The organism is Streptomyces sp. NPDC007907, from assembly GCF_042959365.1.
In the GTDB taxonomy this organism is placed as follows: domain Bacteria; phylum Actinomycetota; class Actinomycetes; order Streptomycetales; family Streptomycetaceae; genus Streptomyces; species Streptomyces indiaensis.
This window is the reverse complement of sequence record NZ_JBIBKR010000002.1, coordinates 576,903-687,889: the sequence shown is the minus strand read 5'-3', so window position 1 is coordinate 687,889 and position 110,987 is coordinate 576,903. Positions and strand designations below refer to the sequence as shown.

Genomic DNA, 110,987 nt, shown 5'->3' with positions numbered 1-110,987 from the left:
CGCGATGACGAAGGTGGTGCGCTTGGTGGGCGCCAGTGAGAAGCCGCGCTTCACGCCGAACCGCTCACGGACCGTACCGTCGGCGTCGGACAGCAGCGGCATGCCGAGGCCGTGCCGGCCGGCGAACTCCTGCTGCCGTTCCACGGCGTCGCCGCTGATGCCGACGGGGCGCGCTCCGACGGCGGCGAACTCGGCCGCGAGATCGCGGAAGTGGCAGGCCTGGGCGGTGCAGCCCGGGGTGAGGGCGGCCGGGTAGAAGAAGAGCACGACGGGTCCCTCGGCGAGCAGCCCGGACAGGCTGCGCACGGTGCCGGTCTCGTCGGGCAGGGCGAAGTCGTCGGCCTTGTCCCCGGGCTCCACGCGCGCGGTCACGGCCTGCCCTCCGCGTTGCGGGCGACGCCGCGGGCCCAGAGCACGAGGGGCACCTGCAGGGGCAGGCGTCCGAAGGCGGCGGCCTTCTGCGGGGTGGGGCGGTGGCGCCAGTCGGCGGCCATCTTGACGTTGGCGGGGAACACCCCGACGAAGAAGGCCGCCGTGGCGAGGGCGGCGGCCTTGCGGGTGCGGGGCAGCGCCAGACCGGCGGCCAGCGCGAGTTCGGCGGCGCCGCTCGCGTAGGTCCAGGCCCTGGGCGTGCCGGGCAGGCCGCGCGGGATCGTGGCGTCGAACGGGCGGGGACTGGCGAAGTGGGCGACGCCCGCGGTGGCCAGCAGGCCGGCGAGCAGCAGGGGTGAGCGTTCGGACCGGGGCACGGTTCCTCCTCTGAAGGCCTGCCGCGCATTATTACTGGTCGGTAGCGAGGTCAGTCCACCGGGCCCCGTGTGTGCCCGTGATGTCTGCCCGGTGTGTAGCCGAAGGAGCGGCGGAAGACGTCGATGAAGGCGCTCGCGGAGGACCAGCCGCAGCGGTGGGCGACTGTCGTGACGGGCAGGCCGTCGGCGAGCATCCGCAAAGCGTGGTAGAGCCGCGACTGTGTGCGCCACTGCGGGTATGACATGCCGAACTCCGCGCGGAAGAGCCGGCTGAGGGTCCGCTCCCCCACCCCGGTCGCGGCGCCGAGCTCGGCGAGGGTGCGGACGTCGGCCGGGTCGGCGTGCACGAGCGCGCAGACGGCTGCCAGCCGCGGGTCGGTGGGCGCGGGCAGGCGCAGTGGCTGCTGGGTGCCCGCACTCGGCCGCCTGCTGCTGTGCGGTCTGCGCGAACCGGCGTCCCCGGGATCGGCGGCAGCCGTGCGGGCGTATCCGCTTGACCCCGCCGCACGCTGACCGCGGTCCAGGGGGACGCCCGCCAGGGCCGTCAGCCGGTCGTGGCGGCGCGCGGGCGCTCAGGTAGGTGATGCGGATGAGCGCACGCTCGATCTCGTCGGCGCCGTTCAGGGGAAACAGCCGGAGAACATGCGTGAGGGCCCGCCGGTTCGTCGACACCTGACCCGTGGACCTGCCGCTGATCCCGCCCATGCTCGCCACCTCCGGCACCCTGCCGCCCGCCGCGCAGGACGCGCGCTGGGCCTACGAGACCAAGCAGGACGGGCAGCGGGTGGTGGTCTATCTGCCCGGGGACGGCACCGTGCTGCTGCGCGCCCGCTCCGGAGACGACATCACCGCCGCCTACCCCGAACTCCGGCCGCTGGGCACCGCCCTCGGCACGACCCCCGCCGTTCTGGACGGCGAGGTCATGGCCCTGGACGCCGAGGGCCGCGCGAGCTTCCAGTTGCTGCAGTCCCGGATGGGCCTGGCCCACGCACCCGCCAGGGCCGCCCGGCGGGCGGCGGAGGTCCCCGTCCACCTCGTGCTGTTCGACCTGATGCACCTGGAGAGCCACTCCCTCCTGCGCCTCCCCTACGCACGACGCCGCGCCGCGCTGGAGGACCTCGCCCTCACCGGGCCCTCCTGGTCGACGCCGCGGGCACTCGTCGGCCACGGGGCCGAGGCCCTGCGCGCCACCCGGGAGCACGGCCTGGAGGGCCTGGTCTGCAAGCGGCTGGACTCCGTGTACGAACCGGGGATCCGCTCCCGGGCCTGGATCAAGATCCGCAACATGCGCACCGAGGACGTCCTGATCGGCGGCTGGCAGCCCGGCAAGGGACGGCTCACCGGCCTGCCGGGCGCGGTGCTGGTCGGCCAGCGCGCCGCGGGCCGGCTGCGCTACGTCGGCAGCGTGGGCACGGGCTGGAGCGAGGCCGAACGCACGGAACTCGCCGGGCTGCTGGAGGCCGCCGCGACGGGTGTCTGCCCCTTCGACCCCGCTCCCCGCGCCCCGGGAGCGCACTGGGTGGTCCCCCGCCTGGTCGGTGAGGTCCGCTACAGCACCCGCACCCGGGAGGGGTTGCTGAGGCAGCCGTCCTGGCTGCGGCTCCGCCCCGATCTGGCTCCCGAGGACGCGGCGGCCGACCTCCCGGACGACATGGCCTGAAACGACGGCCGATCTCCCACTGTTGGGCTGCGATTCACTGCGGAGATCCTCCACCCCTCTTGGCATGGACGCGTTCAGCCTGGAAGCTGAACCCCCCTTTCCCCCACAGCCGTTGGGCTGCGCCCGGACCAAGGAGGACGCAGTGTCGTCACGCACGTTCGCCCGCCACAGCAGGAGATGGCTCACCGGAGCGGTCGGTGCCGCCGCCCTCGTCCTCGCGGCCCCCGCCACGGCCTTCGCGGCACCACCGTCGGCGCTGCCCGCCCACGCGGACCCGCTGGAGCAGACGTACCAGCCCGCCTACGACTACGACACCGACGGCTGCTACTCCACGCCGGCGATCGGCCCGGACGGCACGGTGAACGGCGGTCTGAAACCGAGCGGCGCCCTGAACGGCAACTGCCGGGACGCCTCGGACCTCGACAACACCAACGGCTACGCGCGGTCCAAGTGCAACAACGGCTGGTGCGCCATCCTGTACGCCCTCTACTTCGAGAAGGACCAGGCCCTGCCCGGCAGCGGCATCGGCGGCCACCGGCACGACTTCGAGCACGTCGCGGTGTTCGTGCAGGACAACCAGGTCAAGTACGTGTCGACGTCCAACCACGGGTCGTTCACCGTGCACGCGGCGTCCGCGATCCGCTTCGACGGCACGCACGCGAAGATCGTCTACCACAAGGACGGCATCAGCACGCACTGCTTCCGCGCCGCGAACACGAACGACGAGCCGCCGGAGAACCACAAGCGCACCTGGCAGTACCCGGCGCTGGTCGGCTGGAACGGCTACCCGGCCGGGGTGCGCGACAAGCTCACGTCGTACGACTTCGGCAGCGCCCACTTCGGCCTGAAGGACGGCGACTTCGCCAACCACCTCGCGAAGGCCAAGCCCTCCGGCATCTCCTTCGACCCGTACGCCTGACGCGCGGGCCCCGGCCGGGCCCCCGGCCGGGGCGGGCTCGTGCGGCCGCCCGCCACGCCGCCAGGCGGCGCCGCCTCGCGGGGAGATCCACTCGTCCCGAACTGACGTACGTCTCCCGGCAGTCGGGGGAGGTACGGCACGAACACGCCCACGAGAGGGTCTATCGTGTCCGCATGTCCGTCCCCGAACTGATTCGCATCGTCTCCCGTGACTCCCCCATGGCGCTCGCCCAGGTGGAGCGCGTCCGGACCGAGTTGGCCACCGCCCATCCCGGAGTGCGCACCGAGGTCGTGCCGGTGAAGACCACCGGCGACAAGTGGATGGGAGATCTGTCCCAGGTCGAGGGCAAGGGCGCGTTCACCAAGGAGGTCGACGCGGCGCTGCTGGCCGGCGAGGCCGATCTCGCCGTGCACTGTGTGAAGGACGTGCCGGCCGACCGGCCGCTCCCGGCGGGCACGGTGTTCGCCGCGTTCCTCAAGCGGGACGACATCCGCGACGCCCTGATCCACCCGGGCGGGCTCACCCTGGACGAGCTGCCCGCCGGGACCCGGATCGGCACCTCCTCGGTGCGCCGCGTCGCGCAGCTGGCCGCCACGCACCCGCACCTGGAGTGCGTGCCGTTCCGGGGCAACGCCAACAAGCGGCTCGCGAAGCTGGCCGCCGGGGAGGCGGACGCGCTGCTGCTCGCGGTCTCCGGCCTGGAGCGCATCGGCCGCGAGGACGTCATCAGCGAGATCCTCTCGACCGAGACGATGATGCCGCCCATCGGCGCGGGGGTACTGGCGTTGCAGTGCCGTGAGGACGACGCCGCGCTGATCGACGCGGTGAGCGGCCTCGGCGACCCGGACACCCACCGGGAGACCACCGCCGAGCGGATGTTCCTGCATGTGCTCCAGGGGCACTGCAACAGCCCCATCGCCGGGTTCGCGCAGGTGGACCGCAGTGGCGAACTGTCCCTGCGAGCCTGTGTGTTCACCCCGGACGGCAAGACGCGCCTCAACGCCCACGAGTGGGCGGGCCGGCTCGACCCGGCCACCCTCGGCACGTCGGTCGCCGTGGCCCTGCTGCGTCAGGGTGCCCGCGAGATCATCGACGGCATCCCGCACTGACCCGCGCGACGGCCCGGGCGACCCGGGCAGTGGCCGGTTCCCATGCCCTGACGCCGGATCAGGCGGTGCCTTCCTCCGCCTGATCCCGCAGGAAGACGCTCACCTGGTGCGCCAGACTGTCCCGCACCGCGCCCTGCTGACCTCCGACGGCTCCCTCGTGCGCGCCGATGCCGCCCGACCACAGCCGGCGGTCGGTCCACTCCTCCTCGACGCGCAACTGCACCTGGACGTCCACCAGGCTCAGAGCGGCCTCGGCGCCGGCCGCGTAGAGCACGGCGGTGGCCCGGCGCAGCGGGTAGACGTCGAAGCCCTCGATGAACTGGGAGTTGCGCCAGTCGATGAAGGCGCTCTCCCCGTCCGGACCGAGGCGGACGTCGATCTGGCCGTCCTCCAGGTGCACGCCGAGATGACGGGTGCCGCGGTTCTCGACCGTCACACGGAGGCAGAAGTACGTCAGTCCGTCGGCGGCGTCGTCCCGGCCGCGCGGCGGCTCGGCCAGTTCCAGACGGTGGACGCGGACGCGCAGACCGGCATGCTCGTCGTACTCCTGCCAGTCCCCGACCACGTTCGGCTCGTACACGCTGCACCCTCTCGACCTCTGGAAGCTGCTTCCTATCTGTGGTCTCAGCGCACTGTCAAATGAGCAGAATGCGCTGTGGCCTGGCAGTTCATCCTTTCTGATCGGTGATCAAGCCGTGCCCAGCGGTTATCCGGAGAGAGCGGGAGAAAGCGCTTGCCCAGGCGTGCCGCACATCACTTCCACGAGTGAAGATCAACAGGCCGGACGGCCCAGCAGCACCGAGGGCGATTGCGGCGACGGTCGTCCACAGACAGGACGACAGGCAGGAGATGAAGACCGAGCTGAAGGACGTTGATCGCGGCGACGGCGAGCACGTTGGGCGGGCGGCAATCAGGGCTCCGCCGGGCAGCGCGGCGGCGATGAATCGGGCGCCTCGGACCCGGGGGCCGGTCCCGTCGGCCCGGGAATCGGGCGCACCAGGCCCGCGAGGGGGGCTCCACCACCCGGGCACCCTTTCACCTGCCCGGGAATCGGGCACGTCAGCCCGGGGGGTCTCCGCTGCCCGGGGGGCCTCTCGCCCGGCCCGGGAATCGGACGCGTCGGCCCGGCGGGCGATCTCCGCTGACCGGGGGAGCCCCTCGTCTGCCCGGAGATCGGGCGTTTTCAGCCCCGGGGCCGGTGGCCTCGGCGTCGGGTGGGGCGTGACGGGCCCGAAAGGGCGGCGACTCGAGAGCGCCCGCATCCCCCAAATGCCGTATTGTCTGAATTGTCAGTGCTTCGGACAGGAGGCACGTACGTGGGGAGCCGGCCGCCCGGACTCCCGGTGCTTTTCCGTGATGTCCGAGGCCGCGCTTCCCACGGTGTCTGCCCCATTCAGCACCTGCTCAGGGAGGTGCGCACCATGCGTATCGCCGGCAGCACCCGAACGCACCCCCACGACGACGCTCCCGACACCGCGGCGGCGTTCGCACGTCTCGCCCGTCTGCCCGAGGGTCCCGAGCGCAAGGCCCTGCGGGACGAGCTGGTCGAGGCCTGGCTGCCCATGGCCGAGCGGATCGCCGTCCGCTTCCGGGGCCGTGGCGAGGCACTCGAGGACCTGTACCAGGTCGCCGCACTCGGCCTGGTGAAGGCGGTCGACCACTACGACCCGGCCCGCGGCAACGCCTTCGAGGCGTACGCGGTGCCGACGGTCACCGGCGAGATCAAGCGCCATTTCCGCGACCACATGTGGACGCTGCACGTACCCCGCCGGGTCCAGGACCTGCGCAACCGCGTGCGGCACGCGGCGAAGGAGCTGTCGCAGACCACCCCGGGGCGCACCCCGAGCGTCGCCGAGATCGCCGAGTACGCCCAGCTCACCGAGGGTGAGGTGCGCACCGGCATGGAGGCCCTGGAGTGCTTCTCCGCGCTGTCGCTGGAGGCCGAGATGCCCGGAACCGACGGCTACGCCCTCGGGGACGCGATCGGCGGGCCCGACCCGGCTTTCGACACCGTCGTCAACCGGGTGGCCGTACGGCCCTGCCTGGAGGCGCTGCCGGAGCGCGAACGGATCATCCTGTATCTGCGGTTCTTCAAGGGCATGACACAGAGCCGCATCGCCGACCAGCTGGGCATCTCGCAGATGCACGTCTCCCGGTTGCTCAGCAGCTGCTTCGCCCATCTGCGAGAGGAGCTGCTCGCCGAGGCCCGCTGAACCGAAGGCGTCCGGTTCCCCGGATCCCCGCCGGGCTCACACCTCCGGCGGGGATCCGGGGATCTGCGTCGGTCCGGCGCGGTCGAGGGTGTCCTCCAGGACGGACCGGATCTCCTCGGGCATCACGCCCGTGCGCCCCCAGACGAGGATCAGTTCGGCGACGTTGCGCAGCTTGATGTTGGTGTGCTGCGAGACCTCCTTCAGCACGGCCCACCCCCGGTCGGGGGAGATCCTGCCGAGCGCCACGACCATCCCGATCGCCTGGTCCACGACGGCATGGGAGACCACCGCCTCCTTCAGCTGCTGGACCTCTTCCTGCAGTGCGAGGATCCGGTCCGAGCCCCCGTCCGTGGGCATGGTCACCTCCGGGTGCGGTGCGCCGCTGCGCCGGAGGTCCCACCGGATGCTTGAGTACCTTGACGCAGTGTCCGACCCCTCCATCGTCGTCACTCGGCCCGCCCGGTGCCACCGGGGCGGACCAGGCGGGACACCGTTTCGGCGCCCTCGCCGGGGTACTCGGCAGGCGCCCACAGCGGTTCCGGTTGGACACTGGTGTCAACCCTCCGGTGGCTGCCAGGCCGACGAGATCAGGACGCGACTGCCATGAACCACGACATGCCCACCTCCTCCGGCACGAAGGACGTCGTCTCATCACACACCGTGTTCGGCGCTCCCTGCTGGGTGAGCCTGACCAGCCGCGACGTCAAGGCGACCGAGGAGTTCTACGGTGCCGTGCTGGGCTGGCAGTGGCGGCCGGCCAAGCTCGGCGACCGGTTCCGGATCGCACTGGTGGACGGCTCGCCGGTGGCCGGCATCGCGGGGGTGGCGACCATGTGGCAGATGGCGGTGGCGTGGACGCCGTACTTCGCGGTGCGCAGCGCGGACGAAGCGGTCGCGCGCGTGCAGGAGCGCATGGGGACGGTCGCGGTGGGGCCGATCTCGCTGCCGCCGGGGCGGGCGGCGCTGCTCGCCGACCGCGACGGGGCGACATTCGGCATCTGGGAGGGCGACCTCTTCACCGACTGGGAGACCTGGCGCAACGCGCAGCCGGCCTTCATCACGCTCCACACCCGGGACGCCTTCGACGCGGCGATCTTCTACGGCGAGATCCTCGAGTGGGCGACCCAGCGGCCCGGCTGCTGCGAGGTGCACTACGAGGGCGGCGAGGTCGTGCTGCGCAGCCGCGGGGACGTGGTGGCCCGGATCGAGTCCGGGGCCCTGGAGGCGGCCCCCGACCCCGCGATCCGGCCGCACTGGCAGGTCCACTTCTCCGTCGACGACGTCGAGGCCTGTGCCCGCGCGGCCGAGCTCCACGGGGGCAGCGTCCTATCGAAGGGCAGCGACGAGGCGGTGCTGCGCGACCACGACGGGGCGCAGTTCACCGTGACCGCACGCCGCGACCGCTGATCCTCGTCGCTGCCCCGCAAGGTCACTTCTGACGTCCTGCGCGACATGCGTGAGGGGGCGACGCCCGCCGGGCGTCGCCCCCTCACGCATGTCGTTGCCCGCCCGGCGTCAAGTCACTCCTGCTCGCGCGTCGCGCGTGACGGGCGGGACAGCAGGACGAGGCTGCGTGCTCCGACGGTGAGGCCCGTCCCGGCCTTGTGCTCGGACTCGTCCGGGGTGCCCTCCGGGTCGGCCGTGTCGATGAGGGCCCGCCAGCGTTCGCCGTAGGAGGGGCCCGGAAGGCGGAAGCCGACCGGCTCCCAGTGACTGTTGAGGAGCAGCAGGAACGAGTCGTCGACGACCGGGCGGCCCCGCGGATCGGGTTCGGCGATCGCGTCGCCGTTGAGGAAGACGCCGACCGAGTGCGCGTCGCCGCGCTGCCAGTCGTCGTCGGTCATCTCGCGGGCGTCCGGCGCCAGCCACACCAGGTCGGGCAGCGGCTGGTCCGCACGGGTCAGGGTCTCGCCGAGGAAGAAGCGGCGCCGGCGCAGCACGGGGTGGCCCGTGCGCAGCCGGATGACGTACCGGGTGAACTCCAGGAGGTCGCGCTGCTCCTCGGTGAGCCGCCAGTCGATCCAGGAGATCTCGTTGTCCTGGCAGTAGGCGTTGTTGTTGCCGCCCTGGGTGCGCCCGAGTTCGTCGCCGTGGCAGAGCATCGGGATGCCCTGGGACAGCAGGAGCGTGGCGAGGAAGTTGCGCTGCTGGCGGCCGCGCAGTTCGAGGACGGCCGGGTCGCGGGTCGGGCCCTCGGCGCCGCAGTTCCAGGACCGGTTGGTGCTCTCGCCGTCCTGGTTGTCCTCGCCGTTGTCCTCGTTGTACTTGTCGTTGTACGAGACGAGGTCGCGCAGCGTGAAACCGTCGTGCGCGGTGACGAAGTTGACGCTGGCCCGAGGCCGGCGCCTGCTGTGCCGATACAGGTCCGGGGAACCGGTCAGCCGGGAGGCGAGCTCCCCGAGGGTGTGGTCCTCGCCGCGCCAGAAGTCCCGGACCGCGTCGCGGTACATGCCGTTCCACTCCGACCACAGGGGCGGGAAGTTCCCCACCTGGTAGCCGCCCTCGCCGACGTCCCACGGTTCGGCGATCAGTTTGACGCGGCTGATCACCGGGTCCTGCTGGATGAGGTCGAAGAACGCCGACAGCCGGTCCACCTCGTGGAACTGGCGGGCCAGGGTGGCAGCGAGGTCGAAGCGGAAGCCGTCGACGTGCATCTCGGTCACCCAGTACCGCAGCGAGTCCATGATCAGCTGCAGGACGTAGGGGTGGCGCATCAGCAGGCTGTTGCCGGTGCCGGTGGTGTCGTAGTAGTGCTCCCAGTCGCCGTCGACCAGACGGTAGTAGGAGGAGTTGTCGATGCCCCTGAAGGACAGCGTCGGGCCCCTCTCGTTGCCCTCGGCGGTGTGGTTGTAGACCACGTCGAGGATCACTTCGAGCCCGGCGGCGTGCAGGGTCTTCACCATCTGCTTGAACTCGGCGACCTGTCCGCCGCGGGTGCCGTGGGCGGCGTAGCCGTTGTGGGGTGCGAAGAAGCCGATGGTGTTGTAGCCCCAGTAGTTCGACAGGCCGCGGTCGTGCAGCACCCCGTCGTGGACGAACTGGTGGACCGGCATCAACTCCACGGCCGTGATTCCGAGGGAGGTCAGGTGCTCGACGACCGCGGGGTGTGCCAGCCCGGCGTACGTGCCCCGGAGTTCCTCGGGCACCTCGGGGTGCGTGCGGGTCATGCCCTTGACGTGCGCCTCGTAGATGACCGTGTCGGCGTAGGGCCGGCCGGGCCGGGCGTCGTCGCCCCAGTCGAAGGCCGGGTCGGTCACCACGCCGAGCATGGTGTGCCCGGCGCTGTCGGCCGGGTCGGGGCCGTCGGGGTTGCGCTCGTAGAGCGAGGGGTGGTTGTCGATCTGCCCGTCCACCGCACGGGCGTACGGGTCGAGCAGCAGTTTCGCCGGGTTGCAGCGGTGGCCCGCGGCCGGGGCCCACGGCCCGTGCACGCGGTACCCGTAGCGCTGGCCGGGGCCGACGCCGGGCAGGTAGCCGTGCCACACGAAGCCGTCGACCTCGGTCAGCGGCACCTGGGTGTGGGTGCCGTCGTCGTCGACGAGGACCAGCTCGACGCGTTCGGCGACCTCGCTGAACAGCGCGAAGTTGGTGCCGTCCCCGTCGTATTCCGCCCCCAGGGGGTAGGGGCGCCCGCCCCAGGCGAACGCCCCTTTCCTCGACGGCCGGCGCGTCACCGGGCGTCCTCCAGGACCTCGGCCGGGGTACTGGCCGGGCCGGCCAGCTGCACGATCTGCTCCTCGCGGGGCACGTCCAGGCCCTCGCTCTCGCGCGGGGCGGGAGCGGTGGGCACCAGCGGGACGCGTTCACCGGCGCGGGCGCGCTGCGAGAACCAGATGACCTTGCTGCCGGTCTCGGTGGCGCAGCAGCCCCAGCCGTCGCTCATGGCGGCGAGGTGCTCCAGGCAGCCTCGCAGCTCCTGGTCCGGGCGCAGGGCGCGGTCGTTGTCCCCGATGGCGGTGATCAGGTGCTGCCCGTTCCACCACATCTCGATCGACGTGTTCTTGTCCGTGGCGTGTTCGTCGATGGCGTTGAGCAGCATCTCGGCACCGCCGCAGACGGGCTGGACCAGGTTGTCCAGGTCCCAGAACTTCAGGTGAGCGGCCAGAATGCGGCTGACCTGTCCCACCCGTTCCGGGCTGACTTCCACGTCGAGGTGGTAGTAGCAGGGCACTGCGGTCTTCATCGGTCGGCTCCTCACCGCGAAGCTCAGCTCCTTCTCGCTCCCGCGGTCCTGCGGGACGAGCCCCGAACACGGAACGTGAGCGCCTATCGCTTCTGAGTCACCATCAGCGTGAGGGTGCTAGCCCGTTCGTGCAACACGAGCGCACAAGTGAGGCGCCTGAGGGCACAAGTGAGCAGGTCCGGGCCGCCCGAACGGCCCAGCACCCCCGCCATTGATTGAAGACCCAACAAGACGCTGTGTCGTCACCCGTGCACCATGTGTGAAGAACTCGATCGCCGTTACGGGTCCGTGCCGCTGTGCGCACGGCCGCCGTCCGACCGTCGGGAGACCGTGTCCCTCGAGCCCCGAAAGGTGATCGGCGCCATGCTGCTACCCGCCAAAGCCGAAGTCGCCCGGCAGTTGCGGCGTTACCGGGCCTGGGAACGCGTGATGCTCGCGGCACCGAACGACCGCACGGTGCGGACCACGTTCGAGGACTCCGGCTACACGCTCTGCGTGCTGATGGGCAAGCGCTGTGCCCGCGAGGCGGCGGACGCCGCCGAGCGGTACCTGCGCACGAACCACGTCACGTACCTGCAGGAACAGCAGATCACCTGCTTGCAGGAGCAGCACGTCACCTGTGTGCAGGAACCGAAGGAACGGCCTCGTCCGGCCACGGCGGTCAGACGCAGACCGTCGGCGGTGGACCGCAGGTCCCCGGCTGCCGAGCGCAGATCCACGGCGGGAAGGTAGTCGGCCTTCTCGCACACCCGTCCCCTGAACCGGGCCCCGCGGCCCGGCTCTCGAGCACGCTGGAGGTGAGGACCATGAGGAGGACCCGGGCCATCGGCCGCATCCCGGTACGGGACGTCCGCCCGGCCGTGGAGGGCGGCAACCGGCCGGCGAAGGCGGTCGTGGGTGAGTCGTTCGAGGTCACCGCCACCGTGTTCCGGGAGGGGCACGACGCGGTCGCCGCCAATGTCGTCCTGGAGGACCCCGAGGGCCGCCCCGGTCCCTGGACACCGATGCGCGAACTCGCGCCCGGCAGCGACCGCTGGGGCGCCGAGGTCACCGCGGACGCCGTCGGCCTCTGGTCGTACCGGGTGGAGGCCTGGAGCGACCCGGTGGCCACCTGGCGCCACGCGGCGGGCATAAAGGTCCCGGCGGGCATCGACCCCGATCTGGTCCTGGAAGAAGGGGCAGAACTGTTCGAACGGGCAGCGGCCGGCACACCGAAGGGAGCCGGCCGCGCGGTGCTGCTCGCCGCGGCAAAGATCCTGCGGGACGAGGGCCGTCCCGCGGCTTCCCGGCTGGCGGGGGCGCTGACGCCGGAGGTGGACGCGGTGCTGGCCCGGTATCCGCTGCGGGAGCTGGTCACCGGCAGTGATCCGCTGCCGCTGCTGGTGGAGCGGGAGCGGGCCCTGTACGGCTCCTGGTACGAGTTCTTCCCGCGCTCGGAGGGCACCCGCGAGCACCCCCACGGCACCTTCCGCACCGCCGCGCGCAGGTTGCCGGCGATCGCCGCGATGGGTTTCGACGTGGTGTACCTGCCGCCGATCCACCCCATCGGCACCACCTTCCGCAAGGGCAAGAACAACACCCTCTCCCCCGGCCCCGACGATGTGGGTGTGCCGTGGGCGATCGGTTCGCCGGAGGGCGGCCACGACGCGGTGCACCCGGATCTGGGGACGCTGGAGGACTTCGTCCGGTTCGTCGCCCGGGCCCGGGAGCTGGGCATGGAGGTGGCGCTGGACTTCGCGTTGCAGTGCTCCCCGGACCATCCGTGGGTGCAGAAGCACCCGGAGTGGTTTCACCACCGCCCGGACGGGACGATCGCCTATGCGGAGAACCCGCCGAAGAAGTACCAGGACATCTATCCGATCGCCTTCGACGCGGACATGGACGGTCTGGTGGCGGAGACGGTGCGGGTGCTGCGGCACTGGATGGACGCCGGGGTGCGGATCTTCCGGGTGGACAATCCGCACACCAAGCCGGTGGTCTTCTGGGAGCGGGTGATCGGGGAGGTCAACCGCACCGACCCGGATGTGATCTTCCTGGCGGAGGCGTTCACGCGGCCGGCGATGATGCACACGCTGGCCCAGATCGGTTTCCAGCAGTCCTACACCTACTTCACGTGGCGCAACACCAAGCAGGAGCTGACCGAGTACCTGACCGAGCTGTCGGGTGAGGCCGCCTCCTACATGCGGCCGAACTTCTTCGCCAACACCCCCGACATCCTGCACGCCTACCTCCAGCACGGCGGCCGGCCCGCCTTCGAGGTGCGGGCCGTGCTCGCCGCGACGCTGTCGCCGACCTGGGGCATCTACTCCGGCTACGAGCTGTGCGAGAACACTCCGCTGAAGGAGGGCAGCGAGGAGTACCTGGACTCGGAGAAGTACCAGCTCAGGCACCGCGACTGGGACAACGCCGAACGCGAGGGCCGCACCATCGTCCCGCTGCTGACCCGGCTCAACACCATCCGGCGCGAGCATCCCGCGCTGCACCACCTCAGGAACCTCCGCTTCCACCACACCGACAACGACGCACTCCTCGCGTACAGCAAGCGCAGCGGATCCGATGTGGTCCTGGTGGTCGCCAACCTCGACCCCCACCGCACCCAGGAGGCCACGGTCTCGCTGGACATGCCGCAACTCGGCCTGGACCGGCACGCGTCGGTGCCGGTGCGCGACGAGCTCACCGGCGAGACCTACCACTGGGGCAGGACCAACTACGTGCGGTTGGAGCCGGGGCGGGCTCCCGCGCACGTCTTTCACGTCCAGTCCCCGCCCGCCGCGCACGCGAACGGAGGGACAGGAACGTCATGACCGTGAACGAGCCCGTGCTGGACACCTTCGAGGACACTCCCGCCAGGGACCGTGACCCGGACTGGTTCAAGCGTGCCGTCTTCTACGAGGTGCTCGTCCGCTCGTTCCAGGACAGCGACGGCGACGGAGTCGGCGACCTGAAGGGCCTCACCTCCAAGCTCGACTACCTCCAGTGGCTGGGCGTCGACTGCCTGTGGCTGCCGCCGTTCTTCAAGTCGCCGCTGCGCGACGGCGGTTACGACGTCGCGGACTACACGGCCGTGCTGCCGGAGTTCGGTGACCTGGCCGACTTCGTGGAGTTCGTCGACGCCGCCCACCAGCGGGGCATGCGCGTGATCATCGACTTCGTCATGAACCACACCAGCGACCAGCACCCGTGGTTCCAGGAGTCGCGCAAGGACCCCGACGGGCCCTACGGCGACTACTACATGTGGGCCGACGACGACAAGGGCTACCCGGACGCCCGGATCATCTTCGTCGACACGGAGACCTCGAACTGGACCTTCGACCCGGTGCGCGGCCAGTACTTCTTCCACCGGTTCTTCTCCCACCAGCCCGACCTCAACTACGAGAACCCGCGTGTGCAGGAGGAGATCCTGGCCGCGCTGAAGTTCTGGCTGGACCTGGGCATCGACGGCTTCCGGCTGGACGCGGTGCCCTATCTCTACGCGGCCGAGGACACCAACTGCGAGAACCTGCCCGCCACGCACACCTTCCTCAAACGCGTCCGCCGCGAGATCGACGCGCAGTACCCGGACACCGTGCTGCTGGCGGAGGCCAACCAGTGGCCCGAGGACGTCGTCGACTACTTCGGCGACTACGCAAGCGGCGGCGACGAGTGCCACATGGCCTTCCACTTCCCGGTCATGCCGCGCATCTTCATGGCCGTACGCCGGGAGTCGCGCTACCCCGTGTCGGAAATCCTCGCCAAGACCCCGGCCATCCCCTCGGGCTGCCAGTGGGGGATGTTCCTGCGCAACCACGACGAGCTCACGCTCGAGATGGTCACCGACGAAGAGCGCGACTACATGTGGGCCGAGTACGCCAAGGACCCCCGCATGCGCGCCAACATCGGCATCCGCCGCCGGCTCGCCCCGCTGCTCGACAACGACCGGCACACCATCGAACTGTTCACGGCCCTGCTGCTGGCCCTGCCCGGCTCGCCGATCCTGTACTACGGCGACGAGATCGGCATGGGCGACAACATCTGGCTCGGCGACCGGGACGCGGTCCGCACACCCATGCAGTGGACGCCCGACCGCAACGCAGGCTTCTCCACCTCCGACCCCGGCCGCCTCTTCCTGCCGGCGATCATGGACCCGGTCTACGGCCATCAGGTGACCAACGTCGAGGCGTCGATGTCGTCGCCGTCGTCGCTGCTGCACTGGACCCGCCGCATGATCGAGATCCGCAAGCAGAACCCGGCCTTCGGACTCGGCTCCTACACCGAACTGCCTTCCTCCAACCCCGCGGTGCTGGCGTTCCTGCGGGAGTACGAGGACGACCTGGTGCTGTGCGTCAACAACTTCGCGCGGTTCGCACAGCCCACCGAGCTCGACCTGCGTGAGTTCGCGGGGCGGCACCCGGTGGAGCTGTTCGGCGGGGTGCGCTTCCCCGCCATCGGCGAGCTGCCGTACCTGCTGACCCTCGGGGGCCACGGCTTCTACTGGTTCCGGCTCACTCGAGTCGCATCCCGCATCGGCCGGCGACTGTGAGCCTGCGCCGAGACAAGGAGGCGTGACCATGCCGAAGACCGCATCCCTGCGCCCGGACCTCCCGCGCCTGGCCGAGCCCATGGAGTCGCTCGGCGGACTGCTGCGCGACTGGCTGCCCCGGCAGCGCTGGTTCGCGGGCAAGGACCGGCCCGTCACCGAGCTCGGCCTGCTGTCGATGACCGAGCTGTTCCCGGGCTGTCTGCATCTGCTGGTCCACGCCGGTCACGCCGGCCACACGGGTGTGCCCTCGCCCGGCGGGAGTTTCCCGGCCGGAGACTGCTACCAGCTCCTGCTCGGCGTGCGGGAGCAGCCGTCGCCGCGACTGGGGCGGGCCCTCATCGGGCGGGTGCAGGACGGGTCTCTGGCCGGTCTGACGGTCTACGACGCGCTGCACGACCCCCGCTCGGCCCAGCTCCTGCTGGACCGGCTGCGGCAGCCGGGCACCGCAGGGCCCCTGCGCTTCGACTGCGACCCGGACCAGCGGGTGCCCGCCGGGCTGGTGCCGCGGCTGCTTGACGCCGAGCAGTCCAACTCCTCGCTGGTGTACGGAGACGAGTACATCCTGAAGGTCTTCCGGCGCATCCAGCCGGGCGTCAACCCGGACCTGGAGGTGCCGGGCGCCCTGGCCCGCCAGGGCTGTCACCGCGTTCCGGCGCCCGTGGCCTGGTTCCAGACCAGGCATCCGTTCAAGGCCACCCTCGGTGTGCTCCAGCCGTATCTGCGGGACGCCTCCGACGGCTGGACGCTCGGGCTGAACGCGCTGGCCGCGGGAGACGACTTCACGGTCCAGGCCCGGGCGCTGGGCGCGGCCACCGCGGAGGTGCACCTCGCGCTGGCGTCGGCGTTCCCCGTCGGCGGGCCCGGGGAGAACGGGCAGACGGCGGCCGCGATGACCGAGCGGCTGGACGCCGCCGCGCACTGTGTGCCCGCGCTGAAGCCGTTCGTACCCGGACTGCGGACCGCGTTCGCCGCCCTCACCAGCTGCGACCCCGGACCGCCCGCGCAGCGCATCCACGGCGACCTGCACCTCGGTCAGGTGCTGCGGGCCGGGCGCGAGTGGTTCGTCATCGACTTCGAGGGCGAGCCGTCCCGGCCGCTCTCCGAACGGCGCAGCGCCCACTCCCCGGTGCGGGACATCGCGGGGATGCTGCGCTCCTTCGACTACGCCGCCCGGCAGCGTCGCCCCTGGCGCCCGGAGTGGGCCCGCCGCTGCCGCGAGGCCTACTGCGCGGGCTACGCCGCCCGCGCCGGCTGGGACCCCCGCACAAAGCACGGACTGCTCCGCGCCTATGAGACGGACCGGGCCGTGTACGAGGTGCTGTACGAGGCACGGCACCGCCCCGACTGGCTGCCCGTACCCATGGCGGCGATCGAGCGCCTCGCCGTGAGAGGAGACTGAGCCGTGGCCCTGCGAGACACCTCAATCCCGGAGCCGTCCGGCCCGGTACCGAGCACGACCGCTCCCGCCCTGAGCCCGGAGGACCGCGGGCGTCTGCTGGCGGGCGCCCACCACGATCCGCACGCGCTGCTGGGCGCCCACCCGGTGCCCGGCGGGGTCGTGTTCCGGGCGCTGCGCCCCTTCGCCCGCGCGGTGAGCGTGGTGATCGACGGCAGGCGCACCGCCCTCGCCTCGGAGGGCGACGGCCTCTTCACGGGCGTACTGCCGCTGGACGGGATCCCCGCGTACACGCTGCACGTGGCGTACGAGGAGGGCGAGCAGGAGACACCCGACCCGTACCGCTTCCTGCCCGCGCTGGGCGAGCTCGACCTGCACCTCATCCGCGAGGGCCGGCATGAGCAGCTGTGGCAGGCGCTCGGCGCGCAGCCCATGACGCACGAGGGTGTGACCGGCACCCGGTTCACGGTGTGGGCGCCGAACGCGCAGGGCGTGCGGGTCGCCACCGACTTCACCCACTGGGACGGGACGCAGTTCCCGATGCGGTCCCTGGGCGCCTCTGGCGTGTGGGAGCTGTTCCTGCCGGGCGTCGGCGAGGGCACCGCGTACAAGTTCGAGATCCACTCCCGGTACGGCCACCGCTTCCTCAAGGCCGACCCGATGGCACGGCGCTGCGAGGAGCCGCCCAACACGGCGTCGATCGTGACGGCCTCGCACTACGAGTGGGGCGACACCGAGTGGATGGCGCACCGCGCCGACACGCCCGTGCACGAGGCGCCGCTCTCGGTGTACGAGGTGCACCTGGCGTCCTGGCGGCCCGGGCTGACCTACCGTGAACTCGCCGAGGAACTGCCGAAGTACGCCAAGGACATGGGCTTCACGCACGTCGAGCTGATGCCGGTCGCCGAGCACCCCTTCCACGGGTCCTGGGGTTACCAGGTCACGGGGTTCTACGCGCCGACGGCCCGGCTGGGCACGCCCGACGACTTCCGGTTCTTCGTCGACGCCTGCCACCGGGCCGGTATCGGCGTGATCATGGACTGGGTGCCGGCGCACTTCCCGAAGGACGACTGGGCACTGGCCCGGTTCGACGGCGAGCCGCTGTACGAGCCCGGTGACGACCGGCGCGCGGAGCACCCGGACTGGGGCACCTACGAGTTCGACTTCGGCCGCACCGAGGTGCGCAACTTCCTGGTAGCGAACGCCGTGTACTGGTGCGAGGAGTTCCACATCGACGGGCTGCGCGTGGACGCGGTCGCCTCGATGCTGTACCTGGACTACTCGCGCGAGGACGGCCAGTGGGAGCCCAACGCCTACGGCGGCCGGGAGGACCTGGCGGCCATGCGGTTCCTCCAGGAGATGAACGCGACGGTGTACCGGCGGGCTCCCGGGGTGGTGACCATCGCCGAGGAGTCCACCGCCTGGGGCGGGGTGACCAAGCCCACCGACGCCGGCGGGCTCGGCTTCGGTCTGAAGTGGAACATGGGCTGGATGCACGATTCGCTGGAGTACATCGCCCACGAGCCGGTGCACCGCAAGTACCACCACCACGAGATGACGTTCTCGATGGTCTACGCCTACAGCGAGAACTACGTCCTGCCCATCTCCCACGACGAGGTCGTGCACGGCAAGCAGGCCCTGGTGTCGAAGATGCCCGGCGACTGGTGGCAGCGCCGCGCCACCCACCGGGCCTACCTCGGCTTCATGTGGAGCCACCCCGGCAAGCAGCTGCTCTTCATGGGTCAGGAGTTCGCGCAGGGAGCCGAGTGGTCGGTGGAGCACGGCCCGGAGTGGTGGCTCCTGGACGACGGGTATCACTCCGCGGGCGACCACCGGGGCGTGCTCGACCTGGTCCGTGATCTGAACGCCGCGTACCGGGCGACGCCGGCGCTGTGGCAGTGCGACACCCGCCCGGAGGGCTTCCGGTGGGTCGCGGTGGACTCGGCCGACGACAACGTGTTCGCGTTCCTCCGGTACGACGCCGAGGGGAATCCGCTGCTGTCAGTGTCGAACTTCTCCCCCGTCGTCCGGCAGGACTACGGCCTGTGGGTGCCGGGTGACGCCGTCGCCTGGGAGGAGCGCCTCAACACCGACGACACACGCTACGGCGGCAGCGGCGTCACCAACCCGGATCAGGTCAAGCCGGAGGACGGCTGTCTCCGGATCACGCTGCCTCCGCTCGCCACGGTGTGGCTGGCGCCGTCCGCCGTGTGAAGTCACGCGGCCCCACCAGGTGTCCTGCCCGCCTGGAGGGGCACTGGGGGTCGTACCACCGGGAGCACCCGGTGGTACGAGACGGCAGGGTACAGAAGGGCGGGCATCAGGTGCGCACGGTGGGAGTGGAGGAGGAACTCCTCCTGGTCGATCCGGAGACCGGCGAACCGCGGGCGCTGTCCGCAGCGGTGCTCGCCCGGGCCGAGAAGGACGACGCGGATCAGGACGTCTTCGAGAAGGAACTCCACGAGCAGATGCTGGAGTTCGCCACGCATCCGCAGTCGTCCATGGAGAGCCTGCGCGAGGAGATCGTCCGCTGCCGCAAGGAGGCCGCCCGCCACGCGGGGGAGATCGGCTGCACCGTGGCGGCGCTCGCCACCTCACCGCTGCCGGTCAGTCCCGCCGTCAGCGTCAACCGGCGCTACCTGTGGATGGCGGACCAGTACGGCATCGCCACCCAGGAGCAGCTCGTCCTGGGCTGCCACGTGCACGTGTCGGTCGAGTCCGACGACGAGGGCGTGGCGGTCGTCGACCGGCTGCGTCCGTGGCTGCCGGTGCTGCGGGCGCTCAGCGCGAACTCGCCGTTCTGGCAGGGGAAGGACACGGGGTACAGCAGCTACCGCAGCCGGGTGTGGCTGCGCTGGCCGTCGGCGGGGCCGACCGAGATCTTCGGCTCGCCCGAGCGGTACCACCGGCTGATCGCGGACATGGTGGCCACCGGCGCCCTGCTCGACGAGGGGATGATCTACTTCGACGCACGGCTGTCCCCCCGGTACCCGACGGTGGAGCTGCGCGTCGCCGACGTGTGTCTGCAGTCGAGCACGGCCGTGCTGATCGCGACGCTCGTCCGCGGGCTGGTGGAGACGGCCTCGCGCGAGTGGCGGGCCGGCCGTGAGCCGCTCGGCCACAACGTGAGCCTGCTGCGGCTGGCCGACTGGCAGGCCGCGCGCTCCGGGCTCGCGGGCGAGCTGCTGCACCCCGCGACCATGCGGCGCATGCCGGCCGAGGCGGTCGTGCGTGCCCTGCTGGAGCACGTCGAGGAGGCCCTCGACGGCACCGGGGACCTGGAGCCGGCCCGCGCCGCCTGCGAGGAGCTGCTGCGGGAGGGCAACGGCGCCCAGGTGCAGCGCGCCCTGATGGAGCGCACGGGGAGCCTGCGGGACGTCGTCACCGAGTGCGTCCGCCGCACCCAGGCGTGAGGCGCCCCGTCGGTCGCGGGCCGGGGGTCAGAGGATCAGGGCCAGGGCGTAGGCCAGGAAGAACGCCGCGATCAGCACCACGAGGATGATGATCACGGTCATCGGGCCCTTGGCCCAGCCCTTGGTCGGGTTGTGCGTCTCCCGGGGCAGCGTCTCGGGCATGCTGCTCTCGGCGGGCGGGGTCTCGCCCGGCGGCACACCGCCGCCGGGTTCCAGACCGGTGGTGCGTTCGGGTTCGGGGTCGGGACTGATGTGAGTCATACCGTCCGGGTCCCCCGATCACGGCGAGATCACCAGGGTGTCGACTTCCGTATTTTCCGACCCCGAAGGGTCTCGACTCGACTACATTCGAGCACCGCCGATGACGGTACCCGTCGGCAACGTCACACCCCGTACACGTCAGGAGCAGTGCATGCGCGACCTCGCCCTCGCTCCCCCGGCCGTGGCGCTGCTGACCGGCGGGCTCGCCGACAGCGTCTTCGAGACGGCGGACCGCGAACCGACCAGGCCGCTGCTCGCCCGGCGGGCCGACCCCGCCTCCTCGACGTGGGAGGAGGTGACGGCGATCGAGCTGCGCGACGAGGTGGTGGACGTGGCCAAGGGGCTGATCGCCTCGGGGATCGCACCGGGCCACCGGGTGGCGATCATGGCCCGCACCCGGTTCGAGTGGACGGTCCTGTGCTACGCGCTGTGGGCCGTGGGCGCCGAGGTCGTCCCGGTCTACCCGACGGCCTCGCGCGACCAGGTGGAGTGGATCCTGCGGGACGCCGGGTGCGTGGCCGTGGTCGTCGAGGACGAGCAGGGCGTCATGACCGTCGGCTCGGTGTGCGCCCAGCTGCCGCTGCTGCGGCACGTCTGGCAGCTGGACGCGGGCGCCCTCGCACAGCTGGCGGTCCGGGGGGAACTCGTCCCGATCGCCACGGTCGACTCGATGCGCCGCATCGTGCTGCCGGACTCCACGGCGGTCATCGCCTACACCTCTGGCAGCTCCGGCCATGCCATGGGCTGCGCGCTCAGCCATCGCAACCTGGCCGCCCCCTGCGACACCCTGCTCGCGGGCTGGGGGCACACGGCGGCGCCGCGCGGGGAGCAGGGTTCCGTGCTCGCGTTCCTGCCCTTCTCCCACGTGTACGGGCTGATGATCCAGGGACTGTGCGTGCGCGGCGGGCTGCTCATGGGCCACCAGGCCGATCTGGGCGGGGAGGCGCTGGCGGCGGCGCTGCGCTCGTTCCGGCCCACGTACCTCTACGTGGTCCCCTCGGTCCTGGAGAAGATCTACAAGAACTTCCTGCGCACGGCGCAGCAGGCGGGGCACGGCGCGCTGTTCGAGCGGGCCGCCGACACCGCCCGGGACTTCGCCGCGGCCCTGGAGCGCCAGCGGCTCGGCCGCGGCCGCGGACCCGGCTTGGACCTGCGGCTCCAGCACGCCCTGTACGAGCGGACGGTGTACCGCAGACTGCGGGCGGCCCTGGGCGGACGGGTGCAGCGGGCGACATCCGGCGGCTCCCCCCTCAGCCGTGACCTCTCCCTGTTCTACGAGGGCATCGGCATCTACGTGCACGACGGCTACGGCCTGACGGAGACCGCCGGCGGGGTGACGATGCAACCGCTGGGCCGGGAGAAGTCCGGGACGGTCGGTCAGGCGCTGCCGGGGATGGAGATCCAGGTGGCCGAGGACGGGGAGATCCTCGTGCGCGGACCGTCGGTGTTCCAGGGGTACGTGGGCGACCAGGCCGCCACCCGGGCCGCGCTGCGCGACGGCTGGCTCGCCACCGGGGACCTCGGGCGGCTGGACTCGGAGGGCTATCTGACGATCACCGGCCGCAAGAAGGACATCATCATCACGAGCAGCGGCAAGAGCGTCGCCCCGCTGGCCCTGGAGCAGCGGCTGCGGATGCATCCGCTCATCCATCAGGCCGTGGTCGTCGGGGACAACCGGCCCTGCGTCGGCGCCCTGATCACGCTGGATCCGGACTTCCTGGCCCACTGGCGGGCCGGGCTGGCGCTCCAGGGCGAGATGCGGGAGGCGCGGGAGGAGAACGCGCTGCGCGAGGAGGTCGCGCGGGCCGTGGCCGCGGCCAACAGCGTCGTGTCGCCCTCGGAGTCGATCCGGGTCTTCCGGGTCCTGCCGGAGGCGTTCGATGTGACCAACGGTCTGCTGACGCCGTCGATGAAGCTGCGCCGGGACGAGATCGTGCGGCACTACGCTTCCGAGATCGACGCGATGTACCGGTCCCGCAGGCGTCCCGGGCGGCCGGGCGCTCAGGACGAACCGTCGAGCTGGGAGGATTCCGACAATGTGTTCCGCTGAGCGTGCGGCCGGACGCGTAGGCCATGCCCCCTCGGGAACACGCAACAGTGGCGACGCAAGAGAAAGGACGACAGCCCTGACGACAGCCCTAGCTGACGCCCGGGCCGGAAAGGCGATATGTCAACCGAGCCGCGTGGGGACGACGCCCTGACCTCCGAGGACATCCCGAGCCGCACGAACAGCTTCGTCGGCGAGCCGCATGACGTGACCGGTGCGCGCTTGGCCGCGGAGGGGTTCCTGCGCGATCTGGCACGCTCCTCCCCGCCCTCTGCACCCGAGTACTGGGACGACATCCTGCTGGTGGTGACGGAGCTGGCCGCCAACGCGGTCCAGTACGCGCCCGGTCCGTTCGCGCTGCGGATGCGCCGGACCTTCGACGGGGTGCACGTGGTGCTGCACGACACGAGCACCACCGAGCCCGCCCCTCGCCCCTTCGATCCGCGCAGCGGCGGCGGGGGCATCGGCTGGCACTTGATCCACACGCTGTGCGACCAGGTCAGTGTGGTGGCCGACGACCGGGGCAAGGACGTACACGTGTTCATGCCCTGGTGAGCCGGGAGCGGCACGGGCGCGGCGCGCCCGTGACCGGCTCAGACCGTGGCCGTCTCGCGAGGCGGCAGCCGGTCGTAGTAGTCACCCACGGCCCGGAGGTACTCCCGGTCCCTCGTCTCACTGTCGGTCTGGAAGCGGGGAGCCGCCTTGGCGTCCGCCCGGCTGCAGGCCAGTGTGACCTTTCTCCCCTGCGTGTCGATGCCGGTGACGACTCCGGCCGGCACCAGGACGCTGCGGCCGAACACCCAGACGCCGGTGTCGACGACCAGATGCCGCATGTCGTGCGGGGCGGCCTCGCGGTCCACGTGCCCGATCGTGCCGTCGGTCGCGGCGACCGCGAAACCGGTCAGGTCCTGCCCTTCGCTGTGACCGCTGCCCGGCGCGTACGACCAGATTCTGTCGATGGCCACGCTGTCCCATCCTCCCTGGCGATGTGCTGATCCCGATTCCTCCGGCGGACGCCCGCGCCCGCGTTCCACAGCAGCAATTACCCTGCTGCCGCAAGCGCATTCGGCGCACACACCTGCTACCGCACGGGACTTCCGGCGGCCGGTCCCCGGAGAAGTTCGGACGAGGGGGCATGGAGGGTGGTTTCCGGGGTAATCGCGGGTGCGCGGTGACATCCGAAGCCCGTCAGCGAAGGGAGGCGCATGAGAAACGGCATTCGAGTCCGGGGAACGACCGGGATTCCCTCGCACCGCGGTCATCCCCAGAGGTGACCAGCCCAGGCCGTAGCACTTGTTGGAGGTATCCGTGCCCCTCGCCCAGAACCCGCTGTCCGTGGAAGTCGAGCTGCCCCGGGAGGACGTGGCCCTGATCACGGTCGACGGCTACCTGGACGTCGACACCGCGACCGAGTTCCAGGCCCATCTGGCCAACCAACTCCACCACGGCCGACGGCACTTCCTGCTCGACCTCTCGTCCGTTCCCTTCATGGACTCGTCCGGGATGAACATCATTCTGCGGGTGTACCAGGAGACTCGTAAGACCGAGGGCAGTGTGCACGTCATCAGTCCGACGCCGGCCGTGCGGCGCATCCTCGATCTGACCGGCGTCAGCATCACCGTGCCCATATCGGAGACTGTCGAGGAGGCCCTGGCCCGTGTCGACAAGGGGCCGGAGCACCCCGAGGAGCCGGGGGAACAGAGCATCTGACGGCCACAGCATCCCTCGGGCCCGGCGCCGCAGATGCCCGGCGGCCCGGCCCCTCGCTCCGCCCTGCCCGGACGACGGCTCACCCCTAGCACACCGGCGACGGCGGCTCCGGCCGCCGCTGTCCCCGCACCGGATCGCTTGCGCCGGAGCCGGTGTCCTACGAGGTCGGCGCATGGTTAGAGTTGTCGCCCGGCAAGTGTCACATCGCCGTCTCGTTGCCAGAAGCGGGCTCGGTCGACGCAACGCGGATGAGGAGAGAACCAGGTGCCGGAGCACGAAGCGGACGGACAGCTCGCGACGCCCACCCACGAGGTCAGGGACTTCCTGCACCGCCGGCGTGAGCAGATCGCCCAGCGGTGGGCGGACGAGCCCCTGTTCCGCACCGTGTTCACCGTCTCGCGCGACGAGGCGGTGGAAGCGGGCAAGGCCGTCGTGGACGCGCTGGCCCAGGTGGCCGACTCGGAGCAGGTCGAGGACCCCGACGCCGCCGGGTTCAGCACCGTGCGCGAGCAGCTGGGCAGGATGGGGGCGGCCCGCTCCCGCGCCGGGCTGAGCAACACCCAGGTCTCCAGCGAGCTGGCCGCCCTGCGGCCGCCGGTGGAGAACCTGCTGGTGGCCGATCTGACGGAGGCGACGCCCGACCACCTGCGCGCGTGTTCGACCGCGCTGACCGTGCTGATGGGGACCCTGCGCCTGGTGGCCATGCAGACGGCGCTCAGCGAGTGGCAGGCGCTCAGCGACCGGCAGCGGATGCAGCTGATGGAGGTGGCCACGCCCGTCATCCGGCTGTGGGACGGCATCGTGGCCGTGCCGCTCATCGGCACCCTCGACAGCGCCCGCAGCCAGATCGTGATGGAGACACTGCTGAACGCCGTCGTCGAGCAGCACGCGCGGTTCGCGATCCTCGACATCACCGGCGTCCCGACGGTCGACTCGCTGGTGGCGCAGCACTTGATGAAGACGGTCGCCGCGGCCCGCCTCATGGGTGCCGAGTGCATCGTCTCCGGCATCCGCCCCGCCATCGCCCAGACCATCGTGCACCTGGGTCTGGACCTGGACGTGATCACCCGCGCGAGCCTCGCCGACGCGCTGGGGTACGCACTGCACCAACTCGGCGCGGACATCGTCAGCCCTGGTGCGGGTCAGCGGTGAACGACGCGCGCCCCCGCCCCGCGACCGGCCACGTGCCGGTGCTCCGGCTCGGCGACGTCCTGCTGGTCACGCTCCAGGGGGACCTGCACGACAGCACGGCGCAGCAGCTCCAGCAGGACCTTTCGGAGACCATCTCCCGTACCGGGGTGCGCGGGGTCCTCATCGACATCTCCGGAGTGGAGATCGTCGACTCCTTCCTCGGCCGGGTGCTGGCCGAGATCGCCGCGCAGGCCAAGCTGCTGGCCGCGCGCACCGTGGTGACCGGCATGCGTCCGGCGGTCGCCATCACGCTGGTCGAACTGGGTCTGACGCTGCCCGGGCTGAGCACCGCGCTCAGCACCGAGGCGGGCATGGAGCTTCTCACGCGACAGAGCCCGGCGGCCCGTTCCGGCAGCCCGCGTCAGGAGAGTCCGTGATGCACACCGCCTCGGGCGTGGAGGCCTGCCTGCCCATCCGGTCGGACGTGGACCTGGTGTGGGTGCGACAGCACGTACGGCAGGCCGCTGCCCGGCTCGGCTTCGGACTGGTGGACCAGACCAAGCTCATCACCGCGGCCAGCGAGCTGGCCCGTAACACCCTGGTGCACGGCGGCGGCGGACAGATGGAGGCGACGCAGGTCGGCGGTGCCGGTGCGCGGGGGCTGCGGCTGTCCTTCACGGACGAGGGGCCGGGCATCGCCGACCTCGAGCTGGCGCTCAGCGACGGCTACACCTCGGGCGGTGGTCTGGGGATGGGGCTGAGCGGCGCGCGGCGCCTGGTGCACGACTTCGACATCGACACCACGCCGGGCTCGGGCACCACCGTGCGGGTGACGTGCTGGGTGGGCCGGCCGCCGCGTCCGCGCGAGGAGGCCTGATGCCACGCGTGTGGGACGTGCCGGTGCGCGACTCGACCCGGGTGCGCGACGCCCGGGTCGCGGCGGAGGAGGCCGCCATGCTGGCCGGGCTGGACGAGCGGCGTACCGCGGCTGCCGCGCTGGTCGCGACCGAGCTCGCCACGAACCTGCTGAAGCACGCCGAGGGCGGTCAGGTGCTCATCGACGTCGTCGCGGCGCCGGTGCTGCGGGAGGACCGGGCGGATGCACGGATGGTGCAGATCGCCGCGGTCGACCACGGCCCGGGCATCGCCGACGTGCCCGCGGCGCTGCGGGACGGCTTCTCCACCTCCCGTTCGCTGGGTGCGGGCCTCGGCACGTGTGTGCGCCTCTGCGACGACTTCGCCCTGCACAGCGTCCCGGGCCGCGGCACGGTCGCGGTGGCCCGGGTGAGCGCGGCGCCGCGCGGCATCAAGGGGCAGGGCGGGCCCGGGGGCCGTGTCAGCGCCGGGGGACAGTGGCCGGGCGGCACACCGCCGTTCGGCACGGTGGCGTGCGCCGGTCTGACGGGCCACGCGGCGGCTCCGGACGGCCCGGCGGGCTCCGCCGGACAGGCCCCGGGGGCTCCGGCCGGCCCCGCACAAGCGGTCGGCGGTCCGAAGGGGACCGGCCGGGGGCTCCCCGGAGCGCCCGGTTACGGCCTCCCGGCCACCGCCGCACCGGCGGCACCGGCGAGCGCCGGCGAGCACCCCGGCGCCCCGGCGAACGACCCCACCCCCGGGACGCCACCGCCCCACGACCCCGCCGAAGCCGGCACACCGGCGCACGAGCCGGCCCGTGCCACGGGGCCGGAGCACCACCCCGCGGACGACGGGGTCACGGGCGGCGACCCGTGGACCGGCCCGTGGGATCACCGCGAGACGCCGGTCCGCGGTCTCCCGGCCTCCGCGCAGAACGGTTCCTCGACCGTGGCCGGGGTGCGGGCCGGCGGGATGAACATCCCCTACGGCGGAGCCGAGTACTCGGGGGACGCCTGGGCGTGGGTCCGGGCCGGGGACCGGGTGACGCTGATGCTGGTGGACGGGCTCGGGCACGGGCCGGAGGCCGCCCGGGCCTCGTCCGCAGCGGTCACGGCCCTGTACCGCTGGGCGGACCTCTCCCCCGCCGATGCGCTGCGGCGGCTGCACGACGCACTCCAGGGCACACGGGGCGCGGCCGTCGCCCTGGCGCAGCTCGACCTGACGGCCGGGCGGCTGCGGTTCGCCGGCATCGGCAACGTCGGGGCGCGGCTGCGCACCGACGGCACCTGGCGCCCCCTGCTGTCGCGGCCCGGCATCGTCGGGGTCCACCGGCCCGGCACCCTCCAGGACGAGGAGGCCGCCTGGGTGGGCGACCCGGTACTGATCCTGCACACCGACGGTCTGCCCAGCCGCTGGACGCCGCCGTCCGACCCGGGTCTGCACACGGCCGACCCGGCCGTGACGGCCGCCGTGGCGATACGTGACGCCAGCAGTCCCGCCCGACCCGTGCGGGACGACACCGCCGTGGCCGTGCTGACCTCGAACCCGCCGGAACGCCCATGATGCGCACTTGGCAGATCACCACCGTCACCGACGCGGCCCGCGCCCGCATCTCGCTCGCGCGCCTGGCCGCCGCGTACGGTGTGCCCACCGTCGAACGGACCCGGCTCGCCGCCGGCCTCAGCGCCCACCTGCGGCAGTGCCTCACCAAGGGCGGCACCTGGCGGCTCACCATGAACCTGGCCGGCTCCCCCGCGGAGGAGGGCCTGCTGCACGTCACGGTGACCCCGTCGCCGGAGGCGTGCGCCGCCGGTGAGCCGCTCTGGGAGGTCACCGTCCCCTGCCCCGAGTCGGCCGAGGCCACCGAGGACGGCACCGTCGCCGACGACCCGGCCGCCCTGTCCGAGGCCCTGCTCGGCGCCGACGAGGACACGGCCGTCGTGCTGGACAAACTCGCCGAGCAGGAGGACCTGGTCCTCTTCCACCGCGAGGAGCTGCACCAGACCAACCAGGGCGTCCTGGCGCTGCACGCCGAGCTGGACGCGGCCGGACGGGCCCAGCGGGAGGCCTTCGCCGCCGAGCGCAGAGCCCGCAACGAGGCGGAGAGCGCCCGGCGCAGGCTGACGTTCCTCGCGGACGCGAGCGCCGTGCTGACCGCGTCGCTCAACCACGAGGAGATCGTGCGCCGGCTGCCGGACCTGCTGGTGCCGGAGTACGCGCGCAGCGTCGACGTCTGGCTGTTCGACCACGAGGAGGAGGAGCACCGGTCGGCGCATCCGGCGGCCGCCGTGGTCGCCGCGCGTACCGGCCGGCCCCAGTACGCCGCCGACCATCCGGGGAACCTGCCCGGCGTGGAGGACCAGCCGCCGTCCGCCCTGGACCCGGGACGGCCGTTGCTGTGCGTGCCGCTGCCGACGCGCCGGGCTCCGCTGGGGGTCCTCACGCTGTCACCGCCCGGGGAGCGCTGGGACCCGGACGACGCGGTGATGCTGATCGAGCTCACCCGGCGAGCCAGCATCGCGATCGACAACGCCCGGCGCTTCGAGCACAACCGCGACATCGCCGAGACGCTGCAGCGCGCCCTGCTGACGGATCTGCCGACCACGCCCGGTCTCAGCCTGGCGGCACGGTATCTTCCGGCCACGCACGGACTGAACATCGGCGGTGACTGGTACGACGCGTTCCCCCAGCGGGACGGCGGTCTCATCACCGTCATCGGCGACGTGACCGGGCACGGGCTGCACGCGGCGGTCATGATGAGCCAGTTGCGCACCGCGCTGCGGGCGTACGCCGTCGACGGCGACAGCCCGGGCCGGCTGCTGACGCGTCTGCACCGGTTCCTGCACCACCTCCAGCCGGACCTGTACGCCACCGCCGTCATCGCCCGGTTCCACCCGGACGAGCCCACGCTGACCTGGGCCGCCGCGGGGCATCCGCCGCCGGTGCTGCGCCTGCCCGACGGCACCGTGCGCACCCTCGACGCCAAACCGGGCGCGATGCTCGGCATCCCGCTCACCCAGGAGATCGCCGACCACACGGAGGAGCTGGAGCCGGGCTCGACCCTCGCGCTGTACACGGACGGGCTGGTGGAGCGGCGTGCGCAGGGCATAGACCCGGGCATCGGGCGGCTGGCCACGGCGCTCGGCGGGTTCCGGTCGGCGGAGCTGGACGCGGATCTGGAGGGTTCGGCGGACCGGCTGCTGCATCCGCTGCTGAGCGATTCGGAGCGGGACGACGACGTGTGTCTGCTGCTGTGTCATTTCCAAGGCCGCGGGGAGTCCTGAGGACGGGTCCGGCCGGCCCGCTGTGCACGCGTTCTTCACTCCCGCCCGGTGCTTTTCGGCCACGGTGCGGGCATGGTGGTGATCGACGCGTTCGTCTGCCCGCCGCGTCCGACTGGCGCGCCGGCCGGACACACGGTGGGATCGAGAGGGTGCGAACCAGCGATCCAGGGGCAGTCGAAAGGCGTTCGAGGCAGACCGCCTGGAGCCGCAGAAAGGGATGAACACCGTGACACGACCCAGGATCCTGGTGGTTGGCGCAGGCTTCGCCGGCGTGGAGTGCGTCCGCCGTCTGGAACGGAAACTCTCCCCGGACGAGGCCGACGTCACTCTGGTGACGCCGTTCGCCTACCAGCTCTACCTGCCGCTGCTCCCCCAGGTCGCCTCCGGCGTGCTGACGCCGCAGTCGATCGCCGTCTCCCTGCGCCGCAGCAAGAAGTACCGCACGCGGATCATTCCGGGCGGCGCCATCGGCGTGGACCTGAAGTCCAAGGTCTGCGTCATCCGCACCATCACCGACCAGATCGTCGACGAGCCGTACGACTACATCGTGCTGGCGCCCGGCAGCATCACCCGCACCTTCGACATCCCGGGGCTGACGGACCACGCGTTCGGGATGAAGACACTCGCCGAGGCGGCGTACATCCGTGACCACGTCATCGCGCAGCTGGATCTGGCCGACGCGAGCCAGGACCCGGTGGAGCGGGCTTCCCGGCTGCAGTTCGTGGTGGTCGGCGGCGGGTACGCGGGCACCGAGACCGCGGCGTGCCTGCAGCGGCTGACGCATGCCGCGGTCAAGCGCTACCCGCGGCTGGACCCGAGTCTGATCAAGTGGCACCTGATCGACATCGCGCCGAAGCTGATGCCGGAGCTCGGCGAGAAGCTCGGCAGCAGCGCGCAGGAGATCCTGCGCCGACGGGGCATCGAGATCTCCCTGGGCACCTCCATCGCCAAGGCGGGCCCCGAGGAGGTCACCTTCACCGACGGGCGGGTGATCCCGACCCGCACGCTGATCTGGACGGCCGGTGTTGTCGCCAGCCCGCTGATCGCCACGCTCGGCGCGGAGACGGTCAAGGGGCGGCTCGCGGTCGCCCCCGAGATGAACCTGCCGGGTGAGGACGGGGTGTTCGCGCTCGGCGACTCGGCCGCGGTGCCCGACCTGGCCAAGGGCGACGGGGCCATGTGCCCGCCCACCGCGCAGCACGCCCTGCGGCAGGGCAGGCACGTCGCCGACAACGTCATCGCGTCACTGCGGGCCCAGACGATGAAGCCGTACGTCCACAAGGACCTCGGGCTCGTCGTCGACCTCGGCGGCACCGACGCGGTCTCCAAGCCGCTGGGCATCGAACTGCGGGGGCTGCCCGCCCAGGCCGTGGCCCGCGGCTACCACTGGTCGGCGCTGCGCACCAACGTGGCCAAGACGCGGGTGATGACGAACTGGCTGCTCAACGCGGTCGCCGGTGACGACTTCGTACGGACGGGGTTCCAGGCGCGCAAGGCCGCGCGGCTGAAGGACTTCGAGTACACCGACGCCTATCTGACGCCGGAGCAGGTACGGGCACGGGTCGAGGGGGCGCGCGCGCCGGAGTAGGACCGGGCCGGACGGGAGCGTCCGGCCCGCGCGTGTCATGCTGAGATACGGATCTTGGTGTGAGTCGGAAGAGAGTGCGGCGGCGTGAGGGCAGCGGGACGCGCGGTGCGGGCACGGCTGCGGGACCGGATCGCGGCGTCCGACCCCGGTCTGCTGCGTCTGACGGCCGGGTTGCGGACGGTGGGCGCCATCGCCCTCACGCTGGCCGTGCTCTCCCTGCTGGGTGCCGATGTGCACCTGCTGGTGGCGGGGGCCATGGCGGCGATGGTCGCCACGTTCGCCATCCGGGAGAAGCAGCTCGGCGCGCAGGCCGTGACGCTCGCGCTGGGGCTTCCGGTGGCGCTGGCGTCGGTGTCCCTGGGGGCCCTGCTCAACACGCGGGTCGTGGTCGGTGACGCGTTCTTCGTCGTCCTGATCTTCTGCGCGGTCTACGGCCGCCGGTTCGGCGACCGGGGCACGGCCCTCGGGCTGATCGGCTTCCAGGTCTACTTCCTGTCCTTGTTCGTCGGCGCCACCGTCGACGCCCTGCCGGAGCTGTGCGGTGCCATGGCGCTGGCGTTCTGCTCCAGTGCCCTGATGCGCTTCGCGATCGTGCCCGCGACGCCCGCGGGTGTGCTGCTGCGGCTGCGTCTGGCCTTCCGCGCCCGGCTGGCCCAGCTGGTGTCCGCGCAGCTCGAACTCCTCGACGCCCCCGCGGACGAGATGGACAAGGCGCTGGAGGCCGTGCGCGAGGGCACCGCCCGGCTGCACGAGACGGCCATGATGATCCAGGGGCGGCTGGAGGAGGGCACTCCGGACGAGTCGGCCGCACGGCTGGTGCAGCGCAGGATCGCGGACGCCGAGGTCGCCGCGGAGCGGCTCGGTCTGCTGCTGCTGACCGCTCGCACCGCCGAACGGGCCGACACGCTGACCCTGCACCTGCCGGGCGCGCCCGCCCCGTCGCTCGCCGGGCCGCGGATGCCGGACGAGGCGGGTGCCACGCTGCGCCGCGATCTGCGGGCCCTGCACGCCCTGGTGCTGAAGGCCGGCAGCGGCGACACGGGCGCCGGTCTGGCCCATGTGCGCAACCGGCTCCTCGGATACCGGGACGAGGAGAACCTGCCGCCCGCGTCGGCCGCCCTCCAGGACGTCTTCCGCGGCATCGGCGAGTGTGCCCGCGCCGTGCTGGGGCTGCGGATCGCCCTGGACGGTCCGCAGGACGAGTCGGACGACAGCCCCGCCACGGCCCGCTCCCGCGAGGAACTGGACGCGGAGGACGCCGCGATCGACGGCGGCGAGGAAGCGGCGCAGGAGGAGCAGACCGGTCTGCGGCGGCCCACCACCCGTGCGGCCGTGCAGGTCGCCGTGGGCTCCTCGCTGGCCATCATCGGGGGCGAGCTGCTGTCCACGCAGCGCTGGTACTGGGCCGTGCTGACGTGCTGGATCGTTTTCCTCAACACCGCGTCGACGGGCGAGATCCTGGTCAAGGGGTACCGGCGGCTGCTGGGCACGGTGTTCGGCGTGGTGGCCGGAATCGTCCTGGCGGGGCTGGTCGGCAAGCACACCTGGCCGGCGTTCGTCCTGGTCCTGGTGCTGATCTTCGCGATGTTCTACTCGGCGCCGCTGTCGTACACGCTGATGTCGTTCTTCGTCACGGCGATGCTCGGGCTGCTGTACACGCTGCTGCACACGTACAGCCTCGACGTGCTCCTGCTGCGCATCGAGGAGACGGCGCTCGGCGCGGCCTGCGGGGTGGTCGCGGCGGCGCTGGTCCTGCCGGTGCGGACGGACCGCCGGACGAACGAGCTGCTGGAGACCGTCCTGGAGCGTCTGGCCGAGGTCACCGAGGCGGCGGTCGGTCAGCTCAGTGGCGGGCCTGCGGACGAGCTGCTGGACCGGGCGCGCGATCTCGACCAGGCGCTGGCCGATCTCCGGGCCGCCACGCAGCCGCTGATCCACCCGGTCACCCCGCTGCGGACGCGGCGGCACACGGCCCGGTACGTGGTGGCGCTGCTGGAGACGTGCGCGTACCACGCGCGGACGCTGGCGGCGACCGCCGAGCTGCTGCCCACGCACCCCTCGATCGCGGCGGACCCGCGTCTGCGCGGGGCCGCCGGGCGCACCGTGCGCAACATCGAGGCCATCGCCGCCCGGGTCGCCGACGAGCACGCGGGCGCACGGGTCGAGACCGGGCCGAGCATCGCCTCCCTGCTGGGTTCCGACGGCGGCACGCCGCGCTACGGACGCATCACCGACCGCGTGCTGCGGCATCTGGAGCGGCTGGACGAGGCGGTGGTCGGCCTCGCGCGGCCGCTGGACGTGCCGGTGGCGGCGCCCAAGGGGTGAAGAACGTCCCAGACCGGAGAGCCGCTGCCCCTCAGAAATCCGTGGGGAGTCCGCTCACCTCGGCGATGCCCCGCAGCTCCTCGTTCTGCTTGTGCCGGTCCCGGATGTAGTCGGCGATCTCGCCGAGCCGGACCGGGTCGGACGCGGTGGTGGAGTCGGTGACGATCCGGACCGGGCCGGTGTCGTCGACGTTCAGTTCGACCACTTCGTTGTCCAGGCGGCCGGTGACGGCGGTGGCGATGACGAGGGCCACCTCGTCACGCACCTCCTGGGGCAGTTCGTCGTCGGTCCCGGAGTCGAGCGCGAAGTCGAGGCTGGACAGGCGTTCCTCTTCGATCGCCTCGAGGACCGGTTCCACCGCACGCATCAGGAGGCGGTAGTCCTCGGTGTCCATCCGGATGCGCAGGAGGTCCAGGTACATGTCCACGGGCCGGCCATCGCCATGCGGAATCTCGGAATCGCTCATGGGCACCGTGTTCCCCGAAGAGCGCGGCTCAGACGCGCCGCCACCGGGCCATGGCGAAGGAGAACACCCCGAAGAGCACCAGCCCCGCCGCGACGCACACCAGCAGCCAGGGGCCGAGCGGGGTGTCGGCGAAGGTCCGCAGGGTGTCGTCCAGGCCCTTGGCCTTGTCGGGTTCGTAGTCGACGGCCGCGCTGACGGCGAAGACACCGGCCACGGCGAACACCAGCCCGCGGGCCGCGCCGCCGGCCACGCCCGTGACGTCCACCAGTTGCCGCGTCCGGTGGCTCATCTGCCCCAGCCGGAGCTTGTCGTGGTACTTGCGCAGCACCGCGCGCACGGCGATCCAGCCGCCGGCCACGACGATGCCGATCCCCGCGGCACCCACCAGCCACTGGCCGCCCGGTATCTCCAGAACCATGGCCGTGGCGTCCCGGGACTGCTGGTCGCTGGATCCGCCGCTCTGGTGGCGGCTGATCGCGAACGTCAGCACCGAGTAGGCGACGAAGACATAGAACGCGCAGCGGACCGTCGCCATCAGCCGCTTGCGGGCGCTGCGGCCGTCCTTGCCGACCGAGCCGAAGAGAGCTTCGGACAGCCGCCACAGGGCCATGCCGGCGAGCCCGATGCCCAGCGCCCACAGCAGCACCGCGCCGAACGGCTTCTGCGCCAGTTCCTGCAGCGCTCCCCCGCGGTCGGCCTGCCGGCCGGTGTCGCCGAAGGCGATCTGCAGCGCCAGCGCTCCGACGAGCAGATAGATCAAGCCCCGGGCGGCGAAACCCGCCCGCGCCGCCCCCTCGGTCACCGAACCCCGCGCCATCCGCCGGGCCCGGAATCGACCGCCCTGTGCCATCGCACTCGTGTTCATGTCGACCTCCCGGGAGTGCGGATGCCCCCGGGCGGCGTCCACACACCCCTGCAACCCCCGGACCAGGGGATTCCGGTTCGGGGCACCCGTCCTGGGCTCAGGACCGCCGCAGCCGTCTGCCGCGGCCGGCGCTGCCGAGGGCGTGCAGGTGCTCCAGGGCGTCCAGGACGACCGTGCGGTCGTGCCAGGCGAGCCAGCGGCCCGCCTCGGCTCCCACGGTGTCCAGGGCCTTGGTCTGGGCTGTCGTCAGTCCGTTCAGGGGCCGGTCCAGATGGGCCGAGACCATGCCGACGCACAGCCCGGACGCCGTCGTCAGGGGCACGCTGTGGCACGCCCGGCTGCCCGCCGCGAGGATGGCCCGCCGGGCCGGTTCGGTGAACACCGGGTCGCTCTCCACCTCCCGCACGGTGACCTGCGAGACGTCCCGGGCGGCCTGCGCGCAGGACGTGCCGTCGTCGCCGACGTGGGCGAAGAAGTCGACGAAGTCGGCCGTGAGGCCGGTGTGCTCCTCGATGTTCAGTCCGCCCCGCTCCCGGTCGGTCAGCTGCACATTGCCCATGTCGGTGCCGACCACGGTCAAGGTGGAGCCGAGGACGGCCTTCAGGACGGCACCGCGGCTGCCGGACCCGGACCGGTGCGCCCGGGTGAAGGTCAGTTCGGGTTCCGGACCGCGCACCCGGCCCGGGAACCACAGTGCGTCCCCCGCCTCGGGGCGCGGCGCGGTCACCAGCATTCCTGCCAGCGTGCGCAGCTTGACGTTGTACCGCTGGGACGCCCGCTGCATCAGCGCGAAGGCGCTCTCGGCGTCGGGCAACACGTACCGCTCCTGCAGGATGCCCTGCGCCTGCGAGATCAGCGGGCGCACACGGGCGCGGGCCCGCAGGTCGCGCACTTCGGCGCGCAGGCGCTCCAGCTCGCCGTCGTCGGCGGCCGCCTCCCGCCCCCTGGTGGACATGGAACTCCTCGGGTGTCGGTGCGGTGGCACGAAGGGGCCCGGCCGACGGCGCACGCCGTCGGCCGGGCCCTCGTTCGGCCTCGTCCTTCCTGCCGCTCGGCGGCGCAGGGGGGTCAGGCGGGTTCGGAGACCGCCATGCGCGGCCCCGCCGCCGGCGCGGCGGGTTCGCGAACCGGTGCGGGTGCGGTCGCGAGCCACTCGTGAGCGGCCTCGAGGGCGCGCTCGACGGTCCGGGTACCGGTGGACACGCACAGCGTGTACGCCAGGTCGCGTACCCGGGGGTTGTGCTCCGCCGGTCCGCCGGTGGCCTCGGCGGCGGCCAGGGCTTCGTACTCGTCGACGAGCCGGCGCAGCATGGCGGGGTGGGGCCTCAGCATGGTGGGTTTCGCTCCTCGTGATGTCGGGTGGTCAGGCCGTCGTGGAGGGGCCGCCGGTGCCCCGGTTGCCCGTCCGCTGCCCCAGGACCTCGTCGCGCACCCGGGCGCAGCTGCGGCTGATGAGGCGGGAGACGTGCATCTGTGAGATGCCGAGATGATCGGCGATGCGGCTCTGGGTCATGTCCTCGAAGAAGCGCATGTAGAGGATGGCCCGTTCGCGTTCCGGCAGGCGGCGCAGCCCTTCCTTGGCGGACTCGCGGTCCACGACGACGTCGTAGGAGGAGTCGGCCGCGCCGAGGGTGTCAGCGAGGCTGTAGCCATCGTCGTCGGCCGAGAGTTCGGCGTCCAGCGACAGGGTGCTGAAGCTGTCCAGGGCCTCGATCCCGGCGTTGACCTCTTCCTCGGTGAGGCCGGTGTGGCGGGCGAGATCCGCCACGGAGGGCTCGGGGCTGCCCGGGTTCTGGGTGAGTTCGCGGCGTGCCACCCGCACCTTGTTGCGCAGTTCCTGCACACGGCGGGGCACCCGCAGGGCCCACATGCGGTCCCGGAAATGCCGCTTGACCTCGCCGGTGATGGTCGGGACGGCGTAACTCTCGAAGGCACCCCGGCTCGGGTCGAACCGGTCGATGGCCTTGACCAGACCCAGGGCGGCGACCTGCCGGAGGTCCTCGATCGACTCTCCGCGGTCGCGGAAGCGGCCGGCGATGCGGTGGGCCATGGGCAGCCACAGGGTGACCAGTTCGTCGCGGACGGCCTCCCGTTCGGGGCCCTCCTCCAGTTCGGCCATTCGGGCGAAGAGGGCGGCGGTGTCGGGGGCGTCGTCGTGACGCCGCCGGGAAGCGGGGGCCGTCGTTTCGGGCGTGCCGGGACGATGGGTGGGCGTTTCGATGAGCATGCGGATTCGCTCCTGAACGGTGGTTTCAGGGACTGACCGCGGGAAGGACGCCGCCCGGATCGCCTGGAGGGCCTCCGGGGCGGTCATACCACTCCCGCTGGGGCGCCTCCGGTCCGAAGCACGAATCTGCGTCTGCCCTGCCCCCGGGGGAACAAACTCCGCTTTGCACTGCAATCTGTCCGACGCCGCATCACGGGTGCTCAGGACAGGGGTACGACGGCGGTGATGCACTTCCCCCCGGTGGGCAGGTCCGACACCCGCACGTCGCGGGAGAGCCGGCAGACGATGGGCCAGCCGTGTCCGCCGTGCCGCAGTCGTCCGTGCGGGTCGGTGCGGGGCACGGTCACGGGCAGCGCGTCACTGCGGTCGCTGACCGACACGCGGACGCCGGGGTCGTCGACGTCCACCCGGAAGTCGGTGACTCCGCCGCCGTGCAGGATCGCGTTGGTCGTCAGCTCCGAGGCGACGAGCAGGGCGTCGGACAGGGCGTTGGTGTCGCACGGGGTGTGGGTGGCCCGGCAGCGTTCGGCCACGGCGCGCTCCACCGCCCGGCGCGCCTCGGCGGGCTTGCACGGCCGGGTCCGGTGAGCGCCGAGCGGCTCGCCTATGAATTCGATCATGTGCTCCTCGCACATTCTGCAGCTCCCTGACAGCACGGACGGAAAACCGGGTCCGGACCGGGTACCGTGACGGCCCGCAGGGGCTGCCCGGGGTCCTCGGACCCACTGCTCGCAAGGGACTCACGGCGCTCGGGGACGCGCACCTCGTGAACGCCGCGGTCTCCTTGTTCGGCTCACCTCTCTCCGCACCTGCAAACCTCCACCCCCACCGAAGGACCGGAAAACACCTCGAACGGCCGGACGCCGGTGCCATCTCCGCGCGTTCGGCGGACGCCGGTGCCATCTCCGCGCGTTCGGCGGGTACGCGGTCTGCATGACGGATGTGGTGGATTCGGACGAGCTGTTGCGGCGCATCCAGCGTGCGAGGGAGTGCGCGGTGCAGGAGGAGCGGACGTGGCGGGCCAGGAGCGAGGAGCTGGACGCGACCGACCCGCAAGGGGCCCGGGACGCGACCGTGCGGCGGATGTCCTACGAGGCCGTGCTGCGGGTGCTGGACGAGATCGTGAGCCCGGGCAAACACGCCCCGGAGAGCTGACCGGGCGGCGGCCGGTGCCGGTACGGGCGGGTCCGGATTGCGCGGGCACACGCCGGGAACCCGATGCGCATGACAGTCGACCACACGCGAGCACCTGTTCTGGAAGCCCTGGACGAGTACCGACGCAAGGGGCGTCTGTCGTTCACGCCACCCGGCCACAAGCAGGCGCGCGGCGCGGATCCGGCGGTCCGGGAGATCCTCGGTGACGCGGTGTTCCACGGGGACGTGCTGGCCTCGGGCGGTCTGGACGACCGGCTGACCCGGGGCCGGGTGCTGCAGCGGGCACAGGAGCTGATGGCCGACGCGGTGCACGCCGAGCACACGTTCTTCAGCACGTGCGGCAGTTCCCTGTCGGTGAAGGCCGCGATGCTGTCCGTCGCGGGGCCGCACGAGAAGCTGCTGGTCGGGCGGGACGCGCACAAGTCGGTGGTGGCGGGTCTGATCATCTCCGGTATCGAGCCGGTCTGGGTCGAGCCCCGGTGGGACGCCGAGCGGAACCTCGCCCATCCGCCGTCCGCCGAGGAGTTCGACCGGGCCTTCGACGCGCATCCGGACGCGCGGGGCGCGCTGGTCACCAGTCCCACGCCGTACGGCGGCTGCGCGGACCTGAGGGCGATCGCCGACGTGTGCCACCGGCGCTCACGGCCGCTGATCGTCGACGAGGCGTGGGGCGCGCACCTGCCGTTCCACCCCGGTCTGCCGTCCTGGGCGATGGACGCGGGTGCGGACATCTGCGTGACCAGCATCCACAAGATGGGCAGCGGACTGGAGCAGGGTTCGGTCTTCCATCTGCAGGGCGATCTGGTGCCGCCGGAGTTGCTGGGGATGCGTGCGGACCTGCTCGGCACCACCAGCCCGTCGGTGCTGATCTACGCGGGGCTGGACGGCTGGCGGCGGCAGATGGCGCTGCGCGGCGAGGAGCTGATGGGCGGTGCGCTGGAGCTCGCGGCCGAGGTCCGGGCGGCCATCGAGGAGATCGACGGCCTGCACGTCAACGACCGGGACGACTTCTGCGGTCCGGGCCTGGCCGACGACCTCGACCCGCTGCCCGGGGTGATCGACCTGACCGGACTCGGGATCACGGGTTTCCAGGCGGCGGACTGGCTGCGCGAGAACCGGCAGATCGATGCACACCTGGTCGACCACCGGCGTATCGGCGCGCAGATCACCCACGGCGACGACCGGGAGACCACGGGGCCGCTGCTGGAGGCGCTGCGCGACCTCGCGCGGGCGGCGCCGGACCTGCCCCGGGCGCCGCGGGTGGAGGTTCCGTCGCCGGCGGAGCTGCGGATGGAGCAGGCGGTGCTGCCCCGGGACGCGTTCTTCGGCCCGGCCGAGGCCGTACCGGTCGCGGAGGCCGCCGGGCGGGTCGCCGCCGAGATGATCACGCCGTACCCCCCCGGCATCCCCGCCGTCCTGCCCGGTGAGCGCCTGACCGAGCCGGTGCTGGCCTACCTTCGGACGGGGCTGGATGCGGGCATGCATCTGCCCGATCCCGAGGACCCGGAGCTGGAGACGGTGCGGGTGCTCGCGCAGTGAGCCTGGAGTGAAACGGGTCACGCAACCCGGTCTTCGAGTGCGTACCCGTCCCCGAAATGGTTTACGGTTCATTCATACGTGGTGACGGAGTCGCACTCCTGGTCCTCCGTGCATCACCGTGTGACGGCCCTGGCTGGTCTCCCCCGTCCAGCCAGGGCTTTTTCATGCCCGGGCGGCCTGTCGGAAGAAGTCACGCACGCCGAGGTGCTCCGGGCCCCGGCAGCGGCTGAAATGGGCTTAGGGACAGCACCGCAGTCGACCGCCCGGCGAGGAGCTCCGCGTCATGACCAAAGCGATCAAACTCCTGACCGCCCTGCCTCCTCCCCAGCGGCAGCGCCTGATGACGCTCGCCCGGGAGGTGTCCTTCCCCGAGGACGCCCGCATCTTCGAGGCGGACGGCAGGGCCGACCGCTTCTGGGTCATCCGCTCCGGCGCCGTCTCTCTCGACCAGCAGGTGAACTCCCTGCAGCGGGTGACCGTGGCCAGCCTCGGCGCGGGCGACCTGCTCGGCTGGTCGTGGCTGTTCCCGCCCTACACCTGGGACTTCGGCGCGGTGGCGTTCAGCCCGGTGCGGGCCTACGAGTTCGACGCGGCGGCCGTGCTGCGGCTGTGCGAGGAGGACCCGAAGCTCGGCGTGATGCTGGTGCGCAACGTCGCCGAGGTGCTCGCGCACCGGCTGGAGATGACCCGCGGCAAGCTGATGGAGCAGTACACGCTGCACCGGCGCGGGGTCCTGTGAACCCGGTGGGCCCTCCGGCTCGATGACGCGGGGCGCGGTGAGATCGGTGGGTCCTCAGACGCGGTAGCGCCGCAGTGCCGGTACGGCGGCGGCCAGTGCCAGCATCACCGCGACGACCAGCAGTCCGCCGCCCGCGACGGCGGTGCGGGGGCCGAAGGCGGATCCGGCGGTGCCGTGCAGCACGTCCGCCAGGCGGGGCCCGCCCGCCACGACGACCGTGAAGACGCCCTGCATGCGTCCGCGCATCTCGTCGGTCGCCGCGGACAGCAGGATCGCCCCGCGGAAGACCATCGAGACCATGTCGGCCACGCCGGCGAGGGCGAGGAAGGCCACCGCGACCCAGAGGCTGTCGCTCAGCCCGAACCCCGTGACGGCCACGCCCCAGACGACCACGGCCCCGATGACCATCAGGCCGTGCCGCCGGGCCCGGGAGAAGGTGCCCGAGAACAGTCCGCCCAGCACGGCCCCGATGGGGATCGCCGCGAACAGCAGGCCCAGCGCGAGCCCTTCGCCGTACGGGGCGTAAGTCTGGGAGGCGAGTTGCGGGAACAGGGCGCGGGGCATGCCGAGGACCATGGCGACGATGTCGGCGAGGAACGACAGCAGCAGCACCGTGTGCCCGGAGATGTAGCGGAAACCGGCGGCGATCTCCTTCACCCCCGCGCGTTGCACCGCCGTGCCGCCCAGGGGCGGCAGCGCGGGCAGCCGGTACACCGCCCACACCGTCACGCACAGGGCCAGGGCGTCGACGAGGTACAGCTCGGGCAGCCCGATGACCGGGATGAGGGCGCCGGCGAGCAGGGGGCCCGCCACCTGGCCGGTCTGCATCACGGTCGAGCCGAGGGCGCCCGCGGCGGGCAGTTCGTCCTCGGGGACCAGCCGGGCTATGGAGGCGGTGCGGGCCGGTGCGTTGAGGCCCCAGAAGGCCTGCTGCACGGCGAGCAGCAGCATCAGCGTGGCCACCGACCCAAGGCCCACGAAGGCCTGGAGCCAGAACAGCAGCGAGGTGACGGCGATGCCGCTGTTGGTGATCAGCAGCAGCTTGCGCCGGTCCATGGTGTCGGCGATCGCCCCGCCCCACAGCGCGAACACGATCAGGGGCACCAGGCCGGCCAGGCTCGCCGCGCCCACCCAGGCCGAGGAGCCGGTGATGTCGTAGATCTGCTTGGGGACGGCGACGGCGGTCAGCTGGCTGCCGACGGCCGTGACGACGGTCGAGCCCCACAGCCGACGGTAGGCGGGGCGGCGCAGGGGGCGGGTGTCCATGGCCCAGCGTCGCCAGCCGCGCCGCCGGGGTGCCTCGGGTTCGCTCTCCCGCTCTTCGTTCGTGCTCTCGCTCGTGTCCACGCGCCGCTTCCTGGATGCTCGTTACATCTTTCCGGGCGTGGATCACTATCGCACCAGCCCGGCGGCGGCTCGCGGCCGAGGGGTCAGCTGCCCACGATGAGCACGGCGCCGAGCACGATCATGGTGGCGGCGACCATGCCGTCCAGAACCCGCCATGCGGTGGGCCTGGCGAGGAAGCGGCCGAGCAGGCGGGCGCCGAACCCGAGGGCGGTGAACCAGCACAGGGAGGCCAGTACGGCGCCGAGGCCGAAGGTCCAGCGCAGCTCACCGTGGTCGGCGGCGACGGAGCCCAGCAGGAACACGGTGTCGAGGTAGACGTGCGGGTTGAGCCAGGTCATGGCCAGGCAGGTGAGCACGGCCCGGCGCACCGATCCGGCCGCCTCCCCCTCGGTGCGCAGCGCGCCGCCGTCCTTGCGGAACACCCGCCGGGCGGCCAGGGCCCCGTAGCACAGCAGGAACGCGCCGCCGATCCAGCCGACCAGCGTCAGGGCGCCCGGCCACTTCACCACCACCGCGCCGACACCGCCGACGCCGAGCGCGATCAGCGCGGCGTCGGACAGGGCGCAGATCCCGACGACGGCGAGGACGGCCTTGCGGCGGATCCCCTGGCGCAGGACGAAGGCGTTCTGGGCGCCGATGGCGACGATGAGGGACAGTCCGGTGCCGAAACCGGCGGCGCCGGCGGTGAAGGTGCTGGTCATGGGCCCGACGCTACGGACGGCCACTGTCGGGGTCCAGCTAATGATTCTTACCTATCATTAGCTCACGTGATGATGAACGATCTCCCGCTGGACCAGGTACGGACCCTGCTCGCCGTCGTGGACGAGGGGACGTTCGACGCGGCGGCCACCGCGCTGCACGTGACGCCGTCGGCGATCAGCCAGCGCGTGAAGGCGCTGGAGCAGCGCACGGGGCGGGTGCTGCTGCTGCGGACCAAGCCGGTGCGGCCGACGGAGTCGGGCGAGGTGCTGGTGCGGCTGGCCCGCCAGGTGGCCCGGCTGGAGCACGACGCCTACGCGGAGCTCGGGCTGAGCGGTGCCGGGGAGCCGACCCGGGTGTCGGTGGCAGTGAACGCGGACTCGCTGGCCACCTGGTTCCTGCCGGTGCTCACCCGCGTTCCGGAGGAGCTGCGGCTCTGCTTCGAGCTGCGCCGCGAGGACGAGGACCACACGGCGGCCCTGCTGCGGGAGGGCGCCGTGATGGCCGCGGTGACCTCGTCGCCGGACCCCGTGCCGGGCTGCTCCGTACGGTCGCTCGGGCGCATGCGCTATCTCCCCGTGGCCGCGCCGGACTTCGCCGAGCGCCACCTCGGCGGGCCCCTGGCGGAGGGGCTCGCGCAGGCACCCGTGGTGGTCTTCGACCGGCGCGACGACTTCCAGGACGGTTTCGTGCGCGGGCTCACCCGTGGGCGCGTCGGCGCGAGCGCGCTGCGGCACTACGTGCCGACGTCGGAGGGCTTCGCCGAGGCCGTCGCCGCCGGTCTCGGGTGGGGACTGGTACCGGAGCCCCAGGCGGATCCGCTGCTGCGCGACGGACGGCTCGTCGGCATCGACCCGGGCCGCCCGGTCGACGTGCCGCTGTACTGGCAGCAATGGCGGCTCGACTCGCCGGCGCTCGCGCAGGTGGCGCGGACGGTGACGGCGACCGCGGCGGAGGCGCTGCGGGCCTGACGTGTCAGTCGCGCAGGGCCCGCAAGCCGGGCCGCCGTCTCAGTCGCGCACGGCCTGAAGCCGGGCCGCCGCCCTGTCCGGTCTCAGTCGTGCAGGGCCCGAAGCCGGGCCGCCGCGCTGTCCAGCAGCATCTCCAGGGCCGTCGGATAGGCGCTGGTGATCATCCGGGTGGCGAGCAGGGGCGCCGCCTCGGCGATGCGGGGGTGGGTGGTGGCGGGCAGGTGGGCGTACGTCGATCGCCACATGTCCTCGTCGGCGTGCAGCGAGTCGCTGGGCAGGGCCAGCGAGGCGGCGTCCAGCGCCGCGAAGGCCAGGGTCTGGTCGATGAAGGCGTGGTAGACGCGCACGGTGTCGGGCAGCGGGAAGCCGGCCGTGCGCAGGACGTCCAGCACGGCCTCGTCGGCGGCCAGTTCGTGCGCCCGGCCCGTAACCCGGTTCGTGGTCAGCAGCGCGGCCTGCGGATGGGCGAGGTACGCGGCGTGGATGCGCAGCCCGAAGGCCCTGAGGTCCGCCCGCCACTCCCCCGTGCGCCGCCACCCCCGGAGGGCCTGGCCGATGAGGGCGTCGCCGATGGCGAGGGTCAGGTCGTCCATGCCGCGGAAGTACCGGTACAGCGTGCTCGGGTCGGCGTCCAGGGCGAGACCCAGCCGGCGGGCGGTCAGTCCGGCGCTGCCGTGTTCGCGCAGCAGGCGCAGCGCGGTCTCGACGATCAGCTCCTCGGACAGCACGGTGCCGCTCTTGGTGGGCCTGCGCCGACGTCGTTTCTCCTCGGGCACCACGGGCTTGGGCACGGCGGGCTCCCTCCTTATGCCAACGCCATTGACCTTAAGGCACCGGGCGGCGTTTCATCACTGCAAGGGCGCGTCACGTTCTTCGCATATAGGGAGCTTTGGTCATGCGTGTACTGCTCGTGGGTGCTGGTGGTGTCGGTGGGGCGATCACCCGGATCGCGGCCCGGCGGCCGTTCTTCGAGGCGATGGTGGTGACCGACTACGACCCGGACCGGGCCGAGGCCGCGGTCGCGGCGGTGGGCGGCGACGCACGGTTCACCGCCGAGCAGGTGGACGCGGGCGACGAGGCGGCCGTGGCCCGCCTGCTCCAGTTGCATCGCTGCGACGTCCTGCTCAATGCCACCGATCCGCGCTTCGTGATGCCGCTGTTCCGCGCCGCCCGGTCCGCGGGCGCCGCCTATCTCGACATGGCGATGTCGCTGTCCCGTCCGCATGCCGAGCGGCCCTACGAGGAGTGCGGGGTCAAGCTCGGTGACGAGCAGTTCGCCCAGGCCGCGGACTGGGAGAAGGCGGGGCTGCTGGCGGTCGTCGGCATGGGCGTGGAGCCGGGTCTCTCGGACGTGTTCGCGCGCTACGCCGCCGACGAACTCTTCGACGAGATCGAGGAGATCGGCATCCGGGACGGCGCGAACCTGGCCGTCGACGGCTATGACTTCGCGCCCTCGTTCAGCATCTGGACCACCATCGAGGAGTGCCTCAACCCGCCGGTCGTCTACGAGAGCGGGAAGGGCTGGTTCACCACCGAGCCGTTCAGCGAGCCCGAGGTGTTCGACTTCCCCGACGGGATCGGCCCGGTCGAGTGCGTGAACGTGGAGCACGAGGAGGTGCTGCTCGTGCCGCGCTGGGTCGACGCCCGCCGGGTTACCTTCAAGTACGGCCTGGGCCGGGAGTTCGTCGAGACGCTGCGGACACTGCACCTGCTGGGCCTGGACCGCACCGACCCGGTGACCGTGCCGGGGCCGGACGGCCCGGTGAAGGTGTCGCCCCGGGACGTGGTCGCCGCGTGTCTGCCCGATCCGGCGACGCTGGGCGAGCGGATGCACGGCAAGACCTGTGCGGGCACCTGGGTGCGGGGCGTGAAGGACGGCCGGCCGCGCGAGGTGTACCTCTACCACGTGGTCGACAACCAGTGGTCCATGGCCGAGTACGGCTCCCAGGCCGTGGTGTGGCAGACGGCGATCAACCCGGTCGTCGCGCTCGAGCTCATCGCGACGGGCGCCTGGTCCGGTGCGGGCGTGCTCGGGCCCGAGGCCTTCCCCGCCCGGCCGTTCCTGGACCTGCTGACGGACTACGGCTCCCCCTGGGGCATGCGGGAGCAGTGAACGACTGTCCTGGATCACCCTGTTTCACCGGGCATCGACAGGTCACCCGAAAGGGAGTAAGCATCCGAGAGAGCACGTTTCTACTGCGATGCAGGTGACTTCGATGGACAACTGGCGAGACCACGCTGCCTGTCGGCACGAGGACCCCGAACTCTTCTTCCCGATCGGGACTTCCGGCCCGGCTCTGCTGCAGACGGAGCAGGCCAAGGCGGTGTGCCGACGGCGCTGCCCCGTACAGGAGCAGTGTCTGCAATGGGCCCTGGACACGGGTCAGTCCATCGGTGTGTGGGGCGGGACGAGCGAGAACGAGCGGCGTGCGCTGAAGCGCCGCGCCGCCGCCCGCCGCCGCTCCGGCTGACATCCGGCCATCACCCCTGGGGTCTCAGCTGCGCCGCAGCGGTCCCCAGGGGTTCGCCTGCCGGGCCACCTCCGCCTGTGCCTCGTCGATCACCCGCTGGTGGATCCAGCACAGCGGGCGGACGTCGGTCACCAGCGGTTCGTTGTCGGGTCCGCGGGCCGCCTCCGTACCGGCGAGCACCCAGGGGCGCACGCCCGGACCCTTGTCGTGCGGCAGGTGCGCGTAGTCGTACAGCCGGCGGGCCACCCACACCCGAACCGGCCGGTCTTCCCACCAGTCCTCGACGCCGAGCGGGCTGGCGGACAGCCCCGGCAGGGACACACCTGTCAGGTCGTCGGTGCTGGACACCTCGCGGAGGTCGGTCTCCGGGCCGCGCGACCAGCGGACGTACAGGCCTTGGTGCCGCTCCACGAGCTCGGCGAGTTCGTCGAGTGTCCGCACGACCCGCAGATCGCCCTCTGCACTCATGCCATGGCCCCCTTCCTCTTCCTGGTCAGGCGGACGGAGTACCCACCCGGCACGAGCGGAACCGGCCTCCCGGGCACCGGGCGGCCGACCGGGGTTAGGCTCGCGGCACACCCCTGCCGCCGCGAGGAGGAGCCGGCCATGAGCGTGCGCGTACGTCGTGTCTACGATCCCGTCGAGCCCGATGACGGGGCACGGGTCCTGGTCGACCGGCTGTGGCCGCGCGGACTGGCGAAGGACGCGGCACGGGTGGACGAGTGGCCGAAGGCCCTCACCCCGACGACGGAGCTGCGGCGCTGGTACCACGCGGGCGAGGGCTCGTACGAGGAGTTCGCCGAGCGGTACGAGGCGGAGCTCGCCTCCGAGGAGGCGTCCGAGGCGCTCGACGGGGTGCGTGAGCTGGTCCGTCGGGGCGACGTGACCCTGCTGACCGCGTCGAAGACGCCCGAGCAGAGCCACGCCACCGTGCTGGCGCGCCTCCTCGAAGGCTGAGGAGACGCGTGCGTCAGGCGGTCTGCCGCGCCGCCGCCCGGCCCGCCGCCCGGCCCGAGAAGAGGCACCCGCCGAGGAAGGTGCCCTCCAGGGCGTTGTAGCCGTGGACGCCGCCGCCGCCGAACCCGGCGACCTCGCCGGCCGCGTACAGCCCGTCGACCGGCTTGCCATCGGTCCCGAGGGCGCGGGAGTCGAGGTCGGTCTGGATGCCGCCGAGCGTCTTGCGGGTGAGGACGTGCAGCTTGACGCCGATCAGCGGTCCGGCGGCCGGGTCGAGGATACGGTGCGGGGTGGCGACCCGGCCCAGGCGGTCGCCGATGTAGCGGCGGGCGTTGCGGATGCCCTGCACTTGGGCGTCCTTGGCGTAGGGGTTGGTGATCTGCAGGTCGCGGGCCTCGATCTGGCGCTTGATCCCTTCCGCGTCGAGCAGCGGCTTGTCCGTGAGTTCGTTCATCTTGGCGACGAGCTGTTCGATGCCGGACGCGGTCACGAAGTCGGCGCCCTTGCGCAGGAAAGCGTCGACCGGTCCCGGGGCGCCCTTGCCGAGGATGCGCTCCTTGAGGAATCCGGCGCGGTCCTTGGCGGTGATGTCGGGGTTCTGCTCGGAGCCCGACAGGGCGAACTCCTTCTCGATGATCTTCTGCGTGAGGATGAACCAGGAGTGGTCGTACCCGGCGATGTCCTCGGTGGTGCGCAGGTGCTTCAGGGTGCCCAGGGTGTCGTAGCCGGGCAGGTACGGGCCGGGCAGGCGGCGGCCGAGGGCGTCGAACCACATCGAGGACGGTCCGGGCAGGATGCGGATGCCGTGGCCGGGCCAGATCGGGTCCCAGTTCCGCAGGCCCTCGGTGTAGTGCCACATGCGGTCGCGGTTGACCAGCCGGACGCCCGCCTCGGCGCTGATGTCCAGCATCCGCCCGTCGACGTAGGCGGGGACGCCGGTGACCATCTCGCGGGGCGGGGTGCCGAGGCGCTCGGGCCAGTGACGGCGGACGATGTCGTGGTTGGCGCCGATGCCGCCGCTGGTGACGATGACGGCCTGGGCGGTGAGTTCGAACGCGCCGATCGCCTCGCGGCTGGATGCGACGCCCCGGGGTGCGGGGTCCTCGGCCAGGACCGTCCCGCGCACGCCCCGGGCGGCGCCGCCCTCGACGACGAGGGCGTCGACGCGGTGGCGGTGGTGGAAGGTGAGCAGGCCGTCGCGGGAGGCCTGCTCGGCATAGCGCACGAACGGTTCGACGACGCCGGTGCCGGTGCCCCAGGCGACGTGGAAGCGGGGCACGGTGTTGCCGTGCCCGTGTGCCGTGAGGTCGCCGCGCTCGGCCCAGCCGACGGTGGGCAGGAAGGTGATGCCGTGTCCGTCGAGCCAGGACCGCTTCTCCCCCGCGGCGAACTCGACGTAGGCACGCGCCCAGCGCACGGCCCAGGAGTCCTCGTCCTCCAGCCGGTCGAAGCCCGCGCTGCCCCGCCAGTCGCTCCAGGCGAGGTCGAAGGAGTCCTTGATGCCCAGGCGCCGCTGCTCCGGTGAACCGACGAGGAACAGTCCGCCGAAGGACCAGAAGGCCTGGCCGCCGAGGTTGCCCGCGTTCTCCTGGTCGACGAGTGCGACCCGCCGGCCCCGGCTGGTCAGTTCGTGCGCCGCGACCAGTCCGGCGAGGCCCGCTCCGACGACGATGACATCGGCATCCATGGCGACCGTTCCCTTCGTCAGTTCTTCGTGTGATCGAGGGTCCCGCTGCCGTCGGTCAGCAGGGCAGTGAGCAGTTGCTTCAGCCAGGCGCGGGCGTGGTCCAGGTCCCGGTCCAGCAGCAGTTGCGTGGTGACGCCGTCGTACGCGGCGACCACGGCGCGGGCGGCACCGTCGGCGTCTCCCAGGACGGCGGGCAGCGCGGTGTGCCCGCGGGCCCGGGCGAGCCGGTCGGCGATGGCCCGCCGCAGCCGCGCACGGTGTTCCAGTAGGCTGCGCGCCACCTCCGGGACGCGGGCGGCGTGCACGAGGAAGTCCGTCTTCACCAGGAGCCAGTCGCGGTCCAGGAGCAGGACGTCGGTGACGCCGTCCACGGCGGCGGGCACGTCGAGGTCGGGCCCGTCGAGGGCGAGGGCTCCGGAGACCTGCTCGGCGATCAGGTCGGCGCGCTCGCGGTAGAGGGCGAAGAACAGCTCGTCGAGGCTGGAGAAGTTGGAGTAGAAGGCGCCCCTGCTGTAGCCGGCGGCTTCGCAGACCTCCTCGATCGAGACATGTCCGAAGCCCTTGGCCGCGAACACGGAGAAGGCCGCTTCGAGGAGGTTGGCGCGGGTGTGTACCCGGCGCCTGGTCATGCGACCGGTGCTTCCTTCGACCGCCATGCCCGGCCTCCCTTCGAGCTTTCGATACGTGACTGTATTGGATACATCGATGTATCGAAAGCCCACCCGGAACCCCGCCCAGACATGGAACATGTTTTCGATTAAGAGGTACGCTGGCCGGTATGCACCTCCAGGGCTCCCTCTTCGACCAGGCCGACGAGCTGCGCCTCGCCCCGCTGGACGGGATCGGCCGTACCGACCTCGGCTTCGGTGCCTGGCTCGACACGCTGCCCGGGTGGCTCAGCGGCTCGGACGAGCTGTTCGAACGGCTGGCGTCCGAGGTCCCCTGGCGGGCCGAGCGGCGCAAGATGTACGACAACGTCGTCGACGTCCCCCGCCTGCTCGCGTACTACGGCGTGGACGATCCGCTCCCGCACCCCGTGCTGGTTCAGGCGCGGGACGCGCTCAGCGCCCACTACGGCGAGGAACTGGGCGAGCCGTTCACCACGGCCGGGCTCTGCTACTACCGCGACGGCCGGGACAGCGTGGCCTGGCACGGCGACCGCATCGGACGCGGAGCCCGCGAGGACACCATGGTCGCGATCCTGTCGGTGGGCGCGCCCCGCGATCTGCTGCTGCGCCCGATGCGGGGCGGCCGTGACACGGTGCGCCGTCCGCTGGGCCACGGAGACCTCGTCGTGATGGGCGGCTCCTGCCAGCGCACCTGGGAGCACTCCGTGCCCAAGAGCACGCGTGCCACGGGCCCGCGCATCAGCATCCAGTTCCGTCCGCACGGCGTGCACTGAGCGTGCCGAACGCCCACACCCCATCGGGGCGTTGAAAAGGCCCCGGCAATTCCGCACCGCCGGGGGTTCTGCTTTGCTACTCCCGTCGGGCCGGGTCCATACAAGGCGGGCGAGCATGCGGGCAGACGTACACCACGTCGCGGACGGCACCTACCTGGTGCACGGTTCCCACACCAACTGGGTGATTCTCACCGACGGCGACGCCGTCACCCTGATCGACACCGGTTACCCGGGCGACCGGGAGCAGGTCCTCGCCTCGCTCGCACAGGTGGGCGGCTCCCCGGAGGCCGTCGCCGCCGTGCTGATCACCCACGCGCACAACGACCACCTGGGCTCCGCCGAGTACCTGCGCACCACCTACGGCACACCCGTGTACCTGCACGAGGCCGAAGTGCCGCACGCCCGGCGCGATTTCCTGCACCAGGTGTCCCTCGGCACGGTGCTCGCCAACGGCTGGCGACCGGGGGTGCTGCCGTGGGCGGTGCGCGCGCTGCGCTCCGGCGGCACGGCGCACAACCCGGTCACGGCCCCCGAACCGTACCCGCGGGCCGGCGCCCTGGACCTGCCCGGGCGGCCCGTGCCCGTGCACACGCCCGGCCACACCGACGGGCACTGCGCCTACCACCTGCCGGGCACCGGTGTGCTGGTCTCCGGCGACGCCCTGGTCAGCGCTCACCCCACTTCACGCGTCGTGGGACCGCAGCTGCTGCCGGACATGTTCCACCACGAGCGCCCGCGCGCCCTGGCCTCCCTGGACGTGCTGGCGGAGCTGGAGGGCGACCTGCTGCTCCCCGGGCACGGGCCGGTCCACCGGGGACCGGTGCGGGACGCCGCTCTCCGGGCCCGCGAGCGGGCCCTCTAATCTGAGGTGACGATCGGCGGCGAGACGAGGACACCCGGCCCATGGCACTGCAGATCAGCGCGACCAATCCGGAGCACCCCGCGCTCCTGCTGGAACTGCCGTGGGACGTCCCCCTGGAGAAGTGGCCCGAGGAGTACCTGGTGCCGCTGCCGCGCGGCATCTCCCGGCACGTGGTGCGCTACTCCCGCGCGGGCGACGAGGTGATCGCCGTCAAGGAACTGGCCGAGCGGCCGGCGCTGCGCGAGTACGACATGCTGCGCGACCTGGACCGGCTCGCCATCCCGTCGGTGGATCCGCTGGCCGTGGTCACCGGCCGCACCGACGCGAACGGCGCCCCGCTGGAGAGCGTCCTGGTCACCCGGCACCTGGGCGGCTCGATGCCGTACCGCTCGATGTTCGAGACGACCATGCGCCCGGCCACCATGCACCGGCTCATGGACGCGCTCGCCGTGCTCCTGGTGCGGCTGCACCTGGCCGGGTTCGCCTGGGGCGACTGCTCCCTGTCCAACACCCTCTTCCGGCGCGACGCGGGCGCCTACGCCGCCTACCTGGTGGACGCCGAGACCGGTGACCTGCATCAGCAGCTCAGCACGGGACAGCGCGAGTACGACCTCGACCTCGCCCGGGTGAACATCAGCGGGGAGCTGCTGGACCTGGAGGCGTCGGGGGCGCTGCACCCGTCCGTGGACCCGATCGAGTTCGGCAGGGAGATCTGCGCCCGCTACCGCGGCCTGTGGGACGAGCTGACCCGGGCCTCCGTCTATCCGGCGGGCAAGTACCACTACATAGAACGCCGCATCCGCCGCCTGAACGACCTCGGGTTCGACGTCGCCGAGATGCAGATCGAGCACGCCTCGAACGGCGACACGGTCAGCTTCGTGCCCAAGGTCGTCGACGCGGGCCACCACCAGCGCCAATTGCTGCGTCTGACCGGGCTGGACGCGGAGGAGAACCAGGCCCGGCGGCTGCTGAACGACCTGGAGAGCTGGATGGCGACCCAGGACGACTACGCCCCCGGCGGTCCTCCCCCAAGTTCTCGGCTTCGCTCGAACAGGGGGGACCCCCATGGCGCCCGCCCCGAGGTTCTCGCCCACCGCTGGGTGCGGGAGGTGTTCCGGCCGACCGTGCGGGCCGTGCCCGTCGAACTGCGCGGTGCGATGGACCCGGCGGAGATCTACCACCAGCTCCTGGAGCACCGCTGGTACATGTCCGAGCAGGCCCAGCACGACATCGGTCTCGACGCCGTGGTCGAGGACTACATCCGCACCATCCTGCCCGCGGCCCGCAAGACGCTGCATCCGACGGCGGAGTGAGGGGCCGGCGCCCTCAGGCGTGCGGCACCACCGCCACCGGGCAGTCGGCGTGGTGCAGCATCCCGTGGGCCACCGAGCCGATGCGCGCCCCGACGGCCGTACGGTGGGTCCGGCGGCCGACGACCATCAGCTGGGCCGTCCCGGCCACCGACAGCAGCACCTGGCTGGCGCTGCCCATCTCGACGTGCTCCTCGACCGGCACGTCGGGAAACCGTTCCCGCAGCGGCCGGACCGCGGCGGCCAGCGCTTTCTGCTCGTACGGCTCCAGTCCCCCGGCCTCGTCGAGGAGCTTCAGCGAGCCCGGGCTGTAGGCGAAGACGGGCGGCAGGCTCCAGGCCCGGACGACCCGCACGGTCGCCCCGCGCGCGGCGGCCGTCTCGAAGGCGAAGCGCAGCGCGTCGGCGCTGTCCTCCGGGTCGCCCTGCTGGCCCACGACGATCTCCCGCCCGGCGGCCTCGGACGAGGCCTGGTCCCCGGCCCGCACGAGCACCACGGGCCGGGTGGCCTCGGCGAGCACCTGCTGGCCGACCGAGCCGACCAGGAACCCGACGATGCGGCCGTGCCCGCGCGAGCCGAGCACCAGCATCTCGGCGTCGGCCGCGGCGGCGACCAGGGTGTCGGCGACGGGCCCCTCGATGACGTCCGTGGTCACCTCGAGGTCCGGGTGCCGTTCGGTGACGGTCCCGACGGCCTCGGTCACCGCGCTGTGCACCCACTGCGCCTGGCTGTCCGCGTCCGTGGCGACCGCGCTCTCGATCAACTCCGGTGTCTGCACCCGCCAGGCGTGCACCACGCGCAGCGGCCGGTCGCGCCGCACCGCCTCCCGCGCCGCCCAGGCGAGGGCCGCGAGGCTCTCCTGCGATCCGTCGACCCCTGCGGTGATCGGGCGTGTCATCCGGCTGCCTCCCTGTGGAACGTCACTGTGCCGCCCAGTCTTCACCACCGCCGCCGGTGCTCGCGCACGTGGGAGCGGATCTCCGTGTCGGAGCGCCGCGCGGCGATCGAACATACGATGGGCGGAGGTCGGCGCGGTGCCCCGGGGACGCCGTGCCGTGAGTCGACCGCCCGGCGTGGGGGACGTATGGCACAGACCGCCGATTCGGCGCGGACCGTCATCCTGACCGTGGACGACGACCCGGGTGTCTCCCGCGCCGTGGCCCGGGACCTGAGGCGGCGGTACGGCGCGTCGTACCGGATCGTGCGGGCGGAGTCCGGCGCGTCCGCACTGGACGCGCTGCGGGAGCTGAAGCTGCGCGGTGATCTCGTGGCGGTGATCCTGGCCGACTACCGGATGCCGCAGATGAACGGCATCGAATTCCTCGAACAGGCCCTGGACGTCTACCCCGGCGCGCGCCGGGTGCTGCTGACCGCGTACGCGGACACGAACGCCGCGATCGACGCGATCAACGTCGTCGACCTCGACCACTATCTCCTGAAGCCGTGGGATCCGCCCGAGGAGAAGCTCTACCCGGTCCTCGACGATCTGCTCCAGGCGTGGCGGTCCAGCGACTTCCGGCCCGTGCCCAGCACGAAGGTCGTGGGGCACCGCTGGTCGTCGCATTCCTCGGACGTGCGGGAGTTCCTGGCCCGCAACCAGGTGCCCTACCGCTGGTACTCCTCCGACGAACCGGAAGGGCGGCGGCTGCTGGCCGCGGCCGGCGAGGACGGGATGCGGCTGCCGGTGGTCATCACGCCGGACGGCACGCCCCTGGTCGAGCCGGAGCACGTCGACCTCGCCGCCCGGGTCGGGCTGGCGACGACCCCCACGGCCGACTTCTACGACCTGGTCGTCATCGGCGGCGGCCCGGCCGGGCTCGGCGCGGCCGTCTACGGCGCCTCCGAAGGGCTGCGGACGGTGCTGGTGGAGCGCTCGGCGACCGGCGGGCAGGCGGGGCAGAGCTCACGCATCGAGAACTACCTGGGATTCCCCGACGGCGTGTCGGGCGCGCAGCTCACCGACCGGGCGCGGCGGCAGGCGGCGAAGTTCGGCGCGGAGATCCTCACCGCGCGCGAGGTGACGGCCCTGGAGGTCAACGGCGCCGCGCGGGTCGTCCGGTTCTCGGACGGCTCGGCGGTCGCCGCGCACAGCGTGATCCTGGCGACCGGGGTGTCCTACCGGCAGCTGGCGGCGCCCGGCTGCGACGAACTGACCGGCTGCGGGGTGTACTACGGGTCGGCCCTCACGGAGGCGCCCTCCTGCCGGGACCAGGACGTGTACATCGTCGGCGGCGCCAACTCCGCCGGGCAGGCGGCGATGTACCTGTCCCGGGGCGCCAAGTCGGTGACGCTGCTGGTGCGCGGCGCGTCACTGACGGCGTCGATGTCGCACTACCTGATCCAGCAGATCGAGGAGTCGCCCAACATCCAGGTCCGGGCCCGTACGGTCGTCGAGTCCGCGCACGGCGACGGCCGGCTGGAGCGGCTGACCCTGCGCGACGTGGACAGCGGGCACACCGAACAGGTCGACGCGCAGTGGGTGTTCGTGTTCATCGGCGCGGCCCCGCTGACCGACTGGCTGGACGGGACGGTGCTGCGGGACGAGCGCGGGTTCATCCTCGCCGGGCCGGACCTGACCCCCGACGGCCGCCCGCCGGAGGGCTGGGAGCTGGACCGGCCGCCGTACCACCTGGAGACCAACGTGCCCGGCGTGTTCGTGGCGGGCGACGCCCGCTCGGAGTCCGCGAAGCGGGTCGCGTCCGCCGTCGGAGAGGGAGCCATGGCCGTGATGCTCGTCCACCGGTACCTGGAGCAGTCATGAGCGGGCAGGCGGCGCCCTGCGACCCGCAGGAGATCGGGGCGCTGTTCCTGTTCGAGAAGCTCACGCCCGAGCAGCTCGGCCGGTTGTGCGCCGAGGGGCGGGTGGAGCGGTTCGAGCCCGGACCGGTGTACACCGAGGGCGAGCCCGCGACGTGCTTCTACGTGATGCTCGACGGCACCGTGGTGCTGTACCGCCGGGTCGGCGGGGACGACGTGGAGGTGACCCGCACCTCGCAGCGCGGGGTGTACGCCGGCTCGATGCAGGCGTATCTCGGCGAGCGGGTGCGGCAGGTCTACAACAACTCCATGCGCGTCACGGAGCCGACGCGGTTCTTCGTGCTGCCCGCCGACACCTTCGCGGAGATCATGCAGGAGTGGTTCCCGATGGCGGTGCACCTGCTGGAGGGGCTGTTCTTCGGTTCGAAGAGCACTCAGCGGGCCATCGGACAGCGTGAACGGCTCCTGGCACTCGGCTCGTTGTCCGCCGGTCTGACGCACGAGCTGAACAACCCGGCCGCGGCGGCCGTGCGGGCGACGGCGACCCTGCGGGAGCGGGTCGGCAAAATGCGCCACAAGCTGGCGATCATCGCGCAGGGTTCGTACTCGCCCGAGGTCATGGCGAACCTCATCGACCTCCAGGAGCGCACGGCCGAGCGGGTCGCCAAGGCGCCGGCGCTGAGTCCGCTGGAGGCCTCCGACCGTGAGGACGAGGTGACCGACTGGCTGGACGACCAGGGCATCCCGGAGGGCTGGCGGATCGCGCCCACCTTCGTCCAGGCCGGACTCGACGTGGACTGGCTGGAACAGGTGGCGGCGGCGGTGGACGAGGACATCCTGCCGAGCGCGATCGGGTGGCTCAACTACACCGTCGAGACCGAGCTGCTGATGGACGAGATCAACGACTCGACCACCCGCATCTCGCACCTCGTGGACGCGGCGAAGCAGTACTCCCAGCTCGACCGGGCGCCCTTCCAGAACGCCGACGTGCACGAACTGCTCGACTCCACCCTGCTGATGCTGTCCGGCAAGATCGGCAAGCAGATCAAGGTCGTCAAGGACTACGACCGCACGCTGCCGCGGATCCCCGCGTATCCCGCTGAGCTCAACCAGGTGTGGACGAACCTCATCGACAACGCGGTCGCGGCGATGAACAGCGCGGGCGGGGAAGGGACGCTGACCGTGCGGACGGCGGCGGAACACGACCGGCTGCTGGTGGAGTTCGGGGACACGGGTATCGGCATCCCGGCACAGGACCGGGAGCGGATCTTCGATCCCTTCTTCACCACCAAGCCGGTCGGTCAGGGGACCGGGCTGGGACTCGACATCTCCTGGCGGATCGTGGTCAACAAGCACCACGGGACCATCAGGGTGGAGTCGGAGCCGGGTGACACACGTTTCCAGGTACTGCTTCCGCTGACAGCCGCCGAGGAGGAGTCCGCATGACGGGCGAGATGGGGATAGACACGAGTGTGCCGCCGAGCGGCAGCGGGTGTGCCGAGTGCGAGGCGGCCGGAGGCTGGTGGTTCCACCTGCGGCGGTGCGCGCAGTGCGGGCACGTGGGGTGCTGCGACAGCTCACCGGCGAAGCACGCGACGGGACACTTCCGGGAGACCGGCCACCCGTTCGTGCAGAGCTTCGAGCCGGGTGAGGACTGGTACTGGAATTATGAGACGAACGAGTTGTACGAGGGCGGGCCGGAGCTGACCGCGCCGACGAGCCACCCGGTGGATCAGCCCACGCCGGGGCCGGCGGGGCGGGTGCCCGTCGACTGGGCGAAGGTCCTGCGCGCCTGAGCGCGCGGGTTCTGCTGTCCGGCGGCGGCCGCGGGCCGTGTGCGGCTGAGCGCGCCCACGCGGCGCAGCCCCACCCTGTCGACGTCCCGCCGCCCCTGAGAAGAAAGTTGGTTCCGTGCAGCAGGCTTCATCGGCCACCCCCGTCGTCGGGCGGGACGCCGAACTCACGCGCCTCTCCGGGGTACTGGAGCGCGCGCGAGGCGGTGAGGCCCGGGCCGTGCTGATCGCCGGGGACGCCGGGGTGGGCAAGACCCGGGTGCTCGACGAGGCCGCGAGGCAGGCCGCCGCTGCGGGCATGACCGTGGTCACCGGGCACTGTGTGGACCTCGGCGACGTCGGGCTGCCGTACCTGCCGTTCACCGAGGTCCTCGGGGTGCTGGCCGCCGATGAGCGGTTCTCCGGTCCGCTCGCCGGCCATCCCGTGGTCGAGCGGCTGCTGGGGTCCGGGACCGATTCCGTGCGGGACGTGGACGGGCGGCTGCGCCTGTTCGAGGGGATGGCGGGGCTGCTGGCCGACGCCGCGGAGGTCGCGCCGCTGCTGCTGGTGCTGGAGGACCTGCACTGGGCGGATCAGTCGTCGCGGGACCTGCTGCGGTTCCTGTTGGGGCGGGGGGTGCTCCGGCACCGGCTGGCCGTGTTCGCCTCGTACCGGGCCGACGATCTGCACCGCCGGCACCCGCTGCGGCCGCTGCTGGCGGAGCTGGTACGGCTGCCCCTGGTCGAGCGGCTGGAACTGCGGCCGCTGGCCGATCCCGACGTGGACCGGCTGGTGCGGGCTCTGCAGCCCCGGCCGCTGCCGGACGCCACCGTCCGCCGGATCGTGGAGCGGGCCGAGGGGAACGCCTTCTACGCGGAGGAGTTGCTCGCCGCCACCGACACCGAGTCGGGCGGGATGCCCAGTGGGCTCGCCGATGTGCTGCTGATCCGCTTCGAGCAGCTCTCCGAGACCGCGCAGCAGGTGCTGCGGACCGCCTCCGTCGCCGGACGCCGGGTGGAGCACGACCTGTTGCGGGAGGCGGCCGGGCTGCCGGAGGCGGAACTGGAGTCGGCGCTGCGCGAGGCGGTCGGGCGGCAACTGCTCGTGGCCGGGGGCGACGACACGTACTCCTTCCGGCACGCCCTGGCCCGCGAGGCCGTCTACGCCGATCTGCTGCCCGGGGAGCGGGCCAGGCTGCACGGCGCGTTCGCGCGGCTGCTCGCCGGGCGCGGGAACCCTGCCGAGAGCGCGGCGGAGCGGGCCCACCACTACCGGGAGAGCCATGACCTCGCCGAGGCGCTGGCCGCGTCCCTGGAGGCCGCCGATCACGCCCAGCGGGTCGGTGCCCCGGCCGAGGAGCAGCGGCACCTCGAAGCGGCCCTGGACCTGTGGCCGGCGGTCGGTCCCGAGGCCCGGCCCTCGGGCGCGGGTGCCGACCGGGTAACGCTGACGCTGCGGGCGTCCGCCGCGGCCGCGCACGCCGGGGAGCTGCACCGCGCGGTCTCCCTCACCCGGTCCGCGCTGGCCGGCCTGGGTCAGGACGCCGAGTCCGAACTGGCCGCGCGGGTCCGCTACACCCTCGCCGGGAACCTGCTGAGCGTGGACAACCTCACGGCGGCGTTCGCCTACAGCAGCGAGGCCCTGGCGATGATCCCGGAGGAGCCCGCGTCCCGTACGTGGGTGTGGGCGGCCGCCACGCATGTCCTGGCCGCACGGCACATCGGGGAGAACGAGACCGCGCTGCGGGTCGCCCGGCGGGCCCTGGCCGTGGCGGAGCGGCTGCGGGTGACCGACGCCCAGGCGGACCTGCTGATCTCGCTGGCCGTCTTCGACGGCGAGGGGCGGCGCGGCGCGGAGGGCCGTCGGCGGCTGATCAAGGCCCGGGACCTGGCGCGCAGTTCGGGCAACGCGCCCGTGGAGCTGCGGGCCCTGTTCAACCTGGCCATGGGCTGTTACGAGTCCGGGGCGCTGTCGGAGTGCGTGCCCTGGCTGACGGAGGGCCTGGACCGGGCCCGGCGCGCCGGGCTGCTGTCGTCGCCGTACCCGCTGGAGATGCGGTATCTGCGGCTGCTGGTGCTGAACGTGCTGGGCCGCTGGGACGAGTGCGTGCGCGCGGCGGCGGCCGACGCCGACGTGCTGCCGGCCGCCGGCGGGTACACGATGGGTCCCGCGCTGTACGTGACGCTCGCACGGGGCGACTTCACGGCCGCCGACCGGGCGCGGGCCCTGCTGGAGGGGCCGTTCGACTGGATGGCCACGCTGGTCGCGGGCATCGTGCTGACCGACGCGGCGGCGCTGCGCGGGGACCCCGAGGACGCGGTGCGCTGGGCGCGGTCGACGGTCACGGCCCTCACCGACGAGGCGGGCACCCGCCCCGACGTCGCGGTGCGGCTCGCCGCGCTGGCGTTGTCGGCGGTGGCCGACGCGGCCGCCGGGCTGCGGTCGGCCGGCGACGAGGCCGGTGCCCGCCGCTGGACGGACACCGCGGCCGAACTGGTGGAACTGGCGCGGACCATGGCCGTCCGCGACGACGGCACGCCGCAGGGGCCCGAGGGGCAGGCGTGGCTGGCCCGGGCCGAGGCCGAGTGGCTCAGGGCGGCGTCCGGGCCGGACGCGGTGGCCGCCTGGGCGAAGGTGGTGACGGCGTTCGGGTACGGCGACGTCTACGAGCGGGCGCGGTGCCGGCTGCGCTACGCCGAGGCCCTGGTGGCGGCCGGGCGCCGGGAGGAGGCCGCGTCCGAGGCGCGGGCGGTGCGGAAGACCGCGGTCCGGCTCGGCGCCACCCCGCTGCGCGAACAGGTGGACGACCTGATCCGGCGCGGCCGGCTGTCGGACAGGCCGGGCGGCGGGGACCGGGCCGCCGTCCTCACCGCACGCGAGCAGGACGTGCTGCGGCTCCTCGCCCTCGGCCGCAGCAACCGTCAGGTCGGGGAGGAGCTGTTCATCAGCGGCAAGACCGCGAGCGTCCATGTCTCCAACATCCTCGCCAAGCTGGGCGCGACGAGCCGCGGCGAGGCCGTGGCGATCGCCTATCGCGAGGGCCTGATCGCCCCGGAGCCGTCGACGTCCGGCTGACCGGCGCCCGCCCCTGCCCCGCGCCGGCCTAGCGGGTCCCGCAGTCGAGGTCGCCGAGTTCGACCGCGTCGGCCATCGCCCGCATCCCCTTGTCGTTGGGGTGCAGATGGTCGCCGCCGTCGAAGGCGGGCAGGAGACGCTCGGGGTCCCGGGGGCTGCGCAGGACACGGTCGAAGTCGGTGACGGCGTCGAACGCGCCGCTGTCGCGGATGAAGGCGTTGACCTGCCGTCGTACCGCTTCCCCGGCGGGATCCCACTCCTGCCAGCCCTTGTAGGGGGCGATCGTGGCACCGACGACGCACTTTCCGGACGCGTGCGCCCGGTCGATCAGCCGGCGGTACCCGGCGATCAGCCCGGCGCTGGTGGCGGCGGGTTCGGCCTTGATGTCGTTGACGCCCTGGAAGAGGAACACCGTGCGCACGCCCGGCAGCGAGAGCGCGTCCCGCTGCAGACGGTTCAGGGCGCTCTGCCCGGGGCCGTCGAGGAGGACCTTGTTCCCGGCGATGCCCGCGTTGGCCACCCCCTCGACCGAGCCGGCGGACGTACCGAGGCGGCGGGCCAGGTAGTCGGGCCAGCGGCGGTTGCGGCCGGTGGTGGAGTGCCAGCCGTCGGTGATGGAGTCGCCGAGGGCGGCCACGGCGCCCGCTCCCCGGCGGGGCCGTACCGTGACGGCGTCGAGGTAGAACCACGAGTGGATCCGGTTCTTCCAGTGGGCCGCGCCCTCCTCCGCCGCGTGGTCACCGCGGGTGGTGTACGAGGTCTGCATCGCCAGCCAGTGCCCCGTGAGCGCGCCGCCCGCCCGGGGGACGTACAGACTGACGGCGAGGGTGCGCCCGGCGGGCACGCTGCCGGGCAGCGGATCGCTGTAGACGATGCCGCCCGCGGGGACGGTGACGGAGCGTGCGCCGCGGAAGGTCAGACGCCTGTTGCTGCCGGGGACGAGCGCGGCACCGTCCCTTTGCAGGCCCGCGTGGACGTTCTGGAACGTCACCGGCCGGTCGCCGAAGGCGTTGGACAGCCGCACCCTGAGGTCGCGGCCGCCGACACTGGTGTGCACCATCAGCCGGTAGCCGCGGCCGCCGCCGGCCGCCTCGCCGACGTGGCCGGCGGAAGAGGCCCAGGTGACCACGCCGCGCCCGGCCGCCGTCGGAGCGGCGTCTGCCGGCGGCCTCGGTCCGTCTCCCGCGGGCTCCGCGCCGGTCCCGCAGCCCAGCGCCACCCAGCAGGTGAGGGCGGCCAGGGCGGCACGGCAGCGGGAACGTACGGTGCGGGACATCTGCGGCGCTCCTTCGGCCGGTGGGTCGAGTGCGGGCGGAGGTCGTCCCGGCGTACGACACGGTAGCGGTGCGGCCGGCGACGCCACGCAGGTGGGTTTCCCGGCGTGCCGTCCCCGGCGGTGGGTGGCGTGGCGTGAGCCACGGGTGTGCGAAGCGACCGTCTGCCCGATCTTGGCGGAGGGAAACGCTCCGGGCGAGGATGCCGGTATGAAGGGTGATCTCTTTTCCAACGAGCACATGGTGCAGCCGGCCGTGGCGCCGGGCATGACCGTCGAGAACGCCAAGTGCATCCGGTACACGGTGAACGGCGAGATGCTCGCCCGGCAGGGAGCGATGATCTCCTACCGCGGCAACCTCCAGTTCGAGCGCAAGGGCCAGGGTGTGGGCGGCATGCTCAAGCGCGCGGTCACCGGGGAGGGCCTGCCTTTGATGGCGGTGCGCGGGCAGGGCGAGGCCTGGTTCGCGCACGAGGCGCAGAACTGTTTCATCGTCGATGTCGAGCCGGGCGACGAGTTCACGGTCAACGGTCGCAACGTCCTGTGTTTTGACTCCACGTTGTCGTACCGCATCGCCACCGTGAAGGGCGCCGGCATGACCGGCGGCGGCCTGTTCAACAGCGTGTTCACCGGGCACGGCAAACTGGGCCTGGTGTGCGAGGGCAACCCGCTCGTCATCCCCGTCTCGCCGCAGTACCCGGTGTACGTCGACACGGACGCGATCGTCGGCTGGACGGCGGGCCTGCAGACGTCGTTGCACCGCTCGCAGTCCATCGGCTCGATGCTGCGCGGCGGTTCGGGCGAGGCGGTGCAACTGCTGCTCCAGGGCCAGGGGTACGTCGTCGTCCGGCCGAGCGAGGCGACTCCGCACAAGGCGGGGCAGCACTGAATGCCTGTCAGGTGACCTGCGTCTCAGAGGCAACCCGGTCCGTTCCGCCGACGTCTTGATCGGCAACAGGTGCTGCCCCGGCCCTGGTGGCCGGGGCAGGTTTTCACCCTTCTATGCACACCATGTATACGCGCTGTGTATACAAGGTGTGCATACGGACCGAAAGGCATCGATGTACGGCAAGGCATTCGCCCCGGAGTACCAGGGCGCGCTCACCACTCTCTCCGTCAACTCCTCCCTGACCGACGTCCTGGCCGCCGGTACCGAGCAGTTGAGAGCGGCCGAGCGCGCCGGCCGGCCCGCGGAGGCGGCGCGTTCCGGACTCGCCGTTGCCGAGGCGCACCGGCGGCTGGGCCGGGTCGAGGAAGCGGACCGGGCCTGGAAGGCGAGTTACCGCGCGGCCCGGCAGGCCGGGGACCTCGGAGCGATGGCCTGGGCGCTGTGGAGCGGCGGCACCCTGGCCCGGCAGCGCGGCGCGCTCCCGCTGGCCCGCAGACTGCTCCGGCTGGCCGCCGACCTGGGCGAACAGGGCGAGGACATCGTCGTCCGCGGCTACTCGCTGGCCGGACTGGCCGAGACCGGCCGCATCCAGGGCGACTACGAGGCCGTCGGCCGCCTGCACGAGCAGTTGCTCGCCGAGGCCCGGCGGCGCGGGGAGGCGCGGCACACGGTGTGGGCGCTGGAGGGCATCGCCCAGATGCACCGCAACACCGGCCGCTACGACACGGCGTACGCGCTCTTCGAGGAGGCCGCCGAGATCGCCGCTCGTGCCGATGACCGCCGCGGCCACGCCTGGGCGCTGCGCGGGCTGGCCGATGTGGTGTCGGTCCGCGACCAGGACACCGAGCGGGCCCTGGAACTGCTCAGCGAGGCGGAGGCGACGTGCCGCGCGATGCGGCTGTCCAGCGCGCTCGCCTACAACCACAAGATGCGCGGCAACGTCCTGTACCGGGCGGGGCGTTACGCGCAGGCGCGGGAGCTGTACGAGCAGGCGCTCGCGGAGTTCCGCGAGATGAGCGAGCCGCGCGGGGAGGCACTGTCCCGGCTGGGTCTGGCCAAGTCCCTGGCCCGCCTGGGCCGCGACCGTGACGAGACGGCGGCCGAACTGGCCGACCTCGCCGGCCTGCTGGAGCGCATCGGTCTGCAACACGCCCGCCGGATGGTGGCCCGGGCCCACGACGAACTCGGCATACCGTCCGCCGGGCAGGAGACGGGGGCGGCCCGGTGACGGCGCTGCCTACGACGGCGGAGGAGGCGCGGCAAGCCACCACGGCCCCCGCACCGCTCACGCAGGCGCCGCTGCTCCGTGGAGCCGAGCAAGCGGCACACCGGGGTACGGCACCGGCACCAGCGGGGTCGCACCGGCAGGACACCGCAGCCGCGTCTCCCGCCACGGCTGGGGCTGCACGACGGGGCGAGCCGTACGATCGCGCGGCCGGCGCCGGTGACGCCCGCCGGGTTCTCGACCGCTGCCGGGCCCTGGTCCGCCCGGCACTGGAGGACGCCGTGGGGCGGCTGCACCCCTGGGTGGGCGAGATGGCCGGCTATTCCTTCGGCTGGTGCGAGGTCGGCGGCGCGCCGGCCGTGGCCTCCGGCGGCAAGGGCGTGCGGCAGGCGCTCGCGGTGCTCGGGGCGGAGGCGGCCGGTGCGCCGACCCGGGCCGGGGTGTCCGCGGCGGTCGCGGTGGAACTCGTGCACACCTTCTCCCTGCTGCACGACGACATCATGGACGGCGACACGGACCGGCGCCGCCGCCCGACCGTGTGGAAGGCCTACGGCACGGGGCCGGCGGTGCTCGCGGGTGACGCCCTGTTCGCCCTGGCCGTCGAGACTCTGGCGGCGCAGCCGGGCGGTGCGCAGGGCGTGCGGACGCTGTCCGTGGCGCTGGGTGACCTGGTGCGCGGGCAGGCGGACGACCTGCTGTTCACCGGCCGCCCCTGGACGGGGCCGAAACGGGTGCGGCCGGACGAGTACCGGGCGATGGCGGAGCACAAGACGGGTGCGCTGCTGGGCTGCGCGGCGGCGCTCGGTGCCGTGCTCGGCGGTGCCGCTCCCGGGACGGCCGCCGCGCTCGACCGGGCCGGCCGGCATCTCGGGGTCGCGTTCCAGATCGTCGACGACGTGCTGGGGATCTGGGGCGACCCCGGCGTCACCGGCAAGCCGGTCCACGGTGATCTGCGCGAGCGGAAAAGGACCTTCCCGGTGCTGGTGGCGCTCGACTCTCCCCAGGCCGGCCGTATCGCCGCACTCCTGGAGTCGGGTGAGGCGCCGGGCACGGCGGCCGCGCTGATCGAGGAGGCGGGCGGCCGTGCGGCCGCCCTGGCGGAGGCACGCCGGCACCTCGCCGCCGTCGAGAGCGCCCTTGCCGGGGCCCCGTTGGCAGCGGACGCCGTCAGCGACCTGCGGTCGCTGCTGGAGTACCTGGTGCGGCGCGATGTCTGAGCGCCCGCCCCGGGATGCGGCCGGGACGCGGGCGCCCGCCGCGTGTCGCGTGTCGCGGTCGAGGCGCGCGGATGCCCGTCACATCACGCGTTCGGGGCGCGGGCCCCACCTCACGCGTTCGAGGCGCGGGCCCCGTCGCGCAACACGTCCGGGGCGCGGGCGCCCGCGGGTATCGCTTTGACCTCGCCCGCTCGGCGCGTCAGGGTTCGACACGGCGCGTTCCGCGACCCCGCGCCGGAAGGACCACTGCCATGATCGGCATTTCGGAGATCGAAGCCGCGGCCGGGCGCATCGCCGGGCACGTCGTGCGCACCCCGACCGTGGACAGTCCGGGGCTGTCGGCGCTGCTCGGCGCACCGGTGACCGTGAAGCTCGAACTGCTGCAGCGCACCGGTTCGTTCAAGGTACGCGGGGCGACGGTGAAGCTGCTGTCGCTGGGCGAGGCCGAGCGGGCCGCCGGGGTCGTGGCGGTCAGCGGGGGCAACCACGGGATCGCCGTCGCCGTCATGGCCGCGGCCCTCGATGTGAAGGCGACGGTCGTGATGCCCCGCTCGGCACCCGCCCGTGCCGTGGAGATCGCGGAGGCAGCCGGCGCGTCGGTGCGGCTGACCGACGACATGGACGGCGCGTTCGCGCTCATGTCACGGCTCCAGCAGGAGGGCCTGACCCTGGTCCACCCCTTCGACGACCCGGCCGTGATCGCCGGGCAGGGCACGGTGGGGCTGGAGCTGGCGGCCGACGCCGGGGAACTCACCGACGTGCTCGTGAGCATCGGGGGCGGCGGCCTGATCGCCGGTGTCGCCGCCGCGCTGCGGGCCCGCCGGCCCGGTGTGCGGGTGTGGGGCGTGGAGACCGAGGGCGCGCAGGCCATGTCCGAGGCGCTGACGGCGGGCGGCCCGCTGCCCGTCGCCCTGTCGTCGATCGTCTCCACCCTCAGCGCCCCGTCCGTGTCGCAGCTGACGTACGACCATGTCTCCGCTCTGGTCACCGAGGTCCTGGTGGTCCCGGACCGGGAGGCCGTGCGGGGGACGCTGGACCTGGCCGACCACGCCAAGGTCTGGGCCGAACCGGCGGCCGGCTGCCTGCTGCCCGCGGCCCGGCGGGTCCTGGAACGGGTCGGCGACGGGGCCCGGATCGCTCTGGTGGTGTGCGGGGGCAACGCGACGACGGACGACGTGTTCGCCTGGTCGCGCCGCTTCGGGCTGCGCTGACGTTGCGGCCCCTCTTGGCGAATCCACGGCGGAATTCATCGGAGGGCTCCGAGTTCGGACGTTGTACACGTCCGCATTTACCGCCGGTTACCAGCAGGCCGGGACCGAAATAGCGAATCAGCCGGGCCGCGGCGATCGAATTCCCCGTGCCCGTCGCGGTCCGGCTGCCGAGGTGAGCCGCGCCCGGACCTCAAAGACCGCTTTTCCTCGCACACGTGATCCCTTTTCTTGAACAAAAGACAGGATTGGGGCCGGAGTTGCGATCCGATTGAACGCAGGCCGCCTGACCCCCCGTACTTCTGGAAAAGTGAGAGCCAGGTTTCCAGCGAGGGATGGCCATGGGCAGGGCGCACGTCTCCACACACCAGTTGGTCGCCGGCCGGTACCGGCTGCTCGAGATCCTCCACCGCGAGACCAACCGCATCTGCTGGTACGCCGAGGACACCGGGGCCGGCGAGTTCTCCCGCCCCTGCCTCGTGACCCAGGTCGGGCTTCCCGAGGACCCGGGCGGGCCCGAGCGCCGGGCCGCCGCCCGCCTGCTGCGCACGACCGAGAGCGTGGCGCTGCTGTGCCCCGGCCGCATCGCCGCGGTCGTCGACGCGGTCGAGGAGGGCGGCGCCCTGTGGACGGTCAACGAATGGATCGACGGCACAGCGCTCGGTGAACTCCTTTCGGAGCAAGGCACGTTCAACTACGTGCGGGCGGCGCGGATCGGCCTGGCGCTGCTCGACGTGCTGGACGCCGCGCACGGCGAGGGCATCACGCACGGCGAACTCAGTCCCGGGCAGGTGTACGTGCGCGAGGACCACTCGGTCGTCGTCACCGGCTTCGGCCTGGCCGGCGCGACGCTCGCGCCCCGGCTCACGGCACCCGCGTTCGCCTCCCCGGAGCAGGCCCGCGACCAGCGCATCGGCCCCGCGGCCGACCTGTGGGCGCTGGGCGCGATCCTGTACACGACGGTCGAGGGCCGCCCGCCGTTCCGGGACCGGGGACGCCCGGAGAACACGCTGAAGGGCGTGGACCGGCTCCCGCTGCGCACACCGGTGCGCGCCGGGCCGCTCACCCAGGTCGTCCAGGGGCTGCTCCGCAAGGACTCACGGGAACGGCTGACCCGCCCGGTGGTGCGCGAGTCGCTGACCCGCGCGCTGACCGAGGACCCCGAGGCCGCCCTGGCCGCGGCGCCGGTCCCGCGGCTGCGCGGCGCCTACGCGGCGGTGCGGACGGGGAACCCCGCGTGGAGCAGACGGACCATGGTGGCGGGAACGGCCCTGGCCGTCGTCACCGTCGCGGTGGCCGTGCTCGCCGCCACCCAGGGGCTGCCCGGCACGGACGGCGGCAGCGACGCGGCTGAATCGCCGGCCCGGCCCCCGGCCTCCGCCACGACGCCGGGCGACGGAACCGGCGACGGCAGCCCCGAACCGTCCGGGGCGCCCAGCCCGCCCGAGTCCCCCTCCCCCACGCCCACCGCGTCCGCCCCGTCGAGCGAACGCACCCCCACGCCCACGCCCAGGCCTTCCTCGCCGAGCACGGCCCTGCCGGCCGGCTTCCAGCGCTACCAGGCACCGGAGGGTTTCTCCGTCGCGCTGCCGAAGGCTTTCGAGCGGCTGGACACCGACCGCGACGGCGCCGCCTACCGGGTCGTCTTCGGCGCCGAGGGCGACGACCGCACGCTGGCCGTCACCTACAGCGAGCAGGCGGGGCCGAACCCGGTGGCCGTGTGGCGCGACGACGTCGAACCCAACCTCAAACAGGCGGACGACTACGACCGGATCGGTGCGATCCGCGCGACGACGTACCAGGGCCGCCAGGCCGCCGACATGGAGTGGACCGCGGACCTCGGCGGCACCCGCCTGCATACCTACGGCCGTGGCGTCCTGCTGGGCGGGGGCCGGAGCTTCTCGCTGCGCTGGACGACCCCGGACGCCGACTGGGAGACGGCGGCCAACCAGCAGGCGTTGCGCACCTTCTTCAGGACCTTCCGGCCGGACTCAGACTGAGCCGCGCGGGGCGCGCAGGGCCGTGAGCCGGCCGCCGTGCAGCGGCGGGGTGCCCCAGTGCGCGGTGAGCGTCCGGTCGGCGAGGGAGCAGGTCAGGGCCAGACGGTGCGGGGTCTCCACGAACAGCACGTCCACGGCCAGCGTGCCGTCCTCGGTCCAGCCGCCGCTCACCGCGGTCGGAACGGGGTCCTCGGCGAGCGTCCAGCCCGCACGGCCGATCCTCAGGTCGATCCGATCGGAACGGTCCGGCCCGTCTCCCTGTCCCCTCAGGGTCAGCGTCCAGCCGTCCGCGTCGCGGGCGAGCCCGGCCGAACGGACCGGTCCGTCCTGCGCGCGGGGCGTGAACACGGCGGTCGCCCAGTCCCGCTCCCGCTCCGGGGGTGCGGGTGCGCCCGGGGCGGGCGGCAGCCCGAGCCGGGCGAGGCGCTCCCGCAGCTCCGCGTCGGCGGCCTCGCGGCCGGTCAGCGGCTCGGGCCCGAAGGCGGGCAGCAGATGCTCCCAGACCAGGTTCAGATACTCCTGCATCCGCTCGGTCGCCGAGGTCGCCGCGATCACCACGTCGTGTTCCGGCAGCACCAGGCAGAACTGGCCGAACGCCCCGTCCCCCCGGTAGCCGTGCCGGGACGTCCAGAACTGATAGCCGTAGCCCCGGTCCCAGTCCTGCCGGTCCACGTCTCCCATGGCACCGGCGGTCGGTGTGCGGGGGTGCGAGGCCCGGGCCGCCCATCCCTCGGGCAGCAACCGCTCCCCCGCCCAGAGGCCGTCGCTCAGATACAGCTGTCCGAGCCGCGCGACGGCGTCGGTGGTGGCGTGCAGGCCGCTGAAGCCGAGCTCGCGGCCGGCGCGGTCCCGCAGCCAGGACACGTCACCGATGCCCAGCGGATCCAGCAGCCGGGGCCGCAGGTACGCGGTGAGCGGCTGCCCGGTCACGCGCTGGACGATCGCGGCGAGCGTGTAGGTGGCGGGCTGGTTGTAGGCGAACACGGTGCCCGGGTCCGCGTCGGGGGGCAGCAGCAGGAACTGCCGGACGGGCTCGGTGACGCCCGGCCCGAAGACCTCGTCGACGGTGTCCCGCCGGTGGCCGCTCGCCATGGACGCCACGTGCCGGACGAGCATGCCCCGGCTGCGCGGGTCGGTGATGCCGGCCTCGAACTCCGGGAAGTACGAGAGCACGGGCGCGTCGAAGGCGAGCAGCCCCTCGGCCTCGGCCAGGGCCGCGGCGGTGGCGGTGAAGCTCTTGCTGAGCGAGTACAGCAGATGGCGGCGTCCGGCGGTGTACGGAGCCCACCAGCCGGCCGCGACCAGGTGTCCGTGCCGCATGATCATCAGGCTGTGCGGCTCGATCTCGGGCGCCGCTTCGAGGGCGTCGAGGAAGGCCTGCACGCCGGAGGCGTCGACACCTTGTGCGGCGGGGCAGGAGGACGGCAGGGCGGAGGCACTCATGCCCGCATCCTGCACCTGCCGGCGCCCGTGATCGAGCCCGTTTTCACGTCCCGTGTCAGGGGACTCGCCGGTTATGGTGCAAATCGGATACACGATGATGACCGAGCAGGCCGGCCCCCGAGAGCTCGTCGACCACGTGGTGCGGGCCGAGGAGGCGGGTTTCGACTTCTCGGTGACCTCCGACCACTACTTCCCGTGGTTGCGCTCGCAGGGCCACTCGCCCTACGCGTGGGCGGTGCTCGGCGCGGCCGCCCAGGCCACGTCACGTATCCCGCTCATGACGTATGTGACGTGCCCGACGTTCCGCTACCACCCGGCGGTGGTGGCGCAGAAGGCCGCGACGCTGCAGCTGCTGTCCGAGGGCCGGTTCCGGCTGGGCCTGGGTTCGGGCGAGAACCTCAACGAGCACGTGGTGGGCGGCGGCTGGCCGTCCGTCGACGTGCGGCACGAGATGTTCGAGGAGGCCGTGGAGATCATCCGCGCCCTATTCGAGGGCGGCCACGTCAATCACCGCGGCACGCACTTCGACGTGGAGTCGGCACGGCTGTGGGACCTGCCGGACGAGGCGCCGCCCCTCGGCATCGCCGTCTCCGGAGAGCGGTCGTGCGAACTCGCGGGCCGGCTCGGTGACCTGGTGATCGCCACCGAGCCCAAGGCCGGGCTGCTGGAGGCGTTCGACCGGCACGGCGGCGAGGGCAAGCCCCGCGTCGGTCAGCTCCCGGTCTGCTACGACCCCGATCGGAACGCGGCCGTCAAGCGCGCGCACTCCCAGTTCCGCTGGTTCGGCAGCGGCTGGAAGGTGAACGCGGAACTGCCGCACCCGGATTCCTTCGAAGCGGCCACCCAGTTCGTCACGCAGGACGACGTGGCCGAGGCCATCCCGTGCGGTGACGACCCGGACGCGTTCGTCGAAGCCGTCCGCCCCTACGCCGAGGCCGGGTTCACCGAGGTCGCCCTGGTCCAGATCGGCGGCGAGTCGCAGCCGGCGTACCTGGACTGGTCGGAGAAGACCCTGCTGCCCGCGCTGCGGGACGCGTTCGGCTGAAGCCCTCGGCCAGCGCCTCCACCACCTGCTCGACCAGTTGAGCCCTCCGCCCCCGGGGGGCTCTTCTTCACGAGCGCGCCGATCCGCTGCGCCTCCTCCGCCGTGGGCAGGCCCCGCCAACCAGAGGCAGCACCAGACACCGGACGAGTACTTCGCTGCCTCGCGTGCCGGTGCCCCGGGGCGACAGCGGTTCTCGGGCGGCCGTGCGGGGGTGAACGGGGAGGTCAGCGGGTGCCGCTAGGCTTCCGTGCGCACCTTGTGCCGTCCGATCCGCCCCGCGCCAGGAGAGTCGTCCGTGACCGTAGCCATGACCCCGCCCGAGACGTCCACCGCCGTCCCGGCGCCGCTCTCCGACCTGGTCGCGCGGGACGCGCGGGAGTTCGGGGCGTACGCCCGGACCGGGGGGTGGGCGTTCGGTCTGAAGGTGGCGCGCAGCGTGCGGCCCGGCGGGCAGGGCGCGGACGAGACACCGAAGGTGTCCGCGAAGGAGTTCGCGGAGCTCGCCGGCTGCTCCCCGGAGCGGGTCATGCGCTACTACAAGGCGTGGGACCGGGCGGCGGACGACGGGATGGTGCCGCAGTTCGAGGCACTGACGCCGGGTCAGGAGGCGGAGCTGCCGGACGCCGACGTGTGGCTGAGCTACTACGTCTCCCGCAACAGCGCCACGTCCGAGCGCGGCACCGCCATCTCCGAGGCCGCCGAGGCGGAGGGCATCCGGCCCACGAAGGCCCTGGAGGTCGCGGAGAACCCCACCGCCCTGCGGGCCGCGATCCTCGCCGACCCCTCCACCGCCCGCGCGGCCCGCCAGGCCCTGCTCGACCGGGTCCGGGAGGACCCGGACCTCCAGTCGGAGCTGGCCCGGGACGTCGTGCGCACCGACGAGCTGAAGAAGGCCGTCGCCGGCGAGAGCAGGGCGGCCGACCGGATCGGGTACGTGCGGCAGATCGCCGAGTCGGGGCAGATCAAGACGCCCGCCGGGCAGACCGTCGACGCGCCCGTCGAGCTGCGGCAGGAGGCCGAGCGGCACCTGTCGCTCATCGACGAGCTGGACCAGGACGAGGACGCCGGCGAGTGGGCGAGCGAGGCCTACGACACCATGAAGTCGCTCGTCGTGGAGGTTGTGGAGGCGGACCCGGGGCTGCGGGTGCAGGAGCGGCGCACGAAGTTCTACAGCAGTCTGCAGAAGGCGACGAAGGTGTTCGAGGAGCTGACCTTCGACGACGCCGGTGAGTTCTACGAGGACGACATGGTGCAGCGCCTGGAGGACCTCCAGCGGGCCGTGGCCGTCTGCATCGAGTCGCTGCGCGGTGCTCGGGGGAATCACCCGGCCGGCTGAGCATTTCACCGGAATCGGGGGTACTAGAGGGCTCTACATCGGTTCTTCCCGGAGGCCCTCTCGTGAACTCGTTCGTCCACAAGACCCTGGTGGTGCAGCTCCAGGCGGGCGACACGGACCGTTTCTCCGTGCTCGCCCACCTGAGCTACGACGCCGCGGACCCGTTCGCCGTCACCGTGGTCTTCAGCCATGACGGCCGTGTTCTCGCCCGGTGGCAGCTGGACCGGGAGATGCTCGGTGACGCGCTGCGGCGTCCGGTCGGGGTGGGCGACGTGCGGATGCGCCCGGAGTCCCGGGGGGTGTGGCAGGAGCTGCGCATGGAGTTCCTCGGGGACGCCCGCCCGGACGGCGGCCGGCACCACGCGGTGGTGTTCGGGTGGGCGCCGGGATTCGCCGCGTTCCTGCGCGAGACCCACGCGGTGGTCCCCCCGGGGAGCGAGGAGGTCCGGGTCGACGACTTCCTGGAGGGGGTTCTGGCCGGGGGCTGAAACGGGGACGTTTCCGGTTCCTCACCGCGACGTGTAGCGGTGCCGGGTCCACAGCGGCAGGACGAACCAGCACAGCAGGTACCAGCCGACCACTCCGGCGACCAGGTACGGCACGAAGCCGTCGTGTGTCGCCACGCGCAGGATCAGCAGCAGTGAGGCCGTCGTCGTGGCGAGCAGCAGCACGAGGCCGAGCAGGGTGAGACGCGAGGCCAGCCGCACCGCCTGGGGTTTCACGCGCCGCCCGGCGACGAGGCGGTGCAGGGACACCGGTCCGATGAGCGCACCGGTGGCGCAGGCCCCCAGGACGACGGTCACGAGGTAGATCGTCTGGTCGGTGTCGGAGAGGTCCGCGTACTTCTCCGTGAAGACCACGGTGAGCAGGAAACCGAACAGGATCTGGACGCCCATCTGGGCCACGCGGACCTCCTGGATGAGCTCCTGCCACATCCGGTCCGCTCGCTCCTCCTCCGTCTCGTTGCGCCCCCGGCGCATGCCCCCGCCCTCTGCCGCGTCCGCCACTGTTCCTCCAGGTGTGAGATCGGGACCCTCCTCTTTCCCGGGTTCCCCGGAACGGCTCCTCGTCCCGGGGCAGGCGCCGGTTTGAGCGATCAGGGGACGGTTACACGGAGGGCGCGAATGACGCAGAGCACCGAGGAGGTCGTGGACGCATGTCCGGTACGCAGCTCACCGTGACGCTCAGCGGCGGAGGCACCGACGACGCGCGAACGGTCGTCCGGGCCCTGGAGGGCACGTTCGGGGCGCCGGACGAACGTCCCGCCGACGGGAACGCGACGGTGCACACGGCGACCTTCGACGGGGACGGCGACGCGCCGTCCACCGGTGGCGGGGCAACGGGCCCGGGGCGGCTCTCCGCGCCCGTGACCGTCACCGTGCAGGGCAGCCCGGAGGCCGTGCGGCGGGCGAGCGACACGCTCACCCGGGCCTTCACGGCACGCGACGACGGTGCCGCCTCCGGCGACCAGGAGCAGGAGAGGCAGCTGCTCCTGGAGCCGTGAGAGCCGGTGTCACCAGCGCGATTCGACCTGCTCCCTGATGCGCCGGTCGTAGAGGTCGCGAATCGCCGCCGTCGTCTCGCCGGGCAGCTCCGGCAGACGGGCGGCGGCCGCGTTCGCGCGGGCCTGCTCGGGTGAGCGCGCGCCGGGGATCACGGTCGTGACGCCGGGCTGCTCGACGATCCAGCGCAGCGCCAGCTGGGCCGGGGTGTATCCCTCGGGGGCGAGCGCCGCGAACTCGGCGGCCGCCTCGACGCCCGTGGCGTAGTCGACGCCGGAGAAGGTCTCGCCCTGGTCGAAGGCCTCGCCGTGCCGGTTGTAGGTGCGGTGGTCGTTCTCCGGGAAGACGGTCTCCCGGGTGTACTTGCCCGAGAGCAGGCCGGAGGCGAGCGGGACCCGGGCGATGATGCCGACGCCCGCCTCACGGGCTGCCGGGAGCACCTCGCGCAGGGGCTTCATGCGGAACGGGTTGAGGATGATCTGCACGCTCGCCACGTTCGGCCGGGCGATCGCGGTCAGTGCCTCCTCACACGTCTCGACGCTGACGCCGTAGGCGGCGACGCGCTCCTCCTCGACCAGGGTGTCGAGCGCGTCGAACACCTCGTCCGTGGAGTAGACGGGCGTCGGCGGGCAGTGCAGCTGCACCAGGTCGATGCGGTCGACACCGAGGTTGCGCCGGGAACGGTCGTTCCACTCGCGGAAGTTGTCGAGCACGTAGTTCTCGGGGATCTGGTCGACCCGGCGGCCCATCTTCGTGGCGACCATGACGTGCAGATCCGGGCGGCCGCTGAGGAACGCGGCGATGGTCTGCTCGCTGCGGCCGTCGCCGTACACGTCGGCGGTGTCGAAGAAGGTGACCCCGGCCTCCGCCGCCGCCTCCAGTACCGCGAGGGCTTCCTTGTCGTCGACGTCTCCCCAGTCGGCACCCAGCTGCCAGGTTCCCAGACCGATCACGGAGGCGTGCTGACCCGACCTGTCGAATGTGCGCTCGTCCATGGGCGTCAGTGTGTCACCTGTCACGCGACGGCGCGGAACGTGTCGCTCCAGCCTGCCGAACCCCGCCCCGTTCACCCACACGAGTGAATCAGAGGCGGCAGGGACACGACACGTGTCAACCGGCCCCTAGCGTGATCTCCCGTGATCACCGGTCCCGCGCACAACGATCCGTCGAACGCCTCGTCCTGGACGCGCCGGGGCTTGCTCCTCACCGCGGCCGCGCTGGCCGCCGTACCCGGCCTGCCGGCGGATCCGGCGGCCGCGGCGGCGGAGCTGCCGGACTTCCCGGCGGACGTCGCGCTGTACCGCTCGGCTTACCGGAACTGGGTCGGCGAGATCACTGCGGACGGCCTGTGGGCCTGTGCGCCGGGCAGTCCGCACCAGCTGGTCGCCGTCGTCAACTGGGCGTGGCGGCACGGGTGGCGGGTGCGCGCCCGGGGCGCCGCGCACGGCTGGTCGCCCCTGACGGTCACGGACCGGACGCCGTCGGGCGCACCGGTGCTCCTCGTCGACACCGCGCCCCACCTCACCGGTCTGAGCCTGGACTCCCCCACCGCCGTGCGCGCCGGCACCGGCGTGACCATGGAGGCCCTGCTGACCTTTCTGGAGGAGCACGGCCTCGGTGTCACGGCCGCACCCGCGCCCGGCGTGCTCACGCTGGGCGGCGCCCTCGCGGTGGACGCGCACGGCACGGCCGTACCGGCGCGGGGCGAGCGCCGGCGGCCCGGGCACACGTACGGCTCGCTCAGCAATCTGATCCTGTCGCTGACGGCGGTCGTGTGGGACGACGGCGCCGACGCGTACGTGCTGCGCACCTTCCAGCGCGAGGACGCGGACTGCGCCGCGCTGCTGACCCACCTGGGGCGGTCCCTGGTGACCGAGGTGGTGCTGCGGGTGGGCGCGAACACCGACCTGAGGTGTGTGAGCCGTACGGACATCCCGGCCGGGGAACTGTTCGCCGCGCCCGGCTCGGGCGACGGGCGGACCCTCGCGAGCTTCCTGGACGAGGCGGGCCGGGTCGAGGCGATCTGGTTCGCCTTCACCGAGCACCCCTGGCTGAAGGTGTGGAGCCTCGCCCCCAGCCGGCCGCTGACCTCGCGCAAGGTGACCCGGCCGTACAACTACCCCTTCTCCGACAACGTCCCCGCGCCGGTGGCGGCACTGGTCGGCCGGATGACGTCGGACGCCGCCTGGTACCTGGCGCCGGTGCTCGGCACCGCCCAGTACGAGGCCGCGGCGCTGGGGCTGGTCGCGACGTTCTCCGCCGACCTGTGGGGGCCGTCCAAGAACACGCTGCTGTACCTGAAGCCGACCACGCTGCGGGTGCACGCCAACGGCTACGCGGTGCTCACCTCGCGGGACGGGGTGCAGCGGGTCGTCTCCGAGTTCGCCGCCTTCTACCGCGAGCGGCTGACGGCGTACGCCGCCCGGGGCAGCTTCCCGGTCAACGGCTCGGTGGAGATCCGGGTGACCGGCCTGGACGACCCGGGCGACGTGGGCGTGCCCGGGGCGCGCCCGCCGCTGCTGTCGGCGCTCCGTCCGCGCGAGGACCGTCCCGAGTGGGACACGGCCGTGTGGCTGGACGTCCTGACGCTGCCGGGCACACCGGACGCGGAGGCGTTCCTGTCCGAGGTCGAGCGGTTCCTGCTGCGCACGTTCGACGGCGGCTCTGCCCTGACCCGTGTGGAGTGGTCGAAGGGGTGGGCGTACACGGACGAAGGGGTGTGGAGCGACGAGGAGGTGCTGGGTGACGTCGTTCCGGCAGCGGTCGGACGGGCCGAGTGGGCGCAGGCGGACGCGGTGCTGGACCGGCTCGACCCGCACCGCGTGTACGCCAACGCCTTCCTGGACCGGCTGTTCGGCTGACCGCCCCAGCCGTAGCCGCACCCTTCCGGATCCCGTTCACCGACGGTGACGTCGTGGGACGGGTCCTGCCGCTTGAGCAGGATCGAGAGATACAGCCGGCGGGCCCGCCGCCGACCCAGACGGCCTTCACACACACCCCCATGTGACTGAAAGCTGTCGGCTGCGGACGCGGAGTGGCTGTGCCCGGGCTGGGCCGTACCGCCCGCCGGATCACGCCAGTTTCGCGGCGTGACGCGCACCACGAGTGACGGATCGCACGGACAGAAACATCCGCCACAGCACCACACCGGGGTGGAATTTCCCCTTCCGCTCCCACTCGCGGTGCCGCCACAGCAAGATCATCTTTGTTCAATCCTGCATGACATAAGGGGAATTGCCCGGATCGCAGCCAACCGGCTCGCGTGGATTTCTCCCGTTGACGGGCCGCCCGATAGGTATGCGGGGTCATCAGCCGAAAGCCATCCAGGAGGTCCGTATGCCGGAACTCAGCCGTCGCAGCGCGCTCACCGCCGCGGCCGTCCTCGCCACGAGCGCGGGGACGTTGTCAGCCCTCACCACCCCGGCGTCGGCCGCCGGGCATCACGACTCCCCCGGGGCCTTTGACGAGGTCTACAAGGGGCGCCGGATACAGGGCCGGCCCACCGACGGGTCCGGTCACCACGGCCACCACGGCGCGGGCTACGCGGTGTTCGTCGACGGGGTGGAGCTGCACGTGATGCGCAACGCCGACGGCAGCTGGATCAGCGTGGTCAGCCACTACGACCCGGTCGCCACCCCGCGCGCCGCGGCCCGCGCCGCGGTGGACGAGCTGCAGGGCGCGCCGCTGCTGCCGTTCCCCGCCAACTGACCCGATTCGCACGGCATCTGGAGCACCCGCACATGGCTGTCCGCAAGAACCAGTCCACCCTGACCGCCGACGAGAAGCGGCGTTTCGTCGCCGCGCTGCTGGAGCTGAAGCGCAGCGGCCGCTACGACGAGTTCGTCACGACGCACAACGCGTTCATCGTCTCCGACACCGACAACGGCGAGCGGACCGGGCACCGCTCACCGTCCTTCCTGCCCTGGCACCGGAGATTCCTCCTGGAGTTCGAGCGGGCCCTGCAGTCGGTGGACGCGTCGGTGACGCTGCCCTACTGGGACTGGACGGTCGACCGTACGCCGCGGGCGTCGCTGTGGGCACCCGACTTCCTCGGGGGCAGCGGGCGGGAGCGGGACGGCCGGGTGACGGACGGGCCGTTCTCCGCGTCCGGCGGGAACTGGCCGGTCAACGTGCGGGTCGACGGCCGTACGTTCCTGCGGCGCGCCCTAGGGGCGGGGGTGCGCGAGCTGCCGACGCGGGCGGAGGTCGAGTCGGTGCTGGCGATGCCCACGTACGACATGGCGCCCTGGAACAGCGGCTCGGACGGCTTCCGCAACCACTTGGAGGGGTGGCGGGGTGTCAATCTGCACAACCGCGTCCACGTCTGGGTCGGCGGGCAGATGGCCACCGGGGTCTCCCCCAACGACCCGGTGTTCTGGCTGCACCACGCGTACATAGACAAGCTGTGGGCCGAGTGGCAGCGCCGCCACCCCGGGTCGGGCTATCTGCCCGCCGCCGGTACACCGAACGTGATCGACCTGAACGAGACGATGCGGCCGTGGCACGACATGAGTCCCGCGGACCTACTGGACCACACGCGGTTCTACACGTTCGACGTCTGATCAGACGCCGGCGCCCGTACGGCACTCCGGGTGGCCCCAGCCGCTGTCGTTCTTGGCGATGGGCTCACCGGCCGCGTAGGAACGGCCGCACTGGCAGCGGCCGGGGAACTTCGCCTTGATGGTGCGCGCGGAGCCCTTGCTCCCCGCTGCCCTGGCGGTGCGCGGCCGGGAGCCGGGGGCCTTGGCAGGGGTGTCCGGGGAGGGCGGCGGCTCGGGAGAGCCGAGGCCGCTGCCCGCGGGCTCCTGGACGGTCGCGGCCTGGCTCGCGGCGCGGTCGGCGAAGTCGTTGAGCCGGTCGCCGTCCACCTGGTGGGCGGGGACGTAGCGGAACTCGACCGAGCGGCCGTCCAGGAGTTCGTCGATGCGCACGACGAGGTCCTGGTTGGCGACCGGCTTGCCGGCCGAGGTCTTCCAGCCGTTGCGCTTCCAGCCCGGCAGCCAGGTCGTGACGGCCTTCATCGCGTACTGCGAGTCCATCCGGATCTCGAGCGGCACGCCCGGGTCGGTCGCTGCCAGCAGGCGCTCCAGCGCGGTGAGTTCGGCGACGTTGTTGGTGGCCTTGCCGAGCGGCCCCGCCTCCCACCGCTCCGGCGTCTCGGAAGCGTCGGCGACGACCCAGGCCCAGCCCGCGGGCCCGGGATTTCCCTTCGAAGCCCCGTCACACGCGGCCACAACACGTTCAGGCATGCGCTCGATCATGCCATGGCCGCGGGGCACACCCGACCAGGAGCCCAGGAGGCGCGGGAGGTCCGGGGCCCCTAGGCCACGTCGGTCAGCTTCGGCATCTCTCCCTCGGTCCTCGTGACGTCGATCACCGAGAAATTCGCGCCCTGCGGGTCGCTGATCGCGGCGAACCGGCCGAACGGGGTGTCCATCGGCCCGAACCGCAGCACGCCGCCCAGCCCGGTGGCCCTCGCGACGGCCGCGTCGCAGTCCTCGACCGTGAAGTAGACGTTGATGTACGGCTGCATCTCGGGCGGGAAGTCCTCGCCCATCCTCATCCGGCCCAGCACGCTGCGCTCGCCCAGGTCGTAGATCCGGAAGTCCATCTCGCCGTCCTCCATGTCCCGCTGCCGGTAGGAGAAGACGGCGGGGAAGAAGGCGTCGGACTTGTCCGGCTCGCGGGTGAAGACCTCGGCCCAGGCGTAGGCGCCCGGTTCGGCCGTCGCCTGGAAGCCCTCGTGGGTGCCGGCCTGCCAGACGCCGAAGACGACGCCGCCCGGGTCGCGGGCCAGGCACATGGTGCCGAAGTCGCCGACCTGCATCGGCTCCATCAGTACCTCGCCACCGTTCTCACGGATGCGGGCGGCGGTGGCGGCCGCCTCCCGGGAGGCGAAGTAGAGGCACCACTGCGACAGGCCCTCCTGGCCGGGCATGGGCGGAGCGACGGCGGCGACCGCCTTGCCGTTCACGGAGGCCTGCGTGTAGTCGCCGAACTCCGCCGATGCCTCGGCGAAGGTCCAGCCGAGGACTTCGCCGTAGAAGCGCTTGGCCCCTTCGAGGTCGCCGAACATCGCGTCGGCCCAGCACGGGGCCCCTTCAGGTTGCACGGCCATGGCTACGGCCCTCTCCCCATGAGTGGATGCGTCCGTTTTCTCACGCTAGTCACCCGGGGGCGGACTCGCGCGTCGAGCGGTCCCGTACGCGACGCACGTCTTCCCCCAGGGCGCCCGGTTGTGCTTGCCTGAGGGCCCTTTCGGTGGCCGGGGCGGGAGTTGCCGTATGCGCAAGCCGTGGGTCGTGGGGGTACTGCTGACCGGGTTGCTCGTCGGCGGGTGCGGGGATCCCGCGTCCGCACCCGAGGAGCCGGCGCCGGCCGCACCACGCGCGTCGGCCACCACCCACCAGCGCGCCCCCGTCTCCCCCGGCCCGCCGCCGAAGCGGGCGCCGACGGTGCTCTACCTCGGCGACTCGCTGGCGATGGAGAGCCGGCGGGTCCTGGGCCGGGAGTTACGCCGGGACCTGAAGGCGAAGTTCACCGACGCCCCGTACTCGGGCACGACGCTGTGCGACTATCTGGAGGGCACGGCCGAGCGGTCCCTGGTCCCGGCCGCCGACAAGGCCGCCGCGCTGGTGCGCAGGCTGCGGCCCGACTTCGTGGTCCTGCAGTTCTGGGGGAACTCCTGGGGCTACACGCCGTGCATGGACGGCATCACCTACGACAAGTCCCCCGCCCGGTACTTCGACCGCTACGACGCCGACGCGCGCCGGCTCACCGAGCAGATCACCGCGGCCGGGAACGGCCACCGTCCGAGGATCGTCTGGGTGTCCCAGGGCCCGGACCCGATCACGCCCGACCGGGTGCGCCGGGTCAACGCGCTCTACGCGAAGCGGGCCGCCGCCTCGGGCGGCCTGGTGGCGGACGCCGGGAAGGCGGTGAGCCCGGAAGGCGGCCGCTACACCTGGACGCAGTACCTGCCCTGCACGGCCTACGAGCGCGCCCGTCCCGACTACTGCACCCAGCCCGGCCGCGACCGCACGGCCCTGCATCGCGACGACGACCACCTGCACTTCTGCCTGGCCCCCACGACGTCCAGGCCGAAGCCCTGCCCGGTCCGCTCCCCCGGAATCCTGCGCATCGCCCGGGAGATCGTCAAATCCGTTCGACAGGCGGCGCGTTGACCGCTCGAATGGGCGTCATGGGTGTGGTGCGGATGCATGAGGACGAGCTGGACATCGACGTGTCGCTCGTCGACCGGCTGATCGCCGGACAGTTCCCCCGGTGGGCCGGGCTGCCGGTGCGGCGGCTGGAGTCCTCCGGGACGGAGAACGCCATGTTCCGCCTGGGCACGGACAAGGTCGTACGGCTCCCGAGGCATCCGCGTGCCGTGCAGGCCATCGCGCACGAGCTGCACTGGCTGCCCCGGCTGGGACCGGCCCTGCCCGTCGGCGCACCCGAACCGCTGGGGCGGGGCGAGCCCGGCGACGGCTTCCCCTGGCCCTGGTCGGTGTACCGCTGGCTGGACGGCCACAACCCGGAGCCCGGCAGGCTCCAGGAGCCCGTGATGCTCGCCGGGGACCTGGCGGGGTGGGTCACGGCCCTGCGCCGCATCGACGCGTCACAGGGCCCCCCGGGGTACCGGGGAGTGCCGCTGGCGGCCCGGGACCCCTTGATGCGGGCGGCGCTCGCGGACCTCGCCGGGCGGGTCGACACCGTCGCGGTGACGAAGGCGTGGGAAGCGGCCCTGCGCGCCCCGGAGCACACCGGGCCGCCGGTCTGGGCCCACGGCGACCTCATGGCCGGGAACCTGCTGGTCGCGGACGGACGGCTCAGCGCCGTGATCGACTTCGGGACGGCGGGCGTCGGTGATCCGGCCGTCGACCTCATCGCTGCCTGGTGCCTGCTGCCGGCCGCGGCACGCGAGGTGTTCCGCGAGGCCGTGGGCGCGGGCGAGGCCGAATGGGCACGGGCGCGGGGCTGGGCCCTGTCGATCGCGGTCGTCGCGCTGCCGTACTACTGGGACACGAACCCGCCCGTCGCGGCGAACTCCCGCTACGTGATCGGGGAGATCGCCGCGGAGACGGCGTAGGGGCCGGGCCGGAAGCCGTGCGGGACGACTCCGCCCCGCGGCGGGGCGCGTCATTCGCCGGCGTACGCCTTGTCCAGGGCGGCGATGTCGAACTTGCTCATCGCCATGAACGCCTGGGTGACACGGGCGGCCTTCGCCGGATCAGGGTCGGTGATCATCGCGTCGAGCCGGTCCGGGACGACCTGCCAGGACACGCCGAACCGGTCCTTGAGCCAGCCGCAGGGGCCGGGCTCGCCGCCGTTCTCGGTGAGCCGGGTCCAGTAGTAGTCGATCTCCTCCTGGTTCTCGCAGAAGATCATGAAGGAGACCGCCTCGCTGAACCTGAACTCGGGTCCGCCGTTGAGGCCCAGGAACCGGTGTCCGTTGGCCGTGAACTCCACGGTCATCACGCTCCCGGCGGGCTGCGGGGCGCCCTCGGGGTAGCGGGCGATCTTGCCGATGCTGGAGTTCTTGAAGACCGAGACGTAGAAGTGGGCGGCCTCCTCGGCCTGGCCGTCGAACCAGAGGCAGGTGGTGAATCCGTCGGTGGTCATGGGTCCTCCCGGGTGCGTGGAACGCTGTCACCGGGGTCGACCGGTGCGCGCCCCGGAACTCATCGGCCGGGCGGCAGTCAATTCAGGTGGCCGTTACACCGTTCGGAACTAGCATCATGCTCATGACGTCCACGCCCGCCGACAGCGGCATCCGTCCCTTCCGCATCGACGTAGCGCAGGCCGACCTCGACGATCTCCACGACCGCCTCGACCGGACCCGGTGGCCCGACGAGCTGCCGGGGGTGGGCTGGACGTACGGCGTCCCCTCGGGCTATCTGCGCGAGCTGGTGAGGTACTGGCGGCACGACTACGACTGGCGGGCCGCGGAGGCGCGCCTCAACGCATGGCCGCAGTACCTCACCGAGATCGACGGCGCGCAGGTGCACTTCGCTCACATCCGCTCCCCCGAGCCCGACGCGACGCCGCTGCTCGTCACGCACGGATGGCCGGGGTCGATCGTGGAATTCCTCCATGTGGCCGGGCCGCTGACGGATCCGGCCGCCCACGGCGGCGATCCGGCGGACGCCTTCCACCTCGTGCTGCCGAGCATTCCCGGCTTCGGTTTCTCCGGCCCCACCCGGGAGACCGGCTGGGAGGCGCGCCGGATCGCCGACGCGTGGGCCGAGCTGATGACGCGACTCGGCTACGAGCGGTTCGGCGCCCAGGGCGGCGACTGGGGTGCGGCGATCACCCGCGAACTGGGTCGCGTGCACCCCGGCCGGGTCCTCGGCATCCACCTCAATCTGCTCCCGGGCGCCCAGGCGGCCACCGAGCCGACCGCCGAGGAACTCCAGGCGCTGAGTCCCGCGGAGCGGGAGCGCACGCTCACCTCGTGGCGGCGCTGGACGCAGTGGTCCCGCGACGGCACGGGCTACTTCCACGTGCAGTCCACCCGGCCGCAGACCGTGTCCTACGCGCTCACCGACTCCCCCGTGGGGCAACTCGCCTGGATCATGGAGAAGTTTCAGGAGTGGACGGACTCCGAGGAGCTGCCCGAGGAGGCCGTCGACCGGGATCTGATGCTGACGAACGTGATGCTGTACTGGCTGACGGGCACGGCGGGTTCGTCGGCCCGGGTCTACTACGAACGGGCCCACGCCCGGGGCGAGCGGGTGGCCGCTCCGCACGAGCCCTCCACCGCGCCGACCGCCGTGGCATCCTTCTTCGGCGATCCGCAGATCCCGCTGCGGCACCGGGCGGAGCGCACGGAGAACATCGTCCGCTGGACGGAGTTCGACCGCGGCGGGCACTTCGCCGCTCTGGAGCAGCCGGAGCTGCTGGTCGGTGATGTGCGGGCGCTCTTCCGCCAGTTGCGCTCGAAGGGCTGACCGCCCGGGCTCTGCCGGTAGCGGATCTGCCGAGGGCAGAGAAACCGTTCGCGGGCATCGCCCGAGGTCAAGAGTGGAGTCGACGGCACATCCCCGACCTGTCCGCGGCACGCGTTGCCGCGACGAGGAGAACCGATGACTCCACTCACGACACTCGCCCCGCGGGCGGAAGAGGGCGACACCCCTTCGACCCGTTTCGACGACCACCTGGCCGCCCAGCTGCTCGCACAGCGCATCGTGCTGCTGGGCACCCAGGTCGACGAGGTCTCCGCCAACCGGGTCTGCTCCCAGCTGCTCATCCTGTCCGCGGAGGACGCCCACACCGACATCAGCCTGTACATCAACAGCCCGGGTGGCGGGGTGCACGCGGGCCTCGCCATCTACGACACGATGCGGCTCATCCCGAACGACGTCTCCACACTGGCCATGGGCTTCGCGGCCAGCATGGGCCAGTTCCTGCTGAGCGTCGGTGCGCCGGGCAAGCGCTACGCCCTGCCGAACGCGCGGATCATGATGCACCAGCCGTCCGCGGGCATCGGCGGCACCACCGCCGACATCGAGATCCAGGCGGAGAACCTGGAGTTCACCAAGCGGACCATCGAGCGGATCACCGCCGAGCACACCGGTCAGAGCCCCGAGACCATCTCCCGCGACGGTGACCGGGACCGCTGGTTCACGGCCGAGGAGGCCAGGGAGTACGGCATGGTGGACCGGGTCGTGGAGTCCCTCACGGACGTCCGCCCAGCGGCCACCCGGCGCAGGATGGGGCTGCAGTGATGGGCACGTACACGATTCCGAACGTCGTCGAGCGCACCCCGCAGGGCGAGCGGTCCTACGACGTGTTCAGCCGGCTGCTGTCCGAGCGGATCATCTTCCTCGGCACGGAGATCGACGACGGTGTCGCCAACGTCGTCATCGCCCAGCTCCTCCACCTGGAGTCGTCCTCCCCGGAGAGCGAGATCGCCGTCTACATCAACTCACCGGGCGGCGCGTTCACTTCACTGATGGCCATCTACGACACCATGACGTTCGTGCAGGCACCGATCTCCACGTTCTGTGTCGGGCAGGCGGCATCCACGGCGGCCGTGCTGCTGGCCGGCGGGGACCCCGGGCGGCGGTTCGTGCTGGAGCACTCACGGGTGCTGCTGGGTCAGCCGGCCAGCGGTGGACAGCGCGGCACGGTTTCCGATCTGGCGCTGCAGGCCAAAGAGATGGTGCGCATCCGCTCCCAGGTCGAGGAGGTGCTGGCACGGCACACCCACCACGACGTGGCGACCCTGCGGGCCGACATGGACCGCGACAAGGTGTTCACCGCGCGGGAGGCGGTGGCCTACGGACTGGCCGACGAGGTGCTCAGCCGGCGCCGCGTGAAGATCTGAGGCGCCGGCCGGTACGGCTCAGGCGGCCAGGCACATGCCGTCGTGCGACGGGCCGGCCACGCCGCGGCGGTGGCCCGCCGCGTGACGCGACGTGAGGCGGGTCAGTTCGCCGTGCGCCCTCGTCAGCAGGTCGCCCAGGTCCAGCCCGAGGGCGTGGGCGGCGGCCGCGAGGACCTCCGAGGAGGCCTCCTTGCGGCCGCGTTCCACTTCCGAGAGGTAGGGCATGGAGATCCGCGCCTCGTCGGCGACGTCCTTCAGCGTGCGCTCCTGCGCGAGGCGTTCGCGCCGGAGGACGTCACCCACGAGGTCCCTCCACAGCGGCTCCTTCGCGGTGGGGGCCGGCGGCGCCTGGCGCGGCGGTGCGCCGGCGGGCCGCGTGCCGTGCGGGCGCAGCGGGATGACTCGGGCTTCGTTCGGCGGCTGGTTGCTCACTTCTCCAGCCTAGGAATCACGGCCGCCGGGGGAAGGGCCCCGCGTTCCGCCCTGGGTGGAATCACCGCATCCTCAGGCCCCGGCCCGGCTGCGGGGCAGGGGCCGGAACGTGACATCCCCGTCATTTCGCCCATGGCAAAATCGGAGGGCATGGTGCGCCTCGAGCCGGGTACCCGCAACTCGGGAGTACCTATGCAGATGTCCGCCGTGACGTTCGTGGGAGAGGTAATGGAGACCGCCGTGATCCGGTCGAAGGCACAGGCCGCCGAGGAGAACGCCGAGGCCAGCGCGGGTGACGGAGCGCTGCCGGGCGTCGTGGACCCGCGGTCCGTGGCCCCGCGGGACGCGAGGCAGCTGTCCCGCCAGTTCTTCCAGCGCCTGACGGAACTCGAAGAGGGCACGCACGAGTACCAGTACGCGCGCAACACCCTGATCGAGATGAACATGTCGCTCGTGCGCTTCGCGGCCGGACGGTTCCGGGGCCGGGGCGACGACATGGAGGACATCGTCCAGACCGGCATGATCGGCCTGATCAAGGCCATCGACCGGTTCGAGCTCTCGCGCGAGGTCGAGTTCACTTCCTTCGCGCTGCCGTACATCGTCGGCGAGATCAAGCGGTTCTTCCGGGACACGACGTGGGCGGTGCACGTGCCCCGGCGGCTCCAGGAGCTGCGCGTGGAGCTGGCCAAGGCCCGCGAGGAGCTCGCCAGCCGCCTGGACCGCGAGCCGACGGTCGGTGAGCTGGCCACGCTGATGAACATCTCCGAGCGTGAGGTCGTGGAAGGGCAGATCGCGGCGAACGGGTACAACTCGTCGTCGCTGGACGCCGCTCTGACCGGCGACGGCCCGGAGGGCGGCGAGGCCGTCCTGGCCGACTTCATCGGAGTGGAGGAGGACGGGCTGCGGCTCGTCGAGGACTTCCACTCGCTGGCCCCGCTGATGGCGGAGCTGAGCGAGCGCGACCGGCAGATCATCCACATGCGGTTCGTGGAAGAGGCCACCCAGGCGGAGATCGGGGAGCGGCTCGGCTGCTCGCAGATGCACGTCTCCCGCCTGATCAAGCGGATCATCACACGGCTGCGCGAGGGCATGCTGGGCGAGCTGGGCTGCGCCTGACACTCTCGCCGACCCGCGGGTGCCGTCCCCCATGCGGGAGGGGGACGGCACCCGTTGCACGTCGTCCGGTTCCCACAGGCGTTCGGGGACGCGTAGGCGTTCGGCCGGGACGCGCCGGGACGCGCGGCTACTCAGAAGCACATGGCTCTCGGCGGCCGGGAGCGAGTCGTTCCGTCCGGGTGACGCATCTCACCCGGACCACTCATCGACCCCTCATCCGTTGGCGTCGCCGGAGAGCGGCAGAACGGCACGTACCCGCTTGCCCACCGGCACCCGTTCCACGCTGACCTGCTCCGCGAGCGCGTGGACGATCTCCAGGCCGTGCCGGCCGATGCGCTCGGGGTTGCGGGGGAAGATCCGGGGCAGTGCGGAGCTGCTGTCGTAGACCGACACCGTCACCGCCGCGTCGGTCCCGACGAGCTCCAGGATGTACGGACCGTTGCTGTGCCGGTCGGCGTTGGTGATCAGCTCGCTCACCACCAGCAGCACGGCGCCGTCGACGCGCTCGTCGATGCGCGCACACCACTCGGTCCTCAGCTGGTCGAGAAAGAGCGCTGCGAAGGACCTCGCCTCGGCGATGCATCCCTGCTCGCCGGTGTAGTGTGCCGCCCGCCACAGCGGTTCCACGGGCACGTCGAAACCAGTCGGTATCACTGCCCCGTCCAGGTGGTCGATCATTCGTTTCTCTCTGGGAAGCCGGACTGGCCGGACGCTCTGCACCAGTGCTCGTACCCCGAGCCGGGCTTCACAGTCCTCATGGATGCGGGCCCGGTCGCGGCACCGGGCATTGTCCCCCGTTCGCGGGGCACCCGGAAACCATCAGGACCGGCCGAGGGCGGCCGGGCCGGATCGCCGGAGGTGCGCGGTGGCCTGGTGGACGTGGCTGGTCGTGGTGATCGCGGCGCTCGCCGCCGTCGTGGCGGTGTCACTCGCCGTGCAGGCGGGGCGCCGGTCGGGGACCGTCATCGCGGTCCGGCGCCGGCCGGGCGGGAAGGACCTGCGATGAACGAGCTGCTTGCCGCACGCAGTCTGACGACCCTGCCGGTGGTCACCCTGGGCGGCGACGCCGTCGCACAGGTCAAGGACACCGTCTTCGACGCCGCCGGCGGCCGGATCACCGGTTTCACGCTGAGCGGGCGCGGCCTGCTCAGCGGCCCGCTGAAGCAGAGCCTGCCGTGGTCGGCGGTGCACTCCCTGGGCCCGTACGCGGTCATGGTCCGCGATGCCCTCGCTCTCCAGGACACCTCCGCGGTGGTGGCCCGCCGCGAGGCCCAGCAGGGCCGGGTGCTGCACGCGAAGGTGCTGACCGACGAGGGCGCCGAGGTGGGCACCGTGCTGGACGTGATCGTCGAGGGCGGAACCAGCGGGCGGGTCGTGGGGTTCCGGATCGCAGCGGGCAAGGCACTGGTGCAGGGGTCGCGACGCCGCCGGCACCGGGTGTACGTGCCACGCGGCGAGACGCTCGCCGTCTCGGGCCGCGCCCTGGTCATCCCGGCGGACGCCACCCGCTACGTCGCCGACGACCTGTCGGCCTTCGTCGCCCGGGTCGGCGCCTTCCGGGCCGGACGGGAGGAGTCGGCGTGATGATGCTGTTCTCCGAGGCACAAGGCCTGCCGGTGCTGACGCTGGCCGACGCGGAGGAAGTCGGCGCCCTGCGGTCGCTGACGGTCGACGCCGTGTCCGGTGTCGTCACACACGTCCGGGTGCGGGGCCGGCACTCCCGCAAGGAGACCGTGCTGCCCTGGGGTGCCCTGCACGCCATCGGCCCGGACGCGGTGCTGGTCCGCTCCACCGCCGCGCCGGCCGAGGTGCCCCCGCACCACGAGCTGCCGGGCCTGAGGATCCTCACCGAGACGGGCGACACGCTCGGCACGGTCCAGGACGTCGCGTTCGAACCCGGGACCGGCCGCGTCGAGGCGGTCGTCACCGCCCACGGCGACCTCCCGACCGACCGGCTGCTCGGACTCGGCGACTACGCCCTGGTGGTCCGGGCCGCCTGAGCCGGCCGGGTCAGGAGGCCGGGGGCTGGTCCGTCGTACCGCCGCCGGTGTCGCCGCCGGTGTTGTTGTCGGGCGGGGGCGGCTGGGTGTCGGACGACGGTTCGTTCGTCGTCGGCCCCGACGTGTCCGTGTCGGAGGTCGTCGGCGGTTCACTCGTGGGCGGTTGCGACGACGTCGAGTCCGTCGGAACCGTGGGTGTGGTGACGCTCGCCGACGGGGACGGTTTGTCGGGCTTGTGGGTCTTGTGATCCTTCTTGCCCGTGTCGCCCGCCTCACGCTTGAACCACTCGCCGTCGGATTCACACATCACGAATGCGTCGACGGGCTCCGGAGCGGGCGTCACCATCACGACGTTCGACGACTTGTACCCCGGCCACGTGTGGCCGGTCGTCTTCGGCGCGCTCTGCTGGGCGACCGGCGGGGTCAGCGGGTTGCCGCACGCACACCGCACCCGGGGCACGCCCCGGTCGTCGACGAGGACGGCCGTGCCGGCCTGCAGGACCGCCTGGTAGCTGGTGGGGGCGCCGTTCTTGTAGCCGTGGTTGGTGACACGGGTGTCCATGCGCAGTTGCACGGGGGTGAGCGAACGCAGGTAGGCGGGCACTTCGGACGGCTGGATCCGGACGACCGAGGCGAAGGCGCTCTCCTTGTCCGGGGCGTCCTCGAAGTACGCGATCTGCTTCTCCACGTCACAGCTGGCGACGTTGCGGGTGCCGCCGTACAGGCCGGGCGCGTCGCCGTTCACACCCCGTACGGCGTTCTGCCGGGTCGACTCACCGGCCCCCGAGGGGGTGACGGGGGAGGCGGAGCTGTCCTCCTGGGCTGTCGAGTCGGTGAACTCGTCCGGGCCGGTGTCGGCCGCGGGCTGGAGGAACACCTCGCCACTGGCGGTGCTGGTGCCGCCGTCGGACGCGCCGGTGCCGCCGTTGTCGGGCCGCGAGAGCACCACGGCCAGGACCACCGCGGCCACCAACGCGGTGGCGACGATCGCGACCCGGGGCACGGACCCCCACCACGGGCGGCGGGGCTCCGGCTCCCTGCCGCCGCCGCTCGGCGGCTCCGAGGGCGGGCCGCCGCCGCCCGAGGGCGGCTGGGAGGGACCCGACAGCGGGCCCGAGGGAGGTCCTGTGGGACGGCCGGACGACGGTGGATCGACGCTCACGAGCTCTTCTCCCGCGTGGGTTCCCTGCGGCCTTCACACACCCGGAGACATTGATCCCGGTTGATGCCGCTTCTTCCACTACGAGTTCATTGTGTGCCCCGGTCCCGTGCGCCCCGCAAGCCGACGCGGACGGACCTCTCCGGCGGGCGTCCCGGGTGAGGCCTGCTTAGCGTGGCAGCGTGAGTTCGCGCACCCCCTCCGGTCAGGCACGCACCTCCGGCCAGCGGGCCGTCGCCCGCCACGGCTGGCTGCACGCCCTCGCCACGGTGCTCGGCGGGCTGCTCGCCATGGCGGTGGTCGCCGCGCTCGGCCTGTGGGCGGCCGGGGCCGCGGACCTTCCGGACGGATCCTTCGGCCCCGTCGTGGCGGCCACCCTGGTCACCTCCGTCGGCGGCACGGTGAAACTCGCCGGGAGCGCCGGTGATCTGGCCGAGACACAGGCGGGCCTGACGGTGATTCCGCTGTCGGTCACGCTCACCGGGGCGCTGATGCTCGCCTGGGGGTTCCTGCGGCCGCTGCGGCATCGCGCGGTCGCCGGCGCGGCGGAGCTGGCCGGCTGGGCCGGCCGGGTGGCGGCCCTGTGGCTGCTCGCCCTGATCGGCCTGACGCTCGCCGCCCGTCACACCTTCGACATCTCCCTAGGGGACGCCGCGCTCGGCGAACTGGGCGACCTGTTCGGCGCGTCGCCGCAGATCGGCTTCACCACCGACGTCCCGCTGTCCGTCTTCGTCGGCGTGGTGTGGCTGGCCGGTGTGCTGGTGCTGGCGCTGCTGGTGTCGCGCGGGGCGCCGTTGCCCGCGGGCCTGCTCCGCTTCCAGGCGTCGGTGCGGCCGGCCGCGTACGCGATGGTCGCGCTGCTGCTGGCCTGCGTCGTCATCGGCGTGGTCGTCGGCCTGGTCGTCGCCGCGGCCAAGGGGCACGCGCGGGAGACGTTCGCGGTGATCCTGCTCGGCCTCCCCAACCTCGTGTGGCTGGCGTTCACGATCGGGCTCGGCGCCACCTGGAACGGCAGGGTGGAGGGGCCGTTCGGGCTCCCCATGCCGCATGTGCTCGACGAGGTGCTGCGCACCCCCGACGTATCGGAGCTGAACCTGCGGACCCTCGCCGAGCACGACGGACGGGTGTGGTGGCTGCTGGTCGTCGACGTCGTGCTGCTGCTGGCCGCCGGGTTCGTGATGGCGGCCCGGTCACCGGCCCGGGTACGGGCCTGGCAGCACGCCGTGCACATGGCGGTCGCCCTGGGGCTCACCGTGTTCACGATCTGCCTCCTCGGGCGCATCTCCGCGCACTTCGGCCTGTCCGTGCTCGGCATCGGTGATCTGGGCGGCGGCCTCGGAGGCGACCTGTTCCTGCGGCCCAAGCTGTGGGGTGCCGTCGGCCTGGCCATTCCGTGGGGGCTCGCGGCCGGGTTCGTCGGGGCCCTGCTGGCGCGTCGCGTACGACGGCGGGGCGAGGTGGGCACCGGCGGCGAGAGCTGACCGAGAGCCGGCGAAACGCCCTACTGCCGCTCCATGAAGACCGGTTCGGCCCAGCGCGGCGGTGGCTTGGGCCGCTCCTCCCCCGCTCCCGGCAACTGACGGTCCACCCGCGTGGGCGCCCTCGGGGCGTCGGATGTGCCACCTGTCGTCGCGGCGCGCAGGGCGGCCACGAAGGCGAGGCAGGACGGGTGGCGGTCGTCGGGGCTCTTGGCGAGGGCCTGCGCGAAGACGGCGTCCACCCGGGGGTCGACGTCGGGCCGGTCCTCGGTCAGCGGCGGCGGCTCGTCGTACTGGTGCGCCCAGAGCAGAGCCATGTCGTCGTCGCGGAGGAAAGGCGGATGACCGGCCAGGGTCTCGAAGACGACGCAGGCGAAGCCGTAGACGTCACAGCGGGCGTCGACCGGCTTGCCGGAAATCTGCTCGGGGGCGACGTAGTCGAGGGTGCCGACGAACTGGCCGACGGTGGTGAAGCCGGTCAGCGACAGCGACTTCTTCGTCAGGCCGAAGTCGGTGAGGTAGACGTGCTCGGGGTGGTCGCTGTCGGTGCCGCGGGCCACCAGGATGTTGCCGGGCTTGACGTCCCGGTGGACCAGTCCGTGGTCGTGGGCCGCGTCCAGCGCGGAGGCCACCTGCGCGGCGACGCGCAGGGCGGTGACGGGCGGCATGGGGCCCTCGCGGTCGAGGACGTGCCGCAGGTCGCTGCCGGGGACGTACCGCATGGCGATGTACAGCACGCCGTCCGTCTCGCCGGCCTCGAACACCGGCACGATGTGCGGGTGATCGATGGCCGCGGCGGCTCGTGACTCGTGGGTGAAGCGGCGGCGGAAGGTGTCGTTGCGGGCGAGTTCCGGGGCGAGGAGCTTGAGGGCCACGGTGCGTTCCAGGCGCAGGTCGCGGGCCCGGTACACGACGGCCATGCCGCCCCGCCCGATCTCCTGCTCGATCCGGTACCCGGCGATCTGCTGCCCGACCAGTTCGGAGGGGCGCCCGGAGAACAGGCTCGTCTCGCGGTTCAACGGCCGTCACCCTCGGGTGAGACGACCCGGGTGGGTTCGTGCCCCACGACCCGGGTGGGCGGCGCCGCAGCAGGACGATCCCCCTCGCCCCCGCTCTCGTCCTCTACATCGCCGGTGTCCTCCCGTTCCTCGGCGGCGACCACGCGCGTGGGTTCGGGGGCGCTCGGAGCCACGACCCGTGTGGGTTCGGGGGCGTCGGGTGCCACCACACGCGTGGGCTCAGGAGCATCGGGTGCCACGACCCGCGTGGGCTCAGGAGCATCGGGTGCCACCACACGCGTGGGCTCTGGAGCACCGGAAGGCTCCACCCGCGGGGGCTCGGGAGCGTCCGGGGCGACCACCCGGGTGGCCTCCGGAGCGTCCGGGGCGACCACCCGGGTGGGCTCCGGGGACTCGGGCGACGCGACACCCGGCGGTTCCGGGGCCTCGGGCGGGGTCGCCGCCGACGGCGACGGAGAATCCGGGGGGACCACCCGCGTCGGCCCGGCGGGCGCTCCCTGGGGCCGCTGCGCAGCGGGGGCCGGGGCGCGGGCCTCCCGGGCCGGGGGCCGCTCGGCCGGGTCCTCGGGCGGTACCACCCGCGTAGCCGGACGCACCGGCGCCTCGGCCCGGTGGGACGCCGGTTCCGCTTCGGGTGTCCGGTCCGTGGCGTAGGTGTTCATCCGGGCGCCGTCGGCGTACACCCAGTGCCCGTGGGCGGAGTCGTAGAGCCACACGGACTCGCCGTCGACGACGACGCCGATCCGCATGCCGTGGGTGCGGGTGCGGAACGACTCGCGGTCGAGGCCCGCCGCGAGGTCCTCCACGGCGGAGCGGTAGCGCGCCAGGGCTTCCTGGGCCCGCCCCAGCAGCGGCCGCGGGTCCGCCGCACGGGTGAGGGGCCCGTCCGCGGCGGGCGGATCCTGGGGTACGGCGACCAGCCGGCGGCCGTCGACCCAGGCCGACCAGCCGTTGAAGCACAGGACGTGCCCCCAGTCACCCTGCCGCTCCAGCAACTGCACCGGCAGCAGCGGATCGAGGTCCACGGTGGGCCGGGCCGGGTCGGGGGCCTCCCAGGCGGGCATCCCGTGCTGTGGGACGACGTGCGTGGGCCGGAAGCCGGGGGTCGTCATCGGCGCTCCCTACTTCCGCATGACGGCCGGTTCGTGCCGGCGCAGCAGCCGGGAGACGAGGAAGCCGAAGAGCACCGACAGCACGACCAGCATCCCGACGTCCAGCAGCCACGTGCCCACCGAGTGCTCGAAGAGCGGGTCCTTCGTCAGGTCGTCGGGCACGATCCGGGCGAGCCCGACGGTGCCGGCCATGGCGGCCAGCGCCCAGCGCGCCGGCACCAGCCAGCCCAGTTGCTCGAGCCCGGGTGTCTCCGCCAGCTTCAGCAGGGCCCCGCAGAAGACGACCTGGACGATGGCGATGAGCACCAGCAGCGGCATCGTCACCTCTTCCTTGCGCACCAGGGCCGAGACGAGCAGGCCGAGCATCATCGCCGTGAACGCGAGCAGGGCGACGGCGACCGTGATCTCCACCAGGGGCGGCATCAGCACGCCCTCGCCGCCCGGGGCGTCGAGGTCCACCCCGAACAGGGCGACCAGGGTGAGCACCACCGCCTGGAGCACGGTGATGACGCCCAGGACGATGACCTTGGACATCAGGTACGCCGATCTGGACAGGCCCACCGCCCGTTCCCGCTGGTAGATCACGCGTTCCTTGACCAGTTCGCGCACGGCGTTGGCGGCTCCGGTCAGCACCGCGCCGACGCACAGGATGAGCAGCGCGTTCATCGCCGTGTCGAGGGTCAGTTTGCCGCCCGCCAGGGCGCGGGCCATCGCGCCCATCACGAACGGCAGGGCGATCATGATGATCAGGAAGGTGCGGTCGGCGCTCAACGCGGCGGCGTACCGGCGCACCAGGGTGCCGAGTTGGGCGCCGCGGCTGCGCGGCCGGGGCGGGGCAGTGATGACGACGGGCTCGGAGCGGGGGCGCTGGGGCTGGGCGGAGGCGTCGGCCACGTACCGTCCGTGGAAGGGCGAGGCGAGGTACTGCCCCGCCCAGTCCCGGTCCGTGTCCCGTTCGAAGGCCTCGAAGGCCTCCGGCCACTCCTCGAAGCCGAAGAAGGGCAGGGCGTCCTCGGGCGGCCCGTAGTAGGCGATCTTCCCGCCGGGGGCGAGGACCAGGAGCCGGTCGCACACGTCCAGGCTGAGCACGCTGTGGGTGACGACGATGACGGTCCGGCCGTCGTCGGCGAGGCCGCGCAGCATGTGCATCACCGAGCGGTCCATGCCGGGGTCGAGGCCGGAGGTCGGCTCGTCGAGGAACAGCAGTGACGGCTTCGTCAGCAGTTCCAGGGCCACGCTGACGCGCTTGCGCTGGCCGCCGGACAGGCTGTGCACGGGCTGGTCGGCGCGCTGTTCCAGGCCGAGTTCGCGGATGACCTCGTCGACCCGGGCGCGCCGTTCGGCCTTGGCGGTGTCCTGCGGGAAGCGCAGTTCGGCGGCGTAGGAGAGGGCTTTGCGGACGGTCAGCTGCGCGTGCAGGATGTCGTCCTGCGGCACCAGACCGATGCGCTGGCGCAGCTCGGCGTAGTCGCGGTAGAGGTCGCGGCCGTCGTAGAGGACGGTGCCGTGGTTCGCGGGCCGCTGGCCGGTGAGGGCGTTGAGGAGCGTGGACTTGCCGGCGCCGCTCGGGCCGACGACGGCCAGCAGGCACTTCTCCCCCACCGGGAAGGACACGTGGTCCAGCAGCGTCTTGCGGCCACGGTCCACGCTGACGGCGAGGTCCTGCACGTCGAGGGAGACCTCGCCGGTGTCGACGTATTCCTGGAGCTGGTCGCCGACGAGGCAGAACGCCGAGTGGCCGATGCCGACGATGTCGCCCTGACCGACGGGGGCGATGGTGACGGGGCTGCCGTTGAGGTACGTGCCGTTGTGGCTGCCCAGGTCGACGATCTCGTAGCTTCCGTCGGCCAGGGCGCGCAGTTCGGCGTGCCGCCGGGAGACCGAGAGGTCGTCGACGACCAGGTCGTTGTCGCCGGCGCGGCCGATGCGGACGGTGCGGGTCGGCAACGGCCGTACGGTCGTGGGCTGTCGGTAGGTGCCGGTGTGGGCCGGCATGGAGACGGCGGAGGGGCGTTCCGGGCGGGGCGGGGCGGGGGCGGGGCGGCCGGTCAGGGTCATGCGCGGTCCGTCGGCCGGATTGCCGAAGCGGATGACGCTGCCGGGTCCGACGTTCCAGGCGTGGATGCGCCGGCCTTCGGCGTAGGTGCCGTTGGTGCTGTCTTCGTCCTCGATGGTCCAGTGACCGTCCTCGGGCTTCAGCACCGCGTGGTGCCAGGAGACCCGGTCGTCGTCGATGACGATGTCGCTCAACGGGTCGCGCCCCACGTGGTAGTCGCGGCCCGGGATCATCACGGTGGTGCCCGTCTCCGTCTCCAGGACGAGCTCTGGTGCTACCGAGGGTTGCGCCATGGTCAAGATTCTACCGATTTGACCTGGTCTGCGCCTGGGCGCATCTGTGCAGGTCAGCCGACGGAAAGGCCGACGCAGGGGGCGGTGCGCTGCATCCGCAGGGCGTCGACGGACTCGGCGAGCAGTTCGTATTCGGTGGTGTCGTCACTGGTGGCGATGCGCACCAGCCGTCCGGCCGCCAACTCCTCGGCGACCCGCTCCTGCTGGACCGGATCGGCGCACCAGGCGCGCAGCAGGCCGGGCACGTCGGGCACGGTGGGGGCGACCGGCACGAGCGCGCCCGGTGGTAAGTGCTCGGCGTCGGGCCGGGGGTCGAGGCGCTGGGCGATCCAGGAGGCACGGTCGCGCAGCCACCACAGCGCGAGGGCGAGGGTGGGAGCCCGGTAGGTACCGAGGGGCACTCCGATGCGGCGGCCGTCGCAGACCCCGTACGCCGTGACGTGGCACAGGAACTCGTCGTGCACGTGACCCTCCCCCGCTGGCCTGCCCGTCCGCCGGCCCGGCCTGGCTTTGGCCGACGGCTCGCGTGCTGTGCGTGAGGGCGCCGTCGCTGGATGTGAAAAGCGCTCTCGCAGGTCAGTATGTTCACTACTGAATCACTGTCACCACGACTTTCCGGCCACTCTCCTGGCATATTCACCCCCCGGAATTGGCCGAAATCCGGCGAGGGGTCACGATGGCCCATGACTCCGGAGGTAATCGACCCCCCCGGGCGGGTGCGGGCAAGGTGGTCGTACCGGGTCCACCGCGAGTGGGATCCGGGCCCTGAGCAGCAGGTACGACTCCGTGGAGGCTGATCGTCCATGTCCGCAACCGCCCACCGTCACGAGGACGCCGTCGCCCGTTACTTCGAGGCCTGGAACGCCGAGGACCCGGGGGCGCGCGCCAAAGCGGTCGCCGCCGCCTGGACCGAGGACGGCAGGTACACGGACCCCCTGGCCGACGTCAGGGGCCACGAGGGGATCGCCGCGGTGATCACGGCGGCCCGGGAGCAGTTCCCGGGGTTCGAGTTCCGCCTCACCGGCCGGGTCGACGGGCATCACGACACCGCCCGCTTCTCGTGGGAGCTGGTGAGCACCGCCGACGGCTCGGCGCCGGTCGCCGGGTCGGATGTGATCACACTCGACGGCCAGGACCGGATCAGGGCCGTGTTCGGGTTCCTGGACCGGGTGCCCGCCCGGGCGTGAGGCCGGCACCGCGATGAGTTCTCCGGCGTCCGGCGGTCTGCACGAGGGAGAGACCGCCGACCCACCGGAGGACGTCATGGCCCCTACGGGAGACCTGGACGCGGAATTCACCGCGGTCCTGCGCAAGAGCCCCGCCGAGGGCGGCTGGACCTATCTGGTCTGGCCCCGGTCCGTCGAGTTCTTCGGCACCCGCGGCCTGGTCAAGGTCCACGGGACGATCGACGGGCACCCGTTCCGCAGCTCCTTCATGGCCCTGGGGGACGGCACGCACAAGCTGCCCGTGAAGGCCGACATCCGCAAGGCCATCGGCAAGGGGGAGGGCGACACGGTGACCGTGCGCCTGGAGGAGCGGATCAGCTCGTGAGCCGATCCGCTCCCCGCCCGGGGGCCCGGGGGTGGCCGCCCCGGGCCGGCGGAACCGCTACTGCTTGACGATGGCGTCGATCCGGGCCAGCTCGTCCACGTCGAAGTCGAGGTTGCGAATGGCGCCGACGCTGTCCTCGACCTGCCGCGCACTGCTCGCGCCGACCAGCGCGGACGTGACCCGGCCGCCGCGCAGGACCCAGGCCAGGGCCATCTGCGCCAGGGTCTGGCCACGCGAGGCCGCGATGTCGTTCAGTTCGCGCAGCCGGCCCACCAGGTCCTCGGTGAGCGCGTCCGAGTTCAGGAAGGGGCTGTCGCTCGCGGCCCGGGAACCCTCGGGGATGCCGTCGAGGTAGCGCGCGGAGAGCACGCCCTGCTCCAGCGGGGAGAAGACGATGGAACCGACCTGGAGCTCGTCGAGGGCGTCGAGCAGGCCCTCGTCCTCGGGGCGGCGGTCCAGCATCGAGTAGCGCGGCTGGTGGATGAGGAGTGGGGTGCCCAGCTCGCCCAGGATGCGCGCGGCCTCGCGGGTCTGCTCCGCGGAGTAGTTGGAGACGCCGACGTACAGCGCCTTGCCCTGCTGCACCGCCGAGTGCAGGGCACCCATCGTCTCCTCGAGCGGGGTGTCCGGGTCGGGGCGGTGCGAGTAGAAGATGTCGACGTAGTCCAGGCCCATCCGCTGCAGGCTCTGGTCCAGCGAGGACAGCACGTACTTGCGGGAGCCCCACTCGCCGTACGGGCCGGGCCACATCAGGTAACCGGCCTTGGTGGAGATCACCAGCTCGTCCCGGTACGGCGCGAAGTCCTGTTTCAGGAACTCGCCCAGCGCGGACTCGGCGGCGCCGGGCGGCGGGCCGTAGTTGTTGGCGAGGTCGAAGTGGGTGACGCCCAGGTCGAAGGCGCGGCGCAGGATGGCGCGCTGCGTCTCGACGGGCCGGTCCGGGCCGAAGTTGTGCCACAGGCCGAGCGAGAGCGCGGGGAGCTTCAGACCGCTGCGTCCGGTGCGCCGGTAGGGCATGTCCGCGTAGCGGTCGGGGTGTGCGGTGTACAACGCGACTCCAGAGGGGTTGGCACGGTCGGGGGAAGCCGGTGTCCACTCTGGCGTGACCTGCGCCCATGCGTCCAACAGAAGAATCCGATGGAATTCAGCGGCTACGCTTCTCAGTCATGGAACTGCGCCACTTGCAGCACTTCGTCGCGGTCGCCGAGGACCAGCACTTCACCCGCGCGGCGGAACGCCTCCTGGTGTCCCAGTCGGGCCTGTCGGCCTCCATCCGGGCGCTGGAGCGGGAGCTGCAGACGCCGCTGTTCGTGCGCACGACCCGCCGCGTGACGCTCACCCCGGCCGGGCGGGCGCTGCTCGGTGAGGCGGAGCGGATCCTCGCGCAGGTGCGCTCGGCCCACGAGGCGGTGGCCGCGGTGCAGGGCGTGCTGCGCGGGATGCTCGCGCTCGGGTCGGAGCAGTGCATCGCCGGGGTGCATGTGGCGGGGCTGCTGGCGGCGTTCCGGCGGCGCCACCCGGACGTGGAGATCTGCCTGCGGCAGGCGGGCTCGGGGGCCCTCGCCGAGGAGGTCGCGGCCGGGCGCCTGGATCTGGCGTTCGCGGTGCGCACCGCCCGGGAGGACACCGACCAGCTGCGGGCCGTGCCGCTGACGAGCGAGCCGATGACCGTGCTGTGCCATCCGAGCCACCGGCTCGCCTCGGCCGGGATCGCGGTGACACCGCAGGACCTCGGCGGTGAGGTCTTCGTCGACTTCCATCCGGACTGGGGGCCGCGGCGCACCACCGACGCCGCGTTCGCGGCGGCGGGTGTCCGCCGGAGCGTCGCCCTGGAGGTGAACGACGTGCACAGCCTCCTCGACCTGGTGGACGAGAACCTGGGCATCGCCGTGGTCCCGCGCCACTTCCGGCACAAGCGCGCCTCGCTGACCGCCCTGCCGGTGAAGGGCGCCGAGGACGCGGTGTACGAGACGGTGGCGCTGCTGCCGCCCGAGCCGGCGACCAGTCCGGCGGCCCGCGCACTGATGGGCCTGCTGGAAACAGGGAGTCCGGCCCCACCCCAGGAGGGTGTCCACTCCTCCTGACCCGACCCGTCGTGCGCAGCAGACTCGTGACCGTTCCCGGCTCGGGCGGCCCGCCACACGGCGGGCACCCCCCGGTTCGACCACTGGACGATCGACCTGCGCCACGGCCCGGGTGCGGACCAGAACCCTCGACGACCGCCCCAGGAGTTCCCGCGGGTCAACGAGGCGCTGGTGTCCCGCAGGCACCGGTACGGCTACCCGGCCGCGGCCGCGGAGATGTCACCCGCCTACCAGGCGGTCGACGGCACCCCGCCCGACAGCGCCTTCGCCGACGCGCTCATCGAGCACGACCCGCTGCGCGGCGCCCCGCAAGTGCACCGGCTGCCCGCGGGCGCAGCGGCGAGCGAGGCCGTGTTCGTGCCGTCCGACCCGTGCGACGGCCGGGCGGCGGAGGACGACGGGTACGCGACCGCGTATGTGCACGACCCCGGCCGCGGGGCGTCGGACCTGGTGATCCTCGCGGCCCGGGTCTTCACCGGGGAGCCGGTGGCCCGGATCCACCTCCCGGTCCGGGTGCCGCTGGGCCGCCACGGGAGCTGGATTCCCGACGCGTGATCGCCCTGCGCATGATGACGGGCGCGCTCCCGGCGCATGATCTGCGGCGATGCGCGATGGTGGACCTATGCAAGCGAAGGACATCCTCATCGACGGTTTCAACCGCATCCACGAAGAAGTCCACGCCACCGTCGAGGGACTCGGGCCGGACGAGCTGACCGCCCGCCCCTCCCCCGACACCAACTCGATCGCCTGGCTGGTCTGGCACCTCACCCGCGTCCAGGACGATCACATGGCCGACGCCTTCGGCCTCGAACAGGTGTGGCTGTCCCAGGACTGGGAGAAGCGCTTCGGTCTCGACCTGCCCCGCCGCGACACGGGCTACGGCCACAGCCCCGCCAAGGTCGCCCGGGTCCGGGTGAAGTCCGGCGAGCTGCTGACCGGCTACCACGACGCCGTGCACGAACAGAGCGTGGGCGCCCTGCGGGGCCTGGCCGCCAAGGACCTGGAGCGCGTCATCGACGAGCGCTGGGACCCGCCGGTCACCCTGGGCGTGCGGCTGGTCAGCGTCCTGTCCGACGATCTCCAGCACATCGGACAGGCCGCCTACCTGCGGGGGCTGCTTCAGAGCGCGGCGGCGTAACCGGGCAGCACCACATCCCGGATGAGGGCGTTGCGCTCGTCGAACGGGATGAACGCGCTCTTCAGGGCGTTGACGGTGACCGTGCGCAGGTCCTCCACGGTCCAGCCCGCCTGCTCGACCAGCAGGGACATCTCGCGGGTCATCGTCGTGCCCGACACCAGGCGGTTGTCGGTGTTGAGGGTGACGCGGAAGCCGAGGTCCTTGAGCGCGGTGATCGGGTGCTCGGCGATCGAGGTGGCGGCGCCCGTCTGGAGGTTGGACGTCGGGCACATCTCCAGGGCGATGCGCCGGTCGCGCACCCAGCCCGCGAGCCGGCCGAGCTTGCCGGCCGCGAGGTCCGGGATGTCGTCGGTGATCCGCACGCCGTGCCCGATGCGCTGGGCACCACAGACCTGGAGGGCCTGGTGGATGCTGGGCAGGCCGTGCGCCTCACCGGCGTGGATGGTGAACGGCACGTTCTCGCGGCGCAGGTGCTCGAACGCCGCGAGGTGGTCGGCGGGCGGGAAGCCGTCCTCGGCGCCGGCGATGTCGAAGCCGACGACACCGGCGTCGCGGAACGCCACGGCCAGGTCGGCCGCCTCACGCACCCGGTCGAACATCCGCATCCCGCACAGCAGGGTGCCGACCCGCACGGGGGTGCCCGCGGCAGCGGCCTTCGCCATGCCCGCCGCGAGGCCCTCCTGGACCGTCTCCACGACCTCGGCCATGCTCAGTTCGCCGTTGGTGTTCAGCTCGGGGGCGTAGCGCACCTCGCCGTACACGACGCCGTCGGCGGCCAGGTCGAGCACGTACTCCTCGGCCGTGCGCAGCAGGCCCTCTCGGGTCTGCATCACGGCGAGGGTGTGCTCGAAGGTGGCGATGTAGCGCACCAGGTCACCGGAGTTGGCGGCCTCGTAGTACCAGGCGGCGAGCTCGTCCGGGTCGGTGGTGGGCAGGGTGTGGCCGACCGCCTCGGCGAGCTCCACCACGGTGGCGGGGCGCAGGCCGCCGTCGAGGTGGTCGTGCAGCACGGCCTTGGGGAGGCGGCGGATCAGATCGGCGTCTACGCGCGTAGCAGTCATGGCGGGTCTTTCCTCGGGCGGGTGGTTCGTGCCGGTGGTGCGAGCGGGTGGTTCGTGCCGGTGGTGCGAGGCGGCGGGGAAGGGGTCAGGCGGCGGGCTGGAGCAGGTCCCAGCGATTTCCGTACAGGTCCTCGAAGACGGCGACGGTCCCGTACGGCTCGTGCCGCGGGTCCTCCAGGAAGGTCACGCCGGCGGCCGTCATCCGGGCGTGATCGCCGGCGAAGTCCTCGGTGTGCAGGAAGAACCCGACCCGTCCGCCCGCCTGACTCCCGACCCGGGCGGCCTGGGCCTCCCCCTTGGCCCGGGCCAGCAGCAGTCCGGTGCCGACCCCCGGAGTGCCGGGTTCGACGACGACCCAGCGGGATCCGTCGGGCCGGGGGGCGTCCTCGGCGAGCCGGAATCCGAGGGCCTCGGTGTAGAAGCGGATCGCCTCGTCGTAGTCGTCGACGACGAGGGTGACCAGGGCGATACGTCTCATCAGGGCCTCTCGGGGCGGGCGGTTGACCGGTGAGGTTATACGTAAAACGCAGATGATGGCAACTGCTCGGCCCAGTGCAACAAAGCCTCTGTAACTATGAGTATGTACAGCCCCCGCCCCGACGCCCTGGCGGAGATCCCATGCCGTTCGTCCGTATCGACACGCCACGGGCCGGACCCGAGCGCCTCGCCGCACTCAGCCGGGCCGTGCATGGCGCCCTGACCGAGACGATCGGCATCACGCCCGACGACCGGTTCCAGGTCCTGGTGGACCACGACGGCACGAGCGGCACCCTGCGCTGCCATGACTGCCTCGGCGTGCACCGCGACGAGGGCATCGCCTACGTCACGACCACCCTGCGCTCCGGTCGCACGCCCGCGCAGAAGCGGGCCCCGTACCGCAGGACCGCCTAACTCGCCACGCGTACGCCGGCACCGAGCCGCGCGACGTGTTCATCGTGCTGACCGAGAACGGGTCGTCGTGCTCTTCGACGGCGACGTGCGCACCTACCGGACGCAGGAGGTGCCGGCCGCGGCGGCCGAGGCGTTTCGGGCGAAGACCGGTTGGGATCCGCGCACGGAACCGCGCCTCGCACGCGTTCTTCCGGGTGCGGCCGCGCGCCGTTCAGGCGTGGCGTGAGCAGCACGAGCTGCCGCACCGGCATCTCATGAGGGAAGGCGTCTGGGCCGTGCAGCTCATGGGGGCGTCCGGGCCGTCCGGTCGTCCCTCAGCCGGCTGCGCGGCGCGGGGCATCGAGCAGGTGCAGCTCCTCGTCCGTGAGGCGGATCGCGCCCGCCGCCACGTTCTCCGTGAGGTGATCGGGGTTGCCGGTGCCGGGAATGGCGAGGACGTGGGGACCTTGGTGCAAGGTCCATGCGATGCGGATCTGGGCCGGGCTCACGCCATGGGCCCGTGCCACGGCTCGGACGTCGTCGTCATGGGCCGTGGTGGCGCCCTGCTCACCGGCCTCACCCGCCACGGTGTAGAACGGCACGAAGGCGATGCCCTGTTCACCGCAGAGGCGGAGCACCTCGTCGGCTTCGGGGTCGGGGCGGTCCAGGGCGTACCGGTTCTGGACGCAGACCACCGGGGCGATGGCCTGGGCCTCGGCGAGGTGGCGGGCCGTGACGTTGGAGACGCCGAGGTGGCGTATCAGGCCCGCCTCGCGCAGCTCCGCGAGGGCGCCGAAGTGCTCGGCGACGGAATCCCACGACGGCATCCGGCGCAGGTTGACCACGTCCAGGTGGTCGCGGCCGAGCTGGCGCAGGTTCTCCTCCACGTGGCCGCGCAGGTCCTCGGGGCGGGCGGAGGTGCCCCACGTGCCGTCGTAGGCGCGGTACGGGCCCACCTTCGTGACGATGACCAGGTCGTCGGGGTAGGGCGCGAGCGCGCTGTTGATGAGTTCGTTGGCGGAGCGCAGGGACGAGAAGTAGAAGGCCGCCGTGTCGATGTGGTCGACGCCGAGGTCGATCGCCTTGCGCAGGACGGCGATCGAACGGTCGCGGTCACTCGGGGTGCCGTGGTGGAAGGCGGCGCTGCCCGTCAGCCGCATCGCGCCGAAGCCGACGCGATGGACGGGCCGGTCGCCGAGTTTCCAGGTGCCCGCGGCGGCCGCGGTGATCGTCTGTGTGTCCATCGGCGGAGTTTCACACAGGGCACCCCGGCCGGCGCAGCCGGTTTACGGGTACGTGTACGTGTTGAGTGTGGTGACGGCGGAAGCGGGGTCGCCTCGGTCGTAGTGGTCGACGGCGAGGAAGTTGGGCTTCTTGCGGGCGGCGGGCTGGCAGAACCTCCGGGCGCGGTCGGCCAGTTTGATGTTGTCGGTCCCGGCGGTCCCGGCGAGCGGGACGTCGCGGAAGTGGTTCATGACGAACAGCGGCCGGAAGCCGGGCTCGGTGCGGGTCAGCGGGATGTTGGCGTCGGGGCCGTACCAGCGGCTGTAGCAGGACCAGTCGGAGGTGCCGAGGCCCGAGCCCATCGACCAGTAGTTCTCGACGGTCCATTCCCGCTGGTACATGACACCGAAGGTGTCCCGGGTCAGACCGGCGGCCTGGTCGGCGGAGCGGCTGTGGTCGGTGAGGATCAGCAGCCGGTGGCCGGCGGCGGCCAGGTCCGTCATCGTCGGCCAGCCGTTCTGCCGCACGCCGGTGAGATCGGGCCGGTAGAGCACATCCGACAGGCCCTTGACACGGGCGAGTTCGGCGCGCAGGACCCCCGGATCGACGTAGTCCTCAAGGAAGACGGTGACGAACTGGTCGGGGTGGGCCTTGAGGAAGTCGACCATGCGCTGGATGTCGACCCAGAGGGCGACGGGCCTGCTGACGAGGGTGCAGCTGTTGTGGCAGAGGATCGCACCGTCGGGGGTCTGGTGGATGTCGAGCATGAAACCCCGGACGCCGTCGGCGAGTTGGCGTTCGATGCCGCGGGTCTGGTTGGGCACGAGATTGACGAAGGGCGGGGCGAAGCCGCCGTCGACGCCGTTGGCGTAGGCGTTGTGCGTGGTGAGGAACGTGACCTGGTCGAGGGTGCGCCGGTCCTGCGGCGGCATCGGGGAGGTGACCGGGTCGACCGGGGTGAGGTACCAGGTGGCGAGGTCGCCCGCGCCGCCGAGGGCCAGGCGCGCGGGGTAGTCCGCTCCGGAGGGCTTGGGCGCCACGGTGAGGTGGCGTGCGGTGCCGGGGACCTTGAGGGTGTACCGGTCGGCGCCGATCGGGCTGATCTCCCACCCGGCGTCGCCGCTCGCGCAGTCGACGGTCGCGGCCTGGTCGCCACTGCGGCCGAGGCAGCTGCCGGGCGCGACGGAGTTCTCCAGGAGGTAGGAGGACCCGCTCGGCTTCAACTGCCACTGCTGGCGGTCCTCGTTGCCGCGGGGTCTGTGCTGCTCGACCGCGCCGCCGTTGTCGGCCGCGTTGAGGCCGGTGGTGGTGCTCTGGACGTAGTACGCGCCCGGAGCCGGGGCGGCGGCGGCAGCGGGCTGGGGTGCCACGACCGCGGCGGCCAGTGCCGCGGCCGTGGCGAGCAGGGCGTGGGGGGTGCGTGGACGCATGAGGGATGCCCTTCGGTCAACCGTCAGGTTCATGACATCCCGCATGACACCACGCCGCACGGTCCCGCGTCAGCAGTACAGGTTGCCTCCGGTCGATGTCCCGAGGATCTGCGTGATCCGCTGATAGTTGTTCACACGGCTCTGCACCTGCGCCGGGTTCTTGCCGTCGCACTCCAGGGAGCCGTTGATGCTGCGGATCGTCTGGCCGAACCCGGCGCCGTTCACCATGGCGTTGTGCGGGGTCATGCTGCCGGGGCCGGTCTGGGTGTTCCAGTACCACAGAGCCGTCTTCCAGGCGACCGCCGAGTCGTTCTGCACCAGCCACGGGTTGTTCAGCAGGTCGATGCCGAGCGCGTCACCCGCGGCCTTGTAGTTGAAGTTCCAGCTCAGCTGGATCGGGCCGCGCCCGTAGTAGGCCGCCTGTCCGGCGGGACAGCCGTAGGGCTGTCCCCAGTCGCAGTAGTGCGGGTAGTTGGCGGTGTTCTGTTCCACCACGTGCACCAGGCCGCCGGTTTCGTGGCTGACGTTGGCGAGGAAGGCGGCGGCCTCCTGCTTCTTCACCGTGTCGCTGCCGGTGTTGGCGAAGCCGGGGTAGGCGCTCAGGGCCGCGGTGAGACCGCTGTAGCTGTAGAACGAATTCCGGTTCGGGAACATCTGGTTGAACTGCGCCTCGCTCACGACGAAGCGCGCGTTGGGCGTGCCCGGACCGTTGTCGCAGGCGTACGGCTCCCAGTACCAGGTACTGATGACCGGGTCGTAACCCGGGTTGGCGTGCTCGGCGATGTACGCCTTGCCGTCGGTGTAGCGGACGATGTCACCGGCGTTGTACGCCTTCCCTGCCGTCCAGTTCGGGTAGCTGGAGCAGGCGGCGGCCGAGGCGTTCGACGCGGGCAGGAGCACCGGCGCGCTGCCGGCGAGGGCGAGGGTGGCCAGGACTGCGGAGATACGGCGTCTCGACACGGGTTCGACTCCTTCGCGGAGCACGGCCGCACCCTGACAGGGCAGGGTGGAGCAGGCCCTTGACCGCGCGCACCGGTGGTCCGGTCACGGCGTGGGGGCGGCCGTGGTGGGGGGCTGTGGAGGCACACTCAACCGCGTTGGTCTGTACCAGTCAAGGGTGTAGACCAGTCAGGCAGAGACCTGTTGACATCCGCGCTGGTTGACGGCCCGTCATCCCCCGCTCGGCGCTCATACGTGCGCCGCGCCCTCCAGCGTCGCCGCCAGCCGGCCCAGCAGGGACCGGAGCAGGTCGTCACCGTCGCCGAGCGTGGGCCGGCCGGCCCGGACCGCGCGGTCGAGGCGCCGCCAGTACTCCTGTCCCCGTTCGGTGAGATGGGCGAGGACGCGTCGCCGGTCGAAGGGGTCGACCCTGCGGTGCACGAGGTTCTGGTCGACGAGCTGGTCGACCAGCTTGGTCAGAGTCGGCGGCGGCAGGAAGGCGGCCTCGGCGAGTCCGGTCATGTGGTGCCCCTCGCCGTCGGACAGCGTGGCCGGCACCCGCCACGCGTCGAGCGAACAGCCCTCCGCCTCCAGGACACCCTGCAACCGCCGCGCCGCCAGCCGTTCCGCCCGCGTCAGCAACTGCACGAGGTCGTCGGGGCGACGCGGGGTGGGGCTGGGCATCCCTGCTCCCGGGTCACGAGGGGTGTCCATCGTAGGAGACGCCCTGGAGTTCGTCCGCCGGAGCCGGAATCATGACGCCATGCTCCGGCGCGACCTCCCCGGGCCCGCGTGGTTCACGGCCGACGACTCCGTGCTCGGCGTGGCCCTCGTCTCCACCGTGCGGCGGGTGCTGGCGCCGGGGATCGCGCACCGCGTCCCGTACGTGTACACCGCGCTCTACGAGGGCGGCGAGGACACGGCCGGGGTGTTCCTGACGAGCGAGACCCCGCGCGACCAGCTCCGGCCGGCCATGGAACTGCCGGCCCGTGAACGGGGCGTGCGGCGCTGGTTCGTGGTGGGCAACGACTACGTGTGGCCGCGGCACACGGCCCGCTCGGCCCGTCACTACGCGCGGGAGAGCGGCGGACGCGTCGCCGGTGAGGTCTATCTCCCGCTCGGCACCGAGGACTTCGAGCCGGTGCTGCGCCACGTCGAACGCTCGGACGCCGACGCGGTGCTGATGCTCCTCGTCGGCAGTGACGCGGTGCGCTTCAACCGGGCGTTCGCGGCGTGCGGCCTGCCTGCGGCTGAGCACGCTGATGGACGAGAACACTCGTGGCGAGCGGCCTGGCGGCGACCGAGGACCTCTACAGCACGGCCGGGTTCTTGACGGGCCGGGACACCGGACGTCTCGGCGATCGGCGCGGCGGCGGGGGCCGGGTCCGTGTCGTACGAGGGCCCGCGCGGACTGCTGCACCTGCGGGACGCCCATGTGCGGCAGCGGATCTACCTGGCGCGGGCCGACGGGCTCGACTTCGACGTGCTCACGGAACTGGACGCGCGGCCCCGGGACACAGGTCCTAGGTCATTCTGACAAGTCCTGGCCGCGAGGAGGGCGACGCCTTCATCCGTGCGGCCGAGGAACCTGATCGCGGTGGGCCTTGCGACTGCCGCCGGCGCCGCTCTTGCCGACGCCCTCGACGACACCCCTGACTTCATCAGTTGCCACCAGCGGGTCGCCTGCTGACCTCGGTCAGCGTCGGCCCGGTGCTTGGCGGCGGTGCGATGAACCACCGACGACAGTGATGAGCTGCGGCCGCCCGAAGTCGTCTTCCCGGTACGGCACCTCGGCTCCGGCGGCCGGTTCATCGCTGCGGCGTTCTTCCCCCATGACCCGGAGAACCGCAGGCGCGTGTTCATAGACCCGCCTGACGGACTTGACCGCGGCGCCACGTGGCGCCGCGGTCAGCGGGCAGCCGGGGCCCGTCGAACCCAAAGGTACGTCCGTGGGCGATGCGGGCCGGCTGGTGCATGTCCGGGGACGCCCTTCCGTTGATGCGTTGTGCCGACCGGCGGGTCGGGCGGTCAGCGCAGTCCGGCGAAGAGGTCGTCCTCGGGTGTGGCCGCGCCAGTGGCGTCCTGGACCCGTACGAAGGTCTCCACGCCCATCAGTTCACCGAACCTCTCCTTGCCCATCCTGAGGAAGAAGATGTTCTCGCCCTGACTGGCGTGCGCGGCCAGCGCGTCGAACTTCTGGCCGCTGAACGCGGTGGTGTCCACCCATGTGGTGATCTCATCGTCGGGGAGGCCGATCTCGGCCGGCGCGGCGGCCTCGGCGGGATCCGGCTCCGGCATGTCCTCACCGAACTCGCTCATGATCTCACCGAACCGCTGCATCATCGAGCGGGGCATCGTCGTCCAGTACACCTTCGGTGTCAGTGCGGTCATCTCCAGCGCCGCCATCGTGATGCGGTGGGCCTGGATGTGGTCGGGGTGACCGTAGAAGCCGTTCTCGTCGTAGGTGACGACCACGTCAGGTCGGTAGTGGCGCATGAGTTCCGCGAGCCGGGCCGCGCCTTCCTCCACGGGGGTCTGCCAGAAGGATCCGGGAGCGTCGTTGCTCGGCCAGCCCATCATCCCGGAGTCGGCATAGTCCAGCATCTCCAGATCGCTGACCTTCAGGACGTCACAACTCGCCTTGAGTTCTTGACGGCGCATCAACGCGACGGCCACGGGATCGTGCCCGGGATCGCCCGGCTTGACACCTCCCGGTCCGTCACCGCAACCGCCGTCGGTACACGTCACGAGAACCGTGCGGATGCCTTCCGCCGCGTACCGCGCGAGGACCCCTCCGGTTCCGGTGGCCTCGTCGTCGGGATGGGCATGCACGGCCATGAGCGTCAAAGGCCGGTCGGTCATGAGACAGTCCTCCTGCAGAAACATGTCGTGATGAAAGTGCTCGACTGGCTACCACACACCTGAGGCCCGGATTCCCGCGGGGCGGGCGACCTCCCGGTCTCCGTGCTTCCCCGCCCGCGCGGCGCCGGTCCCTCGGTCCATGCAACTCCGCCGACCGGTCCGGCTGTTCCCCGCACGGCTGGAGGGGGCCGTATGAAGCGTGGCGGAAGGCGGCGGGCGACTGGCCGCAGCAGCGCCGGCGGGGCCTGCCGACGACACGCCCCCGGATCAGCTTTCCGCGCCGCCCGACCGCGAGAATTCCTCCCATGACCACCACACCCCATGCCCTCGTCACCGGCGCACAGCGACTGGCGCACGATCTCCTCGTCCCGCGGGCCGAACGCGTCGACCAGGAGGGGGTGCCCGCGAGCCATGTGGAGGCGGTGAAGCGGGCCGGGCTGCTCGGCGTGGTGGCACCACGGGAGTACGGCGGGGCGGACGCGCCCGTTTCCGTGGCGCGGGAGACCGCGGAGATCCTGTCCGGGGCGTGCTGCTCCACATGGTTCGTGCAGACACAGCACCACACCCCGGTGAAGCTGCTCGCCACCTACGACTCACCGGCCCGGGAGAAGCTGCTGCGTCCGCTGGCGACCGGTGAGCTGATGGCCGGCATCGCCTTCGCCCATGTCCGCGCCTTCCCCCGGGTGCCGGTGCGGGCCGTTCCCCGGGAGGGCGGCTGGCGGTTCGAGGGGAAGGTGCCCTGGTACACGGGCTGGGGGCTGAACGACGTGATGCTGCTGGCCGGGGTGACGGACACGGCCGAGGTGGTGTTCGTGTGCGTCGAGGCGCGCGAGCAGCCGGGGCTGACGCCGTCGGCGCCGATGCGGCTCGCGGCTCTGAGCGCCGCCCGCACGGTGTCCCTGGAGCTGGACGGCCTGTGGGTGCCGGAGGAGGCCGTCGTACTGCGCGCCCCGCAGGAGGAGTTCGCCCTGATCGACCTCCCCCGGGCCGCCAACGCCAGTCCGGCCGTGTTCGGGGTGGCGTACGCGGCACTGGACCTGGTGGCGCGGAGCCCGGACGGCGAGGAGACGGCGCGCTCGCTGCGGGCCCGGCTCGACCAGGTCCGCCGGGAGGCCTACGCCCTGGCCGACCGGCCTGCCGCGGCGGACTCCGTCCCGGAACGCCTGGCCGTGAAGACCCGTGCCTACGACCTCCTGCGCGCGGCCACCACCGCGGCGATCGTGGCCGGGGGCGGCCGCTCCATGGCCCTGGACAGCCGGGCGCAGCGGCTTGCGCGCGAGGGGATGTTCCTGCTGGTGCAGGGCCAGACGGCCGAGGCACGCAGGACGCACCTCGGCTCGCTGGCGTCCGGCTAACCGAGGCCGGGCACGGCGGACGCCCGGTCCTTGCGGGTCGGCACCTTCCGGCAGAACTCCGCTTCGATGACGTCGGTGTAGAGGGAGGAGTCCGCCAGCCAGTCCCCGTTGATGTTGAAGGTGAGCTGGTGCTCGCCGTCCCGGGTGCCGGCCATCGCGGACAGGGAGCCGTTCGTACGGCCGCTCTTGCCCACCACCTTCACCCCGCAGGAGAGCTGCGCGAACTCGACCCCGAGCCCGTACCCGATGCCGTGACCGGCCGGCACCTCGTCGAACATCTCCTTCATCTGCCGCGGGGGAAGCAAGCGGCCCTTCATCAGCGCGCGTTGGAAGCGGTTCAGATCTCCGCTGGTGGAGATGACGTCGCCGGCCGCGCCCAGCCAGGTCATGTTCTGTTCGGTCGCGTCGTGGATCTCGGCGTCGGGGGCGTCCTGGTGAAGCCGGGAGTAGCCGACGGGGTGGGGTTTCGGCAGGTGGGGATCCGTGCCGGGGAACGACGTCCCGCGCAGTTTCAGGGGCCGGAGGATGCGGCGGGTGATCTCCTGGGCGTAGCCGCGGCCCGTGGCCTTCTCGATGACCATGCCCGCGATGACGAAGTTGGTGTTCGAGTAGGACGGTTCGCGCTCCGGGCCGGGCCGCGGTGCGCGCCGCAGGGCGATCGCCACGAGTTCCTCGGGCGTGTGGGTGTCGTACCGGTGCCGGGGGAAGCCGGGCCCCGCGCTGTCGTGGCTGAGGACGGGGTCGTCGGTGTAGTTGGCGATTCCGCTGGTGTGGTTGAGGAGTTGGCGCAGGGTGACCTCGGTGCCGTCGTAGCCGTTGCCGTGCAGCAGGCCGGGCAGCCATCGCTCGACCGTGTCGTCCAGGTTCAGTCTGCCTTCCGCCTCCAGTTGAAGCAGGACGGTGGCGACGAACGTCTTGGTGATGCTGGCGCCGCGGAAGTGGTCGCCGGCGGACCGCTCACGGCCGGTGCCGGTGTCCGCGTGGCCGGCCCGGCCGAACCAGGTCCCGTCGCTGTCCCGCGCTGTGGCCGCCACTCCGGGGAGCCCGCCCTTCTCGACCAGCGCGCGTAACGCGGTCCGGGTGGCCTCGTGGCCGTGCTGGTGGTCTGCTGCCTGCGCCGGCGGGGCGAGGGCCGCCGTTCCGGCGCACAGCGCCACGGCCAGGGCGATCGGGACGGTGCGTGCGGAGCGCTTCTTCATGCGTCTGTGCCTCCTGGTCACCGAGAGGCGGTGCTGCCTCTCGGTGACCAGGACGCCCGCGCCCGGCTCCAGGGTTGATCTTCGGACCGGCGCGGTGGCGGAGCGTCAGCCCACGACGAGTACTGCGAAGTTGACGGTGGGTGGGGTCAGCCCGCGACGGCCAGCAGCGGGGTGCGGCCGAGCGCCGCGGAGAACTGGTCGACCACCTGACCGAGCGCCTCGGTGGCCGCCGGCGCGACGGTCAGCGAGCCGTCGTCGTGGACGGTGAGGTCCTTGTCGAGGGTGAACCAGCCCTGCACGATGTGGGCCGCGCCCATGGAGGTGAGGACGGGGCGCAGGGCGTAGTCGATGGCCAGAACATGGGCGACGCTGCCGCCGGTGGCGAGCGGCAGCACGGTCTTGCCGGCGAGGGCGTACTGCGGGAGCAGGTCCAGCAGGGCCTTCAGGACACCGGAGTAGGACGCCTTGTAGACGG

The 110,987-nt window shown here is 72.2% G+C and carries 108 protein-coding genes and 5 pseudogenes (2 of these 113 cut by a window edge); 66 read left to right on the top strand and 47 right to left on the bottom strand.

The features are described 5' to 3' along the window. The 3 genes and pseudogenes from ACFZDI_RS09175 to ACFZDI_RS09165 form a co-directional block, all read right to left on the bottom strand. Positions 1-372: the 5' portion of a peroxiredoxin gene (locus tag ACFZDI_RS09175; protein WP_308287518.1), read on the bottom strand. The gene continues 96 nt to the left of window position 1, outside the view; the window shows 372 of its 468 coding nt (coding positions 1-372); the start codon lies at positions 370-372; the stop codon falls past the left edge of the window. Continuing rightward, positions 369-749 carry a DoxX family protein gene (locus tag ACFZDI_RS09170; protein ID WP_391248888.1) on the bottom strand — a complete coding sequence of 127 codons (381 nt, stop codon included), beginning with the start codon at positions 747-749 and terminating at the stop codon, positions 369-371. Before ACFZDI_RS09170 ends, ACFZDI_RS09175 begins: the two co-directional genes overlap by 4 nt. A 50-nt stretch (positions 750-799) precedes the next feature. Continuing rightward, positions 800-1,165: pseudogene (locus ACFZDI_RS09165) on the bottom strand (helix-turn-helix transcriptional regulator); the annotation flags it as partial. A gap of 263 nt (positions 1,166-1,428) precedes the next feature. Between ACFZDI_RS09165 and ligD the strand changes: the two are divergent. From ligD to hemC, 3 genes are all read left to right on the top strand, one after another. Continuing rightward, on the top strand, positions 1,429-2,409 hold the full coding sequence (gene ligD / locus ACFZDI_RS09160; RefSeq protein WP_391248886.1) for a non-homologous end-joining DNA ligase: 981 nt from the start codon (positions 1,429-1,431) through the stop codon (positions 2,407-2,409). A 142-nt stretch (positions 2,410-2,551) separates the two neighbouring features. Continuing rightward, positions 2,552-3,328 carry an NPP1 family protein gene (locus ACFZDI_RS09155; protein ID WP_391248885.1) on the top strand — a complete coding sequence of 259 codons (777 nt, stop codon included), beginning with the start codon at positions 2,552-2,554 and terminating at the stop codon, positions 3,326-3,328. Positions 3,329-3,501: 173 nt separating this feature from the next. Beyond that, complete coding sequence (gene hemC, locus ACFZDI_RS09150) at positions 3,502-4,437, top strand: hydroxymethylbilane synthase (RefSeq protein ID WP_234849566.1); 936 nt, start codon at positions 3,502-3,504, stop codon at positions 4,435-4,437. Between the two features lie 58 nt (positions 4,438-4,495). On the opposite strand, the gene ACFZDI_RS09145 is transcribed toward hemC, so the two are convergent. Continuing rightward, positions 4,496-5,017: a hypothetical protein gene (locus ACFZDI_RS09145; RefSeq protein ID WP_234849567.1), complete on the bottom strand. Its 522-nt coding sequence runs from the start codon at positions 5,015-5,017 to the stop codon at positions 4,496-4,498. Between the two features lie 841 nt (positions 5,018-5,858). Between ACFZDI_RS09145 and ACFZDI_RS09140 the strand changes: the two genes are divergently transcribed. Continuing rightward, the gene (locus ACFZDI_RS09140; RefSeq protein WP_234849568.1) at positions 5,859-6,650 is read left to right on the top strand and encodes an RNA polymerase sigma factor SigF; all 792 of its coding nucleotides are present in this window, start codon (positions 5,859-5,861) and stop codon (positions 6,648-6,650) included. A 36-nt stretch (positions 6,651-6,686) separates the two neighbouring features. On the opposite strand, the gene ACFZDI_RS09135 is transcribed toward ACFZDI_RS09140, so the two are convergent. Beyond that, positions 6,687-7,007: an ANTAR domain-containing protein gene (locus ACFZDI_RS09135; RefSeq protein ID WP_391248881.1), complete on the bottom strand. Its 321-nt coding sequence runs from the start codon at positions 7,005-7,007 to the stop codon at positions 6,687-6,689. A 246-nt stretch (positions 7,008-7,253) separates the two neighbouring features. Here ACFZDI_RS09135 and ACFZDI_RS09130 point away from each other — a divergent pair, with 246 nt between their 5' ends. Then, positions 7,254-8,057 carry a VOC family protein gene (locus ACFZDI_RS09130; RefSeq protein ID WP_391248879.1) on the top strand — a complete coding sequence of 268 codons (804 nt, stop codon included), beginning with the start codon at positions 7,254-7,256 and terminating at the stop codon, positions 8,055-8,057. Positions 8,058-8,170: 113 nt separating this feature from the next. Here the strand turns inward: ACFZDI_RS09130 and glgX are convergent, their stop codons facing one another. Together glgX and ACFZDI_RS09120 are read right to left on the bottom strand one after the other, a co-directional pair. Next, a complete protein-coding gene (gene glgX, locus ACFZDI_RS09125; RefSeq protein WP_391248877.1) occupies positions 8,171-10,324 on the bottom strand; it encodes a glycogen debranching protein GlgX in 2,154 nt (717 codons plus the stop codon). Then, positions 10,321-10,833 carry a pep a2 gene (locus tag ACFZDI_RS09120; RefSeq protein WP_234849572.1) on the bottom strand — a complete coding sequence of 171 codons (513 nt, stop codon included), beginning with the start codon at positions 10,831-10,833 and terminating at the stop codon, positions 10,321-10,323. The genes glgX and ACFZDI_RS09120 overlap by 4 nt, the downstream gene beginning before the upstream one ends. A gap of 363 nt (positions 10,834-11,196) precedes the next feature. Here ACFZDI_RS09120 and ACFZDI_RS09115 point away from each other — a divergent pair, with 363 nt between their 5' ends. The 6 genes from ACFZDI_RS09115 to ACFZDI_RS09090 all read left to right on the top strand — a co-directional run bounded on the left by ACFZDI_RS09115 (position 11,197) and on the right by ACFZDI_RS09090 (position 20,161). Then, complete coding sequence (locus tag ACFZDI_RS09115; RefSeq protein WP_234849574.1) at positions 11,197-11,565, top strand: DUF5133 domain-containing protein; 369 nt, start codon at positions 11,197-11,199, stop codon at positions 11,563-11,565. A 74-nt stretch (positions 11,566-11,639) separates the two neighbouring features. Continuing rightward, the gene (locus ACFZDI_RS09110; RefSeq protein WP_391248875.1) at positions 11,640-13,637 is read left to right on the top strand and encodes a maltotransferase domain-containing protein; all 1,998 of its coding nucleotides are present in this window, start codon (positions 11,640-11,642) and stop codon (positions 13,635-13,637) included. After that, positions 13,634-15,352 (top strand): maltose alpha-D-glucosyltransferase, encoded by a 1,719-nt coding sequence (gene treS, locus ACFZDI_RS09105; RefSeq protein WP_234850550.1) that lies wholly within the window; start codon positions 13,634-13,636, stop codon positions 15,350-15,352. Before ACFZDI_RS09110 ends, treS begins: the two co-directional genes overlap by 4 nt. 28 nt (positions 15,353-15,380) lie before the next feature. Next, a complete protein-coding gene (locus tag ACFZDI_RS09100; protein WP_391248872.1) occupies positions 15,381-16,751 on the top strand; it encodes a maltokinase in 1,371 nt (456 codons plus the stop codon). Between the two features lie 3 nt (positions 16,752-16,754). Beyond that, positions 16,755-18,962 carry a 1,4-alpha-glucan branching protein GlgB gene (gene glgB / locus ACFZDI_RS09095; RefSeq protein ID WP_391248870.1) on the top strand — a complete coding sequence of 736 codons (2,208 nt, stop codon included), beginning with the start codon at positions 16,755-16,757 and terminating at the stop codon, positions 18,960-18,962. Between the two features lie 110 nt (positions 18,963-19,072). Further along, positions 19,073-20,161: a glutamate--cysteine ligase gene (locus tag ACFZDI_RS09090; RefSeq protein ID WP_234850547.1), complete on the top strand. Its 1,089-nt coding sequence runs from the start codon at positions 19,073-19,075 to the stop codon at positions 20,159-20,161. 27 nt (positions 20,162-20,188) lie between these two features. Here the strand turns inward: ACFZDI_RS09090 and ACFZDI_RS09085 are convergent, their stop codons facing one another. Continuing rightward, on the bottom strand, positions 20,189-20,422 hold the full coding sequence (locus ACFZDI_RS09085; RefSeq protein WP_234850546.1) for a DUF6480 family protein: 234 nt from the start codon (positions 20,420-20,422) through the stop codon (positions 20,189-20,191). Positions 20,423-20,573: 151 nt separating this feature from the next. On the opposite strand from ACFZDI_RS09085, the gene ACFZDI_RS09080 reads away from it, so the two are divergent. After that, positions 20,574-22,472, top strand: coding sequence for an AMP-binding protein (locus ACFZDI_RS09080; protein ID WP_391248867.1), 1,899 nt, complete (start codon positions 20,574-20,576; stop codon positions 22,470-22,472). Between the two features lie 117 nt (positions 22,473-22,589). Beyond that, positions 22,590-23,024 carry an ATP-binding protein gene (locus ACFZDI_RS09075; RefSeq protein WP_234850544.1) on the top strand — a complete coding sequence of 145 codons (435 nt, stop codon included), beginning with the start codon at positions 22,590-22,592 and terminating at the stop codon, positions 23,022-23,024. A 38-nt stretch (positions 23,025-23,062) separates the two neighbouring features. Here ACFZDI_RS09075 and ACFZDI_RS09070 read toward each other — a convergent pair whose 3' ends face one another. Next, positions 23,063-23,434, bottom strand: coding sequence for a PRC-barrel domain containing protein (locus ACFZDI_RS09070; RefSeq protein ID WP_234850543.1), 372 nt, complete (start codon positions 23,432-23,434; stop codon positions 23,063-23,065). A 343-nt stretch (positions 23,435-23,777) separates the two neighbouring features. On the opposite strand from ACFZDI_RS09070, the gene ACFZDI_RS09065 reads away from it, so the two are divergent. From ACFZDI_RS09065 to ACFZDI_RS09025, 9 genes and pseudogenes are all read left to right on the top strand, one after another. After that, on the top strand, positions 23,778-24,179 hold the full coding sequence (locus ACFZDI_RS09065) for an STAS domain-containing protein (RefSeq protein ID WP_234850542.1): 402 nt from the start codon (positions 23,778-23,780) through the stop codon (positions 24,177-24,179). A 264-nt stretch (positions 24,180-24,443) separates the two neighbouring features. Further along, complete coding sequence (locus ACFZDI_RS09060; RefSeq protein WP_234850541.1) at positions 24,444-25,331, top strand: STAS domain-containing protein; 888 nt, start codon at positions 24,444-24,446, stop codon at positions 25,329-25,331. After that, positions 25,328-25,747, top strand: a complete 420-nt coding sequence (locus tag ACFZDI_RS09055; RefSeq protein ID WP_234850540.1) for an STAS domain-containing protein — start codon at positions 25,328-25,330, stop codon at positions 25,745-25,747. The genes ACFZDI_RS09060 and ACFZDI_RS09055 overlap by 4 nt, the downstream gene beginning before the upstream one ends. Further along, positions 25,747-26,187, top strand: coding sequence for an anti-sigma regulatory factor (locus ACFZDI_RS09050; protein WP_234850539.1), 441 nt, complete (start codon positions 25,747-25,749; stop codon positions 26,185-26,187). The genes ACFZDI_RS09055 and ACFZDI_RS09050 overlap by 1 nt, the downstream gene beginning before the upstream one ends. Next, a pseudogene (locus tag ACFZDI_RS09045) lies at positions 26,187-26,522 on the top strand (ATP-binding protein); the annotation flags it as partial. The gene ACFZDI_RS09050 and the pseudogene ACFZDI_RS09045, both read left to right, overlap by 1 nt. Before the next feature lie 555 nt (positions 26,523-27,077). Beyond that, positions 27,078-27,728, top strand: a pseudogene (locus tag ACFZDI_RS09040) (SpoIIE family protein phosphatase); the annotation flags it as partial. Beyond that, positions 27,725-29,449 (top strand): SpoIIE family protein phosphatase, encoded by a 1,725-nt coding sequence (locus ACFZDI_RS09035; protein WP_391248864.1) that lies wholly within the window; start codon positions 27,725-27,727, stop codon positions 29,447-29,449. The pseudogene ACFZDI_RS09040 and the gene ACFZDI_RS09035, both read left to right, overlap by 4 nt. A 217-nt stretch (positions 29,450-29,666) precedes the next feature. After that, on the top strand, positions 29,667-31,037 hold the full coding sequence (locus tag ACFZDI_RS09030) for an NAD(P)/FAD-dependent oxidoreductase (protein WP_234848181.1): 1,371 nt from the start codon (positions 29,667-29,669) through the stop codon (positions 31,035-31,037). A gap of 84 nt (positions 31,038-31,121) precedes the next feature. Continuing rightward, positions 31,122-33,362, top strand: coding sequence for an FUSC family protein (locus ACFZDI_RS09025; protein WP_391248862.1), 2,241 nt, complete (start codon positions 31,122-31,124; stop codon positions 33,360-33,362). 31 nt (positions 33,363-33,393) lie between these two features. On the opposite strand, the gene ACFZDI_RS09020 is transcribed toward ACFZDI_RS09025, so the two are convergent. From ACFZDI_RS09020 to ACFZDI_RS08995, 6 genes are all read right to left on the bottom strand, one after another. Continuing rightward, positions 33,394-33,828 (bottom strand): hypothetical protein, encoded by a 435-nt coding sequence (locus tag ACFZDI_RS09020; RefSeq protein WP_234848179.1) that lies wholly within the window; start codon positions 33,826-33,828, stop codon positions 33,394-33,396. Between the two features lie 28 nt (positions 33,829-33,856). Further along, complete coding sequence (locus ACFZDI_RS09015) at positions 33,857-34,693, bottom strand: DUF1206 domain-containing protein (protein ID WP_391248860.1); 837 nt, start codon at positions 34,691-34,693, stop codon at positions 33,857-33,859. Positions 34,694-34,790: 97 nt separating this feature from the next. Next, entirely contained in the window at positions 34,791-35,648 is an 858-nt protein-coding gene (locus tag ACFZDI_RS09010) for an ANTAR domain-containing protein (RefSeq protein ID WP_391248858.1), read from the bottom strand. A 113-nt stretch (positions 35,649-35,761) separates the two neighbouring features. Beyond that, entirely contained in the window at positions 35,762-36,025 is a 264-nt protein-coding gene (locus ACFZDI_RS09005; protein ID WP_234848176.1) for a DUF5133 domain-containing protein, read from the bottom strand. 31 nt (positions 36,026-36,056) lie between these two features. Further along, positions 36,057-36,920, bottom strand: a complete 864-nt coding sequence (locus ACFZDI_RS09000) for a SigB/SigF/SigG family RNA polymerase sigma factor (protein ID WP_234848175.1) — start codon at positions 36,918-36,920, stop codon at positions 36,057-36,059. 200 nt (positions 36,921-37,120) lie between these two features. Further along, a complete protein-coding gene (locus ACFZDI_RS08995) occupies positions 37,121-37,555 on the bottom strand; it encodes an ATP-binding protein (RefSeq protein WP_372486646.1) in 435 nt (144 codons plus the stop codon). A gap of 298 nt (positions 37,556-37,853) precedes the next feature. On the opposite strand from ACFZDI_RS08995, the gene ACFZDI_RS08990 reads away from it, so the two are divergent. From ACFZDI_RS08990 to ACFZDI_RS08980, 3 genes are all read left to right on the top strand, one after another. Further along, positions 37,854-38,075, top strand: a complete 222-nt coding sequence (locus ACFZDI_RS08990; RefSeq protein WP_234848173.1) for a hypothetical protein — start codon at positions 37,854-37,856, stop codon at positions 38,073-38,075. 69 nt (positions 38,076-38,144) lie between these two features. Next, on the top strand, positions 38,145-39,614 hold the full coding sequence (locus ACFZDI_RS08985; protein ID WP_391248855.1) for an aminotransferase class I/II-fold pyridoxal phosphate-dependent enzyme: 1,470 nt from the start codon (positions 38,145-38,147) through the stop codon (positions 39,612-39,614). Positions 39,615-39,897: 283 nt separating this feature from the next. Next, on the top strand, positions 39,898-40,353 hold the full coding sequence (locus ACFZDI_RS08980) for a cyclic nucleotide-binding domain-containing protein (RefSeq protein ID WP_234848171.1): 456 nt from the start codon (positions 39,898-39,900) through the stop codon (positions 40,351-40,353). Between the two features lie 54 nt (positions 40,354-40,407). Here ACFZDI_RS08980 and ACFZDI_RS08975 read toward each other — a convergent pair whose 3' ends face one another. Both ACFZDI_RS08975 and ACFZDI_RS08970 read right to left on the bottom strand, forming a co-directional pair. Beyond that, the gene (locus ACFZDI_RS08975) at positions 40,408-41,700 is read right to left on the bottom strand and encodes an MFS transporter (protein WP_391248852.1); all 1,293 of its coding nucleotides are present in this window, start codon (positions 41,698-41,700) and stop codon (positions 40,408-40,410) included. Between the two features lie 83 nt (positions 41,701-41,783). Further along, positions 41,784-42,401, bottom strand: a complete 618-nt coding sequence (locus ACFZDI_RS08970) for a LysE family transporter (RefSeq protein ID WP_391248849.1) — start codon at positions 42,399-42,401, stop codon at positions 41,784-41,786. Positions 42,402-42,470: 69 nt separating this feature from the next. Here ACFZDI_RS08970 and ACFZDI_RS08965 point away from each other — a divergent pair, with 69 nt between their 5' ends. Continuing rightward, entirely contained in the window at positions 42,471-43,370 is a 900-nt protein-coding gene (locus ACFZDI_RS08965) for an ArgP/LysG family DNA-binding transcriptional regulator (protein ID WP_391248847.1), read from the top strand. A gap of 83 nt (positions 43,371-43,453) precedes the next feature. Here ACFZDI_RS08965 and ACFZDI_RS08960 read toward each other — a convergent pair whose 3' ends face one another. Beyond that, positions 43,454-44,161: a TetR/AcrR family transcriptional regulator gene (locus ACFZDI_RS08960; protein WP_361119571.1), complete on the bottom strand. Its 708-nt coding sequence runs from the start codon at positions 44,159-44,161 to the stop codon at positions 43,454-43,456. Positions 44,162-44,265: 104 nt separating this feature from the next. Here ACFZDI_RS08960 and ACFZDI_RS08955 point away from each other — a divergent pair, with 104 nt between their 5' ends. Both ACFZDI_RS08955 and ACFZDI_RS08950 read left to right on the top strand, forming a co-directional pair. Further along, positions 44,266-45,483: a saccharopine dehydrogenase C-terminal domain-containing protein gene (locus ACFZDI_RS08955; protein WP_391248845.1), complete on the top strand. Its 1,218-nt coding sequence runs from the start codon at positions 44,266-44,268 to the stop codon at positions 45,481-45,483. Positions 45,484-45,586: 103 nt separating this feature from the next. Then, a complete protein-coding gene (locus tag ACFZDI_RS08950) occupies positions 45,587-45,841 on the top strand; it encodes a WhiB family transcriptional regulator (RefSeq protein ID WP_102909756.1) in 255 nt (84 codons plus the stop codon). Positions 45,842-45,865: 24 nt separating this feature from the next. Here the strand turns inward: ACFZDI_RS08950 and ACFZDI_RS08945 are convergent, their stop codons facing one another. Further along, complete coding sequence (locus ACFZDI_RS08945; protein WP_234848166.1) at positions 45,866-46,309, bottom strand: DUF6098 family protein; 444 nt, start codon at positions 46,307-46,309, stop codon at positions 45,866-45,868. A gap of 138 nt (positions 46,310-46,447) precedes the next feature. Between ACFZDI_RS08945 and ACFZDI_RS08940 the strand changes: the two genes are divergently transcribed. After that, positions 46,448-46,798: a DUF488 domain-containing protein gene (locus tag ACFZDI_RS08940; RefSeq protein ID WP_234848165.1), complete on the top strand. Its 351-nt coding sequence runs from the start codon at positions 46,448-46,450 to the stop codon at positions 46,796-46,798. A 13-nt stretch (positions 46,799-46,811) separates the two neighbouring features. Here ACFZDI_RS08940 and ACFZDI_RS08935 read toward each other — a convergent pair whose 3' ends face one another. Beyond that, on the bottom strand, positions 46,812-48,485 hold the full coding sequence (locus ACFZDI_RS08935; RefSeq protein ID WP_234848164.1) for an FAD-binding dehydrogenase: 1,674 nt from the start codon (positions 48,483-48,485) through the stop codon (positions 46,812-46,814). A gap of 17 nt (positions 48,486-48,502) precedes the next feature. Next, a complete protein-coding gene (locus ACFZDI_RS08930; protein WP_391248842.1) occupies positions 48,503-49,141 on the bottom strand; it encodes a TetR family transcriptional regulator in 639 nt (212 codons plus the stop codon). A 122-nt stretch (positions 49,142-49,263) separates the two neighbouring features. On the opposite strand from ACFZDI_RS08930, the gene ACFZDI_RS08925 reads away from it, so the two are divergent. From ACFZDI_RS08925 to ACFZDI_RS08915, 3 genes are all read left to right on the top strand, one after another. Continuing rightward, positions 49,264-49,887 carry an alpha-ketoglutarate-dependent dioxygenase AlkB gene (locus ACFZDI_RS08925; protein ID WP_234848162.1) on the top strand — a complete coding sequence of 208 codons (624 nt, stop codon included), beginning with the start codon at positions 49,264-49,266 and terminating at the stop codon, positions 49,885-49,887. Positions 49,888-50,002: 115 nt separating this feature from the next. Next, the gene (locus ACFZDI_RS08920; RefSeq protein WP_391248841.1) at positions 50,003-50,749 is read left to right on the top strand and encodes an MBL fold metallo-hydrolase; all 747 of its coding nucleotides are present in this window, start codon (positions 50,003-50,005) and stop codon (positions 50,747-50,749) included. A 41-nt stretch (positions 50,750-50,790) separates the two neighbouring features. Next, the gene (locus tag ACFZDI_RS08915; RefSeq protein ID WP_391248839.1) at positions 50,791-52,062 is read left to right on the top strand and encodes a DUF4032 domain-containing protein; all 1,272 of its coding nucleotides are present in this window, start codon (positions 50,791-50,793) and stop codon (positions 52,060-52,062) included. A gap of 13 nt (positions 52,063-52,075) precedes the next feature. On the opposite strand, the gene ACFZDI_RS08910 is transcribed toward ACFZDI_RS08915, so the two are convergent. Then, complete coding sequence (locus ACFZDI_RS08910) at positions 52,076-52,957, bottom strand: universal stress protein (RefSeq protein ID WP_234848159.1); 882 nt, start codon at positions 52,955-52,957, stop codon at positions 52,076-52,078. Between the two features lie 186 nt (positions 52,958-53,143). On the opposite strand from ACFZDI_RS08910, the gene ACFZDI_RS08905 reads away from it, so the two are divergent. The 4 genes from ACFZDI_RS08905 to ACFZDI_RS08890 all read left to right on the top strand — a co-directional run bounded on the left by ACFZDI_RS08905 (position 53,144) and on the right by ACFZDI_RS08890 (position 59,664). After that, a complete protein-coding gene (locus tag ACFZDI_RS08905) occupies positions 53,144-54,820 on the top strand; it encodes an FAD-dependent oxidoreductase (RefSeq protein ID WP_391248836.1) in 1,677 nt (558 codons plus the stop codon). Then, complete coding sequence (locus ACFZDI_RS08900) at positions 54,817-56,262, top strand: ATP-binding protein (RefSeq protein WP_391248834.1); 1,446 nt, start codon at positions 54,817-54,819, stop codon at positions 56,260-56,262. The genes ACFZDI_RS08905 and ACFZDI_RS08900 overlap by 4 nt, the downstream gene beginning before the upstream one ends. After that, on the top strand, positions 56,259-56,612 hold the full coding sequence (locus ACFZDI_RS08895) for a UBP-type zinc finger domain-containing protein (RefSeq protein WP_361119593.1): 354 nt from the start codon (positions 56,259-56,261) through the stop codon (positions 56,610-56,612). The genes ACFZDI_RS08900 and ACFZDI_RS08895 overlap by 4 nt, the downstream gene beginning before the upstream one ends. A 115-nt stretch (positions 56,613-56,727) precedes the next feature. Continuing rightward, a complete protein-coding gene (locus ACFZDI_RS08890; protein WP_391248832.1) occupies positions 56,728-59,664 on the top strand; it encodes an AAA family ATPase in 2,937 nt (978 codons plus the stop codon). 28 nt (positions 59,665-59,692) lie between these two features. Here ACFZDI_RS08890 and ACFZDI_RS08885 read toward each other — a convergent pair whose 3' ends face one another. Continuing rightward, on the bottom strand, positions 59,693-60,940 hold the full coding sequence (locus ACFZDI_RS08885; RefSeq protein ID WP_234848154.1) for an SGNH/GDSL hydrolase family protein: 1,248 nt from the start codon (positions 60,938-60,940) through the stop codon (positions 59,693-59,695). A 208-nt stretch (positions 60,941-61,148) separates the two neighbouring features. On the opposite strand from ACFZDI_RS08885, the gene ACFZDI_RS08880 reads away from it, so the two are divergent. The 5 genes from ACFZDI_RS08880 to ACFZDI_RS08860 all read left to right on the top strand — a co-directional run bounded on the left by ACFZDI_RS08880 (position 61,149) and on the right by ACFZDI_RS08860 (position 67,476). Beyond that, positions 61,149-61,826: an AIM24 family protein gene (locus ACFZDI_RS08880; protein ID WP_234848153.1), complete on the top strand. Its 678-nt coding sequence runs from the start codon at positions 61,149-61,151 to the stop codon at positions 61,824-61,826. A 172-nt stretch (positions 61,827-61,998) separates the two neighbouring features. Beyond that, complete coding sequence (locus ACFZDI_RS08875) at positions 61,999-63,054, top strand: tetratricopeptide repeat protein (RefSeq protein WP_361119601.1); 1,056 nt, start codon at positions 61,999-62,001, stop codon at positions 63,052-63,054. A 278-nt stretch (positions 63,055-63,332) separates the two neighbouring features. Further along, on the top strand, positions 63,333-64,268 hold the full coding sequence (locus ACFZDI_RS08870; protein ID WP_391248829.1) for a polyprenyl synthetase family protein: 936 nt from the start codon (positions 63,333-63,335) through the stop codon (positions 64,266-64,268). 251 nt (positions 64,269-64,519) lie between these two features. Continuing rightward, positions 64,520-65,479 carry a pyridoxal-phosphate dependent enzyme gene (locus tag ACFZDI_RS08865; RefSeq protein ID WP_391248826.1) on the top strand — a complete coding sequence of 320 codons (960 nt, stop codon included), beginning with the start codon at positions 64,520-64,522 and terminating at the stop codon, positions 65,477-65,479. Positions 65,480-65,811: 332 nt separating this feature from the next. Continuing rightward, the gene (locus ACFZDI_RS08860; protein ID WP_391248824.1) at positions 65,812-67,476 is read left to right on the top strand and encodes a serine/threonine protein kinase; all 1,665 of its coding nucleotides are present in this window, start codon (positions 65,812-65,814) and stop codon (positions 67,474-67,476) included. Here the strand turns inward: ACFZDI_RS08860 and ACFZDI_RS08855 are convergent. After that, positions 67,468-68,919, bottom strand: a complete 1,452-nt coding sequence (locus ACFZDI_RS08855) for a serine hydrolase (protein ID WP_391248821.1) — start codon at positions 68,917-68,919, stop codon at positions 67,468-67,470. The genes ACFZDI_RS08860 and ACFZDI_RS08855 overlap by 9 nt on opposite strands. A gap of 73 nt (positions 68,920-68,992) precedes the next feature. Here ACFZDI_RS08855 and ACFZDI_RS08850 point away from each other — a divergent pair, with 73 nt between their 5' ends. The 3 genes from ACFZDI_RS08850 to ACFZDI_RS08840 all read left to right on the top strand — a co-directional run bounded on the left by ACFZDI_RS08850 (position 68,993) and on the right by ACFZDI_RS08840 (position 71,788). Continuing rightward, positions 68,993-69,964, top strand: a complete 972-nt coding sequence (locus ACFZDI_RS08850) for an LLM class F420-dependent oxidoreductase (RefSeq protein WP_234849352.1) — start codon at positions 68,993-68,995, stop codon at positions 69,962-69,964. A gap of 295 nt (positions 69,965-70,259) precedes the next feature. Next, complete coding sequence (locus ACFZDI_RS08845; protein ID WP_391248820.1) at positions 70,260-71,300, top strand: hypothetical protein; 1,041 nt, start codon at positions 70,260-70,262, stop codon at positions 71,298-71,300. A 62-nt stretch (positions 71,301-71,362) separates the two neighbouring features. Next, positions 71,363-71,788: an SsgA family sporulation/cell division regulator gene (locus tag ACFZDI_RS08840; protein ID WP_234849350.1), complete on the top strand. Its 426-nt coding sequence runs from the start codon at positions 71,363-71,365 to the stop codon at positions 71,786-71,788. A 21-nt stretch (positions 71,789-71,809) separates the two neighbouring features. Here ACFZDI_RS08840 and ACFZDI_RS08835 read toward each other — a convergent pair whose 3' ends face one another. Then, positions 71,810-72,307, bottom strand: a complete 498-nt coding sequence (locus ACFZDI_RS08835; protein ID WP_372486683.1) for a DUF6328 family protein — start codon at positions 72,305-72,307, stop codon at positions 71,810-71,812. Between the two features lie 149 nt (positions 72,308-72,456). On the opposite strand from ACFZDI_RS08835, the gene ACFZDI_RS08830 reads away from it, so the two are divergent. Next, positions 72,457-72,804, top strand: a complete 348-nt coding sequence (locus ACFZDI_RS08830) for a hypothetical protein (protein WP_361119620.1) — start codon at positions 72,457-72,459, stop codon at positions 72,802-72,804. 9 nt (positions 72,805-72,813) lie between these two features. Here ACFZDI_RS08830 and ACFZDI_RS08825 read toward each other — a convergent pair whose 3' ends face one another. Beyond that, positions 72,814-73,797 carry an aldo/keto reductase gene (locus ACFZDI_RS08825; RefSeq protein WP_361119622.1) on the bottom strand — a complete coding sequence of 328 codons (984 nt, stop codon included), beginning with the start codon at positions 73,795-73,797 and terminating at the stop codon, positions 72,814-72,816. A 141-nt stretch (positions 73,798-73,938) separates the two neighbouring features. Between ACFZDI_RS08825 and ACFZDI_RS08820 the strand changes: the two genes are divergently transcribed. Continuing rightward, on the top strand, positions 73,939-75,663 hold the full coding sequence (locus ACFZDI_RS08820) for a cholesterol oxidase substrate-binding domain-containing protein (protein ID WP_391248816.1): 1,725 nt from the start codon (positions 73,939-73,941) through the stop codon (positions 75,661-75,663). A 2-nt stretch (positions 75,664-75,665) separates the two neighbouring features. On the opposite strand, the pseudogene ACFZDI_RS08815 reads toward ACFZDI_RS08820, so the two are convergent. After that, a pseudogene (locus ACFZDI_RS08815) lies at positions 75,666-75,805 on the bottom strand (FAD-binding monooxygenase); the annotation flags it as partial. Positions 75,806-76,138: 333 nt separating this feature from the next. Between ACFZDI_RS08815 and ACFZDI_RS08810 the strand changes: the two are divergent. After that, on the top strand, positions 76,139-76,510 hold the full coding sequence (locus ACFZDI_RS08810; RefSeq protein WP_361119626.1) for a tyrosinase cofactor: 372 nt from the start codon (positions 76,139-76,141) through the stop codon (positions 76,508-76,510). Positions 76,511-76,542: 32 nt separating this feature from the next. After that, the gene (locus ACFZDI_RS08805; protein WP_234849345.1) at positions 76,543-77,364 is read left to right on the top strand and encodes a tyrosinase family protein; all 822 of its coding nucleotides are present in this window, start codon (positions 76,543-76,545) and stop codon (positions 77,362-77,364) included. Here ACFZDI_RS08805 and ACFZDI_RS08800 read toward each other — a convergent pair whose 3' ends face one another. Further along, complete coding sequence (locus tag ACFZDI_RS08800) at positions 77,365-78,063, bottom strand: RNase H family protein (protein WP_391248813.1); 699 nt, start codon at positions 78,061-78,063, stop codon at positions 77,365-77,367. Positions 78,064-78,122: 59 nt separating this feature from the next. Then, positions 78,123-78,920 carry a VOC family protein gene (locus ACFZDI_RS08795; protein WP_391248811.1) on the bottom strand — a complete coding sequence of 266 codons (798 nt, stop codon included), beginning with the start codon at positions 78,918-78,920 and terminating at the stop codon, positions 78,123-78,125. Between the two features lie 166 nt (positions 78,921-79,086). Here ACFZDI_RS08795 and ACFZDI_RS08790 point away from each other — a divergent pair, with 166 nt between their 5' ends. Both ACFZDI_RS08790 and ACFZDI_RS08785 read left to right on the top strand, forming a co-directional pair. After that, entirely contained in the window at positions 79,087-79,986 is a 900-nt protein-coding gene (locus ACFZDI_RS08790; RefSeq protein WP_391248809.1) for an SGNH/GDSL hydrolase family protein, read from the top strand. Positions 79,987-80,018: 32 nt separating this feature from the next. Then, positions 80,019-80,894: a phosphotransferase gene (locus ACFZDI_RS08785; protein ID WP_391249517.1), complete on the top strand. Its 876-nt coding sequence runs from the start codon at positions 80,019-80,021 to the stop codon at positions 80,892-80,894. A gap of 50 nt (positions 80,895-80,944) precedes the next feature. Here ACFZDI_RS08785 and ACFZDI_RS08780 read toward each other — a convergent pair whose 3' ends face one another. Then, positions 80,945-81,427, bottom strand: coding sequence for a VOC family protein (locus tag ACFZDI_RS08780; RefSeq protein ID WP_234849337.1), 483 nt, complete (start codon positions 81,425-81,427; stop codon positions 80,945-80,947). Between the two features lie 122 nt (positions 81,428-81,549). Here ACFZDI_RS08780 and ACFZDI_RS08775 point away from each other — a divergent pair, with 122 nt between their 5' ends. The 3 genes from ACFZDI_RS08775 to ACFZDI_RS08765 all read left to right on the top strand — a co-directional run bounded on the left by ACFZDI_RS08775 (position 81,550) and on the right by ACFZDI_RS08765 (position 84,134). Next, a complete protein-coding gene (locus ACFZDI_RS08775) occupies positions 81,550-82,755 on the top strand; it encodes an alpha/beta fold hydrolase (protein WP_391248807.1) in 1,206 nt (401 codons plus the stop codon). Between the two features lie 135 nt (positions 82,756-82,890). Next, entirely contained in the window at positions 82,891-83,532 is a 642-nt protein-coding gene (locus ACFZDI_RS08770; RefSeq protein ID WP_391248805.1) for an ATP-dependent Clp protease proteolytic subunit, read from the top strand. After that, on the top strand, positions 83,532-84,134 hold the full coding sequence (locus tag ACFZDI_RS08765; protein WP_391248803.1) for an ATP-dependent Clp protease proteolytic subunit: 603 nt from the start codon (positions 83,532-83,534) through the stop codon (positions 84,132-84,134). The genes ACFZDI_RS08770 and ACFZDI_RS08765 overlap by 1 nt, the downstream gene beginning before the upstream one ends. 18 nt (positions 84,135-84,152) lie before the next feature. Here ACFZDI_RS08765 and ACFZDI_RS08760 read toward each other — a convergent pair whose 3' ends face one another. After that, positions 84,153-84,566 (bottom strand): helix-turn-helix domain-containing protein, encoded by a 414-nt coding sequence (locus ACFZDI_RS08760; RefSeq protein WP_391248801.1) that lies wholly within the window; start codon positions 84,564-84,566, stop codon positions 84,153-84,155. Positions 84,567-84,794: 228 nt separating this feature from the next. Here ACFZDI_RS08760 and ACFZDI_RS08755 point away from each other — a divergent pair, with 228 nt between their 5' ends. Next, positions 84,795-85,682, top strand: a complete 888-nt coding sequence (locus ACFZDI_RS08755; RefSeq protein ID WP_234849354.1) for an RNA polymerase sigma factor SigF — start codon at positions 84,795-84,797, stop codon at positions 85,680-85,682. Positions 85,683-85,895: 213 nt separating this feature from the next. On the opposite strand, the gene ACFZDI_RS08750 is transcribed toward ACFZDI_RS08755, so the two are convergent. Continuing rightward, positions 85,896-86,360 (bottom strand): ATP-binding protein, encoded by a 465-nt coding sequence (locus ACFZDI_RS08750; RefSeq protein WP_391248799.1) that lies wholly within the window; start codon positions 86,358-86,360, stop codon positions 85,896-85,898. A 187-nt stretch (positions 86,361-86,547) separates the two neighbouring features. Here ACFZDI_RS08750 and ACFZDI_RS08745 point away from each other — a divergent pair, with 187 nt between their 5' ends. The 3 genes from ACFZDI_RS08745 to ACFZDI_RS08735 are packed head-to-tail and all read left to right on the top strand — an operon-like array spanning position 86,548 to position 87,682. Further along, positions 86,548-86,688, top strand: coding sequence for a hypothetical protein (locus tag ACFZDI_RS08745; protein WP_234849331.1), 141 nt, complete (start codon positions 86,548-86,550; stop codon positions 86,686-86,688). Continuing rightward, positions 86,685-87,266, top strand: a complete 582-nt coding sequence (locus tag ACFZDI_RS08740; RefSeq protein WP_234849330.1) for a PRC-barrel domain-containing protein — start codon at positions 86,685-86,687, stop codon at positions 87,264-87,266. The genes ACFZDI_RS08745 and ACFZDI_RS08740 overlap by 4 nt, the downstream gene beginning before the upstream one ends. Continuing rightward, positions 87,266-87,682 carry a PRC-barrel domain-containing protein gene (locus ACFZDI_RS08735; RefSeq protein WP_391248796.1) on the top strand — a complete coding sequence of 139 codons (417 nt, stop codon included), beginning with the start codon at positions 87,266-87,268 and terminating at the stop codon, positions 87,680-87,682. Before ACFZDI_RS08740 ends, ACFZDI_RS08735 begins: the two co-directional genes overlap by 1 nt. Positions 87,683-87,692: 10 nt before the next feature. Here the strand turns inward: ACFZDI_RS08735 and ACFZDI_RS08730 are convergent, their stop codons facing one another. Continuing rightward, entirely contained in the window at positions 87,693-88,685 is a 993-nt protein-coding gene (locus ACFZDI_RS08730) for a DUF6777 domain-containing protein (RefSeq protein ID WP_391248794.1), read from the bottom strand. A 338-nt stretch (positions 88,686-89,023) separates the two neighbouring features. On the opposite strand from ACFZDI_RS08730, the gene ACFZDI_RS08725 reads away from it, so the two are divergent. Then, the gene (locus ACFZDI_RS08725) at positions 89,024-90,322 is read left to right on the top strand and encodes a streptophobe family protein (protein WP_361119646.1); all 1,299 of its coding nucleotides are present in this window, start codon (positions 89,024-89,026) and stop codon (positions 90,320-90,322) included. A 20-nt stretch (positions 90,323-90,342) separates the two neighbouring features. Here the strand turns inward: ACFZDI_RS08725 and ACFZDI_RS08720 are convergent, their stop codons facing one another. The 4 genes from ACFZDI_RS08720 to ACFZDI_RS08705 are packed head-to-tail and all read right to left on the bottom strand — an operon-like array spanning position 90,343 to position 95,263. Beyond that, the gene (locus ACFZDI_RS08720; RefSeq protein WP_234849326.1) at positions 90,343-91,338 is read right to left on the bottom strand and encodes a serine/threonine-protein kinase; all 996 of its coding nucleotides are present in this window, start codon (positions 91,336-91,338) and stop codon (positions 90,343-90,345) included. Next, positions 91,335-92,450 carry a hypothetical protein gene (locus ACFZDI_RS08715; RefSeq protein ID WP_391248792.1) on the bottom strand — a complete coding sequence of 372 codons (1,116 nt, stop codon included), beginning with the start codon at positions 92,448-92,450 and terminating at the stop codon, positions 91,335-91,337. The genes ACFZDI_RS08720 and ACFZDI_RS08715 overlap by 4 nt, the downstream gene beginning before the upstream one ends. 9 nt (positions 92,451-92,459) lie before the next feature. Further along, positions 92,460-94,799: an FHA domain-containing protein gene (locus ACFZDI_RS08710; protein WP_391248790.1), complete on the bottom strand. Its 2,340-nt coding sequence runs from the start codon at positions 94,797-94,799 to the stop codon at positions 92,460-92,462. A gap of 53 nt (positions 94,800-94,852) precedes the next feature. Next, entirely contained in the window at positions 94,853-95,263 is a 411-nt protein-coding gene (locus ACFZDI_RS08705; RefSeq protein ID WP_391248788.1) for a hypothetical protein, read from the bottom strand. 339 nt (positions 95,264-95,602) lie between these two features. Between ACFZDI_RS08705 and ACFZDI_RS08700 the strand changes: the two genes are divergently transcribed. Further along, a complete protein-coding gene (locus ACFZDI_RS08700; RefSeq protein WP_391248786.1) occupies positions 95,603-95,986 on the top strand; it encodes a nuclear transport factor 2 family protein in 384 nt (127 codons plus the stop codon). A 76-nt stretch (positions 95,987-96,062) separates the two neighbouring features. Beyond that, on the top strand, positions 96,063-96,350 hold the full coding sequence (locus tag ACFZDI_RS08695) for a DUF1905 domain-containing protein (RefSeq protein ID WP_391249515.1): 288 nt from the start codon (positions 96,063-96,065) through the stop codon (positions 96,348-96,350). 57 nt (positions 96,351-96,407) lie between these two features. Here ACFZDI_RS08695 and mgrA read toward each other — a convergent pair whose 3' ends face one another. After that, a complete protein-coding gene (gene mgrA, locus ACFZDI_RS08690) occupies positions 96,408-97,400 on the bottom strand; it encodes an L-glyceraldehyde 3-phosphate reductase (RefSeq protein WP_391248784.1) in 993 nt (330 codons plus the stop codon). Positions 97,401-97,516: 116 nt separating this feature from the next. Here mgrA and ACFZDI_RS08685 point away from each other — a divergent pair, with 116 nt between their 5' ends. From ACFZDI_RS08685 to ACFZDI_RS08675, 3 genes are all read left to right on the top strand, one after another. Then, positions 97,517-98,434: a LysR substrate-binding domain-containing protein gene (locus tag ACFZDI_RS08685; RefSeq protein WP_391248782.1), complete on the top strand. Its 918-nt coding sequence runs from the start codon at positions 97,517-97,519 to the stop codon at positions 98,432-98,434. 90 nt (positions 98,435-98,524) lie between these two features. Then, positions 98,525-98,989, top strand: coding sequence for a carotenoid oxygenase family protein (locus ACFZDI_RS08680; RefSeq protein ID WP_391249513.1), 465 nt, complete (start codon positions 98,525-98,527; stop codon positions 98,987-98,989). A 67-nt stretch (positions 98,990-99,056) separates the two neighbouring features. Continuing rightward, positions 99,057-99,572 (top strand): DUF664 domain-containing protein, encoded by a 516-nt coding sequence (locus ACFZDI_RS08675; protein WP_391248780.1) that lies wholly within the window; start codon positions 99,057-99,059, stop codon positions 99,570-99,572. On the opposite strand, the gene ACFZDI_RS08670 is transcribed toward ACFZDI_RS08675, so the two are convergent. Both ACFZDI_RS08670 and ACFZDI_RS08665 read right to left on the bottom strand, forming a co-directional pair. Further along, on the bottom strand, positions 99,554-100,633 hold the full coding sequence (locus ACFZDI_RS08670; RefSeq protein ID WP_391248778.1) for an adenosine deaminase: 1,080 nt from the start codon (positions 100,631-100,633) through the stop codon (positions 99,554-99,556). The two genes, ACFZDI_RS08675 and ACFZDI_RS08670, sit on opposite strands and share 19 nt — an antisense overlap. An 85-nt stretch (positions 100,634-100,718) precedes the next feature. Further along, positions 100,719-101,111, bottom strand: coding sequence for a VOC family protein (locus ACFZDI_RS08665; protein WP_234848262.1), 393 nt, complete (start codon positions 101,109-101,111; stop codon positions 100,719-100,721). 140 nt (positions 101,112-101,251) lie between these two features. Between ACFZDI_RS08665 and ACFZDI_RS08660 the strand changes: the two genes are divergently transcribed. Then, positions 101,252-101,524, top strand: coding sequence for a tautomerase family protein (locus tag ACFZDI_RS08660; protein ID WP_391248777.1), 273 nt, complete (start codon positions 101,252-101,254; stop codon positions 101,522-101,524). 314 nt (positions 101,525-101,838) lie between these two features. Here ACFZDI_RS08660 and ACFZDI_RS08655 read toward each other — a convergent pair whose 3' ends face one another. The 4 genes from ACFZDI_RS08655 to ACFZDI_RS08640 form a co-directional block, all read right to left on the bottom strand. Then, entirely contained in the window at positions 101,839-102,747 is a 909-nt protein-coding gene (locus tag ACFZDI_RS08655; RefSeq protein ID WP_391248775.1) for an oxidoreductase, read from the bottom strand. 42 nt (positions 102,748-102,789) lie between these two features. Continuing rightward, positions 102,790-104,157, bottom strand: coding sequence for a phospholipase (locus ACFZDI_RS08650; protein ID WP_391248773.1), 1,368 nt, complete (start codon positions 104,155-104,157; stop codon positions 102,790-102,792). Between the two features lie 69 nt (positions 104,158-104,226). Then, complete coding sequence (locus ACFZDI_RS08645; protein WP_391248771.1) at positions 104,227-105,117, bottom strand: glycoside hydrolase family 19 protein; 891 nt, start codon at positions 105,115-105,117, stop codon at positions 104,227-104,229. Positions 105,118-105,345: 228 nt separating this feature from the next. Next, positions 105,346-105,780 carry a MarR family transcriptional regulator gene (locus ACFZDI_RS08640; protein WP_391248769.1) on the bottom strand — a complete coding sequence of 145 codons (435 nt, stop codon included), beginning with the start codon at positions 105,778-105,780 and terminating at the stop codon, positions 105,346-105,348. A 79-nt stretch (positions 105,781-105,859) separates the two neighbouring features. Between ACFZDI_RS08640 and ACFZDI_RS08635 the strand changes: the two are divergent. Then, positions 105,860-106,633 (top strand): annotated as a pseudogene (locus ACFZDI_RS08635) (ABC transporter substrate-binding protein). 491 nt (positions 106,634-107,124) lie between these two features. Here the strand turns inward: ACFZDI_RS08635 and ACFZDI_RS08630 are convergent. Next, a complete protein-coding gene (locus ACFZDI_RS08630) occupies positions 107,125-107,958 on the bottom strand; it encodes a PIG-L family deacetylase (protein WP_234848266.1) in 834 nt (277 codons plus the stop codon). Positions 107,959-108,263: 305 nt separating this feature from the next. Between ACFZDI_RS08630 and ACFZDI_RS08625 the strand changes: the two genes are divergently transcribed. Continuing rightward, on the top strand, positions 108,264-109,313 hold the full coding sequence (locus ACFZDI_RS08625) for an acyl-CoA dehydrogenase family protein (RefSeq protein ID WP_391248767.1): 1,050 nt from the start codon (positions 108,264-108,266) through the stop codon (positions 109,311-109,313). On the opposite strand, the gene ACFZDI_RS08620 is transcribed toward ACFZDI_RS08625, so the two are convergent. Beyond that, positions 109,310-110,512 carry a serine hydrolase gene (locus tag ACFZDI_RS08620; RefSeq protein ID WP_391248765.1) on the bottom strand — a complete coding sequence of 401 codons (1,203 nt, stop codon included), beginning with the start codon at positions 110,510-110,512 and terminating at the stop codon, positions 109,310-109,312. The genes ACFZDI_RS08625 and ACFZDI_RS08620 overlap by 4 nt on opposite strands. A gap of 146 nt (positions 110,513-110,658) precedes the next feature. Further along, positions 110,659-110,987: the 3' portion of an NADPH-dependent FMN reductase gene (gene ssuE / locus ACFZDI_RS08615; RefSeq protein WP_234848269.1), read on the bottom strand. The gene runs 226 nt beyond the window's last position; 329 of the gene's 555 nt are visible here — the last part of the coding sequence; its start codon lies beyond the right edge, outside the window; its stop codon occupies positions 110,659-110,661.

Coding starts and splice junctions, on each gene's coding strand:
- hemC (WP_234849566.1), top strand. CDS start 3,502: ATGTCCGTCCCCGAACTGATTCGCATCGTCTCCCGTGACTCCCCCATG.
- ACFZDI_RS09140 (WP_234849568.1), top strand. CDS start 5,859: ATGCGTATCGCCGGCAGCACCCGAACGCACCCCCACGACGACGCTCCC.
- ACFZDI_RS09135 (WP_391248881.1), bottom strand. CDS start 7,007: ATGCCCACGGACGGGGGCTCGGACCGGATCCTCGCACTGCAGGAAGAG.
- ACFZDI_RS09130 (WP_391248879.1), top strand. CDS start 7,254: ATGAACCACGACATGCCCACCTCCTCCGGCACGAAGGACGTCGTCTCA.
- ACFZDI_RS09120 (WP_234849572.1), bottom strand. CDS start 10,833: ATGAAGACCGCAGTGCCCTGCTACTACCACCTCGACGTGGAAGTCAGC.
- ACFZDI_RS09115 (WP_234849574.1), top strand. CDS start 11,197: ATGCTGCTACCCGCCAAAGCCGAAGTCGCCCGGCAGTTGCGGCGTTAC.
- ACFZDI_RS09110 (WP_391248875.1), top strand. CDS start 11,640: ATGAGGAGGACCCGGGCCATCGGCCGCATCCCGGTACGGGACGTCCGC.
- treS (WP_234850550.1), top strand. CDS start 13,634: ATGACCGTGAACGAGCCCGTGCTGGACACCTTCGAGGACACTCCCGCC.
- ACFZDI_RS09100 (WP_391248872.1), top strand. CDS start 15,381: ATGCCGAAGACCGCATCCCTGCGCCCGGACCTCCCGCGCCTGGCCGAG.
- ACFZDI_RS09085 (WP_234850546.1), bottom strand. CDS start 20,422: ATGACTCACATCAGTCCCGACCCCGAACCCGAACGCACCACCGGTCTG.
- ACFZDI_RS09080 (WP_391248867.1), top strand. CDS start 20,574: ATGCGCGACCTCGCCCTCGCTCCCCCGGCCGTGGCGCTGCTGACCGGC.
- ACFZDI_RS09075 (WP_234850544.1), top strand. CDS start 22,590: ATGTCAACCGAGCCGCGTGGGGACGACGCCCTGACCTCCGAGGACATC.
- ACFZDI_RS09050 (WP_234850539.1), top strand. CDS start 25,747: ATGCACACCGCCTCGGGCGTGGAGGCCTGCCTGCCCATCCGGTCGGAC.
- ACFZDI_RS09035 (WP_391248864.1), top strand. CDS start 27,725: ATGATGCGCACTTGGCAGATCACCACCGTCACCGACGCGGCCCGCGCC.
- ACFZDI_RS09030 (WP_234848181.1), top strand. CDS start 29,667: ATGAACACCGTGACACGACCCAGGATCCTGGTGGTTGGCGCAGGCTTC.
- ACFZDI_RS09020 (WP_234848179.1), bottom strand. CDS start 33,828: ATGAGCGATTCCGAGATTCCGCATGGCGATGGCCGGCCCGTGGACATG.
- ACFZDI_RS09015 (WP_391248860.1), bottom strand. CDS start 34,693: ATGAACACGAGTGCGATGGCACAGGGCGGTCGATTCCGGGCCCGGCGG.
- ACFZDI_RS09010 (WP_391248858.1), bottom strand. CDS start 35,648: ATGTCCACCAGGGGGCGGGAGGCGGCCGCCGACGACGGCGAGCTGGAG.
- ACFZDI_RS09005 (WP_234848176.1), bottom strand. CDS start 36,025: ATGCTGAGGCCCCACCCCGCCATGCTGCGCCGGCTCGTCGACGAGTAC.
- ACFZDI_RS09000 (WP_234848175.1), bottom strand. CDS start 36,920: ATGCTCATCGAAACGCCCACCCATCGTCCCGGCACGCCCGAAACGACG.
- ACFZDI_RS08995 (WP_372486646.1), bottom strand. CDS start 37,555: ATGTGCGAGGAGCACATGATCGAATTCATAGGCGAGCCGCTCGGCGCT.
- ACFZDI_RS08990 (WP_234848173.1), top strand. CDS start 37,854: ATGACGGATGTGGTGGATTCGGACGAGCTGTTGCGGCGCATCCAGCGT.
- ACFZDI_RS08985 (WP_391248855.1), top strand. CDS start 38,145: ATGACAGTCGACCACACGCGAGCACCTGTTCTGGAAGCCCTGGACGAG.
- ACFZDI_RS08980 (WP_234848171.1), top strand. CDS start 39,898: ATGACCAAAGCGATCAAACTCCTGACCGCCCTGCCTCCTCCCCAGCGG.
- ACFZDI_RS08970 (WP_391248849.1), bottom strand. CDS start 42,401: ATGACCAGCACCTTCACCGCCGGCGCCGCCGGTTTCGGCACCGGACTG.
- ACFZDI_RS08965 (WP_391248847.1), top strand. CDS start 42,471: ATGATGAACGATCTCCCGCTGGACCAGGTACGGACCCTGCTCGCCGTC.
- ACFZDI_RS08955 (WP_391248845.1), top strand. CDS start 44,266: ATGCGTGTACTGCTCGTGGGTGCTGGTGGTGTCGGTGGGGCGATCACC.
- ACFZDI_RS08950 (WP_102909756.1), top strand. CDS start 45,587: ATGGACAACTGGCGAGACCACGCTGCCTGTCGGCACGAGGACCCCGAA.
- ACFZDI_RS08945 (WP_234848166.1), bottom strand. CDS start 46,309: ATGAGTGCAGAGGGCGATCTGCGGGTCGTGCGGACACTCGACGAACTC.
- ACFZDI_RS08940 (WP_234848165.1), top strand. CDS start 46,448: ATGAGCGTGCGCGTACGTCGTGTCTACGATCCCGTCGAGCCCGATGAC.
- ACFZDI_RS08935 (WP_234848164.1), bottom strand. CDS start 48,485: ATGGATGCCGATGTCATCGTCGTCGGAGCGGGCCTCGCCGGACTGGTC.
- ACFZDI_RS08930 (WP_391248842.1), bottom strand. CDS start 49,141: ATGGCGGTCGAAGGAAGCACCGGTCGCATGACCAGGCGCCGGGTACAC.
- ACFZDI_RS08925 (WP_234848162.1), top strand. CDS start 49,264: ATGCACCTCCAGGGCTCCCTCTTCGACCAGGCCGACGAGCTGCGCCTC.
- ACFZDI_RS08920 (WP_391248841.1), top strand. CDS start 50,003: ATGCGGGCAGACGTACACCACGTCGCGGACGGCACCTACCTGGTGCAC.
- ACFZDI_RS08915 (WP_391248839.1), top strand. CDS start 50,791: ATGGCACTGCAGATCAGCGCGACCAATCCGGAGCACCCCGCGCTCCTG.
- ACFZDI_RS08910 (WP_234848159.1), bottom strand. CDS start 52,957: ATGACACGCCCGATCACCGCAGGGGTCGACGGATCGCAGGAGAGCCTC.
- ACFZDI_RS08905 (WP_391248836.1), top strand. CDS start 53,144: ATGGCACAGACCGCCGATTCGGCGCGGACCGTCATCCTGACCGTGGAC.
- ACFZDI_RS08900 (WP_391248834.1), top strand. CDS start 54,817: ATGAGCGGGCAGGCGGCGCCCTGCGACCCGCAGGAGATCGGGGCGCTG.
- ACFZDI_RS08895 (WP_361119593.1), top strand. CDS start 56,259: ATGACGGGCGAGATGGGGATAGACACGAGTGTGCCGCCGAGCGGCAGC.
- ACFZDI_RS08885 (WP_234848154.1), bottom strand. CDS start 60,940: ATGTCCCGCACCGTACGTTCCCGCTGCCGTGCCGCCCTGGCCGCCCTC.
- ACFZDI_RS08880 (WP_234848153.1), top strand. CDS start 61,149: ATGAAGGGTGATCTCTTTTCCAACGAGCACATGGTGCAGCCGGCCGTG.
- ACFZDI_RS08875 (WP_361119601.1), top strand. CDS start 61,999: ATGTACGGCAAGGCATTCGCCCCGGAGTACCAGGGCGCGCTCACCACT.
- ACFZDI_RS08865 (WP_391248826.1), top strand. CDS start 64,520: ATGATCGGCATTTCGGAGATCGAAGCCGCGGCCGGGCGCATCGCCGGG.
- ACFZDI_RS08860 (WP_391248824.1), top strand. CDS start 65,812: ATGGCCATGGGCAGGGCGCACGTCTCCACACACCAGTTGGTCGCCGGC.
- ACFZDI_RS08855 (WP_391248821.1), bottom strand. CDS start 68,919: ATGAGTGCCTCCGCCCTGCCGTCCTCCTGCCCCGCCGCACAAGGTGTC.
- ACFZDI_RS08850 (WP_234849352.1), top strand. CDS start 68,993: ATGGTGCAAATCGGATACACGATGATGACCGAGCAGGCCGGCCCCCGA.
- ACFZDI_RS08830 (WP_361119620.1), top strand. CDS start 72,457: ATGTCCGGTACGCAGCTCACCGTGACGCTCAGCGGCGGAGGCACCGAC.
- ACFZDI_RS08825 (WP_361119622.1), bottom strand. CDS start 73,797: ATGGACGAGCGCACATTCGACAGGTCGGGTCAGCACGCCTCCGTGATC.
- ACFZDI_RS08810 (WP_361119626.1), top strand. CDS start 76,139: ATGCCGGAACTCAGCCGTCGCAGCGCGCTCACCGCCGCGGCCGTCCTC.
- ACFZDI_RS08805 (WP_234849345.1), top strand. CDS start 76,543: ATGGCTGTCCGCAAGAACCAGTCCACCCTGACCGCCGACGAGAAGCGG.
- ACFZDI_RS08800 (WP_391248813.1), bottom strand. CDS start 78,063: ATGATCGAGCGCATGCCTGAACGTGTTGTGGCCGCGTGTGACGGGGCT.
- ACFZDI_RS08795 (WP_391248811.1), bottom strand. CDS start 78,920: ATGGCCGTGCAACCTGAAGGGGCCCCGTGCTGGGCCGACGCGATGTTC.
- ACFZDI_RS08790 (WP_391248809.1), top strand. CDS start 79,087: ATGCGCAAGCCGTGGGTCGTGGGGGTACTGCTGACCGGGTTGCTCGTC.
- ACFZDI_RS08785 (WP_391249517.1), top strand. CDS start 80,019: ATGCATGAGGACGAGCTGGACATCGACGTGTCGCTCGTCGACCGGCTG.
- ACFZDI_RS08780 (WP_234849337.1), bottom strand. CDS start 81,427: ATGACCACCGACGGATTCACCACCTGCCTCTGGTTCGACGGCCAGGCC.
- ACFZDI_RS08775 (WP_391248807.1), top strand. CDS start 81,550: ATGACGTCCACGCCCGCCGACAGCGGCATCCGTCCCTTCCGCATCGAC.
- ACFZDI_RS08770 (WP_391248805.1), top strand. CDS start 82,891: ATGACTCCACTCACGACACTCGCCCCGCGGGCGGAAGAGGGCGACACC.
- ACFZDI_RS08765 (WP_391248803.1), top strand. CDS start 83,532: ATGGGCACGTACACGATTCCGAACGTCGTCGAGCGCACCCCGCAGGGC.
- ACFZDI_RS08755 (WP_234849354.1), top strand. CDS start 84,795: ATGGAGACCGCCGTGATCCGGTCGAAGGCACAGGCCGCCGAGGAGAAC.
- ACFZDI_RS08750 (WP_391248799.1), bottom strand. CDS start 86,360: ATGATCGACCACCTGGACGGGGCAGTGATACCGACTGGTTTCGACGTG.
- ACFZDI_RS08740 (WP_234849330.1), top strand. CDS start 86,685: ATGAACGAGCTGCTTGCCGCACGCAGTCTGACGACCCTGCCGGTGGTC.
- ACFZDI_RS08735 (WP_391248796.1), top strand. CDS start 87,266: ATGATGCTGTTCTCCGAGGCACAAGGCCTGCCGGTGCTGACGCTGGCC.
- ACFZDI_RS08715 (WP_391248792.1), bottom strand. CDS start 92,450: ATGACGACCCCCGGCTTCCGGCCCACGCACGTCGTCCCACAGCACGGG.
- ACFZDI_RS08710 (WP_391248790.1), bottom strand. CDS start 94,799: ATGGCGCAACCCTCGGTAGCACCAGAGCTCGTCCTGGAGACGGAGACG.
- ACFZDI_RS08700 (WP_391248786.1), top strand. CDS start 95,603: ATGTCCGCAACCGCCCACCGTCACGAGGACGCCGTCGCCCGTTACTTC.
- ACFZDI_RS08695 (WP_391249515.1), top strand. CDS start 96,063: ATGGCCCCTACGGGAGACCTGGACGCGGAATTCACCGCGGTCCTGCGC.
- ACFZDI_RS08685 (WP_391248782.1), top strand. CDS start 97,517: ATGGAACTGCGCCACTTGCAGCACTTCGTCGCGGTCGCCGAGGACCAG.
- ACFZDI_RS08675 (WP_391248780.1), top strand. CDS start 99,057: ATGCAAGCGAAGGACATCCTCATCGACGGTTTCAACCGCATCCACGAA.
- ACFZDI_RS08670 (WP_391248778.1), bottom strand. CDS start 100,633: ATGACTGCTACGCGCGTAGACGCCGATCTGATCCGCCGCCTCCCCAAG.
- ACFZDI_RS08665 (WP_234848262.1), bottom strand. CDS start 101,111: ATGAGACGTATCGCCCTGGTCACCCTCGTCGTCGACGACTACGACGAG.
- ACFZDI_RS08660 (WP_391248777.1), top strand. CDS start 101,252: ATGCCGTTCGTCCGTATCGACACGCCACGGGCCGGACCCGAGCGCCTC.
- ACFZDI_RS08655 (WP_391248775.1), bottom strand. CDS start 102,747: ATGGACACACAGACGATCACCGCGGCCGCCGCGGGCACCTGGAAACTC.
- ACFZDI_RS08650 (WP_391248773.1), bottom strand. CDS start 104,157: ATGCGTCCACGCACCCCCCACGCCCTGCTCGCCACGGCCGCGGCACTG.
- ACFZDI_RS08640 (WP_391248769.1), bottom strand. CDS start 105,780: ATGCCCAGCCCCACCCCGCGTCGCCCCGACGACCTCGTGCAGTTGCTG.
- ACFZDI_RS08630 (WP_234848266.1), bottom strand. CDS start 107,958: ATGACCGACCGGCCTTTGACGCTCATGGCCGTGCATGCCCATCCCGAC.
- ACFZDI_RS08625 (WP_391248767.1), top strand. CDS start 108,264: ATGACCACCACACCCCATGCCCTCGTCACCGGCGCACAGCGACTGGCG.
- ACFZDI_RS08620 (WP_391248765.1), bottom strand. CDS start 110,512: ATGAAGAAGCGCTCCGCACGCACCGTCCCGATCGCCCTGGCCGTGGCG.